The sequence below is a fragment of the Vibrio sp. S9_S30 genome, assembly GCF_014694455.1.
Classification (GTDB): Bacteria; Pseudomonadota; Gammaproteobacteria; order Enterobacterales; family Vibrionaceae; genus Vibrio.
This window is the reverse complement of the sequence record NZ_JAAUWT010000021.1, coordinates 1-85,701: the sequence shown is the minus strand read 5'-3', so window position 1 is coordinate 85,701 and position 85,701 is coordinate 1. Positions and strand designations below refer to the sequence as shown.

The window sequence follows — 85,701 nt, the reverse complement described above, 5'->3', positions numbered from 1 at the left end:
GAAATTCAGCAGTAGCTTGAAGTTCTAAAGAAAATTCAGACATAAAAAATCGGTCCCAGATACATATCTGGGACCGATTATGAAGACTATTAAGGATCGTTCAAGAGTCTTAAACGATCGGCATTACGCAGATTCTGCGGCATTCTTGTATTAGAATGCAACACAACAATGGAAACTCTTACCGAGTAAACGGGCGCTTAAATCCAAGCACTCTATTAGGTCAGACGTTCCAGTTCCGTAATATTAACAAGAGCCTCTTCATTGGTTGAGCCACACACAATAGGGCATGGTTTAAATTGATGACACACTTTAGGCCGCTCCGGTTTACCAAATAACTGACAGAGGTTATCGTCGTTTAGCTGAACGCATCGTACGCCAGCAGGCTTACCGCTCTTCATTCCCGGAATAGGAGAAGAAATGCTCGGCGCAATGCAGCATGCCCCACAACCCAATCGACAGTCCATCACATCTACCTCTGTTAAAAATAGGGCGCGATAGTAGCAGAAATTAGGGCGAGTGGCATCATCGTTCACCCCTTTCGAACCCCCCGTATTTTTTGACTGCTTTTACTCTTTTTGCTCCATATTCGTTTTGTTGAAAGCGTTTTTTCCCGAACCAAATAGAGCATTACATTGAATTTAAAGGGGTTTCATATACCTTGATCTAGCAAGTATTTCCCGCAATGAAAATCCTGATAGTATTCCTATGTTGCATATCTCGTTGTTATATATCGACGGTAATCCATTTAATAGGATAAACATTGGATACAGACTTCTCCCCCAGTGACTTTAAAGCCATCCTGCACTCCAAACGCACCAGAACAAGAGTTTCGCCAACAAGTGTTGCAAGCTTTTACTGATCACAAAGCCCTCGATTTTATGTTTGAAACCGTAAAGCGCTTAGCCCTGAGAGATCTCGGTGCAGCACACATCGAAAATACCGAGCAGGGTGACTCATTATGATGGTCACCTTCGTTAGCCAATGCGAAAAAAATGCCCTAAAAAAGACCCGCCGAATACTCGATGCCTTCGCCAACCGCATTGGTGACAACACATGGCAAACCCTGATCACCGAAGATGGGTTGATCACCGTAAAAAAAATGCTGCGTAAAACCGCCAGCCGCAGTACAGCCGTAAGTTGCCATTGGCTACGCTCGCGATCCCGTAGCCAGTTTTTGTGGGTGGTAGGCAATAAAAATAAATTTAATTTAGAAGGTGTGGTGCCAGTGAATACAACACAAAAAGAGGTTTTTATGGATGTCATTACCGACAAACCCAAATCGGGCGTACTTTACGCCAATACTCAACTTCAGCCGCTAGTAGAGCACTTATTTGCCGTGGGATATTTTGCTGAAGCGCTGCATAAAAGGTTATTCCCTGAGAGCACGCAATTCTCAATAGCAAATTTTATCGCAGGCTGCCTACATGACATCGGAAAGATAGACCCCAAGTTTCAAGACTGGGTAAGAAACCCAAAAAAGAAGAACTTTATAGCAGAAGATGGGCAGCATATTGACGATGCAAAATTCAGTTTTGAAAAACACCCTAGGCACAATGAAGTGTCGCTACTGCTATATCAGCTATTAGACCGTGCCGAATTAAAAACCCTGAACCCAAGCAACAAAGAATCGATAAAGCACGCCATTTATTGGCATCATGCAAAACCCTACCGTAAAGATAAAAACAGTTTCACAACATACAACGACATTAGTAAAAAACTGATCGCCAATCAGAAGGGTGCTTCTCTTCACGATATCTTAGGGCAGGCGCAATCCTTACTAAAGCAAGTCGCAGGGCTAGACAAAAAATACCGTTCGGCTGAACACTCCATGCTGAGTAAAGCGATTAATAATGAAGCCGTTTCAGAACTGGAGCATGCGATTCCTAGCTCATTGCACACACCTAACTACAAAGAATATGGGTTAGAGGAGTCCGTTTCAGCGAATCGTAGCAACGTAAAAATAAACGCATTAAATAATATTGTACGGGCCTGTGTCATTACAGCCGACAGAATAATTTCAGCCATGAGCGCAACAGAGCTCCATGAAGCAATATTGCAGCGCACATTAGAAGAGAAAGTGAATGATTTACTGGAAGTCGAGTCAACACTCACCTCCAGCATTGAAGCATGTCTAGGGGCATTTTATCCCAATAGTGAGCGCAGCCTTAAACAGGGTGATATTGCCAAACAGTTAACCTACGCAGAAGATGTGGCAGTATTAGCCGGTGCCGCAGGTTGTGGCAAAACCAAAATCGCGTTGGAGTGGGCAAAGCGACAAGGAGCAAAACGCATAATTTGGGTGTGCCCCCGAGTGCAAGTCTGCCAAGGCTTATTTTATGAATTGACCTCAGAGCAATATCTACCGAATAGTACGATTGAAATCAATACAGGTGAATTTAAATTTCATAATCAGTGGGATCATCCCATACCAGAAGGGGAAAGCTTTTCTGGCGATATCGTCATTACCACCATCGATCAAATTTTTGGTTCTGTGATTAGCCACACAAACGCCAATACCCTCATCGATTTTTTAAATAACCATGTTGTTTTTGATGAATTTCACGAATACGTGAATATGCCAGCATTTAATTTACTGTTTGCTGAACTGATTGCTACGAAAAAACTTAAAGAACAGCAAGCCAATACCCTATTGGTGTCGGCAACGCCTCATTATGTCTTTGTTGAAGAGTTATTGGACATTCATGAAGATGACATCATCGAAATGCCATCATTTAATCAAAGCCAGTATCAGCTCGACTTCAACGTGTTTGATGACACCAAGCTTGATACTACTAACCCACTATTCATACCTCGACGTGACAGTGCTTTTGTCATCAGTAATATGGCTCTCACCGCCCAGAATGGCTTTATCGCCAATCAACATAAAGAAAATGCAGTGCTACTGCATTCGAAATTTATCAAAAGCGATAAACAAACGTGGTTCGCAGAGGTGTTTGAATCGTACAAACGCAACGGCTCTCGGAAATTCGAAGTGCTACGCAGTGGCCCAATTGTTCAAGCCTCTTTGAACATCAGTTGTGACTACATGGTTGCGGAAATCACTAACGCAGAAGATTGCTTACAGCGCTTAGGGCGGCTAGACAGGTTTGGTGTTAACAAAGAAATAAACATTTATACCTTGGCGGTGCCTGAGTCTATTGCCGCCTCAAAAGGGAACAGCCCTGCCTCCCGCTTTTTATCAAAGCTCCATGTGCTTAAGTCTGTACGCGAATGGTATCAGCACCTACTAATCAATTTAGAAGGTAAGAACTTTAGCTTGCCTGACATTTACACACTTTATAAAGATTTCCACCGTTCAGAGAAAACAAAGCAGTTCATTGAAAGTGATTTGGTGGCAGCATTAAAAGAAAGTGTCAATAGAATCAACGCCAAGGTTATCGACCCCATTGTTGTACCACCCAAGAAGAACAAAGAGAAAAAACGCAGCAAAATAAGTAAAGGTTCCTTACGTGGTGACAACCGTTTTGTGCAACTTGCAGTCGTGGATTTAAGCCAATCAGAGCCGCAGTATTTAGAGCAATATGCGTATTCAATCCCACTTGACGACGAAAGTAACATCGATAATTTAACGTATTCCACCAATGCGATTTTAGGGTACGGACAAAGCGATAAAGATCTCCTTTCTCACATGTTTAAAAAGCACCACAACATAATGGGAGGCACAAAATCATACAATGATAATGCCTTACTCAATGAAGCCCGAGATCCAGAGTCCCCAATTTATTTAAGTTACACCACGAACGACTTATTAGCCGTAGGCGGAGAAAGTGCCCGTCACCCGCACGCTATTTATTATGCAGTCTGTGATAAACAACCCATAGGCGCAATGGCAATGAAACAAATTAATCAAACAACAGAAGATGAGGAATAAACAATGGAAAAAATAACAGGCATTAAAAGTGTTGATTTCAAAATTAAAGCATTAGGTCATGGTGTTGTGAATTGGAATGGTCCAACGACACTAACTGGCGATAATGGAAAGACAGTGGATAACCATACACTTCCGAAGCTAAGAGGTTATTCAAATTTGACAGGAAAAATAAAAGACGAGACTGGCTATAAATATAAAAAAGAAACGACGGATATCGATTTCAAAAAAACGCCTTTATACATAAGCCAAAATTGTATTCGCCATCACTTGTTTAAAGAACAAGCGTTTGATCTGCATTTTGCAGGAGAAAAAAACTTAGAGAAAGTTTTAGCATCGATCACCGGGCTTATCCGTGGTTACGTAGTGCCTTCGAGTCAATGTAAAAGAACCAGCCCTTTGCTTGTTGAAGATTTTGTCGATCAATTAGGGAATGGCAATTATGAGCAATTTGGCCAGGCAGGTGAAAGAGACAGCTCTTCCTTCTTCTCTAAAACCACTTTTGGTGATACAGAATATCTTTCATATGGTTCTATTAGCATAGAGCAGCTACAGTTTATTTCGTTGGACAAGAAGTTTGACCGAGCAAGCATGATCATAAAAGAAGGGCAAGGTGAAGAGGTTGCAGCAACAGTGCAAAACTTTATCAAAGAGCTAAACCCATCTTTAAACCCCGTCGCGACTTTCCACTGCAACTATGTTCGTAAAGGAAGCATTTTCGAAGAAGGTGAGTGCGGTATTTTGTTAAACGATGACGCAGTCAAGGTATTGATTGAGCATACTTTGTCACGCATTGCCGATTTGAGTATTCGTCAAGCCAAGGGATATATGTATGTTGATGAAATTACAGTGGATTATAATGATAGCCATAAAATGATGCGCATAAAGCGCAATGAATCTGAAATCGTTAGCGAGCCACACTCTCAATTTGCTCAATATTTTTACGCAAAATAGGCAATCAATATGAAAATAACGATTGAATATGATTCATGTTGGCGTAATTCCTTTTTGGGAGGTTCTAATAATGAAGCGATCCCAAAAAAGGGAAGAGAGTTTTTAGGATCCATGACCAACCTTAAAAAAGAAGGTAACTTTAAAGTCTGTGAAAATACAATAGATACGGTAATGGGGTTACTGAATCGATTAATTGGTGATCAAAGAAAGCTCTATCAAGCACGTAGTAAAATGTACGAGAAATCATATTATTTTGAAGAATTAGAAAGCAAAATTTCTTTTGAAGATAAGCCAGAGTTTACAAATGAAATGACGTTTATCCGAAATATGAATGGCAGTACAGATCAGAATTCATTTACTGGCATGATCAAGGTGTCCGATCCCATTTTTACATCCGAATACTCACCAATGTTTTGGGGCGTACTAAATATGGACGTATCTACATTATGCGATTTTATAGTTAATGATACAGTGATAGATAGAAGAATTGAACTTGATCCTCTAAGTATTATCAGCCGACTTGAATTTCTGAATAAAGAGAAACCCCAAGAAAATAAAGATGCGGTGGCAAATGCGGTCGTTACCCTTAAGTCGACTTTTCCTGATATAGAATACTTAAATAAAAATGGACAAGTTGTCACTGTCAGCTTGTATTGTTCTGCTTTATATCTTCAATTGATTCGCTTAGAACGACAATTCGATATGTCTTCTGCAAAAACGAAAGCTGGTGGAATAAGTGGTATCTCAAAACGTGGTTTCACAAAAAAAGACTTTATGGGTCGATATACCACCGGACCCAAAAAAACCATCTGGGGTAATCCTTTTATTAAAAAGGAAAAAATAAAAGGGCAGGGAGAAGTAAAATCAATGATGACCAAGGCCAGTGGTCAATTAGAAATCATCATTGATGTCGATAGAGAGAAAGGGTTAGAAATTAAAAAGCTCATTGAAAATGCGGGCGTGTCAAGCTTTTACTTAGGTAAAAAAGGTCTTGCGTATGTTTCAAATATTCGAGTTTAGGAGGAAGCATGGATTCTTATATTGATATACGACTAAAGCCTGATGCTGAAATAGGGGAAGCCGAACTCAGCAGCAAGGTGTATACCAAGTTTCATAAAGCGTTGGTGACACTGAATACTAACCAAATCGGTATTAGTTTTCCGCAAGTGCATGTGAAACTTGGACGATTACTTCGTATCCATGGTGAATCGAGTTTACTGAATGACCTCCAAGGGTTGGAATGGTTGGGAGCACTGAGTGGTTATTGCCAAGTAAGCCACGTATTAGCGGTGCCAGAACAAACTCAATATCGCGTCATTTCCGAGAAAAGAAGCAATATGAGTAAGGCGAAGCTCAGGCGATTAGTCGCGAGAGGTACGATAGATCAGGAGGGGGAAAAACGCTACAAGGTTAAAATGTTAAGCCAAAGCTTTGATAACCCTTATTTAGATTTGCGTAGTAGCTCAACCAAACAAATCTATCGGAAATTTTTTGAGTTTAGTGACATTAAAGAGAAACCGAGCGATGGCATTTTTGATGTTTATGGTTTAAGCCGGAAGGCAACAATACCTTGGTTCTAACCCTATTTTTTTTGCTCTTTAAAAATAAACATATAAAACAGTGAGTTACAGTTAGTCTGTTTTTATAAGGTTAAAACTTGGTTTTTAATCTAACAGCTTGTTGTAACTTATTTTTCTAATGATATTCTATTGTTCACTGCCGCACAGGCAGCTCAGAAAATTTGCTTGACTGCTGAAACGCTCTCAGAGCTGTTCACTGCCGCACAGGCAGCTCAGAAATTTGATTGGGGCTCAGCACTATTTGTGTTGGAGTTCACTGCCGCACAGGCAGCTCAGAAAAATGGATTCGGCCATTTCCTTGGTGGTGCCCAGTTCACTGCCGCACAGGCAGCTCAGAAAAAACAGGTCTCGCAGCCGCGCCCGCCAGTTTTGTTCACTGCCGCACAGGCAGCTCAGAAAGTCAGGGTGGTCTGTTCTTACTGCTATTTTTTGTTCACTGCCGCACAGGCAGCTCAGAAAACAGCCCGACATACCACACACCCACGTGTGATGTTCACTGCCCTATCTCTCTATAGTCGGAGCACTTATACACCCGAAAGATCTCGTAGAGCATTGTTATTGAACTGGGTCCGTTAAGCGATGGCGTTTTCATTCTACGAAAAGCCGCCGTGATGAAATGGAGGTGAATGCAGAAGGGCATTGGGTTTGCAAAATGGTCGAATACTTATTCGTGGGGCGTTGCTTGGTCATGAGATGATTCGTGAGCCTGCTAAGAATTGAATTGACGATGAAAGGATTGGTGCCCGTATTGACGTATACCCTGCATTCCGTTATCTACCACATACTATAAAGACAAATATCAACCCAAAAGGCTCAGATCTTTCATTGAATTCATAAACAGCAAGTTTGATGTAGGTTAAGCGCCGTGCCGATTTACACTGGCGCTTTGGTTATTTCCAATTAGTATTGGTAAACCAATACTTCACCCTCTAAAGCCATTGGCACCATAAGCGTTTTTTGCTTTTGAGAGTAATAGAGGTCACCGGAACCTCTTGGTAAGTCAAGAGTTGTTTGAATGTCTCCTTGGGTTGAAACGGTAAAGACAACCCCTTGTTTCCAATCGGACACGATCAGGCTTCCATTCTCATTGACTTGAATCCCATCTAAATTCCCAAACGGTTTTTCAGTCACACGTTTTATGGATTTGGTTTCGGGATTTACCTTTAGTAATCGTCCAAAAGGGGCGTTGAGTGGGTCGCCATCGTTGAAAGCGCCCCACGCAGCAACGTACAAAGCACCATCTATAAACTTAAGTCCGTTTGGGTTTTCTAGCTCTGGTGTATCCATCCAAACCGACATGATGTTGTTTTCCAGTTTATAGATAGTAGACGTAAACATATCAGACACATAGACGTTTCCGCTTGCATCAATTTCGACGTCGTTAAGAAACTCGGCATGTTCAGCGTGGTGGGCTACAACCTTTCCGGACGCTAAATCTATTTCGAGAAGGGCTTTCATATCGCTGACAAACAGAAGGTTGTCTTTTAACGCGATCCCTTTTGGGTTGTCTAAGTTGTTGGCGATTGTGGCGATAAATTGATAATTCTCATTCAAGGCGACGACAGAGCCATCACCTGGTTGGTCACCAGATTGAAGAGAGACGAAATACACCCCTTTACTTTCATCGAACACAACAGATTCTGCACCGGGCAAGTTGGGTAGCCTTTCACTCAAAGTTGGTGCTGCCATTGCTTGTTGGCTTAAAATTAGAGAGGTAGTGGCAGCGAGTAAAAGCTTTTTCATTTTCATTCCTATTTGTTGATTAAATTATCAGGAGCGATAATAAAGTGTACTCATTTGTTGATATATAGGGATTTAATCAATGGACTGTTGCTGTTGGGAAACAATGAGTGAAGGTTCGGTTCGGTGATTCAAAAGAAGGTCTTTCCTGTCGAGATTTGAAATCACTTGCACTACGTGCGTTGAACGGCTATAACGACGCCTCCTTAGCGTATTGGGTTAAGGCGTGAACATAAAGCAGGTAAACATCATGGCACCATTTTGGGAAACAAAATCACTGGCAGTAATGACAGAAAAAGAGTGGGAATCGCTTTGTGATGGGTGCGGAAAGTGTTGTCTGCATAAGCTGATGGATGAAGATACCGATGAGGTGTATTACACCAATGTTGCGTGCAGTTGGTTAAATGATAAAACCTGCGGTTGTAAAGATTACCCGAATCGCTTCCAATCTGGTGAAGAGTGCCTCAAGCTGACTCGCGACAAGATTGACGAGTTCCACTGGCTGCCAGACACTTGCTCGTATCGTTTGCTCGCGGAAGGCCAAACCCTACCAGAATGGCACCCGCTTATTACGGGATCCAAATCCGCTATGCATGCGGTTGGTGAAAGCGTACGCAATAAAGTGGTGTATGAAATCGACGTGGTGGACTGGGAAGATCACGTGTTGAATCATCCCCGCTCTTGGTAATGTTGGTTTAACATGCAGGGCAGAAAAGTGGGAGTCGTCAAAAAAAGACCATCACTCCGGAAGCTGGCATAAGGGTTGTTGAACCCAAGTTTAGCGTGTTTCAATGAACACAGTAGCCGCATAGAAGAGGCAATGTTGGTGAATATTACACTACACTAACAATGCCAAGATGCCACCAATGGTTGCCGCTGCGGACAAATATTGCCCTGCGGAATAGGAGGTATCCTCTTCTTCTTTAAATTTGTCAGGGGGAGCCATACCTAGCGCCCCATGAGCAAAGGATTCGACTTTTTCACCTACGCTTTTCTCTTTCGAGTTTGTTGCTGCATCTTTTTCAATTTGCTGCAATGCGGCAAGTAAAGCTTTGCCTTCATTAGACAATGTGACTTTGTTCTGTTCGACTTTGACCGCTGAATCGATCGCGGTATCTTCAACCGCTTTCGATTTTGCATTGCCTGTGGTTGTGGCTGTCGGGGTAACCCTAACTGGCTCTGTTCCAATCGAAGTCATATTGTTCTCCTCAATATGGTCTGAATACTGTATCGGCAGGTGCCCAAAAAACTTTGATTATTTTTTCGACCTAATCTGATAGTTTTTTAAGCAAAATTCAGTCCATAAAGTTCAGAACACAATGAGGGTTATTCATCTTTGTCGGCTCATCCGGTATGTCTATTAGTGAGTGGTTGATAGATCTTTATTCTGTTGACACTTTTTATGTCCCTTGATGGCAGCTCTGAGACCAAGACTTGATCGCTTTTTTACGGTGATATCTGAAGGAATCGCGTTAGTCGATACATAATTAAACGTTGATCAACCCCTAGCCGAGTTAGGGGATGGGCATAGGTTTGATCGTGACAACGGTGAGCGTATATGGCTTCTTTGCTCGACGAAAAGAAGCGCGGATTGAGGAAGGGTATTGCTTCAAATATGGAGGGGATTAGACTTTTTGGTAGGCTCTGATCATAAAGTCTGCTTCACATTCAAACGTTGAAGCATCAGACAACGATTGCCTGAATTCGTTTGTTGCTTTCCAAGCAAACGGTGTCATTTGAAGTAAGTCGAATGCTTCACTTCCACTCAAGGGCATCATGTAATTCAACGTTTCTTCACTCACCAAAGTGAACCCCTCTATGAGCTCATGGGCCTCATCATGCAATCTAACGTCGTCGTAAATGCCCTCGCGAAGTTGATAGAGGTGGCGACCAGCTGGTGTGACAGTAACAACAACCCCTTGGTGGCGGATAACGCGCTTGAGTTCATCCGCTTTGCATGGAGCGTAAATTCTTAAAACTGCGTCCAGTGATTGATCTGAAAAAGGCAAGCGATGGCTTGAAGCCACACTGAATTGACAGCCTCTGTAACGCTTCGCAGCATACCGGATGGCGACTTTTGATATATCAAGCCCAAACACTTTGGCGTGAGGATTCGATGCTCGCAATGTACGCTCTACTTGGCTAGTGTAATACCCTTCACCGCAACCGATATCGAGCAGTTGTGCAGAGGTATTGTTGAGCCATTGTTGGCAAGTGCCAGCGACCGTATCGCGAAGCTTATCGTAGTGACCACTATCTAGAAATCGACGGCGAGCTTGAGTCATTGCCTTATTGTCACCGGGATCTTTTGAGCGCTTATGGTGTGCAGGCATTAGGTTAACGTAGCCTTCTTTTGCTACGTCAAATTGATGATTCTTGTCACATCGGTAATGATGCTGAACGAAAGTAAGCTTCGTTTGGCAAAGCGGGCATTGATAAGACATGTTCAACTCGTAGTGACAATAGGGTCGCAAATTTTAGCGGTATAGGCTGGTCATTGCAAAGATTCAAAGGCACGACAACCAATCTCGACACGCCGTTAACTAGTGTTCCCGCCGCACGTACTGTTGGTAAGGAGAAGGCAGCCGTGCGGTTATGATATACAAACCAATTTTGGTGATGATATTTTTGGCAACGGCTTTCGCCAAACTGTCAGAGCCGATAGAAAAAAGATGAGTTTGTTCGACGTAGGTTTTGGTCGATTTGATTTCTCTGAACAATACCCATTCATCAGAAGGCGATACTTGCTCTAATGAAGGGAGAGGCATCCATTTCACAATGTCGTTATGAGGAAATCGAGAGCAACCCGACAAAGTGAAGAGTGCTGTAATAGCCAAGATGACAGTGATACGCATTGAGCTCCTCCTTGAAACTCATATGAATCGAATGAAGTGACACCCGAGCAAGAATATGCTGCTGGGGTGTCACGATTGAAAAGCACTAGTCATTTTAGAAGTACTAGTCGCTTTAAAATTATGAGTCACTTTAAAATAAGTAGTTAACACCTGCTGAAATGTACTTAGATTCCACATCATGGAAGTTGATGTCGGAATCTTCATTGCCCATGCCCCCAATGACACTCACGCTTGCGTTTTTCCAACCAAATGGCTGCGCGTAGGAATAAAGGGCGAATAGGTTGGTAATCGTAGTGTCTTGCTTTTGATTAAATATGGGGTTTTTTGTATCAAACCCGCGCTGTGCGATGCCAGCGTGAGCAACAAAGCTGTGTTTTCCGAAGGACGCTTGCAGCCCTAGATTCCCACCAAATTCTTTGAAACTGTGGGCATTGCCATCGGCATTACGAATGGTGTAGTTCAGTGCAGGTAAAAGTGCCATATTGTCGGTTAGGGGAACAACAGTTTCAACGCCCATTCTTTGATACTGGCTGTCTCTTTCAAGCTTCTTCATGTTTTCAGCCGACAAGTTTTGCCCTTTACCGGATTTATCGTTTTCGACTTCGTATTGAACAAACGCGTAGCGGAACGTTACCGGCAAAATCGTATCTGGAGAAAAGGCGATTCGACCGCCTTGCGCATTAGAGTTTGTCGTTTTACGTGCGGAGCCAATTACATAGGCATCTTCCCATACTTCGTTGACGCCAGGGATGTTGGGGAAGTACGCGGCATTAATCAAACCCAGGCCATCTTGATAGTGGTTCACGCCTATTTCTGCTTGAAACTGTTCGTCAGTCACCTGATCTTCACTTTGACCGAGGTAGAATTGGGTGTGACCATTGTCTAATGTGTACTCCACTCGGACAAAGGGAAAAACGCCAAAGCCAGATGTCGACTTTCCACTGCTTTGCAACGAATCGGTCGTTTTATTGTCGTCGTGAGTATTGAGTTGGGATTGCTCGGTTCCCACTCCAACGTTAGCGGATAAAGCAAATTGCCAACCGGGTTCAAATGGTGTTTCCTGCTCGGTTGCTTCTGTATTGGCTATGAGAGAGGGGCTTATCACCAAGCAAGTTAAACCAACGGTTCTGTGCAGATATTTCATCCTTGTACCTTTTTATTTGTTGAGATAGAGCTGATATTCTGTTGAAAAAGGGGTCGTGACTCCATGCCAAAATAAAGACTAACTGTGACCGTTTGTGACGACAGAGAGGCGGCTTTCATGCTGATTCTCTTCAGACCTCGCGCTCCAAGATAGGGTGAACTTGGCTCCACCGAGTGAGGACTGCGAAACAAATACGTCACCGTCATGCCAAATGGCAATCTGCTTAACAATCGCTAAGCCGAGTCCATGACCTACCGTGGTATCCCTTTCTTCGTTATTGACCTGTGTAAAGGGATCAAACACCGATTCCCATAACTCCTGAGGAATGCCTATGCCGTCATCTTCAATGGTTAACACCCAGTTTTTCGGATGACGCTCAAGTGTCACCACAATCGTATTGCGAGCAAACCTTGTGGCATTCGATAGTAAGTTGTTCATCGCACGAATCATTGCTCTCTGATCGACCATCATTTTTTCTTCTTGAAGCATGGATGAGCAATGAAATTCAACGTTAAGATCTGGGTATTCCAATTGGAAGTGATGTATTTCGGCTCGTAATATGGGCTCCAGTACACATGGAACAATTTGATCGGTGTTAGGAATACGGCGAGTATAGCGAGAAAGGATTAATGTCTGGTTAATGAGATGGTCGAGGTCATCAATGCTTTTTTCGACCACGTTGTTGTATTTCTCTCTTTGTTCTTTGCCGATGTTGTCGTTGTTGAGCATCTCAAAAGCAAAACGCAGACGATAAAGAGGAGTCCTTAAGTCGTGTGCAATGGCGTTAGTGAGTTCACGATGGCCTAATATTAGCTTTTCAACACTGTCAGCCATGCTATTGAAGGATGTGCTTAACTGTGCGATCACCGACAATTTGGATGTCTTTGCGCGGGCTTGAAGATTGCCTTTGCCGTATTGATTTGTGGTCGCGACAAGCCGTTTTAAGTCTCGCCAAAGGGGAATTGCCCAAAGGACAATAACAGCGGCAATGCATAGCATGATCCCCATGATAATCGCGCCCATGAACTGAATTTGGATAGTGCTAGAGTGGTTGTCTATGACGCGCAAAATATCGTTGTCTTCAATTTGAGCAAATAAGACAAGCCCTCCATCGTCGCTCAATTCAGAGGTTATGTTGCCAGATAAAAGCCGATCTTTATCTCCCGTTGAGCGTTCAAGAGAGTCCAGAGGTTCGATAGAAGCGAGAATTGGCATGGATTGCGTTCGCTTTTTTAACTCAAGATCACGCTGATCTTTTGGGGTTCTTTTGATTTCCCGTGTCAGAATGAACATGGGACCTTGAGCTTGCATTCTTCCGTAGTCGTGACTGGCTAAGTCAGTAGCGAAATAAAGGGCTTGACTACTTTGATTGACTCTCAGGAGTATCGCTGAGGGGTCGGAAATATGGTAAATGATTTCCCCTGCTTGGAGGCTCGACAAATTGGTTTCGCTTAACGGGAAGTCTGCAATGTCTACGAGTTTTAGGTTCACGCCAAAATGGGGTTGTAGATCTTCTATGTATTGTTGCCAATTTTCCGAGGGCAGTGCGTTTAAGTCTTCGTGTAGTGTTTTGAGTGTCGGACCATAGATATTTTGATAAAAATCTTTTGCTAATGTGTTGCTGATATGGCTGAGTGGGTTGGCGCCGAACGGGCTGAAGAACAAAGCAATAGGAACAAGGATCACCAGCCAAAGAATAGAGAATGCCTTAATCATGAAAACTCCGTTAACGCTTGTCTGCGCAGAGTTGGTAGCCTTTTCCGCGAACAGTTTTAATGATTTGAGGGTGATTAGGGTCATCGAATAGGGTTCTTCTCAGGCGAGAAATTCTTCGGTCGATCGAACGATCCAAACCATCATATTCATACCCCCTTATTTGCTGAACAATGTCGTCTCGTGAGACGACTTTTCCAGAGTTTTGAGCAAGAAGATGTAAAAGTTCGAATTCGGCGGTGGTTAGCTGAATTTCATTGTCGTTCATAGAAACCTGCCGCTTTTGCAGATCAATTTTTAAGGCACCCAATGTGAGAACCGTTTGAGTATCTGAAGGCGCATTGGAACGCTGATTTCTGCGAAGTAATGCGCGGAGTCGTGAAAGCAACAGCCTTGGTTGGACTTGTTTGACAATGTAATCATCTGCACCCAATTCTAATCCCATCATTTGGTCGATGTCGTCATCAAGGGCGGTTTGCATCAAAATCATGCCAAGGTAATCGGTTCTTACTTGACGGCAAACATCCATACCAGATTGTCCCGGAAGCATGACATCCAATATGACAATATCGGGTTGCTCCGCTATGATCCGATGTGCGGCATCTAATCCATTGCTCACGTGCGTTACGTTGAATTCATGACTTTTTAAATAGTCACAAATCAATTCAGCCAGTTCCATATCATCTTCAACGAGCATTAAGCTGTATTGATTAGTAGGATCCATTCGATACATTTCCTCTCCTTGGGTATTGTGCCAATCTTATTTTAATCTCATTGATCGGACTGTGACGATTTGTGACTTTGTTACACTACTGCTCACGTGTATTAGGACTCAATAGTCCGTATATTCTTAGGTTAGGGATTCTTTTAAATAGGTGCTTTATATCATATCGGCAATGAAGTGAATAAAGAGTAACCATAACTGATGGAGTAAAATATTTGGAAGCTGAATGTATGAAAAGAAATAAAAAACGGCTAATGATCTAGCCGCTTGAAATATATCGATTTTGTTGTGACCAGTTGAATATTTTCACCGAATTTAAACGGTCAATCTCTGAGCACAATCATGGCTTTGAAAGGTTTATGCTTGATAAGATAGCTTGGTAGCAAGTTGGTGACTTTCGCCTGGCTGCAATGTTTTTCCTTCCTCAAGGGTAGGGGCATGAAGCGTTGATTCCACGCAAAGCATGGTTAGATAACCATCATTTTGCATGTCGCTCATACCTTCTGCGCCGTCTTTCCAAGGATTCCAAAGAACAGCAGAATTATGACCTTGATTTTCAACGATCAGTGTACGGTTAAAAAAGTTATCGGCGACTTTTATTTGCTCTTCAGGCTGAGTGTAAACACGATCAATACTTTCAGTGAGTGTAAGTGTGTGCCCACCTTGAGTCATTTGGTTGGCATTTAATCCGTCAATGAACTCTGCTCCCATTCCGGTTGTTTCTGTGTCGTGTATGCTGCCAACATTGAGGTAAGTATGCAGAGCACCTGAAAACGTCCATTCAGTCGTGTCTGTGTTTCTAACATCCAATGTTATGGTGAGATCGTCTGAGATTTCAACATTCAAAATGGCTTCAAACTGATGATTCCATACCGCGAGTGTGTCTTCGCTTGCTTTTAAGCCAAGGCTGACAATGACACCTTCGGTATTTTCTCTATGTTCAATCAATTCCCACTGGCTAATGCGTGCGAAGCCATGTGCTGGTGTTGCAATGCGACCAAACCACGGCCAACAAACCGGAACACCACCACGAAGTGCGGCTTTGCCATCGAAATTCGCTTCTTTACTCATCCAAATAAGGTCTTGTTGACCTGTTGGTTTAAAAGAAACAACGTGTCCGCCATGAAGGGAAATACCTGCGGTGGCTTTTTCATGGGTCACACGAACTATTTTTAGACCTTGATATTCTACAATTGTGATGTTGTCTGAAAGCACAGTCAGAGCAGGCAGAGAGCTTAGTTCCATCTTCTTATCCTGATTTTCATTATTGAGTTCATAACCTATAGATAAATAAAAAGGCGACACAACGGTCGCCTTTTTCAATCTTTCATCAAAGAAAGTCTTTAACTAATGCTTACTTAGAGATGTGAGCAATTAGGTCAAGAACTTTGTTTGAGTAACCGATTTCGTTGTCGTACCAAGATACAACTTTAACGAAGTTTTCAGTTAGTGCGATACCCGCTTTAGCATCGAATACGGAAGTTTGAACTTCGCCGATGAAATCTTGAGAAACAACTTGGTCTTCAGTGTAACCTAGAACGCCTTTTAGAGGACCTTCAGCAGCTTCTTTCATCGTTGCACAGATTTGCTCGTATGAAGCGCCTTTCTCTAGGTTAACAGTTAGGTCAACAACAGAAACGTTAGCCGTTGGTACACGGAAAGCCATACCTGTTAGTTTGCCGTTCAATTCTGGAAGAACAACGCCTACTGCTTTAGCAGCACCAGTTGATGATGGGATGATGTTCTGAGAAGCACCACGACCACCACGCCAGTCTTTAGCTGAAGGACCATCAACAGTCTTTTGAGTAGCAGTTGTTGCGTGTACTGTCGTCATAAGACCTGAAACGATACCGAAGTTGTCGTTTAGAACTTTAGCGATAGGCGCTAGACAGTTAGTTGTACAAGAAGCGTTAGAAACGATGTCTTGACCTGCGTAAGTGTCTTGGTTAACACCCATAACGAACATTGGCGTTGCGTCTTTAGAAGGACCAGTTAGAACAACTTTCTTTGCGCCCGCAGTGATGTGCTTACGTGCAGTCTCGTCAGTTAGGAAAAGACCAGTTGCTTCAGCAACAACGTCGACACCGATTGCATCCCACTTAAGATCTTCAGGGTTACGCTCAGCAGTTACGCGTACAGTTTTGCCGTTAACGATTAGGTTTCCGCCTTCAACTTCTACGGTACCGTTGAAACGGCCGTGAGTTGAGTCGTACTTAAGCATGTAAGCCATGTACTCTACGTCGATAAGGTCATTGATACCTACTACTTCGATGTCTGCACGCTCTTGAGCAGCGCGGAATACGAAACGACCGATACGGCCAAAACCGTTAATACCTACTTTGATAGTCATTATAGTTGCTCCACAACTTAATTTCTGATTAAAGATAACTGGTAGTAAAATTACAGAATCCAGTAAAAATCTGCAACAGATAATCAAGGTTAACTTGTCTAAAGTCAAAAAAAAGCGCCGTTTTTTTTAACATATCTCTGCAAATGTATGTTTTTTACACATAACTGGATGAGCCCAGCGCTTGCAATCATGTGTAGAAGTATTCAGTCAATATCAGTGTGTCAAAAATGACGCACAAGTCATATTTCGGTTAAGAAGTATGTGCTACAACCCCAGTCTTAGGCAAGACTTTGTTTAATAAAATGAATGGAAAGCAAAAAAATTGGAGAAATAGAAACGTGAACCCCAAGGTACAAACAGTTGAAAAAACGGAAAAAGAATGGAAAGAGCGCTTAACAGACGAAGAATATCGTGTTTGTAGGAAGCACGGCACAGAAGCTCCTTTTTCTGGAAAATTACTTCATAATAAACGAAGCGGCGAATACCAATGCACCTGTTGTCATACTCCTCTTTTTCACTCGGAAAATAAGTACGATTCTGGGTGTGGTTGGCCAAGTTTTGATGCGCCAATTAACGAGGCAGCAGTTCGCTATATTGAAGATTTAAGTCATGGAATGAAGAGGGTGGAGATTCGCTGTTCAGCGTGCGATAGCCATTTAGGTCACGTTTTTCCTGATGGACCTAAAACCACTGGAGAGCGTTTTTGTGTTAATTCTGTGTCGTTAATTTTCAACAATAATAAAAAAGGTGATGTGTAACACATCACCTTTGAAAATTAATTTCATTTAGGTTGAATTTACCACTTTCTCAGAGTATCTATTTCCGGAATTAAAGACGGTTTATAGCGACCGCTTTTGATTGCATCAGCCACATCCTCAGCTAGGTCATTCAGCTTATCGAGCTTTTCTTCTGGGTAAGGGTACATTCTTCTTAAGTTTCTATCTGATGCAATAGGCAGTTCAAACTCCTTGCCTACCATTGCCCAAATATAGGCGTATTCCAAATTACCGAGTACTTGATTGGTACTGGCCAACGACTTAATGATTTCGTTATTGAGTTCGCCTTTTTGAGTGAGTGTCAGTGCATTTTCAAGCAGAGTGAGTGTTTTATTGCGATCTCGATTTGCGTAGTAGGTGGCTAATGCATATTGAAGTTTAGCGGTATTGAGCTTTTCCGTGCCTTCTAATTGCAAAAACTGTCGCTGAGCTTCGTCATCACCTTGCGTCCAGCGGAAATACAATGCGTAGGGATCGGTCGATGATTTCAAGTCATTTAAGATACGCTTTTGTTCATCGTAGGTATGGACAAGCGCGTTGAATCGGCGTTCTTTAAGATCGCCTTGGTCTATGGGTTGTATTTGAGCTGCTAACTCAAGACACTGTTGATATTTATGTAAGATCTCAAACTCTTTAAGCATTTTGTCTACTGTATTGTTTCTCAGCGCTTCGTAGCGGTGCCAGATGAGGTCTGTTCTTGGTATGCGGCATTGCCCATCGCGCATATTGAGTTTTTCACACTGAAGTATCGGGTTGGCTTCACACAATTCGCCAGTGTTTCGGTTAGCTTCAAAACACCCAGAAAGCGTTGCTACGAAAGCGATACAAATAAGAAGTTGAGTTTTTATCATTGGCATCCCGCTTGTGATCTAATGCTCTAATTTGTTGTCCATTACTTGACTAAGCATAGTAGCTGGATATGGTCTTATTCAAAACCTATTTACTTAATATTAGGAAATAAAGTGAATGTAGAACAACTTATTGAAGCAATGACCCCTGAGGTTTACGATCGCCTAAATTATGCTGTAGAAACAGGTAAGTGGGAGGATGGTACTCCGTTAAACCAAGAACAACGAGACTCCTGCATGCAAGCCGTTATGTTATACCAATCTAAGTACAACACTGAGGCGCAGCATATGTCCGTTGCGGCGGGGGGTGAAATTGAGTTCAAGTCGAAGGCTGAGCTTAAAAGAGCATTTTCCAAGGGTGAAAAAGAGATCGCTCGAATCAAAATTGATAAAGAATAGTTTTGATGTGAACGTGGCATAATAAATAAAATCAGGTGCGAATAAGAAAAAGAGGCAAAAATCTCCTCTTCTTATTCGCAGCGTTGACAGTGAGCGGCCTGCGCTCCTATCTCATCCGTGTTATAAGCTCATTTCACCGCGTAGAATTTTTTGCATCTGACTTTTTATTTCGTCATAGCCGAGGTTTTGGCTCAGTAAGTAATGCAACTTAGCAAGCGCTGCTTCTGGTGTCATATCGTAGCCACTGATGACCCCAGCTTCCGCCAAAGCACACCCTGTGGCGTACCCCCCCATGTTCACTTTGCCAGCGAGACACTGTGTGAGGTTTACGACGATCACACCACGTTCAGAGGCTTCTTTCAAATGCCCTAATAACTCAGGGTTTTGTGGGGCATTCCCGACACCAAAAGTAAGCAGAATCATTGCATTCACCGGTTGACGAAGCGTATTTCGAATGACTTCGTGCGAGATGCCTGGATACATAGTAATGACGCCGATTGGCTGAGGTGTAATTCTATGCACGACAAAGTCACCTGCTGGTTTCTGGTCAACCTCAATATGATTGCTAACTTGGATGTTAATACCTGCTTCGAGCAACGCTGGCAGGTTAGGGGACGTAAACGCGTTAAATCCATCCGCGTGTGATTTGGTGCTGCGATTACCACGCATCAACTGATTGTTGAAAAATAGCGTGACTTCATTAATCGGGTAATTCGCGGCGATGTGCAAAGCATTGAGGAGATTCGCTTGCCCATCGGATCTCAATTCCGCCAAAGGAATTTGCGATCCCGTCACAATGACGGGTTTACCGAGGTTTTCGAACATAAACGACAGCGCAGAGGCTGTGTAAGCCATGGTATCCGTGCCATGTAGGATCACAAAACCATCGTAGTTGTCGTAATTATCACGAATATCGTCGGCGATTTGCTGCCAATCCATAGGTGTCATATCGGATGAATCGATCAGTGGCTCGTATTCGTGGATGGTGTAATCGGGCATTTCAGCGCGATGAAACTCTGGCATGCTTTGAAGTTGTTTTTCCATAAACCCAGCAATTGGAATGTAACCTTGATCAGACTTTTGCATTCCAATGGTGCCACCAGTATAAGCGATGTATATGTGTTTTTTTGGCATAGGGTTATGTTTCTATTCGTTACACGTTGTAATCATGGCGGAATTATAGCGAATTCTGCGTAAAACCCCAGAAGGAAAGTCCATAAATCCATTCGATACTTAACATTTCTATTTTCCCTTTAAGCATAATCTTAACCGCATAAAAAAATAGACGCCGAAGCGTCTATTTAGAAAGGTTGGAGCTCATGTTCCATTCTTATACCTAAGCACCTTGAGGTGACTTGGGTATCGATCTATTGAACTTGGCAATTCAAGCAAAATGCATAGTACCCTTTGGGATCGTTAAAGTTCTGCATTATGCTTAAATCTTGCTTAAGCTGCTTGGCAACAGGTTGCAGCGATTGAGGTAAAACGCTGTTTACATCGATGCCTAAGTTAACAGAGATGTTTTGCATCAACTCTTGAATGATTTGTTCGGTAGAAGACAACGGTTCTTCTATCCAGTAGATATTGTAGGAATCCAGCCCCGCTAACTCAGCCGCCAATTTAACCGCATCATCGAAATCGCCCATTTGATCGACCAATCCGAATTCCATTGCGTCTTTCGCAGTCCAAACGCGCCCTTGTGCAACTTTATCGACATCGGCAATGCTCATGTTACGGTTTTCACCAACAAGACCAATAAAGCGTTGGTAGCCGTGTTCAATGCCCAGTTGAATGGCTTCAGATGCCGCAGGAGTGAGCCCACGCGTTACGCCAATGCCAGAGAAAGGCGTTGTGCCAATGCCATCGTTATTGATGCCAAGGTTGTTTAAGCCCTTCTCAAACGTTGTAATCACACTGAATATGCCAATGGAACCTGTTAGGGGGGTTGGCTGTGCGACGATTTTATCGGCACTCATTGATATCCAGTAACCACCAGAAGCCGCCAAGCTCGACATAGACACAACGACGGGTTTTCCTGCATCACGTAATGCTTGTACTTCGTTACGAATGACTTCCGAAGCAAAAGCACTGCCGCCAGGGCTATCAACTCGAAGTACCACTGCTTTGATTTTGTCGTCAATTCTGGCATCACGCATCAGTGAGGCAATCGTATCACCGCCGACTGTACCGCGAGGCTGGAAACCATCCATAATCGCGCCGCTTGCCACAATCACCGCGATATCGTCAGCGGCAAATTTCACGTTTGGTTTCATGGTCGCAAGGTACTCGTAGTACCCAACGTGGTTGAAGCTGTCGTTGCCATTGCTGCCAAACTCTTCAACCAATGCTTTTCTAACTTGTTGTCTGGTCGCCAGTTCGTCAACCAACCCAATATTTTTGGAAAGCTGTGCTAGATCGCCTTTGGCTTCGTTAAGTAATGTCAGCATGTCGGTTTCGCTCGGAGCGAGCGTCGACGCTTCAATCTTGCGATTTAAGGCAACATCATAAATGAACGCATCCCAAAGTTGTGTTAGCCAGCGAGACGCCGACTCTTTGGCTTCGTCAGACATATCGTTGCGGGTAAATGGCTCAATCGCCGATTTGTAGGTGCCAACACGGAAGACATGCGTATTAACATCCATCTTCTCTAACATGTCTTTGTAATAAAGGTTGTACGCACCGTAGCCCTGTATAAGTACCGCGCCGTCCGGTGCCAAGTAGATTTTGTCGGCATAACTGGCCAAGTAATACTGGCTCTGGTTGTAAAAGTCACCAATGGCGTAGACAGGTTTACCGGAGGTTTTAAATTCGTTTAGTGCTTTGGCAATGTAGCGAAGCTTGGTGAGATTGGTTTCCGGCATTTCACGCAGTGCTAACACCAAACCGGTCACGTTGTCATCGTTTTGTGCATATCGAATTGCCTCAACAATATCGAACAAAACATTTTCTTTGGGTAATTTGTTTCCTAGCAACGATCCAGTGAATGAATCCATAGGAGCAACGTAGCTGCCTTGTTCCACTATGGGACCAGACAAATTCATCACAAGTGCCGATTTTTCTTGAACAGCAGGTGCTGTGGCATCGGCTTGGGTATAGACGTAATAGATGATCGCTAAAGAAAACAAAAAGAAAAGGTTGATGATGGCAACACGTAGGAAGGAAATTGCTTTCCATATCCATTTAAAAATCAATCCTATAATTCGAAATATCTTTTTCATGTCTTTCCAATACAAGTACTTAGCTAATCACTCCATCCTACGTGATCTTAGAGAAGAAAAACACAGAAGATTGATCGTTGTTGTAAAAATGTAAACAGGTGTTTGATTTTTTGTTTTGAGGCTTTTAGGGTGGTCGTACCATTACTATAAAATTAAAGTGAGCTCTCCCTATGTATTCTAATTTACTTTCGCCGCTGGATCTGGGCTTTACCCAGTTACGCAATCGGGTATTAATGGGTTCCATGCATACTGGATTGGAAGAAGACAAGCAAGGTTTGCACAAGCTCGCGGCTTTCTATGCCGAGCGGGCAAAGGGGGGAGTAGGGCTTATTGTTACTGGTGGGTTTTCCCCAACTTTACGAGGAAGGCTACACCCGTTCAGTGCCGAATTCAGTAAAAGAAAACATGCTCAAGCCCATAAAGTTGTCACCGATGCCGTGCATGAACACGGTGGGAAAATTGCGCTTCAATTGCTTCATGCTGGTCGATATGCGATGCATCCTTTTTCTCAAAGCGCATCAGGCATCAGAGCCCCCATTGCGAAATTCACACCCAGCGAAATGAGTGAACGTCAGATTCGCAAAACCATCGGCGCATTCGCTAATTCTGCCTCTCTTGCACAAGAAGCGGGGTATGACGGTATCGAAATCATGGGGTCGGAAGGGTACTTGATCAACCAATTCATTTGTAAACGCACCAACATGCGTTACGACGAATGGGGCGGAAGCTATGAAAACCGCATACGCTTTCCGATTGAAACAGTGAAAGCGATTCGAGAAAAAGTGGGCAACGAATTCATCATCATATTCCGATTATCCATGCTGGATTTGGTCGAAGAAGGCAGTACCTTTGAAGAAGTCGTCATACTGGCGAAGGCATTGGAAAAAGCGGGGGTCACCATCATCAATACTGGCATTGGTTGGCATGAGGCGCGAGTCCCAACCATTGCTACACAAGTTCCAAGGAGTGCCTTTGCTTGGGTGACTGAAAAAGTGAAACCGCACCTCAATATACCAGTTATCACATGTAACCGAATCAATACCCCTGATGAAGCTGAGAAAATCATCGCTTCTGGTCAGGCGGATATGGTGTCGATGGCTCGCCCTTTCTTGGCCGACCCAGAGTTTGTGAACAAAGCAGAAGCACAGCAAAGTCACCTCATTAATACCTGCATTGCTTGTAACCAAGCGTGTTTAGATAACGTATTCAAAGGCAAACGAGCCAGTTGTCTGGTCAACCCAAGGGCGTGTTACGAATCTGAAATCGTGGTTCAGCCTGCAATGAAGAAGAAAAAAATCGCCGTTGTGGGGGCGGGACCAGCAGGGTTGTCTTTTGCGACCACGGCAGCGGAACGCGGACATGAAGTGGATTTATATGAACGCAACGATCGCATTGGTGGTCAATTCCGCTTGGCCATGCAAATCCCTGGTAAAGAAGAGTTTCGAGAAACCATCCGCTACTTTGCCAATCGCATTGATACCACAGGGGTAAACCTTAAGTTGTCTACAGAAGTGACGTTTGACATGTTGGAAGGGTACGACGAAGTGGTGATGGCGTCCGGCGTTGCGCCGCGTGACGTGCAAATCGAAGGTTTTGATAATGCGGAAAAAGTGGTGGACTACCAAACGCTGATCCGCGATAAACCCCCTGTCGGTGAGAAAATCGCCATCATCGGAGCGGGTGGGATTGGGATTGATGTCGCCACCATGCTAACGGAGCCAAATGGTCATGATTTGGATGATTGGCTACACGAATGGGGCATAGACAAAAACATAGAGCACCCAGGTGGTCTATTCCCTTACCCCGATTCTGTCAGCGATAAAATCGTTTGGGTTCTGCAACGTCGGGAGGGGCGTGTAGGAAAGGGACCGGGCAAAACCACGGGCTGGATCCACAAACGCACGTTAGAGAAGCGTGGAGTCAATTTGATCGGCGGTGTGAAGTACCAGCGACTGAATGGCAAAGGCTTATACATAGAACACGAGGGGAATGAAAAACTGTTGGACGCCGATACGGTTGTGGTGTGCGCAGGGCAAGAATCGGTCAGACCTTTTGAATCGGACTGGGTCAAACTTGGCGACAAGCTTCATATAATCGGCGGAGCGGATCATGCGGGTGAGCTTGATGCCGTTCGAGCCATTCGCCAAGGTGTCAAGCTAGCGGTATCGCTATAAGCACAGAATTAGCCCCGCAAATGCAGGGGCTAAATTTGGTTAGGTTTGTGCTACATTTGAAAAAAACAAATAAGGATTTCAAATGGAAGCGCTAGATCTTTTATTGAATCGTCGCTCAATTGCGAAGCTTTCTGCGCCTGCGCCAGAAGGTGAAACACTTCAAAATATCATCAAAGCTGGGCTTCGCGCCCCGGACCATGCAGGGCTCACGCCTTGGCGTTTCGTGATTTCACAAGGCGAAGGGTTGGCAAAACTGGCCGATATCCTAGTATCGGCAGCTGAAGCGGAAAACAGTGAAGAAGCGGTCATTGAAAAACTGAAAAACGCCCCTTTTCGTGCCCCTATGGTGATTACCGTCATCGCCAAAGTCACCGAGCATGAAAAAGTGCCCGCACTGGAACAATACCTTTCAGCGGGATGTGCCGTTCAAGCGATGCAAATGGCAGCCGTAGCCCAAGGCTTTCAAGCATTTTGGCGCTCAGGAAGCTGGATGTTCCACCCGAAAGTGCACGAAGCATTTGGTTTAGAAGGCAAAGACGAAATCGTTGGTTTCCTCTACGTAGGTACACCAGGTTGTACGCCGATGAAAGTGCCAGAGCGTGATTTAAGCCAATTTATCGAATTCCTATAGCAACCTATTTTCTGTAGTAATACAAATTAACTGTATAAAAAAACAGTTTTTCTTGCATTCTGAAAGCCACATTAGATAATGTGGCTTTTGTATTATCTGAATCTTTTCACGTGTATTTATGTCTCGACTCATCATTGCCGAAAAACCCAGCTTAGGTCGCGCGATTGCCGCCGCTCTACCCAAGCCTCAAAAAAACGAAAATGGCTTTATTCGTTGTGGGAATGGTGACATCGTCACTTGGTGTATCGGTCACTTGCTTGAGCAAGTGGAACCCGATGCCTATGACGAGCGATACAAAAAATGGAACATGAATGATCTGCCCATTGTTCCGCAGCAATGGCAGCTTCGCCCTCGACAATCTGCCAGCAAACAGCTCACCGTCATCCGTAAACTCTTAAAAGAAAACAGTCATATCGTTCATGCTGGCGACCCAGATCGGGAAGGGCAACTGCTGGTGGATGAAGTGATTGATTACTGCAAAGTCCCCAAGGGTAAAAAAGAGGCTATGGAACGATTGCTGATCAGCGATTTAAACTTGCCTGCTGTAAAGCGTGCACTTTCTCAGCTTCGTAGTAACCGCGATTTCATTCCTCTTTCTGTATCGGCGCTCGCTCGTTCCCGTGCCGACTGGTTGTATGGCATGAACATGTCTCGGGCGTATACCTTGCTTGGTCAAAAAGCGGGCTATCAAGGCGTGTTGTCGGTTGGCAGAGTACAAACCCCGGTATTGGGTTTGGTGGTTCGCCGTGACGAAGAAATCGAACACTTTGTACCGAGAGATTACTTTACCTTACACGCACTGATCCCCTATCAAGATCAAAATGGCAGTTTTGATATTCGTGCTCGCTGGAAACCGAGCGAAGCCTGCAAGCCTTGGCAAGATGAAGAAGGCAGAGTACTCAACCGAAAACTGGTAGAGAACGTCGCCTCACGTATCGCTAACCAGCCCGCTACGGTCACGAAATCGGAGCAAAAACAAACCAAGCAAGCCGCGCCGCTCCCGTATTCTCTTTCCGCATTGCAAATTGATGCCGCAAAACGTTTTGGCATGAGTGCGCAAGATGTGCTGAATGTTTGCCAATCGCTGTATGAAAAACACAAACTGATTACCTACCCACGTTCAGATAGCCGCTATTTACCGGTGGAACACTTTGCACAAGCTGGGGTGGTAACCGACGCCATTGCTAACAACGCTAAAGAGCTCACTCAGGCAGTTCAAGGTGCAGACTTGTCTCGTAAGTCAAAAGCGTGGAACGACAGTAAAGTCGATGCCCACCACGCGATCATTCCCACGCCTAAAAAGGCATCGGTGAACGGGCTTTCTGGCAATGAAATGAAGATTTACCAACAGATCGCCCGACAATACCTGATGCAATTCTATCCACCAGCCGTCTTTGCAGAAGCCAAGCTGATCTTTGATATCGCTGGAGGAACATTTGTTGCGTCTGGTAAGCAGTTGATTGATCCCGGATGGAAAATACTGATGGGGAAAGACAACGCAGAGAAAGAAGACGGGGTCGATACCGTTCCTCCATTACCAGAAGGAACGGTACTCACTTGCCGTGAAGGTGAAATCAAAGACAGAAAAACCGAACCGCCGAAGCATTTTACTGAAGCCACATTGCTTCAAGCCATGACAGGGATTGCGCGATTTGTGCAAGACAAAGAGCTCAAGAAAATCCTACGTGAAACCGATGGCTTAGGCACAGAAGCCACACGAGCTGGCATTCTAGACACTCTATTCAAGCGCCAATTGCTTACTCGCCAAGGCAAATCTATTGTAAGTTCTCCGGCCGGTAGAGGATTGATCCATGCTCTGCCGAACGAGTCCACCTACCCAGACATGACCGCCAATTGGGAACATCAACTTCAAGGTATGGCAGAGCGCAACCAAGCCTACCAACCTTTTATGCAAGCATTGGAATCCAAAATTACGGGTTTAATGGAAACAGTAAAACTTGGCCCTGTTCCAGAATCGCTCAGGCATTTACCCAAAGTAGAGCGACCAGCCTACAAAAAGCGCCGCAGCACAGGCAAAAGCACAGCGAAAAAATCAGGGACAACAAGAAAGCGCGGAGCCGTTGCAAAAAAGAGTTAGCCCCAAAACGGGTAGATAGTACTTGTCGTGAGAACATCTACATTCTCTAAAACCGTACTTTCTGGAAATATACGCTCTATTTGGAATGTGATATTTCATAAGATGCAATACGAGCACATAGAAAATGCATAATATTGCTTTTAAAGGAAAGTGGTAACGTTCCATGTTTTCTTTCGATTTAATACTGCGACGTAGAGTTTTAGAAAGGGTACGACATAAACTGCCTGAGATTTTCTCATTAATTTTGAGCTGTTCCGAAACTGGTCTATTTCATTTTTCTAGCAACCAAGAAAAACAAAAATGTCAGAAGCAGAGAAGACAAAAAGTAAGCCGGAAGCGTAGTTTGAAACATCAGCACTGCACTTTCGACGCGTCGTTCTTCATGAAGAAAGGGTGTCGCCTGAACATTAAAAGAATGGGTATAGATTAAAAAATTGGTTAGAAAACTAAAAAGCATCAGCCCAACATAAGCGAATAATTGTTTCATATCACTTCCCCAAACCAAACTTATCTAGAGTCATTTAAGTCGTTGAACGAATTTTCTCATCAGAGGGTATCAAGCAAGAAACTCATTGATGTATTTATTATTTCCTTTAATGCGAAGCGGATCGAATTTTATATCCTGAACGGACTCTACGTGAAGGGTTATCCCCGATTTGACTCTTTGCTTTGAGTAACTGCATATGATGAAGGCAAAGAAATTTCCATTATCGCTGTAACTTTTTTGTGACCACGCCTGTCTTCTTATGTAACTCCATTGATAAAAATGACGTTAAGGAAATTATGAATAGAGTCTCGAAATTATTAGTGGGAATCTCGGTCCCTGTGCTGTTCATCTTACTTAGTCAAACTGGAACAGCAGATACAATGGAAAACAAAGCTGGATCGGGTAAATCAGAAATAACAACGCTCGCCGGTGGGTGCTTTTGGTGTACCGAATCTGATTTAGAAAAACTGCCAGGCGTACTGGATGTGGTGTCTGGATATTCTGGAGGGGAGCTAGAAAACCCTACCTATCGCCAAGTTGCTTCTGGCGGAACGGGTCATATCGAAGTGATAAGCGTGACGTTTGATTCTAATGTGGTTAGCTATGAAGAAGTGCTGGACCACTTTTTCCGCCATATCGACCCGACAGACAACAAAGGGTCATTCGTTGATCGCGGTGCACATTACCGTCCCGCTGTGTTCTATCACAATGCGGAGCAAAAACAGATTGCCGAGCAATTTATGATGGAAATTGATAAGGCGATGATTTTCCCGAAACCGTTGAAAACCGAATTGATCAAGTTTGACACGTTTTATCCAGCAGAAGCCTACCATCAAGATTACTACAAAAAGAGTAGCCTGAAATACAACTACTACCGCTTCGCTTCTGGTCGCGATCAGTACTTAGATGAAGTGTTTGGTGATGATCGTAAAGAGAATCCGAAAACGTTGCGCCAATTGATAGACGCGAAAAATACCCCCTCAGCCAAGGTGTATGAGAAACCTTCGGATAAGGAAATCAAAGCAAAACTCACAGATCTTCAATATTATGTGACGCAAGAAGACGGCACAGAACGGCCATTCAACAACAAGTACTGGGACAACAAAGAAGCGGGAATTTATGTCGATATAGTCACTGGTGAGCCGCTGTTTTCGTCCACAGATAAATACAAATCGGGTACGGGCTGGCCAAGTTTTACCAAGCCCATTAGCACGAGCTATGTGGTTGAGAAAACCGATTTTAAATTGGTGTTTCCAAGAACCGAGATTCGCAGTAAGTTTGGCGACTCTCATCTCGGTCATGTGTTTACAGATGGGCCCAAGCCAACCGGTCTGCGTTACTGCATGAACTCAGCAGCGATGAAGTTTGTTCCTGTGGAGCAAATGGACAGCCAAGGTTACGGCGACTACTTGTATTTATTTGAGGCGTAAACAGCACTGAGTTTTCTCTAAAGCTAAGAACTACATAACTAAGACCAACATACCTAAGGTCTTGAGACCCCAATCCCAAAGAGGCGCTAACGACGCCTCTTATTTTTTATCTGGTCCTCATTTACCTTCAAAATCCGCCTTCCAGATCCACACAGTCTGTGTTGCCAAAATTAGAACAATAAAGTCTCTTTGTTGTCATTCTTCACTTTCTGATCTTTGTCTACTATGACTCTATTGAGTGCGAATGGAATGTGAAGATATGGAAGAGCAGCAAACGAAAGAGCAACCTACAAATACACAGCAAGCCATCGGTATTGTCGGGTTAGGCAGTATGGGGCATGGCATGGCGATGACGCTGTTGCGTGAAGGGTTTACGGTGTATGGTCTGGATCCTTCAGTAGAGCAACAAGAAGCCGCCAAAGTACTGGGTGTGCGTGTGGTACCGGATACCGCATCCCTTTGCCATGTTGTCGATAACATCCTGCTTTCCTTACCGACCGCAAAACACGTGCAATCCGTGATCGAAGGAGAAGGCGGCATTATTGAACACGCCAAACCCAACACATTAATTATGGACACCACCACATCGGAGCCCGATGTAACCCGCGGCTTGGCCGACAAACTTAACCGACTCGGACACCAAATGCTGGACTGCCCACTCAGTGGCGGTGCGGCAGGCGCGTCTGCGGGAACCATGGTGATTTTGGTGGGCGGTGAGCCAGAAGCGCTAACAAGAGCCACGCCATTTCTAGATGCGTTGAGCGCAAAAACGGTGCACCTTGGAAAGTCGGGGAGCGGGCATGTTGCCAAGCTTGTGAATAATCTGCTGTGTGCCGCGCATTTGGTGACCACGGCGGAAGCCATTACCTTGGGTATCAAAGCGGGTTTGGATCCGGAACTTCTGATTGATGGGCTCAACGCAGGCTCTGGTCGAAGTGCGATCAGTGAGGTGAATTTCCCTAGATGGATTCTGAATGAACGCTTTGATTCAGGTTTTACCACTCAGCTGATGCGAAAAGATCTGGGGTTGGCAAAACAGTTGATGGAAGAGTGCGGGCTCTCGCTTTCCGTGTCGGAAGAGGTCACTCAAGTTTGGTCGGACAGCGCAGACACCATTTCAGGTTATGAGGACTTTAATCGCATTGTCGATTACGTGCGCAAGGAGGCAAACTCATGAAAGTGACTGTCGAAAACCACGGCAAACAGCAAGTTGAATCCTTGTTGAACACGCTTTTAGGCTCAACCTCGTTTGGAAGTTGGGTAGATGGGCGTCTAGTTGAAGGTGATGGCGAAGCACTTTTTTTAACCAACCCAGCCACAGCAGGGCGTTTTCTTAGCTATAAAGACGCAGGAGAATCGCTGGTTAATCAAGCCGCCGAAGCCGCGGTTGCGGCGCAAAAAATCTGGTGGGGGATAACCGCGCCAGAAAGGGCACGTGCCATGTGGAAGTGCGGCGATGTTATCCGAGAATCGGCGGATGATCTGGCTTGGTTAGAATCGATTTCAGCAGGAAAACCGATTCGAGATTGTCGTGTTGAAGTGGCGAAAGTGGCTGAAATGTTTGAGTATTACGCAGGTTGGTGCGACAAGCTAACAGGCGACGTAATTCCGGTTCCGACCAGCCATTTAAACTATACGCGTCATGAACCTTACGGCGTAGTGACCCAAATTACTCCTTGGAATGCCCCCATCTTTACGGGCGGCTGGCAGATCGCCCCAGCGATATGCGCAGGCAATGCTGTGTTAATAAAGCCGAGCGAGCTTACGCCACTCAGTACCACGGTTTTGGTCAAATTAATTGAAAGCGCGGGCATTCCCCAAGGGTTAGTGAACGTCATTAATGGGTTAGGGCGAACCACAGGCGCAGCAGCGATTGCGCACAAAGCGACGAAGAAAGTGGTGTTTGTCGGGTCACCCAATACGGGCAGTATTATTGCTTCTGCCGCGGCGCAGCGAGTGATTCCTTGCGTATTAGAGCTTGGGGGTAAGTCTGCCAATATTGTGTTTAACGATGCCGACATCGACCGCGCAGTAATAGGGGCACAAGCGGCGGTATTTTCGGCAGCAGGGCAAAGCTGTGTTTCGGGCTCGCGTTTGTTGGTGCAAAAAGGCATTTATGATCAGGTTGTGGAAAGGCTCGCATCTGCCACAAAGAAAATCACGCAAGGGTTACCGTGGGAAGAAAGCACCATGGTTGGTCCCATCAACAATCTGCCCCAATTTACCCATGTTCAACACTTGGTTCAGGCAGGGGTAGCGGACGGCGCGGAAGTCGCCGCTGGTGGCAACCACGCAAATATTGAAGGTGGAGAGCAAGGATATTTTTATTCTCCGACAATTTTAGCTAATGTAAACAATGATATGTCCGTCGCACAGCAAGAGATATTTGGTCCGGTGGTCTCTGTTATTCCATTTGATGATGAAGAGCAGGCTGTTGCCATCGCGAATGACAGCAAGTTTGGCTTAGCGGGGGCAGTGTGGACAAAAGACGTGGGTCTCGCACACCGCATGGCATCGCAGGTTAACGCTGGCACCTTTTGGGTCAACAGCTACAAGGCAATCCATGTCATGTCACCATTTGGTGGGTTCGGAGAGAGCGGGTATGGACGCTCTAGCGGGTACGATGGATTAAAAGAATACACGCAAACCAAAAGCGTGTGGGTTGAAACCGCAAAGGAACCGAGTATGGCATTCGGGTACTCGGTGGAATAGGGTCAACAGACTCTCGCAAAGGAGTAAGCAAATGTACGATTACCAAAGAACAATAGACAAAGCGCGCCTGTGGCAATCCATTCAAGGAGAAGCGTTCGAAGTCATGCAGCAAATGCCATTGCTCGCGGGCTTTTATCAAAGACACATCCTTGAAAGACGCAGCTTTAACGACGCGCTTTGTTCGGTATTGGCGGAAAAACTCAAGGATGAGCAAAGCGGGGCAGAAAGATGGCACGACTTTTTAAGTGAGCAATTGCTCCGTTCTGGCGACATTGCCAAGTCAGCGATGCAAGATTTATTGTGCCAATTGGAAAGTAACGCCAGCATTAAAGATCACTCCACACCGTTACTCTATTTTGGTGGCTACCAAGCATTACAGTGCTACCGTTTTGCCCATTACTGCTGGCATAACAACATGCAGCCTATGGCGCTCTATATTCAAGCGAAAGTAGCCAGCGTGTTTGGTATTGATATTCATCCAGCCGCACAAATTGGCAGTGGTATTTTTCTTGATCACGCCGTTGGTATCGTCATCGGTGAAACGGCGGTGGTTGAAGACGACGTAACCATATTCCAAAGCGTTACCTTGGGTGGTACAGGTAAAGGGCAAGGCGACAGACACCCTAAAATCCGAAAAGGCGCATTCATCGGTGCGGGTGCGGTGATATTCGGGAACATCGAAGTGGGTGAAAACGCAAAAGTGGCGGGCGGCGCGGTTGTGGTGAAACCCGTTGAACCCAATACCACGGTAGCCAGCTCTTTCTCCACGCCGATAGGAACAGCAAGGAAAAGATAATGAGCAACAATCACTTAGGGATAGATCACCCTCTGGTTGCTGTAAAAGACATGGACAAAGCCTGTGACGATTTTGCTCGGCTTGGTTTTTTCATCAACCCAAGGCATCACCACCCTTGGGGAACGGACAACCATTTGTTGATGTTTCCTGAAAACTTTATTGAAGTCATCAGCATTTACGATCGCAGCACGTTGGATATGAAAAATGAACGCGGATTCGCGTTTGGTCGTTTCATTAGCGATTCAATTGAACGACGAGAAGGGATCTCTTTAGTTGCGTTGCACAGCGAAGATGCTCGGCAAGATCACCGCCTGATGGAAGAACGCGGCGTTGAAAACAACGGCATTGTCGATTTTCGGCGGGTAGCGCATCGCCCCGATGGCACGGAAGAAGAAGCGGTTGTCTCACTCGTCATGCTGATCAACTCCCAAACCCCCTCGATTTCTCATTTCTTCTGCCACCAACACAAACCCGAGCTGGTGTGGGTAGAAGATTGGATGAAGCACCCCAATGGCGCGAATGGCATTACCTGTGTAACGTACATTGCTCAAGATCCGAGTACTCTTGAAGCTCGATTCAGTGGCATTTATGGTCAAGCCGCCACGGATTTGCAAGAGGGTTACTTAACCGTGCAAACCGACAGAGGGATCTTTGAAGTGGTGTCGCCAGAGGTTGCGCGTTCACGATTCTCTGGTATCGAATTGCCCATTACTGAGCAAGATCTTCCGACTGGCGTCGCGATACGGGTGAGTACCACCTCCATGGAGAAAGCGAAAAAACATTTGAACAAAACTGGAGTAGATTACGTCCAAACAGAAGATGGTGGGGTCAGAATCCCCGCTCATTATGCAGGCAACACCATTATTGAAATCTACCCAGAAGAGGTCAAGTCAATATGAAGTCAGAGCTGCCCATTGGAGAGGAGCTGCAACTGGAAATGCAGGTCTGGAGGCGCGATATACACGCTCACCCTGAAACCGCGTACGAAGAACACCGAACATCAGAAAAAGTCTCGGCATTGTTAGAAAGCTTTGGTCTTGAAGTGCATCGCGGTTTGGCGGGTACCGGCGTTGTTGCCACGGTCAAAGGAAAGCTGGCTGATTCAACTGGAGCGACGGGTTCGACAGCGTCTAACGCTTCAAAAGCAAATGGCTCAAAATCGATCGCCCTAAGAGCCGACATGGACGCGTTAAATCTAACCGAGCTGAATGACTTTGATTATTGCTCCGTGCACAAAGGCAAAATGCACGCTTGTGGTCACGATGGTCACACCGCCATGTTATTGGGCGCCGCGAAGCACCTAGCGGAAAACCGAGACTTTGCAGGCACGGTTGTGTTGATATTTCAGCCAGCGGAAGAAGGAGAAGCGGGCGGTCGAGCCATGGTCGAGCAAGGTTTATTTGAACAATTCCCTGTTGATGCAGTGTACGGCATGCACAATTGGCCTGGGTTAGAAAAAGGCAAGTTTGCCGTTCACAGCAATGCTGTTATGGCTTCCATGGATTTATTCGATATTAAAATCACCGGCAAAGGTTGCCATGCAGGCATGCCCCACCTTGGCGTGGACCCCGTGGTGATTGCTGGGCAGCTAATTTCATCGCTTCAAAGCATCATCGGGCGCACGTTGAACTCGCTTGAATCCGGTGTGGTCAGTATTACCAAAATGCAAGGAGGCGATGCGTACAATGTGATTCCCGATTCGGTGACGTTGTCGGGTACGTGTCGGGCGTTTTCCTCCGAGGTTCAAGCGCTGCTAGAGTCACGAATCAAAATTCAGGTGCATCATATTTGTGAAGCGTATGGCGCAACAGGGAAAGTGGATTACCGCCGAATGTATCCGCCGACCATTAACACGCCAAGCTACGCAGAAGAATGCGCCAAAGTCATGGCGAAACTGGTGGGTGAAGGCAATGTTGAGCGAAACCTTGCCCCGAGTATGGGCGCAGAAGACTTTGCTTTCATGCTGAACGAAAAACCGGGCGCGTACGTTTGGGTGGGGAACGGCGCGGGTGAAACATCGAGTGAGCTTCATAACCCTCATTACGATTTTAATGACGATATCCTTTCGCTTGGGGCAAGCTATTGGGTGGAGCTTGTATACGCACAGTTAGCGCCGGACTCATCGCTTGAAACCGATTAATGAAAAACGCGTGGCGTATTTTTATGAAGCCGTGATGTTAGGGACAATTCGCGCGGCGGCAGACAAGCTCAATGTCGCCCCCTCTGCCGTGAGCCGCCAGATCTCGATGCTGGAAGAAGAGCTTGGTTGTGTGTTGATAGAACGCCACCGAAAAGGCGTCGCCACCACCGATGCGGGGGACATTGTTTTAAAATATTACCGCGAATCCATATCCAACCAAGAAGCGTGCCTCACCGGTTTGGAGTCGCTTCATGGATTGCAAAGTGGTCACATCACGTTAGCCGTGGGGGAGGGGTTCATTGGCGACTTGATGTCGGGGCCGTTACCCAAATTTCAAACTCAATATCCCGAGTTGACCTTTTCCATCAGCACAGGCGGATCGAACGAGGTGATTCGCAAAGTCGAGCAAGATGAGGTGCACATAGGGCTGTTATTTCACCCCAGTAAACACCCCAATACACGTTCACAAAGCATTGTGCTGAAACCGATTTGTGCGATTGTTCCACCCGATCATCCGCTGGCGTCGGTGAAGCCCCCCGTCACCATAGAATCGTTGCTTGAGTACCCATTAGGGCTGCAAGATGTGGATTATGGGGTACGTCAGTTAATAGGTATGGCGGAGTTTCAGCAACGAATTCGGCTTCACCCCAAGTTAACCACCGATTCCATTGCGGTGCTTAAGCATTTCGTGCGCTCTGGGATGGGCGTAACCTTATTGCCAGAATTTGTGGTGGCTAGGGAAGTGGTGGACGGTCAGTTAGTGGCGATCCCCATTGCGCACCCCATCTTACAACAAGGTGAGGTGCACTTAATTACCCGGCTGGGTCGTCAGCTTTCCGAAGGACCACAAAAGTTGGTTCAACACTTAAAGCGCTGGCTTGGGTAATCAACCGAGCTAGGGGAAATCACCAAGGAATGGTATTGCCTTGGTAGTCGTAGAACCCACCACTTTTTTCAGCATCAATAGACTCGATAACGTCGTACAACCCCTTTGCGGATTCTTCCGTCGTAATGAGTGCATTCGGGCCACCCATTTCCGTTTGCACCCAACCCGGATGAAGAGCCACCACGCGGAGCCCATAAGAATGAAGGTCGTTATGCAGGCTTTTCACCACCGAGTTCACCGCCGCCTTGGATGAACGATACACATACCCGCCGCCGGACGTATTTTCAGCCATGCTGCCCACTTTAGACGAAATGCATACCACGGTTTTTCCCTGACCGGAATTGAGGTTCTCAAAGAACGCTTCTACCAACTTGAGTGGTGCAATGCTATTGATTTCGAACACCTTTCTCCACTCTTCCACATCGGTATTGCCAAACCCATACCCTTTAGGCCCGTAGTAACCCGCATTGTTGATCAATAAATCCACGCTTCCCAAGCTTTGGGCAAATGAATTCTGGGTAGATGAGCTTTGGGAAAATAAGCGTTGGGCAAATTGATTCACGGCAGGGTAATCGGTGACATCAAGTTCAACCGCAGTCAGAGCCGTTTCATTTTGAGCAAGCTCGATAAGTTCAGCGGAACGGTTTGCGTTACGGTAAGTCGCCGTAACAGACCAGTTTTGAAGTAAGTAATGTTTGACCAGTGCCAGCCCGATACCTCGGTTAGCGCCAGTAATCACGACATGTGGCATGGGTTTATCCTAACGTTGTTCACGAAATAAGAAGAGTAACGGCAAGCCAACTGCTAAAGCAAATCAAAGCGAATAAAACGAGGGCAGCGAACGCACCAAAGAGTGTGCCTGAGATAAGCATTAGATTTTTGTTCATATCCATTCTGCTGAAAGAAACAAGCCGTATACGATAGTGGAACCTTTATTGCATGTAAATGATAATCATTATCTAATGAGTGTGGAATGTGGAATGTGGAATGTGGAATGTGGAATGTGATGGAATGCCCTATGATGCGTTTGCTGGCGCACCGAATCTAGAATAGTCAACGGGCTTGGGTATATACTTCTTCCAAACATCTTTACAACGATTTATCCATGATTCCGGTTATTTACCACCCGATCTACTCAGAGCTCTCTCTGCCACCGAAACACCGATACCCGATCACCAAGTACCGAAAGTTGTACGAAAATGTGGTTCAAACGCAGGAACGGGATGCACAATGGCGTGAAGGGTTAGCGTTTGTGGAACCCCGCGCGCTGACAATAGAACAAGTAGTGGCGGTGCACGATGAAACGTACATTCGGTTGCTGTTTTCCGGCGAGATGCCCGCAGTGAAAATGCGGCGCATCGGGTTTCCGTGGAGCGAGGCACTGATCACCCGAACCTTAACCTCGGCGGGCGGCACGGTAGAAACGGCAAAGCAAGCGATTGAACATGGCATCGCGCTGCATTTGAGTGGGGGATACCATCATGCGCACAAAGAGTTTGGCAGTGGGTTTTGTTTGATCAACGATTTGGTTTTGGCGGCGCATGAAGCGCTGAAGCATGAGAGCATAGATAAAGTCTTAATTGTGGATGCCGATGTCCATCATGGTGATGGTACGGCAACGATGTGCGATGATCGGGACGACATCATCACTTTGTCGTTCCATTGTGATAAAAACTTCCCAGCCAGAAAGCCAGCATCGGATATGGATGTGCCACTAGCGCGTGAGATTGGCGATGACGAGTTTCTTTCCAGTTTTAAGCCAGTGGTCGAGATGGCGGTCAACCTTCATCAACCGGATCTGATCATTTATGACGCGGGGGTGGATATTCACGCCGATGATGAACTAGGCTATTTTCAAGTGAGCACAGAAGGCATCTACCAACGTGATCACTTTATGTTTTCTATAGCGAAAAATGCCGGTATTCCCATAGCTTCCGTCGTGGGCGGCGGATACCGAACCGAGCATCAGGACTTGGTACCTATTCACAGGCAGCTGATTCAAGCCGCCATTGATGTATTTAAGGACGATTGATGGAACATAGAATTCGTGCGGCTGGCATCCTTATCGAAGATGAAAAAATTCTGATGGTGAAAGTGAAAGACCATACGGGGGTGTATTGGATCCCACCGGGGGGCGGAATGGAAGCGGGCGACGCCTCCACCAAAGACACCCTGCGGCGCGAGTTTCTGGAAGAAACCAATTTGCACGTCGAAGTGGGCAATTTACTCTGCGTAAGAGAGTTTCAAGAGCGACACCCGCCACGTTACCACGCCGAGTTTTTTTATTTGATAGACAGTTATAAAGGGGAGCCCAGCAAGGAAAACCTGCTCGGTCTTAACGATCAGGAATACATTCAAGATGTGGAGTGGGTAAGGCTAGAGACCATCAAAAACCTAAGAGTGTACCCAGCCGAATTGAAAAACACGCTGATTGAAGATGCCTTAAACCAACGCTTCAGCGCTCACCTTGGCAGTTATGTACAAGGGGAAAACGAATCTAAGAATTGGCTGTGAGCTCACTATTCTTTCTAAGACAGTCTCGTTTGAAAGAGCAAATATTGAAAGCTAACATTTCGTCAGGCCAAGGCTCGGTTCACCATCGCCGCATCCATGTTATGTTTTTGGCAGCTTTTGCTCTGCGATGTTTGAGCGAGCAAAGAAAATCTCCTGCTTTTTATGCCTTCCGGTGTTGCCTTCTACCCCGACCAACGCCAACCCGTCTTGATTGAGCAGGGCACCCACCATTTGGCGGTTAAACGAGTCGCTGGCTTCATCTTGCAAAAACTCATTCACCGAAACCCATTTCGCCTCGGCAATTTCATCGACATCCTGAATGTTAATGGTTTCATCCGTCGCCGTCAGTTTGCAGACAATGTACATATTGGACTTACCAAACTGAAACGGGTGCTTGGTGGTGATGCCCAAAATGGACTCAAATTCTGCCGTTACCCCCGTTTCTTCCCACACTTCTCGCACCACCGATTCACCAATGGGTTCCCCCAGTTCCACATGCCCGCCGGGCAGTTTATAACCTTTCATGCCATGTTCTTTGATCAGCAAAATCTCTTGCTGGTCGTTTTGAATCAGCGCCCCTGCACCTACGGTGTGGGTAGGAATAAAGGGCACGAAGGTATCGGGCTTAGGCTTGTGAATCAGGGTGATGGCGTGTTCTTCACAGTTGTGAAAGGTAAAGCCCAGCGCCGTGGCTTCTGAAATAAGGTGAGATTGCTCTATGGGTAAGGTTAACCAAATCAGGTTTTTGCGGTTGCTTTCAGCATAGCCAACCACCTCGCGCAGCTCACTGGCGAACGCAGCATTGCTATGAGGAACCGTTTCGGCAGAAAGAATGATGCCATTGAAGTTATCGAGCTCGAAGTCCACAGAGTTTCCTTATTGAGTCAGACGTTATTATTGATATAACTCTAAAGTGCCTGAAACGGGGGAGAAATCCTAGGGGGGAGGGGGAAAAAGCCGCTGGGTTAGCGGCTTTTCTTTCCTAGGCTTTGATAACTCATTTTTGGACAATTCCGAGTTACGATACTTTAATCATTCTAGCTTTTCCGGCTACTTTTGGTATTGCAACCGAACGACCAGCCTAAATGTGGCTGGCCAAACTCGCCTGTCCGCATCAAGATACGTCACTTTAGCAAATATCTATATTAGAACTTTTGCTTTATTACGGTAATACATTATCTAGATGTAGTTCTAGAACCTTTCTAGATATGAATAGACGTTTTATTACCTTGTAACTAGAACCATTTAGATGAACGATACTTCCCTCAGTGTTTTTCCCCTGAAGTTCTTTGGCATTAATAGTGCTGCTAGGCGCTCCACTTAAAAATACAAGCTCGTACATTTCTGGAATTGAATGAGTAGTAATGATGTTTATCTTACCTTGACGCTTCTTAATTCGATTATTAGCATCATCTAAATAGTTCTGACTTTGCTTACTTAACATACTTTCCCTTATAATTATTGATAATCAGTTAATTTAGTTAAAACACTTTTTAAATAATTTAATATTTTATTTAGAAATAAAAACACCTCCTTATTGAAAAAGAATAATTTCTGAGAAGATGTAAGAGTAGTGACGAGGGTAGTTTGAATATGAAAATATAAGCTAGAATTAGATCATATTTTAATTATGACATTAATACACACTAAATGCAGATGATTACTATTAATAGTGGTTAGCTCTGAATAATCAAAAATAGCCCTCGTCCTCAGACACTTAAAGACAAAAGTGAATTGGTAGTTACGCACTCGGTGTCTACTTCGGATAACTTTAGTTTGGGTACGCTAAGTAGACGACTTTTTTGTAGGAGAGCATTGGCTACTAAGGCAGCCAAATAACTTCCCACTCATTGTTTTGTTAATCCAATCATCAGCAATCTAATTGTAGCTATGAAAATATCACATAACTCTTGGTTCTCCACATAAAAACCAAAACCTTTGACCATTGCTTCAAGTACAGCATTATCACTAAAATCTTGTCCTGCTAATCTTTCGTTTGCATATTCCAGGATTTTACCCCAGTGCTCAGAAATAACTTCAGTAAACTTATCTTTGGTAGATTTATTAATGCTCGTTAGCTCATGCGCAGCCCTAATTGCATCTGAAAGCTCAATGTTTACATAAAATGGTTCTGCACCATTGTCGGTTTGTAGTTCTGCTGGTACTGGACCTTTCTCAGTTTGAAAATGGAATCGATCTAACACAAAATCATTATCTTTCATTTCATTCCTCTTTTTTCAATAGTACTCTTTCCACAACCATGGTAGAAAAAAGATACTGTTGTGTTGTTAAAAGTTTCTTGATGTTATATTTTTTGGCAGTTAAAAACCGCAATACGCCTATGAAAAACTACATCGTGTACCTCCTTATTATTGTTTCTAATGCTTAAGATGTGCGAAAGCAGTCAGAAGTGATACTGATTAATAGATGAGTGAATGGAGTTTGAAGAAGAAATGAGTTTAAGACTGTCTATTATATTATACCTGAATTTAAAGTCCGGATGTTGATTTTTTACTAAACGAGATTAAAGTCCCTTCACCATTAAATATATACTTCTATTTTAGCATGGAAAGCTATATGCCTGCTTGAGTATTCTATCGGGACAACTTACAGGTCCTTCTAATAAATAAACGAGGTCCTAGAAACCTTCGAGTCCCTTGGTTTACACGTGTAGGATATAAGTTGAATCTTATACAGTCTAATTTTAGAGATGAAAATCTTGAATTATATTACCTAATGCGGATAGAAGGGCGGCTTTTTGTATAGGGAAATGATTTAGAGAAGGAATGGGGTACTTCTGAGTTAGAAGTGCCAGTCTGAAGGTTCTGGACAAAAGCCTTTTAGCGTCGATAGCTTAAACATCATCCGCTGTATGCATTCATGCGTCTCAACTTATCTGCAAGGACACTTGAAGAAGGTGAACTAAAACCAGTCATCCTCAAAAGCAAATAACTTGGAGGGATCCATTTTCAAAAAGGTGTTGTTCAAAGCGAGATGAAGTAACCCGCTCTTTTAAATGGGACTGCAATTGCTTAACGGTTTTTACATCTTGGTATTTTTCCAGTCACTTTTTTGTTTCTCTTTCTAACGTGGCTCGGTACGGCTTTAAGCCTTTTTCTCGGGCGGCTTTGTTACCGCCACCAAATTCTTTCCAAATACTACTTTTGATGTCATGACCATGTTGGCGCTCTCGATACGCCATAGTTAAATGCCTCATTTTTTCTAAAAGCGCCTGCCCGTTTGTTTATGTGTTTTAGGGTTTAAGTTGTTAAGTTTGCTCCGTACAGTTCACAGAGATCTTGCCAAAATCGCTCAGCTGCAGGCTTGGCATCGTGGCGGTTTCGGTACAACAATATTCTTAGATCTACAGTCGCTAAATCAGGAGTGAGAGCAATCAGTTTGTTCGATCCCAGCTCTTCAATTATCAAGCTTTCTGGCAGCCATGTGACACCATATCCGTGTATTGCCATGGCTTTAAGTCCTTCAGACATCGAGTTTTCACACACAACCCGATAAGGGTATTGTTTCGGGATTTTGCTCAGTGCCGAATGCTTGACCAATGCCCCGAGGAATGCCTCTTCTGGGTAGGTCAGTATGTCGAATGTTTGGTCTTTCTTGAGCTGGTGATCTGGCTTGCCCGATGAGCAGCAACTTGTCACGGGAAGCAGTTTATCAGTACCGACTTGAATGCACTGAATGTTCCGATGATGTTGAATCGTGTCGTCCAAATTGGAAGAAAAAGTCAGCAAAAAATCCCCATTACCTGCCAAGAAGCTTTCATTTAAGTCGTACAAATTACCTGGAATCAGTTTAACCAATGCCCCTCCGAATAATGGGTTAATGGTTTTTACCCACCCAGGGAAAAAAGACACCGCAGGGGAATGTTGTGCCAAAAAGGTAATTGAGTTGTCGGTTTTCTGCCGATTAAGTTGGTCACGGATTTGATAGATGTCGTCTGAAAGTCGTTTGGCATCCCCAACAAATTTCTCTCCCACCGGAGTCAAGGAAATGGGCATTTTGTCTCGATTGACTAAAGCCACACCTAACCAGTTTTCCAGCGAGCGAATACGCCGACTAAACGCAGGCTGTGTCACAAATCGCGCTTCTGCTGCCTTTGAAAAACTCCCGTTTTCATAAAGAGCAATAAAGTCTTTCAACCATTTTAATTCCATTTTTTAACACCTTAGTGCGCATTCTCTAGCGCTATGCCGAAAAGTAACCGCTTACTCAAACAATAATGTATTAGCCAAAAATACAACGGCATGAGCATGATGTGGTTGTTATCAGGGTGTTATTTTTTTGTTTTAAGTTCAAGGAGAATCATTATGCATTTAGCTCGTTTCCCACGTCTTAGGTTTGCACATCTTTCGACGCCTCTCGAGCCTATGGAACGTTTGTCTGAACTCTTAGACGGACCGAACCTGTGGATCAAGCGAGATGATTGTACGGGCTTAGCGGGTGGCGGTAATAAGACAAGGAAGCTGGAATTCTTAATGGCAGACGCGATTGAACAAGGCGCCAACACCATTATTACGCAAGGGGCGACCCAATCAAACCACGCTCGTCAAACCGCAGCGATTGCAGCGAAATGTGCAATGGAATGTTACTTGCTGCTTGAAGACAGAACGGGCTCAGAAGACCTCGACTACGTGCACAATGGAAACGTCATGTTAGACCAGCTATTTGGCGCGTCTCTTACCAAATATCCAGCAGGCACAGACATGAATCAAGCCATGTTAGATCTCGCTGAACAGCTCAGAGCGCAAGGTAAGAAGCCTTACATCATTCCCGGTGGCGGTTCGAACGCCATTGGTGCACTGGGCTACGTAAATTGCGCTTTGGAATTGGTTTCACAAGCCAACAATATGGGGTTGAAGATTGATCACCTTGTACACGCAACCGGTTCTGCGGGGACGCAAGCGGGTTTGGTGACGGGCCTTGTTGGCTCGAACGCTCAAATCCCACTGCTTGGTTTTGGCGTTCGTGTTCCTAAAGAGCAACAAGAAAATAACGTTTTCGCACTCGCCGGAAAAACCTGTGAAAAGCTGGGCATTCCTGGTGCTGTTAAGCGTAGCGATGTCGTTGCGAACTGCGATTACGTTGGTGACGGTTACGGGATTCCTGCGAAAAGCACGCTCGAAGCGATTGATTTGTTCTCCAAATACGAAGGTATTTTGCTCGACCCTGTGTATTCCGGCAAAGGTGCGGCTGGTCTTATCGATTTCATTCGAAAAGGGCATTTCAAAAAAGGAGAAAACGTTGTCTTTCTTCACACTGGTGGGGCTCAAGCACTGGCAGGGTATCGCGACGCTTTTGAGCTGCCTTCCTACGTGTAACCGGAACGCAAGGGCGAGTGAAATGCCCCCTAACTTTGACGCTAAGAAGAAGAGTGAGAACAGCCAATGAAATATTTAAAGCGGGCGGCTGCCGAAAACGAAGTGGTAAAGGAAGACGAGCGCATTCAGCAGGTAGTAAAAGAGATGTTAGAGCGTATTCGCCGCGAAGGTGAATCTGCTGTGGTGGAGTATGCCAAACAGTTTGATGGTTGGCAGGGAGGCACTTTTGTTATGTCGGCAGAAAAGAGAGCCCGACTGATTGCCGAAGTACCTCAGCGGGTCAAAGACGACATCGATTTTGCTCACAGGCAGATAAAACGTTTTGCTCAAGCCCAGCGCGACAGTCTGCAATCGTTCGATATCGAGACGGAAGAAGGGGTCACACTGAGCCAAAAGGTTATCCCAGTAAACTGCGCTGGTTGCTACGTCCCTGGTGGACGTTACGCCCACGCCGCTTCGGCTTTAATGAGTGTGGCTACCGCAAAAGCCGCAGGGGTAGCTAAGGTTGTTGCTTGCTCGCCGCCACGCGGAGGCAGCGTCGCCCCCGCTATTGTGTATGCGATGGACGTCGCGGGTGCGGATGTGATTCTGGAAATGGGTGGCGTACATGCTATAGCGTCGATGGCATTAGGGCTGTTTACAGGCAGACCTGCCGACATTCTCGTCGGTCCCGGGAACGCCTATGTTGCAGAAGCCAAACGTATGTTGTTTGGCGAAGTGGGCATCGATGTATTCGCAGGGCCGACTGAATCCGCCATCATTGCGGATCACACTGCCGATCCCATGACGATAGCTGTGGACTTGGTCTCGCAAGCGGAACACGGTCCGAATTCTCCAGTATGGTTGTTCACCACAAGCGAAGCGCTCGGGCTTCAAGTGTTGGACATTATGCCGAGAGTGATCGCTGACATGCCAAACGCTGATGTGTGTGAAGCGGCATGGCGAGATCACGGCGTGGTGATCCTTTGTGATACACGAGAAGAAACCGCAGAGGTCAGTGATGAGTGGGCATGCGAACACCTTCAAGTCATGGCCGAAGACTTAGACTGGTGGAAAGCCAACTTAAGCAACTACGGTTCTTTGTTCCTTGGGGAAGGCAGCACCGTGACTCATGGCGACAAGTGCTCAGGTACCAACCACATTCTTCCGACCAAAAAAGCCGCACGCTACAGTGGTGGCTTGAATGTTCAAAAATTCATGAAGATTTTGACCGTTCAGCAGATCAGCGAAGAAGCCAACCTTAAATTCAGTGCCGCAGGGTCGCGTATTTCGCGCACCGAAGGCATGGAAGGGCACGCACGAGCCTGTGATTGGCGGCTAAACAAATACTTTTCTGATGAGGAGTGGGATTTCGAGGTGTATCGCCAGCAGCGCTACGATTAACCAGTCCATCCCCAGCCCAAGGGAGGACTTATGGGCTGGAAATGGTAAGACGAAACAAGGAGCAAAGCCAATATGCAAAAATTCGAGAAGTCGTTCACTCAACAAGAAGCGATTCCGGAAAAAGCCATACAGTGCGCCGAAAAGGTGTTGCGCTCTGGTCGTCTACACCGATACAACAGCGATGTGGGGGGAGAGCCCACGGAAACCGAGCTATTGGAGTTGGAGTTCGCCCATTATGTCGGCAGTCGTTTTTGCTTAAGTTGTGCATCGGGCGGGTATGCACTGCATATTGCGTTGCTCAGTGTAGGGTTGAAATTGGGCGACAAAGTGTTGTGTAACGCGTTCACTCTGGCACCGGTTCCAGGGGCAATCACCAATGCAGGAGGTGTACCCGTGTTGGTCGAGACGACCGACGATTACACCATCGATTTGGACGACTTAGCCCAAAAAGCGCAACAGGAAGACGTGAAGTTCCTGATGTTGTCACACATGCGTGGTCACTTGGCAGACATGAACAAACTGATGACTATCTGTGAAGCGAACCATGTCACCGTAATTGAAGATTGCGCCCACACCATGGGCGCGAAGTGGGACGGAGTGCACAGTGGTCGGTTTGGCAAAGTAGCTTGTTATAGTACCCAAACCTACAAGCACCTGAATTCAGGAGAAGGCGGGCTTCTGACCACCGACGATGAAACCGTTATGGCCAAAGCGATCATCTATTCAGGTTCTTACATGCTTTACGAGCGCCACCTCGCAGCGCCGAGAGCGGAAGCGTTTGAGGGGATCGACACTGCCACACCAAATTTCAGTGGAAGAATGGATAACCTCAGGGCTGCCATTCTTCGTCCGCAACTGCAAGATATAGACGAGCAATGTGCCCAATGGAATCGGCGTTATGCTCTGCTGGAAGACGCGCTTTGTGATATTGAAGGTATGCGCTTTCCCCGTCGTCCGCCTCAAGAAGCCTTTGTGGGCAGTTCCATTCAATTCAATCTTGTTAACCAATCGGCCGACTTCATTCGCGAATTTGTCGTTCGCTGTGAAGCGCTTGGTGTCGTACTTAAGTGGTTTGGTGACGCCAAACCGAAAGGCTACACCAGCCAATATCAAAGCTGGGCTTACCTAGACACATCTGCAGAATTGCCTAATACCGATCGCGTATTAGCCACCATGCTGGATATGCGTATCCCGCTGACTTTTGACGAAAGCGACTGTACCCAGATAGCGGAAATCATTCGTTATGTTTGGGAGGACATGAATCAGCGAGCGTGCTGATGGGTCGTTAACCACAACAAACTAAGAGGAAAAGGAAATGAAATTCAAGCGAATGACAACGTTTCTCGCATTGTCGTGTCTTTTGCTGCCAATGATGGCCAGTGCAAAAACCATGAAGGTTGGAATGGGTGACCCGATTAACTCGGATCAAGGGGCATACGCGACACGATTTAAGCAATTAGTGGAAGGGTATTCAGACGGCGAAATCAAAGTCAAACTGTATCCCAATGGGGCGTTGGGTAGCGAAACAGAAATGGTGCAAAATACGCGCCTTGGCACCTTGGATATGGCGTTAGTGGGCATTGGGAACGTCACGCCGTTTTCTCAGAAACTGGGTGCGCTCACCATGCCTTATCTGATCACTAATTCAGCCGATGCGGTAAAAGTCACCACGGGTGAGCTGGGGGTATATTGGAATGAACTCGCCAACCAAGAAGCCGCGGTGAACATTCTTGGCTGGACGTATTCTAACTTCCGTCATCTCACTAACTCGAAACGTCCAGTGAAGAGCTTGGCAGACGTGAAAGGCATGAAGATTCGCGTACCTCAAAATTCCATCATGCTGGCGTCTTGGGAAGCGTGGGGTGCGAACCCTATTGCCATGGCGTGGACCGAAACTTTCACTGCGCTGCAACAAAAAGTGGTGGATGGGCAAGACAACCCGTACATCGTGAACAACACCATGAAGTTCTACGAGGTGCAAAAGTACTTAACGGAAGTGCACCATCAATATTCTTTGCAACCCATGCTGATGGGTAAGCGCACCTTCGATAAGTTAAGCCCAGAGCATCAAGCCATTCTGACTCGCGCAGGGTTGGAAGCGCAGCAGTACGCACTGGTTTTCCAGATGACCGAGGCCGAGAAAGCCAAGCAAAACATGATCGCCAATGGCGTAGAAGTGTCGACCCTTCAAGATGAAGACCAGTGGATTCAAATAGCGAAAGACAAAGTATGGCCTGCGTTTTACGAATCCATCGGTGGCAAAGCCAGCTTTGATGATGTGATCCGCAAAATGCAATAAGACGATACTGGGGCAGCGTAGGCTGCCCCTTATTGTCTCAGAACCTAAGGAGGGCTTATGTTAGAGCGTTTAAAAGTGCTGGATAAGCTAGAGAATTACGTGTGCCAGTTTTTACTCTGCTTGTTCATTACGTTGTTGTTTGTTCAGGTTGTTATGAGGGTAGTGTTCAACTACGGCATTCCTTGGAGCGAAGAGTTATCCCGTTTTGCCTTTGTGTGGTTCGTATTTTTGGGATCTTCCTACGCGGCACGCTTGTCGGCACATAACCGTGTGACATTCCACTTGAAAATGCTGCCAGCCACAATCAGAAAAGCCATCGAATGTATTGGCGATGTGTTTTGGGTGTTGTTTAACGCGTTAATGATTTTTAAAAGCATCGAAGTGATTCAAAGTTTGATGGAATTTCCGTTTAAGTCGCCAGCTTTAGGGTGGTCGATGGCGTTTCTCTATTTTATTTTCCCTATTTCATTTTCTCTCACCATTGTTCGGATCATTCAGGTGAATTACCTGAAGCTGGTGAAGGGGGTCGAGTTTAAAGACGTGGACGATGTGCAGAGCGTTTAAGTTCGCATGCTGATCGTGAATTTTCTCAAAGGAATTTGATTATGACGGCACCGTTTGTCTTATTCAGTATGTTTTTCTTCTTCCTTGTGATTGGAGCCCCCATCGTGGTTGCGCTAGGTGCTTCGGCAATGGCAGTGTACATCGCTACGGGCGACGATTTCATTTCTCTGGTTCAAACGGCTTGGGCAGCCGTGGATTCTTTCCCCATCATGGCGTTGCCAGCGTTTATTTTGTCGGGGGCGTTAATGCAAGCCTCTGGTATCTCTCGTCGATTGGTCAATATTGCCGAATTACTGGCCGGCAATATGGCGGGTGGGCTGGGATTTTCCGCTATCTTGGCCAGTATGTTTTTTGGCGCAATATCCGGCTCTGGACCTGCCACCACGGCGGCTGTTGGTATGTTGATGATTCCTGCTTTAGTCGACAAAGGTTACAACAAAGGGTATTCCGCTGCGTTAACCGCCTCTTCTGGTGGCTTGGGCGTGGTAATTCCCCCGAGTATCCCAATGGTAATTTATGGCGTGACCGCGAGCGAGTCGATCACTCAGCTTTTCATAGCAGGCGTCATTCCCGGCATCTTACTGGCTTTTGGTCTTATGCTGACCAATTATCTGATCAGTAAAAAGAAAGGCTATTCCGCTGGCGAGAATAGGGCCAAAGGATCGCTGCGCAAAGCGTTAAGAGATGGTATTTGGGCGATGTTAGCGCCGGTTGTGATTCTGGGGGGAATCTATTCAGGCTTGTTTACGCCAACCGAGGCCGCGGTTGTTTCGGTCTTTTATACGCTATTTGTGGGCATTTTTATCTACCGAGAGCTTTCTATTCCGGGAATCAAAGAATCACTCAACTCAACCACATGGCTTACTGGGCGTGTACTGATCATTATGTTCACGGCAACCGCGTTTGGTCGTATTCTGGTGGAAAACGATACCCCTGCTGTGATCGCTGATGGCTTACTGGCTCTGACCGACAACTTAGCGCTGATCTGGCTGATTGTGATTGTTTTCCTTATCTTCGTGGGCATGTTCATGGAAACACTGGCAACCATCATGATCGTGACGCCCGTACTTCTGCCAGTGATGGTGAGTTTGGGTGTGCACCCCATTCACTTTGGGGTGGTATTAGTGTGTTGCTGTGAGATTGGGTTTTCGACCCCGCCACTTGGGGAGAACATGTTCATCAGTTCCAGTATTGCTAAGGTTTCGATAGAAGAAATATCGGTGAAAGCCATTCCGTTTGTGCTGGTGGAAATTGGTATCGTGTTACTTATGGCGTACATACCTGAAACCGTTATGTGGCTACCCAGCTTGATTGGATATTAAGGAGTTCTGGAATGAAGCGTGAACTTGTTGTAGGCATCATCGGTGGAATGGGACCAGAAGCCACGGTCGACTTAATGCATAGAGTGATAGCCTTGACGCCTGCAAGCGATGACATCGACCATATCCACATGATCGTCGACAATAACCCCAAAGTGCCTTCTCGAATTAAAGCCATCATCGAAGGCACTGGGGAAAGCCCAGCTCCAGTGATCGCCGACATGGCGAAAAGGTTGGAGTCGGCAGGGGCAGACTTTCTGGTTATGCCTTGCAATACTGCGCACTGGTATTATTCTGATGCGCAGCAAGCGGTATCGATTCCTGTGGTAAATTTACCGGAATTAGTCGCCGGCACCCTTCGGCAGCAACACTCAGATATTCACCAAGTCGGTATGTTGGCCTCGACGGCGTTGATCAAAACCGAGCTTTATCAGCCTGTATTTGAGAAGCGTGAGTTAACACCTGTCTTCCCGCAAGAAGTTTTGCAAAACCAGTTGATGGATTTGATCAAAAAAGTGAAAGCCAAAGCGTATGACGAGCACGATCTGGCGCACTTTTCACAGGCGGCAGAACAGTTAAAAGCGCAAGGCGTAGGCTGCTTGGTGATTGCGTGTACTGAGTTGTCAGTGATTTCGGAAAGCTTGCAATCGTCACTGCCAGTTTACGACGCATCTGAATTGTTGGCGCAACACATTGTCACGCGAGTCAAAGGATAATTGACAAGGTAACCCGACCCAGCATCAGACGAAGATGACCGCTGTTTGAAGTAAAAAAGGAGCTAGTAGGTTCGTTTACCCGGTTTTCTACCCCGGATAGTTTTTATATTCACTGCCGCTAGATAGTCCTCTCTATAATTTTTTGAGGTGAGTATTAGCTCGGGAACAGTGATACGAATGACGGTTCCGGCACGAACAATTGTTTTTGAGTTTTTACCAGGAATGAACGAGATATCTCCTTTTTGTAGAGTTACCCCTTTGTGAAAGATGGGTAGATGGTTGATTTTAAGCCCTTTGACAAGCTCAAAGCCAAATAACGTTAACCCCTTGTTGGATTCGGACAATGTCTCTTTAAATTCAGCTTCAACGGTAATAGGCGCTGAGTGGACTATGTTGCTGAGTTGTTCGACTTTACGTTGAACGGACGCAGAAAATACCCATTCATTCAGAATTGGTTCCCACTTTCCCCCAAGTCTCAAACACTCTTTATAGGTGAAAACATTTTTTTTCCCCGTATTAAGTGTACAAATAGCAATAGAATCCTGTTGAGAAAGAGGTAAAGTCAGTTTAAATACAGCGTCAGAGGCGTGATGAGATTGCTTGTCGGTAATTTCTTCAACATGAAGTTTAAAATGACCGAGAGGTAAATCTTGGCTGAACTCATCAATGATGATTCGGCAGTGTTTGCCTACAGTGCCGTCAATGTTACATCGAAAATAATGTTCGCACTTTTCTAGGATTTCAAAGTCACGCACTAGTGATCACCTGTCTTGCTGATAATTTTCTCAGCCAGCTTTTTTTGCTCAATTTCTTCAATTTCTTCAATAGAAACTGTTGAGTCTGCGACCTCACTCTTTTTCCGGATCGTAGCCAGAATTCTACTGCCGAGTTTATGCTCAAATGCTTTGCCATTCGCTATGATGTTGTCTATTTGTCGATCATTTTCCGTTTGGACATGGGTGTTCATATGTTGGCTCGCGATGAGTTGCTGTTCTTCAAATTTATGATCCATGTTTTCGAGTAGTACTTCTCGGAACCATTGCGTATATTTTCTATTGAACTCGCTTTCGAAGTTCCTGTCCGAGAATTTTCTGACTTCATTCATCTTGTATCGCTTGATGAATTTTTCAACACGATCAAGTTCTTGAAAAGGGATCGGATGATGAAACAGATTTCGCCTCGCTCGATACATGGTTTCTTTTGTTGGTGAATTTGCAAGTTGTCTAAGCCGAACTAACGAAGGGGGCCATTCCCTATCTTCATCTAGTCTCTCTAAAAGGTTAGCTTCCAATCGTAAGTATGACTCAGGCGTTAGAGAGACTGCGAACTTCATAAAATGTACGTCGGGTTCCTCTCCAAAGAAATGCTTCATTTTCGAGTCAAACGCTTGCATCAACATAAACCAGACTTTTAGTATCTGTTTGCTTTTCCCCTGTTTTTTGTATTCGTCAAGTGCGAGCTGAGATCTGGTATTGGTCAGACGAGAAGAGTCTGAAGTGGTTGTGGCGACATCGGTTTTACTCTTGGGATGATTCGTTTGGTATGAGGAGCTTGAGGTGGATTGATTTTGCTTAGCTGCTTTGCCTAACTGTTCTAAACGCTCTTCAAACGAAATACCAAGGTCTGATACGTTTTGTGGCTTGTTAAAGTTATCACTCATATTTTGGACCGTATAATTTAGTTAAATTTCAAGCTAGAGCAAATATATAGTGAGTCTAGTCGTCGAGATCATCATTAAGGTAGTCTTGGAATTTTTCTTCAAAAGCACTTAATGCCGATTGTTTCGCCGGTCTATTCGCATTGTTCGAATTTGAGTTGGAAAAAACAGCATTCTTATAATGTTCTATTTTTTGATGCAGTCTATTTGTGAGCTGATTGATTGTGAAGATTTTCTCACCTGAGTTGTGCACATCAATGACAAAAGAATCCCAAATGTCCTTTCGTCCATGAACCCCTTTTTTGTACATCAAGCCTTCCGCCCAATGCGGTATCTCTTCCATATGTATTTCTAGGACACTATATTGTTTTTCAGTAGAACGTCGATTCAGTGGGGTAATTTGAGCTTTCTGGGTGCGGCTCAGTTTCCCTTTGTTATTATTTTGATATTGCATTAAGCGTTCATTTTGCTGTTGCGCCAGCGCATACAAGTCAACGCTATTTTCAGGTGTTTGGTTTGTCGCCTGCCCTAAATTGAGTTTACCAACAAATTCTTTCTGTGATGGAGGCTGGCTTTTATGCAGTGTTACCAAGCCATTAGCATTGTGAACTAAATGGTGAAGTACCGTTTTCAGAACCCCTTCACTTAATTCGGTTAGATCACGCAGTTCGGTAATCGAAGTACAGAACGTTCCTTTTCTGTCTGCTAACTCTGCTAGCGCTAATAGAAGTAGTTTGTCCTCTGCTTTGGCTGCTTTATAACTCCATACTAAACTGGATAATTTTGAAGACATTGTAGTACCTCATCAATGAACAAACTGATTATCGGTGAGTGCCAAAAGATAATCAATGGAGATTTAAAAGCGGGGGAGTGAAAGTTAACATTTGAGAACAATAGATATGAGTGACTTCTCAGTGCATGATACACAAAAAAGCCGCTGAAAAAATTCAGCGGCTTTTTAGAATGTGGCGGAGAGATAGGGATTTGAACCCTAGATACGCTATTAACGTATGCCGGTTTTCAAGACCGGTGCTTTCAACCACTCAGCCATCTCTCCGTTGCTGGAGCGCATATTATATAGGGTTGATAACCTTGTAAACCCCTAAGTGGTTTGTTTGATTGAAAAAACGTCAAAACCATCAAAAAAGAAGTATGACTGATTGCAGGGTGATCAGTTCGTGTGTTTTTTCGGCAGCTTGGTGTTAAGTCACTGTGTATTATTCACCGACTTGAAGGGAATGGAAATTCTGTTTGATATTGGGGCAATAAAGACCGTTGAGTGAACCAACAAGGTCATAAAGCAATTGCTTTAGTGCAAATGCAAAAAACCGCTGTAAAAACAGCGGTTTTTTTAACATGGTCGGACTGACTGGATTTGAACCAGCGACCCCTGACACCCCATGACAGTGCGCTACCAAGCTGCGCTACAGTCCGATAAAAACACTGTAAACGGTTTTCTTGCTATGAGTCAACGATTTTTAGCCTTTACCATGAACAAGTGCTTGATATTTATTCACCTGTCATTGCTCGGTGTAAAATCTTTTCTGTTCAGTGAGGCCTTGCATTAAGATCGAGAGTTTAGGGGTGTCATCGCGTTTTCTGTTGTATTCAGAATCGTACACTTTGTAGTTGCCAAATCGGTCGACAACTGTTGTTTCATCGTCTGTAATCATCGCGACTTCTCGTCGGTTACCTGCAATGATCCAGTTCCTTTCATCGGTATCAAACAAACTGCGTCCGCTACTGTAATCTGTCGGGTTTGAACTGACACCAAGGATTTGGTGCATCAATGTAGGCGATAAGTCCAAATGACTGGTTTTACGCGTAAATTCTGTCGCTTCTTTTCCTGGCCACTGAATGATCATCGGCACCTGAAGCTGAAAGCGACTGTAATTGGTGCTGGAACCCCACGAGCTACTCTTCGTTTCATTAAATTCTGTGCCGTGGTTCGATGTCACAATAACCACGGTATTATTGGTTAGCTTCAATTGTTCTAGCTTTTCAAACATCGATGCCAATAGCTGGTCTGCTTGCATCGTTGAATTCATATAACCTTCTTTCAGTTGAGCTTCCAATTGGCTGCCTGGAATGGTTGGGAGAGCCGATTCAAAGTTGGCTAGCCCATTGAGTTCGACATAACTAAACCATGGCTGGTTTGGTTTAGATTCTAACCAAGTAGACCAGTTCGATATTGCCGCCTTATCGTCTGTTGTTTCTGAGGCCGTTGAATCTTCTGGCAAAAAGTCTTTAAAAATGATGTCACGGTACAATTTGTCTGCAAAGTTGTCGCCACTAAATAAACCGAAGTTGTAATTTTTCTTTTTCAAAAGTTGAATGAACAATGGCGGCTCTTGTTGTGCTTTTATGCTATCGGCATAGCTGCTTGGCAAACCGTAGAACAAACCAAACACACCGTACGTGTCATTACTGGCACTATAATGATTGGTGTAATTCAAATGTTTCTTTGCATAGGCGTTGAGCGTTGGCATGGTGTTAGGCGTAACGGCATCGGCTCTCAGGTTATCAACCATGATGATTAAGACGTTTAGAGCTTTGCCTCTGCTTTCGTATACCAAAGGTTCTATCGGGTATTGAACCAGTTTTACATCGCCCGAATAGCTATCCAGTCGATCCAAATATTCTTCTTTGTCCAACAAGCCATGCTTTTCCATAAAGCTCTTTGCTGTCATGGGGTAAGAAAGCGGGAAGTTTGCGCGTTGGCTGGTGATGGGGTTATAGAAGAACGCATCTGCCCAGATGTAGATTAGATGGCTTGCAATAAAGCACACGAAAAAAACGGCAGCAATTGGTTTGCCAATGTGTTTATGGGCAAGTTTTCTCTTTTTACGCCATATCCATTCCGCTAAGGCTAGCTGCATTAAAAAGATAATAGGGACAAAAATAAAAAATTGTTGCCACTCTGGCGTAAAGTTACCTTCTTTACTGATCAATAAATTAAAAATGACTGGGTTTAAATGCAAATGAAGGCTTTGATAAACCTGCGTATCAAGCAGTAAAACACTGAGACCGACCGTTGCAAAGCACGCCGAAAGAAAACGGAACAATTTCCGTGATGGCACCAAAAAGGTGAGCGGAAATAGCACTAGTATGTAGACAGCAAAAACCAAAAAAGCAAAATGCCCAAGCCAAGAGACGGCTAAATAGACTTGCCCCAAAAAGGTGTCGGGCCATGGGGACTGAGTAATGTACCGCGTACCAATCAGCATTGCCGAAATGATGTTGAAGAAGGCAAACCAATGCCCCCAACTCACAAGGCGAGAAACGCGTTCACTGTATGTATTTTCGCTATCTACCATTTATATATCAGTCTTATTGAGTGGCATCGCCATTGACGGATGAGATAAGTGCTTGAGCGAATTTTTCAGCAATTACCTTACGTTGTGAAGCAGGAACGTTTTGATTTAAGACATTCGTTGCGATATTTCCTGCAATCATCAATGAAAGCTCTGTATTTGCCCCGTTTTTGTCAAGTACGGCTGCAATCTCTGCCAAGATAGATTCAACTTGTTCGTCGCTGTATTTAGATGTAATCGGCATATAGACTCTGATAATGATAGTAAAAGCGGCTTATGATAACCTACTCTCCCTCTCAACTGAAACTAGAACACAACAAAATATTATGAGTTTGCATCTTTCAAACGTCATCCTTCATAAGCTGGTTAGAAATGAGCAAGAAGAATTGACCGTTAATTTTCGTCAAGAGTCGCTTCCTAATGAAGGTTCATCGGAAAGCCTTGTTGCCGAACTGCATCGCGTTTTTAACAGCAAAGCCAGCAAAGGCTTTGGTACGTTTAAATCAGACAGTGATTTTAAATCATGGCTGCAAGAACTTCGCCAAGGTGAGAAGAGCTTTTACGATTTTTCTCAGATAAGTGCTACAAGGTTGAAAGAAGAACTGTCAAAGTACCCATTTGCGGACGAAGGCATTTTGGTTTTTGCAGAGTATCAATCACTGGCTACCGAATATTTGTTTGTCGGTTTACTTCCATCCAATGAAAGCTTGAAAGTGACAGAAGGGCTAGAAATCAGCGCAACCGATTATCTCGATATAAGCAAAATGGATATTGCGGCAAGAATAGACCTATCTACTTACGCCACAGATAAAGAGTCCAACCGATACCTGACGTTTATTAAGGGTCGAGTAGGGCGTAAAGTATCGGATTTCTTCTTAGATTTCCTCCAAGCTGAGGTGGGGCTTGATACCAAGGTGCAGAATCAGGTTCTAATGCAGGCGGTAGAGGATTTTTGCTCCGACTCAAAACTTGAAAAAGAAGAAGCGATTCAATATCGCAAGCAAGTTTTCGATTACTGTAATGAACAGATTAAATCGGGTGATGAAGTCGAAATTCGTGAGCTATCTGACGAATTGCCAACGAGTAATGATGGAACCAGTTTCTTAGACTACACTCAAGAGCAAGGTTATGATCTTGAAGAAAGTTTTCCTGGCGATCGTTCAGCCGTGCGAAAGTTAACGAAGTTTGTTGGGGCAGGTGGCGGCGTTTCCATTCAGTTTGATAGTTTGTTGTTAGGTGAACGTATTTTTTACGATCCGGAAACAGATACACTGACGCTAAAAGGGACGCCACCTAATTTGCGAGATCAGTTAACACGCCGTTCGTAGCTTTGCACAGGTAAGGTGGTTGTGGGCCACCTTAATTGAATAAACCAACTTGAATAAACCAACGTAGTCTAAAGAGCTATTTTATGGATGAAAGTAGCAAAAAAAACATCAAGGTTCTCATTTTTTCTGTCCTATCTATTTGGGGCGTTTTCTCTACCGTCTTTTACATTCAATTCAGTCAGTTGCGTCAGGATGCGGAATCTATCGATTTGCTGTCTAGTCGGATGGAAGAGTTTCGATACGCCTTGTCTTTTCCAGACCCTATTCGGGCTCAACATATTGAGCAAATGTCGCTTAATCTTGAACTCGTTAAATCCGCTGCTATTCAGATTGAGTCAGCGAGTCCTATGGGCTTTTGGAGCCCAGAAACGGCGCAATTGGTTTATCTGACTAAGCGGTTTGTAGAGCGAGCTGAAAATTACTTGAACGTTGCTATGAATATTCGAGGGCTTTCGGAGCAAATCCTCAAGGCTAAAAGTAGTGAAGGCACGCCGGAAGGGTTGGTTTCTCTATACAATGAGCTAGGGGCGTACATGTTTAGCTCATTTTATGCCGATGCCAATCTTAACCCTCCCAACTTTATGACGCTCGAATCAATAATGCTCCGATCTGAGCAATATGACGTAGCACATAAGAAACAGATTCAATCTTTACTTTCTCAATCCTCCATTATTTTGGCTGAACACGCTCAACTCAGTTATGTCACGGAAGAAATCATCAAGCATTCGGTTGTGAGAGAGATTGATGCAGTTAGATTTGGCTTTAAAACATCAGAAAAAAGGATTCTCACACTCACACTTTTTTTGAGTGGTTTGCTGATTTTCTCTCTCTCTTGGTTTGCGTTCATTGGGCGTTCAAAAGCATCGGATTCGAAAGCGCCTATAGATGAGCTCAACGCCCCTAAAGAGAAAGAGACGATGTCATCGACTCATGTTGTCGTTGACGAAAGAGGCCGTGCTAGACGCGTCCAAGATTTAGGTTCCCAAAAACCAAGTGCTCATGTGTCTTTTGTTCCACCTGTTGAAAGTAAGAGCCGAAGTCACGAAAAAGATACCGTGAATTTTTCAAATGCTGCTCTCCCGAGCGCTTTTGACCCAGGTATGATGCTCGAAACCTTTGATCAGGATGAAGACTCTGTTTTGATCGTTCTGAATGTATTTTTGCAAGACCATAGTGATGACGCCAATAAGTTGAAAGAAGCGCTGAAAAAAGAAAAAAATCAGGCGCATCGTATCGTGCATAGCCTGAAAGGTGTCGCGGGCAATTTAGGTGCCTCGAGGCTTAAAAGTATTTGTACCGAAATAGAGATGGGCTTGAAAGAAGGCTCTCTCCCATCAGAACAATCAATGTTAGAGCTTGAACAGTGTTTAAAGCGTACCGTTGATGATGTCGAGTCTTACTTGGGAACGGTGAGTACAGCTTAGATCCTTGCTTAGGAATACACGCAATGAAGTCGCTATGGTGTTTTGTTTAGAATCGATTTCTTTCAATCTGCATACACAATCTTTCTTGAATCATGGCTACCTGTACAATTCCAAAAATCACTAATTTCCCTTGTTTCACGGCTTTTTTATTCATTTAGGGTGAAAAGGCTTGTTTTCATGTCTCAAAAATCTTATAGATGGGGGAGTTTGTTTAAAAGAGACATGGAGCGTAAACAATGAGAGTAGGTCTTGTAGGCTGGCGTGGTATGGTCGGTTCGGTTTTGATGCAGCGAATGGTCGAAGAGAAAGACTTTGATGTCATTGAGCCCGTTTTTTACAGCACCTCACAGGTTGGTATTCCAGCCCCAAACTTTGGTAAAGAGGCAGGTGTTCTTCAAGATGCGTTTGATATTGAAAGCCTGAAACAGCTTGATGCTGTTATCACTTGTCAAGGCGGCAGCTATACAGAGAAAGTATACCCAGCATTGCGTCAGGCTGGTTGGAAAGGCTATTGGATCGATGCAGCGTCGACACTGCGTATGGCTGAAGACTCCATTATTACACTAGATCCAGTTAACCTAGCGCAAATTCAGCAAGGTATTCATGCTGGTACAAACACGTTTGTGGGTGGTAACTGTACGGTTAGTTTGATGCTTATGGCACTGGGTGGGCTTTACGAAAAAGGCCATGTTGAGTGGATGAGCGCAATGACGTATCAAGCTGCATCGGGTGCCGGCGCACAGAACATGCGAGAGCTTATTTCTCAAATGGGCGTGATCAACGATTCTGTTAGTACGGAACTTGCCAATCCAGCGAGCTCTATTCTCGATATTGATAAAAAAGTGGCAGAAACACTGAGAGCTTCTTCCTTCCCAACAGATCAATTTGGTGTACCTCTTGCGGGTTCTTTGATTCCTTGGATCGATGTGAAACGCGATAACGGTCAGAGTAAAGAAGAATGGAAAGCGGGTGTTGAAGCAAACAAAATCCTTGGCTTTCAAAGCTCACCCATTCCTATTGATGGCACATGCGTTCGTATTGGTGCAATGCGTTGTCATGCTCAGGCGCTCACCATCAAACTAAAACAAAACATCCCGATGGATGAGATTGAAGAAATGATCGCAACCCATAATGACTGGGTGAAAGTGGTTCCGAATGATCGCGATGTTACTGCGCAGGAACTGACGCCAGCTAAAGTGACGGGCACGTTATCTGTTCCTGTAGGTCGTTTACGTAAAATGTCGATGGGAGACGAATTTCTTAATGCCTTCACTGTGGGGGATCAGCTACTTTGGGGAGCAGCGGAACCGTTACGTAGAACGTTAAGAATTATTTTGTCTGAGAAGTAATATTTTCAACCACATAGATCTATTAGTAAGCGCTTCTGATTCAGAGGCGCTTTTTGTTTACTGTCAATTTGACTTAATCCCTTTCCATTTTTTCTAAATGTGCATTCAGGCTATGTCCTAATTATTTCCTAGCATTTACGTACTTCTGACTGGCAATTTTTGACATCCAACTATACTCATAGTAATAGACTACCAGTTGTAAGTTGAAGGAAAGGCAATGCTTAGGCTGAATGATGGGTTTTCAATGCTTGAAGGGCTAATGGGAATGACGGTATTCTCACTAATGGCAGTCACCGCTGCACCTAAGTTTTTCAGTATGCAAACCGAATACAATCAAGCCCTCGTTGAGGGATTGGCAAGCAAGATTACACACGCCGCCGAAGTCGCTAAGATTCAAGCGATTGAAGAGGGCGTGGAGCATGATGAGTTCGGCATGCTACAAGGATTAGGTCAACTTCAATTTGGCTACCCGAGTGTTAGGATTGGTGGTTTGGCGAATTTTGTCGATATTGATATGGGATACCGTCATACCGATAAACCTTGGGTTTGGGTTGCGCACTATGCCGCTCAAGCAAATCGAAAAGATTCGTGGTTGCTGACTCGTTCTGAGTGGGTCAAACACCCGAGCCGAAGTGGTATTTTAGAAACTCAGTGCTACATAAAATATACCGCACCAATGTATTCAGGCGACCGCTTCATCGTTGAAAGCGTTACTCGTGGCTGCTGACTTTCGTTTTTTCTGATTCATGCATGTCAACCGGTACAACTCTCGCGTCTGGTGATGCTAATTCTCCCCCACAATGCTTACAGTAGCGTGCATCCGATTCATGCCCATTGCTTGAACAGTTAGGGCACTTCACTAAGTTTCGGTGTGCATTCATTTCATGGCTGAGTTCCGCTGTAATAATCCCTGTTGGCACTGCCAAAATAGAATACCCCAACAGCATCGTCAGTGATGCAATGGCTTTCCCAATAGAGGTTTGAGGAACGAGATCACCATACCCAACGGTGGTTATGGTGACGATGGCCCAATAAATACTCTGCGGAATGCTGGTAAAGCCATTATGGGGACCTTCTATCACGAAGATCAGTGAGCCAAAAATCGTCACTAATATAGCGACGGTACTGAAAAAAATCAGAATTTTCCTACGCGACATCAACAGCGAGCGAAGGAGTAAATTTGAATCTTGAAGGTAACGAACCAACTTTAGAATTCTGAAGATGCGCATTACACGGAGTAATCGAATAACTGCAATGAAAGATGCAGAAGGGAAAATCAGCACAAAGTAAGTAGGTAAAATGGCTAGTAGATCAATGACCCCATAAAAGCTCTTAGCGTATGCGCTAGGTTTCGGCGAGCAGTAGAGCCGAAGAAGATACTCAACGGTGAATAAGGCTGTAAAGGCATACTCTGCATAAAGCAGCCTTGTGGACCATGTACTTCCTGCAGGCAGTGTTGAGTCAATCACTAAAACGGTCAATGATGCCAAAATTGCAATGATAAGCGTTATGTCGAATATTCTACCAGCAGTGGTGTGAGTGCCGAAAATAATGACGTAAAGGTGATGTTTTAGAACGTGTTGTGACATGTTGAATATCAATTTGGAATCCTTGCTAAGTATCTTAACCGAATTTGGGGAGATAAAAAGTCCCCGTACAAGGCAAACGTTGGGTTAAAGCGGAAGTGTATTTGAGCTAATAGTCTGAAGGCGTAAATTAGGCTGAATACGTAAGGTACGTCGACATATGTTCAACTCGCTAGACTGGTTTCCCCTCAAAGATCTCGTTAGACAAGGGCACATCCGAGGTGATGTAAACGTGCTCCAAAAGGTCTTTAAAATATAGGGTTATTATCTTCTGGTAATGAGGTGAATTTCAACGATTTGCTCTGCATGTTGAGTGAGTATTCCCCGTTACTAGCATGCGGTAATGAATGTGTTACAAGATGTGAAATGAGTAGAAATGAAAGGTGTTTTGTAAGAGTATGACAAATTGTTAAAAAGCGTGCCGTACTCATTTATTTGAAACGGTTGCATGGTGAGTAACCAGTTGTGATCAAAATGTGGAACGGATGTATTCTGTTCCATAAATGAAAATTTATTACAAAATGATGTTGTATTAAAAATTTATTTATTTAGTTGATTCTTTTTTGACCATATTGTTATTTCTAATTAATTTTTAATAAAATCATAAGGTTAATGTTGATTTGCTTTTGTGTATCCCAGTAAGTGGTATTTAGTTTTTCATAACTGATCTGAGTCAATTTATTTCATACTATGAAATATTATACTCAGTCCTGAAAGCAATTTACTAAGACTGTGGTTCGATAAGTGATTGACGAAATGCTCAAAGCGTAAGGTCGCAACCTTAATAAAAAGTTTTTAATATTTTTCTATTTTAGGAGATTCATTATGCCTGTAACTAATCTGGCTGAACTTGATGCAATGGTCGCACGTGTTAAAGCGGCTCAAGCAGAATTTGCTACTTTTTCTCAAGAGCAAGTAGACAAAATTTTCCGCGCAGCATCGCTTGCCGCTAACCAAGCTCGTATTCCTCTTGCGCAGCAAGCGGTAGAAGAGTCTGGTATGGGTATTGTTGAAGATAAGGTTATCAAAAACCACTTTGCTTCTGAGTACATCTACAATAAGTATAAAGATGAAAAAACATGTGGTGTTCTAGACGAAGATGAAAGCCTCGGTACCATGACAATCGCTGAGCCAGTCGGCATCATTTGCGGCATTGTCCCAACAACGAACCCAACTTCGACCGCAATCTTCAAATCTCTAATTTCTTTGAAGACTCGCAACGCAATTATTTTCTCGCCTCACCCTCGCGCAAAAAACTCGACAAATGATGCAGCGAAGCTTGTTCTCGATGCAGCGGTTGCAGCGGGTGCTCCAAAAGACATCATTGGTTGGATTGACCAGCCTTCTGTGGAGCTTTCTAATGCGCTTATGAAGCATGACGACATTGCTCTTATCCTTGCTACTGGTGGTCCAGGCATGGTTAAGGCAGCGTACTCTTCAGGTAAACCAGCCATCGGTGTTGGTGCAGGTAACGTTCCTGTCGTTATCGACGAAACAGCAGATATCAAACGTGCAGTCGCTTCAATCCTAATGTCTAAGACTTTCGATAATGGTGTTGTTTGTGCTTCTGAGCAGGCTGCCATCGTCGTTGATGATGTTTACGACGAAGTGAAAGAGCGTTTTGCTTCTCACAAAGCTTACGTCCTAAGCAAAGATGAAGCCGCAAAAGTACGTAAAGTTCTCCTCATCGAAGGCAACCTAAACGCGAAGATCGTTGGTCAACCTGCATCAGCGATTGCGGAAATGGCAGGCGTAACAGTACCAGCAGACACGAAAGTACTGGTTGGTGAAGGGTTAGGTAAAGTGTCGTACGACGATGAGTTCGCACATGAGAAATTGTCTCCGACTCTTGGTCTATTCCGCGCTGATAATTTCGAAGACGCAGTGGCGCAAGCAGTAACGATGGTTGAGATCGGTGGTATTGGTCACACATCTGGTCTGTACACGGATCAAGATAAGAACGCAGACCGTGTTCGTTACTTTGGCGACAAACTAAAAACCGCTCGTATTTTAATCAACATCCCAACGACTCACGGTGGTATTGGTGACTTGTACAACTTTAACGTTGCGCCATCACTGACATTGGGTTGTGGTTCATGGGGTGGTAACTCCATTTCTGAGAACGTAGGTCCTAAGCACTTAATTAATAAGAAAACTGTAGCTAAGCGAGCTGAGAATATGTTGTGGCATAAACTACCTAAGTCTATCTACTTCCGTCGCGGCAGCCTTCCAGTAGCACTTGGCGACCTTGAAGGTAAGAAGCGTGCATTCATCGTAACAGACCGTTTCCTATTCAATAACGGTTACGCAGATGAAACCATCAGCATCCTGAAAGCGAACGGTATGGAAGTACAAACGTTCTTTGATGTAGAAGCGGATCCAGTATTGTCTGCTGTACAAAAAGGCGCAGACTCAATGAAGAGCTTCCAGCCTGATGTCATCATCGCGCTTGGTGGTGGTTCACCAATGGATGCAGCAAAAATCATGTGGGTAATGTACGAGCACCCAGAAACGGCATTTGAAGACCTTGCAATGCGCTTTATGGACATCCGTAAACGCATCTACAAGTTCCCTAAAATGGGTAAAAAAGCCGAAATGGTTTGTATCCCAACCACGTCAGGCACAGGCTCAGAAGTGACACCATTCGCGGTTGTTACAGATGATAAAACGGGCGCAAAATACCCACTGGCGGACTACGAGCTAACGCCTCAAATGGCTATCATCGATGCGAACCTAGTAATGAACATGCCTAAGTCTCTGTGTGCATTTGGTGGTTACGATGCGGTGGTACACGCACTAGAAGCTTACGTCTCGGTTCTTGCTAACGAATACTCTGATGGTCAAGCTCTACAAGCGCTTAAGATGCTAAAAGAGTACTTACCATCAAGCTACGCGAACGGTTCTAACGACCCAATTGCTCGTGAGAAAGTTCACAATGCGGCAACGATTGCTGGTATCGCGTTTGCCAACGCATTCCTAGGTGTTTGTCACTCTATGGCACACAAGATTGGTGCTGAGTTCCACCTTGCTCATGGTATGACTAACGCAATGTTGATTGATAACGTAGTACGTTACAATGCAAACGACAATCCAACTAAGCAGACGGCATTCTCTCAGTACGACCGCCCACAAGCGCGCCGTCGTTACGCAGAAGTGGCAGACCACCTAGAGCTAACTCAGCCAGGTGACCGCACGGCTCAGAAGATCGAGCGCCTTCTAGGTTGGTTGGACGAGCTGAAAGATAACTTGGACATTCCTAAGTCTATCCAAGCAGCAGGTGTGAACGAAGCTGACTTCCTAGCGAAGATTGATGAACTGGCGGTTGACGCGTTCGATGATCAATGTACTGGTGCGAACCCACGTTACCCTCTGATTTCTGAGTTGAAAGACGTGATGTTGTCTGCATATTACGGTAAGCCATACATTGAAGGTGAAACGTTCGAAGGCACGACAGTAATCAAGAAGAAAGCAGACCAAGTGGCTACTAAATCAGCACCTAAAGCTAAAGTAGCAGCGAAAGAAACAAAGAAAGAAAAAGCGGAAGCGTAAGCCAGATACTGAAAAAGGTTTTCGCTAGCACTTGATAACCTTTCGGGAAAAATAAAGCTCCACCATCTGGTGGAGCTTTTTCTGTCTCGTCCCCCGTGAATACCGAGAATAAGCAATGTTCTCTATGCTTCTGAGGACATTACACGACCATTAAAGTAGTCATTTGAGACTATGTATTCAGTATTTCTAATCATTTCATCCTGCATATACGCCCAATCACCATTGGCACTGTCCTTAGTGCAAAATTGCGTAGGTATCACGCCACCTACACGAATATTAAATGGAACAAGCTCTTTCGCCCACGTTTGAGTAAATCCAACGATCATCGCAGAAACATTCTCAAGCCCCTCGGGCGGATTGTGTTGCTGGTGCGAGGTTAAATTCACAATAACCCCCGACTTTTTGTGCATTCGCATCCTCAGAGCGCTGGCTTTCCCGTAACCATATAAGGATGAAGCCAATGATGACAATTTATGAGTGAACTCTTCTCCTTGTTCATTCCCAAATAGCCTTGGAAGCGGCATGCTGGGCCAATTATTTATGAGTACATCAACACCATTTGAAAATCGCTCATCAATGTAATTAAACAAGGACTGAATACTCTCGGAAGAGTGGTCGGGAAGCGGATAATAATAAATATTATCAGACAAAGTGCGGCAACGTTCTACAGTATCTAAAAGTGCTATCGAGTCAGTGTCCGCGACAACAACGCTAGCTCCTAAAGAGGTAAAATGCACTGCTAATGTACTGCCTAATCCTGAGCCTGCAGAGGTGATTAAAACCACTGAGTTTCGTATATCCATTGGGATACCTCACTCTATTTAACATATTGTTATTATTGATCTTTAAGTTATTCACACAGAACCATGGATAAGTTGTGATTAAGTAGAAAGTAATGTGTGAATAACTATCATGGGAAAAATAACGGGTTCATGATGTGAATAGCATCATAGTTTTCTAATGAAAGGGCATTAGAGGCATTCTTTAGGATTCGAGTCGCGCTAGAAAAGCTTATGACCTGAAACTGTATCAATTGTGAGGCTACGTTATTGCTTACTTTCGGTTAGGCAGACATCTTAAGCTTGTGCAGAAGGTTTGCTTCAGACATCTGTTTGTAGATTTCTTGAGGGACGACTTTGGTTACAGTTGCTTCAGCCAGTTTGCGGCGTTCGTGCCCAGACAAGTTATGATAAACCTCTTCAGGTAGGTCATAGGTGCTCTGAGGCAAGTATGCCAGCGCGTCGGGGGTAAGACCGTGGGCGAGTCTCACACTAGTAATCCCCGATTTATGGAATAAATTTGCCTGCGTGGCAGATCGTTCATAGGACTCTTCATTAGAACGAAGAGTCTGAGGGGCTGCCAAGTCAAACTGCTTTCTTAGCTTATCATCGCTGATTGCTTGTGTTTCTATTGTTTCAACGGGTGTGTTGTCTCGAACATCGTTTGAAAACATGGACACAAGTAAAGCAAAGTCGGCACGGCGCCCTGCGTTGACTGCCTGACTGATGTCAGAGCCAACATTGAGTTCGCTGATGATAGCCGCTTTGTCTAATGTATGAATGTTCATGATGCTCCTCGCTCGATGTTCTTATAGCGGCGGGAGAATCATTAACTTTAGGAAATTTTGAGTTTTTCTACTTATCTATAACTTAGGTTATTTACAAAAAAATAGGTGACTAAAGAGTCGCCTATTTTTTGAACCAACTGAGCGGTTTTGCCACCTATGCTCTCGTTGAGGTTACTGCCTATCTTCAGCCATCATTCACTCTTTTTGTAAATGACGGAATGATGATCTTTTACAAATTGGTTCACCTGATCAACATAGCTGGCGGATGATGAGTATTTCCGACTGTCGTTAGATGCAACGATATTCACCAGCACCAGATGACAAACCGCAATCAGGAAGAACAGCTTAAATCGCTCTGGCTTGCTTTCCATAAATTGCCTAACACCATATAGGATTGGGATAATGGCGAAAGGGTAGGCGAGCATTAAGTGCCAATAGTTGAACGTGATAGGTGCTAGGGCGGCACATATAAGAATCGCGGCGAAGACACCAAAAACATAAAGTGGTAGCCAATCTTCTTTCGTGGTGACGGCTTCCGAATTTCGAATCATAGGCTTTACGCGCTTCCACAAACGCCAGCTATAGCGAGCAGACACAACAACCGTAAATGCACCGACTCCAAATACCCAAGCTTTCCAGATATAGACTAAAGCCAGTCGAGCGAATTCTATTGTTGTGATCCACTCGAATGTGCTGTTTGCGATGGCTTTGTTAGAGAACATCATGGATCCATAACGAATCCAATAAAGCACAGATTTTAGAACAGGGTATACATGGGTGAGTCCGTAGCCGATGTAGCGATCACTTTCTTGCACAATTTGTTCATTGTTCGCCATCTCGATGAAGTAGGGAATCAGTGACGCTCCGGTAACCAAAACCCCACAGACTACACCAGTCCAAGACACTTTCCCTAAACCACGATACAGCAAATACAACGAGACAAGTGCCAAGAGCGGCCATGAGAAATGAAGCTGCATTGCCATGCCGATAGAAAGCACATGCAAAAAACTGTACCCAAACGACACATCTTCGCGCATTTTGAAAGCAGTCCAAAAATGAAGTGCCGCAAAAAACAGAAGGTAAGAAGGGTTATAGAGGACGTTGTCGTATTGCATCCATGGACTAAACCAAACGAGCAATACAAACACCAGTCGTATGGGTTTTGAAAAATAGTGTTTAAGAACGGCATCCAAGATAAAAACAGAAGCAATACGGATGGCAATTAAAAAGACCATCGGCGCCCAAGGGGAATCCCATAAAAGAAGCGGACCGCCTACCACTAATGCAGAGAGGTAACCGGGTACATTGCCAACGGTGCTGCCATAATTGCCAAACGGAAGCCAATTGCCCGCATAAGCGCCCATGTAGCCCTTGAGAAGCATTTGATCTTGGTCGCCATCCAGTAGCTGGTTTCCCGAATAATAAATGGAGAAGGCAGTGCCAACAGCCAGTATAAGAAAGAACAGAATTTGAAAGTGCTTTTCTAAATAAGCGTCAAATTTCACGGTGAGCCTTTGAGGTATTAGAAATAAGATATGGTGAATATCCTACCTTTTTACCTACTTACATCAAGTTACAAATCGCTCAGAGTCCAAAAAAATAAGAGCACAAAAAAACCCACGCTTATCGCGTGGGTTCGACTTTTCTATCAATACAATCTTATTTTGCTAGGTTTTCTGCTACAAAATCCCAGTTAACCAATGCCCAGAATGCGCCCATGTAGTCAGGACGAACATTGCGGAAATCGATGTAGTAAGCGTGTTCCCACAGATCGACGGTAAGAATAGGCGTGATGCCTTCTTCTGTAAGTGGTGTCGCTGCGTTTGACGTGTTAACGATGTCCAAAGAGCCGTCAGATTTTTTCACTAGCCAAGTCCAAGATGAACCAAAGTTATTGATTGCTGAATCAGTGAACTTTGCTTTGAACTCGTCGAAAGAACCGAATGATGCATTGATAGCGTCTGCTACTGCACCTGTAGGTTCGCCGCCAGCATTGGGTGCTAGACAGTGCCAGTAAAACGTGTGGTTCCAGATCTGTGCTGCGTTATTGAAAATGCCGCCTGTTGAAGATTTGATGATTTCTTCAAGAGATTGGTTTTCGAATTCAGTACCAGGTATTAGACCATTCAGTTTAACCACATACGTGTTGTGGTGTTTGCCGTGGTGAAAATCTAAAGTTTCCGCAGAAATATGTGGCTCTAGCGCGTCTTTAGCGTAAGGAAGAGCGGGTAGTTCAAATGCCATTGCTCGATTCTCCATTGTATATGAAAGAGTGCGATCTCTTTCGGATTGCTTCCAGTGTGTATTTTATTATTCGATCTTTTTTTACTTTTATGTGCGCCAATCCTGTTTATACCCAAATCATCTCAAAATGCTTGGGTATTCAGTTCAGCCCAAATTTTTGATTTAGTTTAGCAAGTTTTTACTTTATTAAAAGGAAAAGCATCGAGTTTTTTTAAACTTAAGTAATGATCCAATTCCTCTAAGGTTCAAAAAGTAATAACCCTAGTCATTAAGGACTTTTTATTCTGACTTAAACCAGTAGAATGGGCTGAATCGTTAACGCATCCATGAACGAGGACGCAATGGAAACCATCGATAAAATCAAGCAACAGATTGCTGAAAACACGATCCTTCTTTACATGAAAGGTTCCCCAAAACTGCCAAGCTGCGGTTTTTCTTCTCAAGCTTCTCAAGCGCTTATGGCGTGTGGTGAGAAATTTGCTTATGTAGACATCCTTCAGAATCCGGATATCCGTGCGGAACTACCAAAATACGCGCAGTGGCCGACATTCCCACAGCTTTGGGTTGAAGGTGAACTCGTTGGTGGTTGCGATATCATCATCGAGATGTTCCAAAAAGGTGAATTGCAGCCTCTAATCAAAGAAGCCGCAGCGAAAATTGAAGACGCGGAATAATTTTTTCGGTTTTTCGGTTAATGAAAAGGCTTGGTGATTGTGGTTACCAAGCCTTTTTAGTGCAACAAGTTTTAGTGTAATACATTTTAGTGCAACAAACCTTATGGGTTTGATTTAAGCATTACAGAACCATCGCTGCAATCCAGCCGAAGGCAATGAGCGGGATATTATAGTGAACAAAGGTCGGAACCACGGTTTCCCAGATATGTTCATGCTGCCCATCCGCATTTAACCCAGAGGTTGGACCTAAAGTGGAATCGGATGCCGGTGACCCAGCGTCTCCTAATGCTGCCGCTGTACCGACTAAAGCGACAGTTGCAAGGGGAGAGAAGCCAAATGCCATCGCTAGCGGTACGTAAATAGTGGCTAAAATAGGAATGGTGGAAAACGACGAGCCAATCCCCATGGTGACCAGCAAGCCGACAATAAGCATGAGCAGAGCGGCTAAGGGTTTGTTGTCACCAATTGAGACCGAAAGCGCATTCACCAGCGATTCCACCCCGCCAGTTTGCTTCATGACGGCGGCAAATCCGGCAGCGGCTATCATAATAAAGCCAATCATTGCCATCATGTGCACCCCTTTCGTGAAGACATCTTGGGTTTCTTTCCACGCAATAACACCGCCAAAGGTAAACACCATGAAGCCCGCTAACGCGCCAATAATCATTGAGCCAGTTGCCAGTTGCACAGCAAGCGCCGTTACGATGCCTATTATGGCAATCCAAATGTTTTTGCTTTTCTCTTCCGGAGGCGGATTTTGAATCGAGTCATCTAGCCTAATATCTTGATAGTCTCGTGGTTTGTTGTAACTCAAGAATAATGCCGTGAGTAAGCCAAATACCATGCCAGCAGCGGGCAGCAACATAGCAACGGGCACCTGTGACGCGACGACATCGAGACCATTGTCATGCAGATTTTTAAGCAGAATGTTGTTTAGAAATATTCCGCCAAATCCAATAGGCAAAACCATGTAAGGAGTGATCAATCCAAAGGTCAGCAAGCAGGCAATCAAACGTCGGTCTAGTTTGAATTTAACGAACACTTGCAAGAGAGGGGGGATCAGGATGGGGATAAACGCAATGTGCACGGGAATGATATTTTGAGATGACATGGTCACCAAAATGAGTGCAACTAAAATGAAGTATTTCAGCCCAGTCGATGCTGTTTTGCTTTCCGATCCATTTATTTTTCGAATCACACTAGACGCCAGCATATCGGTCATACCAGACTTTGAAATCGCTACGGCAAATGTACCCAGCATGGCATAACTTAGGGCGATGGTCGCCCCGTCACCAAGACCGCTTTCAAAAGCGGATACCGCTTCGTTAAGTGACATTCCAGAAACAAGACCACCAACGACGGCGCTAAAAGTGAGTGCAACGACAACGTTGACTCGCATCAGCGCGAGTACCAACATGATGCACACAGAGATGACTACAGGGTTCATATTTTTCTCAGGTAGTGTTAGATGCTGTATTTGTGCATGGCATTGATGCCAATAGCTTTTAAATACTTAAATACTTAAATACTTAAATACTTAAATACTTAAATACTTAAATACTTAAATACTTAAATACTTAAATACTTAAATACAGATAGGGTTCAAATACGGATAAGCTTGAAGATCTATTTTGCTAGAAATGGTATTAACATTCTGTTTTAGTGTGGAGTGGCCAACCGCCTAGTGCCTTCCACTTGTTCACGATGCCACAAAACAATTCTGCGGTTTTTTCTGTATCGTACAGTGCTGAGTGGGCTTCTTTATTATCGAATTCCATGCCCGCGACTTTGCATGCTTTCGCCAGAACAGTTTGACCGTAAGCAAGACCGCTTAGGGTCGCGGTATCAAATGTGGCAAAAGGGTGAAAAGGTATCCTCTTGAGTTTGCTTCTCTCACTTGCCGCCATAACAAAGCTATGATCGAACGTCGCGTTATGAGCAACGATAATCGCACGATTGCAGTCTGCCGCTTTCTGTTCTTTTCTCACCAGCTTATAGATCTCTTTTAATGCTTCGGCTTCGGTAACTGCACCTCTGAGAGGGCTGAAAGGGTCGCGAATTCCATTGAACTCAAGCGCTTCTTTTTCCAAATTTGCCCCTTCAAATGGTGCTACATTGAAATGAATGGTCGATGCAGGCACTAAGTCGCCTTCATCATTCATTTTTAATGTGACGGCACAAATTTCAAGAAGTGCATCGGTTTCGGCATTAAATCCGGCGGTTTCCACATCGATTACGACAGGGAAGTAGCCTCTAAAGCGTTGTTTCAATGTAAGGTCGCTGTTTGTTTCAGTCATGTTTGTTCTGTTCCATGTGCCAAGCACCGCATTATACCCAAGCGATGCTGTTTAGCGATACTTAATCCTTTCTATAGAGAAATAGATAAATCTGGCGAGCTTTTTGCATTAATCACGTAAATTTACATAAAATCGTCAGTAATAGATGCTTTTATGGCAAAAGCGGCAACGACAAGCCGTTTTGATGGAAGAAGAGGCAGTAATGAAGAAAAACATGTGGTTCAACTGTAGCCTTATGGGACTCGCTATAGTGGCGTCGAGCAGTGCTTCTACCATGCAAACTCGCTATGTGGCTAATCCTAGCCAATCTCAATGGGAATTGTCGATCAATACGCCATTGGAGTGCCAATTAGTGCATCCCATCCCGAATTACGGTTCAGCGGTTTTTACTTCGCGCGCGAGCAAGAAAATCAATCTCGACTTTGAGTTAAAAATGTATCGTCCTATGGGCGAAACTCGCAATGTTTCGTTGGTGTCCATGCCTCCCATATGGAGAGCCGGCGAAAGCGCAGAACAGATTTCCAATTTGAAGTTCTTCAAGCAGTTTGATGGTTACATTGGGGGACAAACTGCTTGGGGACTTCTTTCCGAACTTGAAAAAGGACGCTACCCGACCTTTGGTTATGCTGATTGGCAAAGCCGCGATAAAAGGGTTGAAGTATCGCTTTCATCGGTGTTGTTCCAATATTCTTATACTGCTTTTAGTATGTGTATTAGCCAACTTTTGCCATACAGTTTCGAAGATATTTCCTTTACGATTTTGCATTATGATCGTAACAGCGACCAATTGAATAAGGCATCTCAAAAGCGACTGGCCAAAATTGCTGAGTACGTAAAATACAACAAGGATATTGATTTGGTTCTAGTTGCAGCTTACACCGATTCGAGTGGTGGTAAAAAAGGCAATCAGAGTTTGTCAGAACGTCGGGCTGCGGTATTGAGTGAATACTTCCAATCGATAGGATTGCCGCAGAACAGGATCGAAGTCCAAGGGTTTGGTGAGAGAAGACCTGTAGCGGACAACACTTCGCCGCTTGGCAAAGATAAGAACCGCCGCGTCGTGATTTCGTTAGGGCGCACGCAAGTGTAGTTCCTTCTTGGAGAGAGTAGGCTGATTACCGCATCCATTCCTTTGGACTGGAAGCGATGATCGAGAGACAGTTTTAATCATGCTGATGGCGATACCCGAACATTTTGAGGTATCTGGGTACTTGAGTTGCCTAGGTATTAAGAGGAAAAGGTGTCAAGTACTTATTCTGTTTATCAAAAAGCACATGCTTAATATCATGGCGTTACCCAAATTCGTGCGTCCTCAGTATGGGAATTCCTTTGGAATGCGATGCGATGTTAGCAGCCGCTATGTATTGGCGATAGGCATTAAGTATTAGCGATAGGCATTAACGATTTGTGTGGTGGCGACATGCTAAGGTGAGCTTGCGTTGGTTAAAATAAGCCTGTGATTTCTTTTTGCCAACAGCAAACTCTGTCTCTTTAAAACAGGCAAGATGCTAGCCCAAACGAGGTTAATTTAGCTTGAAGCTTGCGATGATTTCGCAGTTCGTTGCCGTGTCAATGTGTTGTACCTGCTCGGCAACTTTTGGGTTCGGATGGCGCTTCATGAAATCAATTAGAGCCTTACGACAGCAACCCAGCGAATCTATAAAGCTATCACAATAGGTTTTGGGACACTGGGGCACCAAAGAAAGAATTTTTTCTGACGCCAGCTGCAAGTATTTAAGCTCGTAATCGTTATCACCGTTTTCGCGCCAGAATTTCGCTAGGTTGTGGCAAGAGATGACGTTGATCGTCAGCAAATCTTCAATGTCGACTTCTTGCTCATCAATCAGCTTTTCTGATATAGCCAGAGCTTGCTGGTAATGAATGATACTGCGAAGAAAATCTTGTTCCTGCAAGGCGACATCGGCCTTTAATGTATGCTGTTCCCAGTCTCTAACATTCATTGTCATTCTTCCATAAAATCATAAAACATATATTTCAAATATAGTAAATGATAATTGTTTTCATGTAAAGTGATGGCTTTATTCGTGACATCTTGTATCTTGCACCTAGATTCTATTTGGTCATTTTGGCTGAAGAGACATGAGAAATAGCCCGTAATGAGGTGGCGATGAAGCTCACCTCTACGGGGCGTCTATGGCTGTGACGCTAGGCTTATCAGCTAGCCTTCCAAGCCAGCGGATGCTGATTTATTTTGAATCAATTCAATCATATAGCCATCTGGGTCTTTAACGAAGGCAATATGAGTGGTTCCCCCTTTGACAGGGCCAGGCTCTCGCGTGATATTTCCGCCCGCTTCACGAATAGCATCGCAAGTTTGGTAGATATCATCAAAGCCTAATGCCACATGACCAAATGCTGTACCAAGATCATATTCAGATGTGCCCCAGTTATAAGTGAGTTCTATTACAGCTCCTTCAGATTCGTCTGAATAGCCCAAAAATGCGAGGGTGTATTTGTATTGCTCATTTTCATTTTTTCGAAGCAGTTTCATACCTAACACTTCGGTGTAAAACTTGATAGAGCGGTCGAGATCACCAACACGAATCATGGTGTGTAAAATGCGTCCGTTTGACATTGTTCATCTCCAAAAATCTTTCATTGTTAAGCGTTGTTCAAGAATATCGGATACTTGAGCGCTCTCAAAGCAATTCCAGTCTTCGTTTTCTTATCTTCAAATAAATCTCATTATTACCTATAGACATGGTTATTAATTTAAGATTCAATGATATGATGTTATAACATATCAGGATTTTTTAAATTGAAAAAGCTCGCTCTAGTTTTGTTGGTTGGACTTGTCTTATTCGCGTATTTTTTGCTGGATAAGAAAAACGAACCTCAAACGCTCACCATTTCAGGACCATTTGAATTCAGTAGCCAAGACTTGGCAAAAGATGGATTTTTATTTTCACGCTTGCAGGTTGTCGAAGCACTTGTGGCAATTAATGAGCAATCAGAGTTGGTGCCATTGTTAGCAGAAAGCTGGACTCAAAGTGACGACCGCTTAACTTGGACATTTAAAATTCGCAACAATGTTACCTTTCATGATGGCTCGCCGCTCAACGCTGAAGCCGTCGTGTTCTCATTAAAGCAAGCAATGTTGAGACCGGGTGTGATAAAGCGTGCGCCAATTGAGTCTATACAAGTGAAAGGTGATGACGTTGTGATCAACCTTTCGAAACCCTTTATCCCTATGTTGTCTGTGCTCGCACACTATTCGACATCTATTGTTTCGAAGGCATCGTTTAATGCATCGAATGAAGTGACACAATTGCATGGTACGGGACCGTATAAAATCGAAAATCTGGTGCCACCGCACAAAGCGTTGGTCGGTATTAATGAACATTACCGAGGTGTTCAGCCTAAAATTGCTCAGGTCAGTTACTTGGCGGGTCATCGCTCTGAAAGCCGCGCATTATTGGCGCAATCGGGTCAGGCTGATTTGGTGTACACACTGGATCCATTAAGCCTAGAGAGCCTAAAGGCGTCGGAAAATCTTAAGGCTCACATTATTTCCATGCCAAGAACGGTATTAATTAAGCTAAATAATGAGCATCCATTTCTCAACCACTCTGACATTCGTAAGGCGATCAGTTTAGCGTTGGATAGAAAAGGTATTGCCGATCACGTTCTTCGTCTGCCTGGTTCAGAAGCGTATCAATTGTTTTCACCTGCTTTAGGTGTATGGCATATGGACGACTATGGTGTGAGTGCTCGAAATCTCGATAAAGCAAAGCGTTTGTTAGCGGAACACGGATGGAAATTGAATGGGGATAACAAACTTGAACGGGAAGGAAAGGTATTTGAGATAAATTTGACCACGTACTCAGACCGGCCTGAACTTCCCCTGATTGCCACTGCAATTCAAGCACAGCTGAGCGAAGTCGGAATGTCGGTCGATATTTCTATCGACAATTCCAGCGCTATTCCATCAAAACACCATGATGGGACGTTAGAAATGGCGCTTGTCGCTCGTAACTTCGGCACGTTGGCGGATCCTCTGGCATTACTGCTTAATGATTTTTCGAGCCATAAAGGCAGCGATTGGGGACCGACCAATTGGTCTTCTTCGGAGTTTACTCGTCTATTGAATCGCCTATCTGTACAAGATGATACGGCGGAATATCGCAATTTGGTTTCAGAGGCGTCTAAGCTGCTGGCAGATGAAATGCCTTTGATTCCAATTAGCTACTACCAGCAAATCATTGCCGTTAACCAACGCGTTCAACACTTTTCCTTTGACCCATTTGAGATCAACTATCGGGTAGCGGAGATGGCGTTGAATGACTAACTTCCTTTATAAGCGGCTGTGCCAAGCTATATTTGTTGCTTGGTCAGTGGGAACGGTCACCTTTGTTCTTATGAGGTTAATACCCGGAGATATCGCCTATCGCATTGCAGCAGGTCGCTATGGATACGACTACGTAGACGAAAACGCGGCTCAGGCGGTTTCGGTAGAGCTCGGTTTAGAGAGAAGTGCGATAGAGCTTTACGTTGAATGGCTTTGGGATTTACTTCACTTCAACCTTGGTCATTCGCTTGTGAGCGGAGAAAAAGTGACAACCGAGTTGGTTCATCAGCTGGGTCATTCCGTTATGTTGGCGTTCGTTGCGATGATTATTTCGCTTTTCATTGCCATTCCTGTTGGGGTGTATTGCGGCAGAAGGGCTGGAAAGCTGTCCGATACTTTTGCTCTTTTCGTTTCCATTATGATTAAAGCACAGCCTGTATTCTTGATAGGCTTAGGTTTGGTTATCTTATTTGCTTTGAAGCTAAACTGGCTGCCGGTAGCAGGGTTTGGCGATGCGAGTTTTATCGTTCTTCCAGCCATTACGTTAGCGCTGAGTATGGCTGCGATGTCCAACCGGATCATTCGAAATGCCACTCAAAATGTGCTCGGTTCCCAATACTTTTTGTTTGCTCGCTTAAAGGGGTTAAGCCATTCGCAAGCGTTTGAAAGACACGCTCAGGTGAACATTGCATTACCCGTTATTGCGTTTGTTGGCATACAGACCGTGACCTTGATAGAGGGTATTGTCATGATCGAGTCTTTGTTTTCTTGGCCTGGAATCGGACACGCGTTGTCTCACGCCATTTTTGCGAGAGATATTCCCGTGATCCAAGGTGCTGCATTGTTGATGGGGCTGTTATTTGTGCTGATCAATACGCTGGTGGATTTTGCAAACTACCTACTTGATCCTCGTCTTAAATCCAGTGCAGTGGTGGAAATGCAATGAAACTGAATGTATCGCAATGCTTTGGGTTGGCACTGCTCTCTGTACTTTTTCTTTTTGTGGTGCTCGAACAAACCTTTTTTAACAGTGATCCTTACCAGCAACATCTGACGCTGGTGTTTGCATCACCGGATATGGCGGAACCTTTGGGTAGAGACCATTACGGTCGTAGCAATATGGCTCGCTTGTCGGACGCGATTCAAACGTCTTTTTTCATGGCGTTGACCTGCGTTTTAACGTCGGCATTTCTTGGCTTGGTTGCGGGTATATTGGCTGGATGGAAAGGGGGATGGTGGGATAGAAGTTTATCTTGGGTCGTGAACCTAGTGTTGGCTATGCCAGGACTCATTTTGGTGCTCCTTTTTGGCGCGATTATTCCAGGATCGTTCTGGATACTGTACGTCGCCATTTCCCTCATTCTTTGGGTTGAATATTTTCGCGTTGTTAGAGCCAGAGTGATGGGGCTTATTATGTCGCCAGAGGTGGAAGCCTCAAAGCTTTATGGCTTCTCCGACTTCTATATTTTCAAACGTCACTTTTGGCCAGAGCTGCAAAAAGATTTGTACACCTTAGCGTGCTTTGGCGCCGGTAATTCGATCCTTACACTCGCATCAATTGGCTTCTTGTATGTTGGATTAAAGCCGCCAGAGGCAGAACTTGGCTTGATGATGGTGGAATTGTTCCGATACTACCAACAAGCGCCTTGGGTCTTAGCTCAACCTATTATGGCGGTGTTCATTTTAGTGATGGGCTTTCACCTTCTGGCTCGAGGAGAGAAATCATGACGTGTATGCTAGACGTTCAGAACTTGTCTATCTCCGGTCCCGAAGGGACACTGGTTGAGCCTGTGTCTTTTGAAGTTAAAGATGGGGAAGTTCTCATTATACTTGGTGAAACAGGATCGGGTAAAAGCCTGTTAGCGAATGCCATCATAGGTAACCTTCCTGAAGGTTTGTCTTACAGCGGAGAGATCACGCTTTTCGATCGTGCTCAATCGTCGCGAAGCAAGGAAGAGCGAGAGGCACTATGGGGTAAAAAAGTTTCCGTATTGCCGCAAGAACCTTGGTTTGCTTTGAGCCCTTTGATGAATGCTGGAGAGCAGGTTAGGGAAGTTGATCAGTTGGTCAACGCGATTGACGAACCAATGTTAGATAGCCGTCTTTCGGATGCATTTAAACGTGTGCAACTTTCTGGCGATGAAACGAAGTTGCCTAGTGAACTTTCAGGTGGCATGGCGCAACGCGTGGCGTACTTGTGTGCCACGCAAGCCGGCGGGACATTGCTGATTGCTGATGAACCAACAAAAGGGTTGGATACAAGCCGCCAAAAGCAAATCGGTAAACATCTAAAAGCGCATAAAGAAAAAGGAGCAGTACTGGTCATTACTCATGACATAGAACTCGCCGAAGCGTTGGAGGGTGAAGTGATTGTTATGCGTAAGGGTGTGGTATTAGAGCGGGGAGAGGGGAAGAAAGTGATTGCCTCCCCTCAGTCTGAATATGCTCAATCTTTAATTGCCGCGCACCCGAAGAACTGGGTGTATCGAGATAAGTGTGCTGACTTAGCTCTTCTTATTTCGGCTGATTCTTTAAAAATGACCAGAAATGGAAACACACTGTTTTCTGATTTAAGTTTTGATATTTTTGAGCAATCTGTTGTTGGAATCAGCGGTGACAGTGGGAGGGGAAAATCGACTCTAGCGGATATATTACTCGGGCTTATCCCTCCAACGGATGGGAAAATCATTCACCATCAAGATATTGAAAGGGGTAAGGCGTTAAAGCTCTATCAAGATCCGCCGAGTGCCTTGTCCAGAGCGGTAAGCCTAAATGCACTTTTGCAAGACTTAAGACAGCTGGTGCAGTTTGACGATAAAACCGTGCAGAAATTACTGGACAGGCTGAACTTAAATGCCAACGTTCTCGAAAGGAAAATAACGCAAGTGTCTGGTGGGGAGCTTCAGCGGTTTGCAATACTAAGGGCATTATTGATGAAGCCTAGTTTACTCATTGCCGATGAACCGACGTCTCGATTGGATCCCATCACCGCGGCGAATACGCTTCAATTGCTGGTGGAATTGAGCTCTGAGATTGGTTTCGCACTGGTATTGATCAGCCACGACCAAGTCGCGCTACGTAAATTGTGTGATGAGGTTATTTGTATATAGCGCCATAACGGTATAGAAATGAAAACGCCCACCCTTTCTTGTGGGCGTTTTTTATGGTGTTTTCTTATGTCAAGGTAAGAATCAGATGTCCGTTTTGTCTTTGAATTCACACAAGTCTTCGATGATGCAACTGCCACAGCGCGGCTTTCGCGCAACGCACGTGTATCGACCGTGTAATATGAGCCAATGATGAACGTCCAATTTGAACTCTTTAGGAACGACTTTCAGCAATTTTTCTTCAACGTCGTCGACATTTTTTCCCATGGCAAATTTAGTACGATTCGATACTCTAAAAATGTGTGTATCAACCGCGATGGTCGGCCAGCCGAACGCGGTATTTAATACCACGTTTGCTGTCTTTCGACCCACCCCGGGCAGAGCGACCAAGGCATCTCTGTCTTCGGGCACTTCGCCACCGTGTTTTTCCAGCAAGATCTGACACGTTTTGATGACATTCTCAGCTTTAGAGTTAAACAATCCAATCGTCTTGATGTAGTCCTTGACGCCATCGACACCAAGTTCGAGCAATCCCTGAGGCGTGTTTGCAACAGGGTACAGCTTGTCTGTGGCTTTATTGACACTCACATCGGTTGCTTGCGCGGACAGCAACACGGCGATCAGTAATTCAAACGGTGTGCTCCAGTTTAGCTCGGTTTCCGGCTTTGGGTTATTTGCTCTTAGCCTTTCAAGGATTTCCTTTCTTTTGGTGTTATTCATTTAAGGCTGCTTCCCGTGTTTTTATCGATTTATTTTTATGTATTGGTGACACGCGCTCGTTCAATTTCTGGTTTTTCTTCTTTGGGTTGGCGTGACGCTATGTGTTTATCTATTGCATTTTTGGCGGCTATCAACAATCCAACGCCGAAGAAGGCACCGGGTGGAAGAAGAGCCAGCAAGAAACTGTTATCAAATTGGAAGACTTCTACTCTTAATACCGTTGCCCATGCGCCTAGTAAAATATCCGCCCCATCAAACAAAGTCCCATTGCCAATTACTTCACGCATGGCACCGAGTACCACTAGGACAAGCATCATTCCCATTCCCATCCAAAATCCATCTAATGCAGAAGGTAAGACTGGGTTTTTGGAGGCGAACGCTTCAGCGCGTCCAATAATGATGCAGTTGGTTACAATGAGAGGAATGAATATACCAAGTGAAAGGTAAAGCCCATAAGCATAGGCATTCATTAGTAGTTGAACACAAGTCACCAATGACGCGATGATCATCACGAAAATGGGTATACGTACTTCTTTGGGCACGTAGTCTCTCACTAGGGACACAACCACATTGGAACCAACCTGAACAAGCAAAGTGGCGAGCCCAAGCCCCAGTGCGTTGGTTACAGTGGATGAAACCGCAAGTAATGGGCACAAACCAAGTAGCTGAACGAGTGCCGGGTTATTTTCCCATATCCCATTTTTTATCAGAGTTTTATGAGTGGTCATGAGTTACTCCCACAGTTGAATGGCATCGAACGAATGTGTTGCTGGTTTTGCGTAACATACCATACCGCTTGTTTCACGGCTTTAACAACGGCTCTTGGGGTAATGGTTGCCCCCGTGAATTGGTCGAATTGCCCGCCGTCTTTTCTGACGCCCCACGCAGTGTCTTCAGGGCTCGTAACGGATTTACCATTAAAAGAGAGGATCCAATCCGATATTCGAAGCTCAATTTTGTCACCTAATCCAGGGGTCTCTGTATGAGACAAGACACGCGTGCCTAAAATTTCACCAGTAGCAGACACGCCCACAATCAATTTGATCCTTCCGTTGTAACCATCAGGGGCAATGGCTTCAATCGCGTAAGCTGCCACATTGCCTTGTTTGGATGCGATATAAGCATGGACGGGATCGGAACCAAGCGCTGGAGACTCTACGATCACACAAGCAGAAAAGAGGGGATTGTCGTACATATCGGATGGAACCACTTCATTAAGAACCGACATCAATTGCGCTTGTTCTTGTTCCTGAATGGTGGATTTGGTCAATGCGTTTGTAATGGCGACCAACCCTGTTGAGGCACAGGCAAACATGGCAAGAACGGCTCCATTTTTCTTAATCGCATTCAGCATGTTTACCCCTTATGCCCGTACGTTCGTGGCTTGGTATAGTAATCGATGAGTGGCACACACATATTGGCTAATAATACGGCGAAAGCAACACCATCAGGGAATCCCCCCCATGTGCGGATAATAAAGACCAAAGCCCCAATTAATGCCCCGAAAAGCAATCGTCCCCGTACGGTTGTTGAGGCAGATACCGGATCCGTGGCAATAAAAAAGGCCCCCAGCATCGTCGCGCCAGATAACAATTGCATCGTAACAGGAGCAGTTTCCCCTGGGATCAGAAGAGTAAAAACCATCGACATAATGACCAAGGATCCTAAAAATCCTGCTGGGATGTACCACTGAATGATTCGTAGCTTTATTAACACCAGCCCGCCGATAAGATAAGCTAGGTTAACCCATCCCCACCCCACTCCAGCAATCCCTGCAAATTGAGGCTTTTGGGAAATTTCACTAAGCGTAAGACCTGTTTGCAACGATGTTTTAATGGCATCTAACGGGGTGGCCATGGTAATACCGTCTATGCCCGTTCTGACCTGCTGAAGAGAGAAACCATCTTGATTAAAGCCAGTGAAGATAAGAGACAAAGCACCAGAAAAATCGACATGAAACGGACTGATGGCGAAAGGGGATAGCCAGCTAGTCATTTGAACTGGAAAAGAGATCAACAAAACAACATAGGCAACCATCGCGGGGTTAAAAATATTCTGCCCCAGACCACCGTATAAATGCTTCGCAATGACGATGGCAAAGAATACCCCGATAACGAGCATCCACCATGGGGAGAGGGGAGGGATGGCTACCGCTAATAACCAAGCCGTAACAACAGCGCTGTAATCCCGAAGAGCTGAAACCGGGTTGCGTTTTCTTACTAGCATCACAATGGCTTCGAAACTTATCGCTAAAGTCATGGCAAAAATAAGCTGAATGAGCGTACCCCAGCCGAAGAAGTAAGTTTGAGCGACAAGACCTGGTAGCGCACATAAAGCCACCCACCTCATTAAATCGGGCGTGCTGCGTCGATTACGTGCGTGTGGAGAGCTAGCAATAAAAAATGCCACTAATCATTTTCCTCAGATTGATTACGTTTTTGTTGTTCTGCTTTACGCGCTTTCGCCCTTGCAATGGCCGCAGCGACTGCTGCTTTTTTCGGATCGTCCTCAACAGGCGTTTCCGTCGCTGTCTCGTTCGAATCCAAGTCGTCACTTTTATTGGCTTGAGCTTGCTGAGCCTTACGCGCTTTCGCTCTTGCAATGGCCGCAGCGACTGCGGCTTTTTTCGGATCGTCCTCAACAGGCGTTTCCGTCGCTGTCTCGTTCGAATCCAAGTCGTCACTTTTATTGGCTTGAGCTTGCTGAGCCTTACGCGCTTTCGCCCTTGCAATGGCAGCGGTGACTGCGGCTTTTTTCGGATCGTCTTCAACAGGCGTTTTCGTCGCTGGCTCGTTCGAATCCAAGTCGTCATTTTCAGTTGATTGAGCTTGCTGAGCCTTACGCGCTTTCGCTCTTGCAATGGCCGCAGCGACTGCGGCTTTTTTCGGATCGTCCTCAACAGGTGCTTCCGTCGCTGGCTCGTTCGAATCCAAGTCGTCACTTTCAGTCGATTGAGCTTGCTGAGCTTTACGCGCTTTCGCCCTGGCGATGGCAGCGGCGACTGCGGCTTTTTTCGGATCGTCCTCAACAGGCGTTTCCGTCGCTGGGTCGTTCGAATCCAAGTCGTCACTTTTATTGGCTTGAGCTTGCTGAGCCTTACGCGCTTTCGCTCTTGCAATGGCCGCCGCGACTGCGGCTTTTTTCGGATCGTCCTCAACAGGTGCTTCCGTCGCTAGCTCGTTCGAATCCAAGTCGTCACTTTCAGTTGATTGAGCTTGCTGAGCCTTACGCGCTTTCGCCCTTGCAATGGCAGCGGCGACCGCAGCTTTCTTCTCGCTTCCCACTGCGTCTGTTTGTTCTGGCTGGGCTGCTTTTTTTGCTTTAGCACGAGCGATGGCTGCGGCGACGGCCTCTTTTTTATTTGTCTCTTGCTTGTCTTTCGATTCTGAATCGGTCGTTTCGTTTACTTTTAAGGCTTTACGCTCTCTTGCTTGACGCTTGCGCTCTTCTCTTAGCTTTGCCATTTCACTGTTGTCGGGTTCAGATTGTCCCGATTTCATGGCTTCAGCCTGTTTTGCTTTGGCGCGAGCGATGGCTGCAGCGACGGCAGGTTTTACTTCATCTGTTGTCGTTGTTTGTGCCTTTTGAGCTTTTACTCTGGCAATGGCGGCGGCAATGGCATCATCACCGTCGCCTGTCTTCAAATCTTTACGGCGCGCTTCCGCGGCTTTTTTGAATTTACTTTCACGAGCAAGCTTATCGCGTTCTATTCGAGCATTTTTTTCTTCGAAGCGCTTTTTAGCACGATCAGCGGCGATGGCTTCTTCTTTACGAGTACGAATTTCCGCTTTCGCTTCACGATAGTAGTGAACTAAGGGAATTTCACTTGGACAGACAAACGCACAAGCGCCACATTCGATACAATCTTTTAGATTGAGTTCTTCACATTTGTCATAGTCTTGATCTTTTGCGTACCACTGAAGCTGTTGTGGAAGCAAAGAAGCTGGGCATACCTCTGCACATTCACCACAGCGAATGCATTCCATCTCGTCGCGTTCAACAGGTAATTCCTGACGAGCGGGCGCAAGAATGCAGTTGGCGGTTTTGGTAATGGGAACGTTAGCATGCGGCAAGGCAAACCCCATCATGGGCCCCCCCATGATCAGCCGAGGTGACTTTTTATCGGCTTGGTAGTCTGCGTGTTCCAGTAAGTGTGAAACAGGCGAACCGATCAAAGCCCAAACGTTACGAGGCTGTTTGAACGTTTTTCCTGTCAGGGTAACAACGCGTTGGATAAGCGGCTCGCCGTCGACGATTGCGCGCTTAATGGCATGCATTGAACCGACATTTTGGACCAGTATGCCAATATCGGCTGGAATGCCGTTGGCTGGAACTTCCATATTGGTCAATATTTTGATGAGTTGCTTTTCACCACCTGAAGGATACTTGGTGGGAATCACTCGAATCACGAGATCTTTTGCTGTAGCTGCAACTTGCAACGCTTTAATGGCTTCTGGCTTGTTGTCTTCAATGCCTATTATGGTGAGCTCAGGTTTAAGGATGTGCTCAACAATTTCTATGCCTGTGATGATCTCTTCCGCATGCTCTTGTATCAATGTGTCATCAGCGGTGATGTAAGGCTCGCATTCTGCGGCATTGACAATGAGTATTTTCGTTTTTGCTAAGCCCGACTGAATTTTTTTTGCCGTTGGAAAACCTGCGCCCCCCATTCCCGACACGCCAGCCTGACGGATGGCTTCAATTAAGTCATCTGACGTTTCTTGCTCGTAGTTCGCAATCGGGGTCTTTTTTCCCCATTCCTCTTTTCCGTCGGGTTCAATAATGACGGACAACTCGGTTAAACCAGATGGGTGAGCCGTTGTTCTTGGTTCAATAGCGGTAATGGTGCCGGATGTTGGGGCATGAATTGGGAGCATGAAGCTTAATGAACAACAAGTCAGTGGCTGACCTTTGACGACGCGCTCACCTATAGATACCGCGAGATCACCAGGTTTCCCAATATGTTGTTTTACAGGAATAACCAATTCTTGAGGAAGCGGTAATGTCTGCAATTTTGATTGGTTAGATTGACGTTTGTTTTCCGGTGGGTGAATACCGCCTGGGAAATCCCAGAGGTAACCAGAACGAATTTTTTCAATGAGTGACAACATACCCAATCCTTCTTATTGTGATTTTTGAGGTTGAGAATCGGTGACGTTAACCACCGGTATTGTGTTTAATTGCCACTTCCATGTCTCGGTTGTTTGCGCAATTGGAATCATTTCGATGCAATCTGTCGGGCAAGGTGCGACACAGAGATCACAGCCAGTACATTCGTCTTTAATGACGGTATGCAGCGCTTTATTGCCTCCGACGATGGCATCGACTGGGCAGGCTTGAATGCATTTCGTGCAACCTATACACATATCTTCGTGTATGAAAGCAACTTTTTTGATGCTTTTCTCTGGGTCATGCGCTCCCTCCCCAGGCTCTACCCCCATCAAATCTGCCAGTTTTTCGATGGTCGCTTGCCCGCCGGGAGGGCACTTCGTAATGGCGTCGCCATTTGCAATGGCCTCGGCGTAAGGGCGACAGCCAGGGTAACCACACTGGCCACATTGAGTCTGAGGCAAAATGTCATCGATTTGATCCACTATCGGATCCGCCTGAACTTTGAACTTAATCGATGCAAAACCAAGGATCGCACCAAAAATGGCCGCCAAGGCTGCAAGTGCAATGATCGCAATTAAAATGCTGCTCATTACAGTTTCACCAGCCCGGTAAAGCCCATGAATGCCAGCGACATTAATCCGGCGGTAATCATTGCGATGGATGCGCCACGAAAGGGCATAGGAACATTAGCTGCGGCAATACGCTCGCGCATGGAAGCAAATAAAATCAACACAATAGAGAAGCCAGCAGCGGCACCAAAACCATAAACAATGGATTCAATAAAATTGTGATTTTCATTAATGTTGAGTAATGCGACACCAAGAACGGCACAATTCGTTGTAATCAATGGTAGAAAAATGCCAAGCAGGCGGTATAGCGTGGGGCTGGTTTTATGAACCACCATTTCGGTAAATTGAACCACCACCGCGATAACAAGAATAAAACTCATGGTGCGGAGATATTCGATACCTAGCGGCGTTAAAATGTAGGTTTCAACGAGGTAGGCACTCACCGATGCCAAAGTAAGGACAAATGTTGTCGCCAGACCCATGCCTATAGCTGTTTCAAGTTTTTTTGAAACACCCATGAAGGGGCATAAGCCTAAAAATTTTACAAGCACAAAGTTGTTGACCAAAACGGTGCCAACAAGCAGCAACAGATACTCTGTCATGGCATCTCAATAAAAATAAATCAGATCCTAATATTATCCTGCTTTGTTACGTATTTAACAACCAAGATAGAGTAAGGTTTTTTGATGTTTGACTGTTTATTCGTCAGTTAATTATAGATTTATGATTTTAAATTTAAAAATCCCCAAGTTTTTGAGAATTAATATCATTTAGGTTGTTCGTGATGACGAAATAGATGGAACGGGTGAGACGAAGGCAGTTGACATGTGGATACCGTGGGTGCGTTGAACCAGTCTCTATACAAAACAAAAAGTTAGACTGTTGTCTTGAAATTGTTCACGACGATAACAACCACTTTTTGAAGACGGTTTGGAACAAACTCGTCGCTTTGAACGAAAAAAAGCCACGTCTTTCGACATGGCTTTTAGAATTTTGGCTCCCCTTGACGGGACTCAACGCGGGCGGCGAGCTCTGAGACATGAGTTTGGAACAAACTCGTCGCTTTGAACGAAAAAAGCCATGTCTTTCGACATAATGCCGATCGTTTAAGACTCTTGAACGATCCTTAATAGTCTTCATAATCGGTCCCAGATATGTATCTGGGACCGATTTTTTATGTCTGAATTTTCTTTAGAACTTCAAGCTACTGCTGAATTTCA

Annotated in this window: 77 protein-coding genes, 2 tRNA genes, 1 pseudogene and 1 CRISPR repeat array; of the genes and pseudogenes, 38 read left to right on the top strand and 42 right to left on the bottom strand. The window is 44.9% G+C overall.

Features of this window, described 5'->3' with window-relative positions; genetic code table 11:
• Positions 1–215: 215 nt before the first annotated feature.
• Positions 216–464 carry a YkgJ family cysteine cluster protein gene (locus HC752_RS20485; RefSeq protein ID WP_190337060.1) on the bottom strand — a complete coding sequence of 83 codons (249 nt, stop codon included), beginning with the start codon at positions 462–464 and terminating at the stop codon, positions 216–218.
• Positions 465–809: 345 nt separating this feature from the next.
• On the opposite strand from HC752_RS20485, the pseudogene HC752_RS20480 reads away from it, so the two are divergent.
• The 5 genes and pseudogenes from HC752_RS20480 to cas6f all read left to right on the top strand — a co-directional run.
• A pseudogene (locus HC752_RS20480) lies at positions 810–962 on the top strand (type I-F CRISPR-associated endonuclease Cas1f); the annotation flags it as partial.
• The gene (locus HC752_RS20475; RefSeq protein WP_190337054.1) at positions 959–3,892 is read left to right on the top strand and encodes a CRISPR-associated endonuclease Cas3''; all 2,934 of its coding nucleotides are present in this window, start codon (positions 959–961) and stop codon (positions 3,890–3,892) included. The pseudogene HC752_RS20480 and the gene HC752_RS20475, both read left to right, overlap by 4 nt.
• A 3-nt stretch (positions 3,893–3,895) precedes the next feature.
• Complete coding sequence (cas7fv, locus tag HC752_RS20470) at positions 3,896–4,843, top strand: type I-Fv CRISPR-associated protein Cas7fv (protein ID WP_190337053.1); 948 nt, start codon at positions 3,896–3,898, stop codon at positions 4,841–4,843.
• A 9-nt stretch (positions 4,844–4,852) separates the two neighbouring features.
• A complete protein-coding gene (cas5fv, locus tag HC752_RS20465) occupies positions 4,853–5,863 on the top strand; it encodes a type I-Fv CRISPR-associated protein Cas5fv (RefSeq protein WP_190337052.1) in 1,011 nt (336 codons plus the stop codon).
• 8 nt (positions 5,864–5,871) lie between these two features.
• Positions 5,872–6,423, top strand: a complete 552-nt coding sequence (gene cas6f, locus HC752_RS20460) for a type I-F CRISPR-associated endoribonuclease Cas6/Csy4 (protein WP_190337051.1) — start codon at positions 5,872–5,874, stop codon at positions 6,421–6,423.
• Between the two features lie 131 nt (positions 6,424–6,554).
• Positions 6,555–6,882: direct repeats of the CRISPR family, unit length 28 nt; unit sequence GTTCACTGCCGCACAGGCAGCTCAGAAA.
• Positions 6,883–7,323: 441 nt separating this feature from the next.
• On the opposite strand, the gene HC752_RS20455 is transcribed toward cas6f, so the two are convergent.
• The gene (locus HC752_RS20455; RefSeq protein ID WP_190337050.1) at positions 7,324–8,166 is read right to left on the bottom strand and encodes an SMP-30/gluconolactonase/LRE family protein; all 843 of its coding nucleotides are present in this window, start codon (positions 8,164–8,166) and stop codon (positions 7,324–7,326) included.
• Between the two features lie 244 nt (positions 8,167–8,410).
• Here HC752_RS20455 and HC752_RS20450 point away from each other — a divergent pair, with 244 nt between their 5' ends.
• Positions 8,411–8,851 carry a YcgN family cysteine cluster protein gene (locus tag HC752_RS20450; RefSeq protein WP_342029497.1) on the top strand — a complete coding sequence of 147 codons (441 nt, stop codon included), beginning with the start codon at positions 8,411–8,413 and terminating at the stop codon, positions 8,849–8,851.
• Between the two features lie 150 nt (positions 8,852–9,001).
• Here HC752_RS20450 and HC752_RS20445 read toward each other — a convergent pair whose 3' ends face one another.
• The 8 genes from HC752_RS20445 to gap all read right to left on the bottom strand — a co-directional run bounded on the left by HC752_RS20445 (position 9,002) and on the right by gap (position 16,949).
• Positions 9,002–9,361 (bottom strand): hypothetical protein, encoded by a 360-nt coding sequence (locus tag HC752_RS20445; protein ID WP_194717429.1) that lies wholly within the window; start codon positions 9,359–9,361, stop codon positions 9,002–9,004.
• A 427-nt stretch (positions 9,362–9,788) separates the two neighbouring features.
• Positions 9,789–10,607: a 23S rRNA (guanine(745)-N(1))-methyltransferase gene (gene rlmA / locus HC752_RS20440; protein WP_190337048.1), complete on the bottom strand. Its 819-nt coding sequence runs from the start codon at positions 10,605–10,607 to the stop codon at positions 9,789–9,791.
• A 99-nt stretch (positions 10,608–10,706) separates the two neighbouring features.
• Entirely contained in the window at positions 10,707–11,018 is a 312-nt protein-coding gene (locus HC752_RS20435; protein ID WP_190337047.1) for a hypothetical protein, read from the bottom strand.
• 130 nt (positions 11,019–11,148) lie between these two features.
• On the bottom strand, positions 11,149–12,162 hold the full coding sequence (locus HC752_RS20430; RefSeq protein ID WP_190337046.1) for a DUF2860 family protein: 1,014 nt from the start codon (positions 12,160–12,162) through the stop codon (positions 11,149–11,151).
• Positions 12,163–12,240: 78 nt separating this feature from the next.
• Positions 12,241–13,878, bottom strand: coding sequence for an ATP-binding protein (locus HC752_RS20425; protein WP_190337045.1), 1,638 nt, complete (start codon positions 13,876–13,878; stop codon positions 12,241–12,243).
• 10 nt (positions 13,879–13,888) lie between these two features.
• On the bottom strand, positions 13,889–14,599 hold the full coding sequence (locus tag HC752_RS20420) for a winged helix-turn-helix domain-containing protein (protein WP_190337058.1): 711 nt from the start codon (positions 14,597–14,599) through the stop codon (positions 13,889–13,891).
• Between the two features lie 357 nt (positions 14,600–14,956).
• A complete protein-coding gene (locus HC752_RS20415) occupies positions 14,957–15,844 on the bottom strand; it encodes a D-hexose-6-phosphate mutarotase (protein ID WP_190337044.1) in 888 nt (295 codons plus the stop codon).
• Positions 15,845–15,953: 109 nt separating this feature from the next.
• Positions 15,954–16,949 (bottom strand): type I glyceraldehyde-3-phosphate dehydrogenase, encoded by a 996-nt coding sequence (gap, locus tag HC752_RS20410; RefSeq protein WP_190337043.1) that lies wholly within the window; start codon positions 16,947–16,949, stop codon positions 15,954–15,956.
• Between the two features lie 302 nt (positions 16,950–17,251).
• Between gap and msrB (HC752_RS20405) the strand changes: the two genes are divergently transcribed.
• Positions 17,252–17,707 (top strand): peptide-methionine (R)-S-oxide reductase MsrB, encoded by a 456-nt coding sequence (gene msrB / locus HC752_RS20405; protein WP_190337057.1) that lies wholly within the window; start codon positions 17,252–17,254, stop codon positions 17,705–17,707.
• Positions 17,708–17,745: 38 nt separating this feature from the next.
• Here msrB (HC752_RS20405) and HC752_RS20400 read toward each other — a convergent pair whose 3' ends face one another.
• Positions 17,746–18,576 carry a DUF2989 domain-containing protein gene (locus tag HC752_RS20400; RefSeq protein ID WP_446751452.1) on the bottom strand — a complete coding sequence of 277 codons (831 nt, stop codon included), beginning with the start codon at positions 18,574–18,576 and terminating at the stop codon, positions 17,746–17,748.
• 111 nt (positions 18,577–18,687) lie between these two features.
• On the opposite strand from HC752_RS20400, the gene HC752_RS20395 reads away from it, so the two are divergent.
• On the top strand, positions 18,688–18,972 hold the full coding sequence (locus HC752_RS20395; RefSeq protein ID WP_190337041.1) for a DUF1315 family protein: 285 nt from the start codon (positions 18,688–18,690) through the stop codon (positions 18,970–18,972).
• Between the two features lie 120 nt (positions 18,973–19,092).
• Here HC752_RS20395 and ansA read toward each other — a convergent pair whose 3' ends face one another.
• Both ansA and sppA read right to left on the bottom strand, forming a co-directional pair.
• Positions 19,093–20,106: an asparaginase gene (ansA, locus tag HC752_RS20390; protein ID WP_190337040.1), complete on the bottom strand. Its 1,014-nt coding sequence runs from the start codon at positions 20,104–20,106 to the stop codon at positions 19,093–19,095.
• A gap of 233 nt (positions 20,107–20,339) precedes the next feature.
• The gene (gene sppA / locus HC752_RS20385; protein WP_190337039.1) at positions 20,340–22,190 is read right to left on the bottom strand and encodes a signal peptide peptidase SppA; all 1,851 of its coding nucleotides are present in this window, start codon (positions 22,188–22,190) and stop codon (positions 20,340–20,342) included.
• 170 nt (positions 22,191–22,360) lie between these two features.
• On the opposite strand from sppA, the gene HC752_RS20380 reads away from it, so the two are divergent.
• From HC752_RS20380 to HC752_RS20335, 10 genes are all read left to right on the top strand, one after another.
• Positions 22,361–24,364, top strand: coding sequence for an NADPH-dependent 2,4-dienoyl-CoA reductase (locus HC752_RS20380; RefSeq protein ID WP_190337038.1), 2,004 nt, complete (start codon positions 22,361–22,363; stop codon positions 24,362–24,364).
• Positions 24,365–24,446: 82 nt separating this feature from the next.
• Positions 24,447–24,995, top strand: a complete 549-nt coding sequence (locus HC752_RS20375; RefSeq protein ID WP_104401769.1) for an NAD(P)H nitroreductase — start codon at positions 24,447–24,449, stop codon at positions 24,993–24,995.
• A gap of 118 nt (positions 24,996–25,113) precedes the next feature.
• Entirely contained in the window at positions 25,114–27,093 is a 1,980-nt protein-coding gene (locus HC752_RS20370; RefSeq protein ID WP_190337037.1) for a DNA topoisomerase III, read from the top strand.
• Between the two features lie 783 nt (positions 27,094–27,876).
• Positions 27,877–29,010 (top strand): peptide-methionine (R)-S-oxide reductase MsrB, encoded by a 1,134-nt coding sequence (gene msrB, locus HC752_RS20365; protein ID WP_190337036.1) that lies wholly within the window; start codon positions 27,877–27,879, stop codon positions 29,008–29,010.
• A 244-nt stretch (positions 29,011–29,254) separates the two neighbouring features.
• Entirely contained in the window at positions 29,255–30,187 is a 933-nt protein-coding gene (locus HC752_RS20360; protein ID WP_238930576.1) for an NAD(P)-dependent oxidoreductase, read from the top strand.
• Positions 30,184–31,722, top strand: a complete 1,539-nt coding sequence (locus HC752_RS20355; protein ID WP_190337035.1) for an aldehyde dehydrogenase family protein — start codon at positions 30,184–30,186, stop codon at positions 31,720–31,722. Before HC752_RS20360 ends, HC752_RS20355 begins: the two co-directional genes overlap by 4 nt.
• Before the next feature lie 31 nt (positions 31,723–31,753).
• Positions 31,754–32,518 carry a serine O-acetyltransferase gene (locus tag HC752_RS20350; protein ID WP_190337034.1) on the top strand — a complete coding sequence of 255 codons (765 nt, stop codon included), beginning with the start codon at positions 31,754–31,756 and terminating at the stop codon, positions 32,516–32,518.
• A complete protein-coding gene (locus HC752_RS20345) occupies positions 32,518–33,417 on the top strand; it encodes a VOC family protein (protein WP_190337033.1) in 900 nt (299 codons plus the stop codon). The genes HC752_RS20350 and HC752_RS20345 overlap by 1 nt, the downstream gene beginning before the upstream one ends.
• On the top strand, positions 33,414–34,658 hold the full coding sequence (locus HC752_RS20340; RefSeq protein ID WP_190337032.1) for a M20 aminoacylase family protein: 1,245 nt from the start codon (positions 33,414–33,416) through the stop codon (positions 34,656–34,658). The genes HC752_RS20345 and HC752_RS20340 overlap by 4 nt, the downstream gene beginning before the upstream one ends.
• Positions 34,645–35,544: a LysR family transcriptional regulator gene (locus HC752_RS20335; protein ID WP_190337031.1), complete on the top strand. Its 900-nt coding sequence runs from the start codon at positions 34,645–34,647 to the stop codon at positions 35,542–35,544. Before HC752_RS20340 ends, HC752_RS20335 begins: the two co-directional genes overlap by 14 nt.
• Before the next feature lie 19 nt (positions 35,545–35,563).
• Here the strand turns inward: HC752_RS20335 and HC752_RS20330 are convergent, their stop codons facing one another.
• Positions 35,564–36,295 (bottom strand): SDR family oxidoreductase, encoded by a 732-nt coding sequence (locus HC752_RS20330; protein ID WP_190337030.1) that lies wholly within the window; start codon positions 36,293–36,295, stop codon positions 35,564–35,566.
• A 354-nt stretch (positions 36,296–36,649) separates the two neighbouring features.
• Between HC752_RS20330 and HC752_RS20325 the strand changes: the two genes are divergently transcribed.
• Positions 36,650–37,576 (top strand): histone deacetylase family protein, encoded by a 927-nt coding sequence (locus HC752_RS20325; RefSeq protein ID WP_190337029.1) that lies wholly within the window; start codon positions 36,650–36,652, stop codon positions 37,574–37,576.
• Entirely contained in the window at positions 37,576–38,058 is a 483-nt protein-coding gene (locus HC752_RS20320; protein WP_190337028.1) for an NUDIX domain-containing protein, read from the top strand. The genes HC752_RS20325 and HC752_RS20320 overlap by 1 nt, the downstream gene beginning before the upstream one ends.
• Positions 38,059–38,157: 99 nt before the next feature.
• Here the strand turns inward: HC752_RS20320 and HC752_RS20315 are convergent, their stop codons facing one another.
• The 5 genes from HC752_RS20315 to HC752_RS20295 all read right to left on the bottom strand — a co-directional run bounded on the left by HC752_RS20315 (position 38,158) and on the right by HC752_RS20295 (position 42,230).
• Positions 38,158–38,925 carry an NUDIX domain-containing protein gene (locus HC752_RS20315; protein WP_190337027.1) on the bottom strand — a complete coding sequence of 256 codons (768 nt, stop codon included), beginning with the start codon at positions 38,923–38,925 and terminating at the stop codon, positions 38,158–38,160.
• Positions 38,926–39,220: 295 nt separating this feature from the next.
• Entirely contained in the window at positions 39,221–39,502 is a 282-nt protein-coding gene (locus HC752_RS20310) for a hypothetical protein (RefSeq protein WP_190337026.1), read from the bottom strand.
• Positions 39,503–39,905: 403 nt separating this feature from the next.
• A complete protein-coding gene (locus tag HC752_RS20305) occupies positions 39,906–40,280 on the bottom strand; it encodes a hypothetical protein (RefSeq protein ID WP_190337025.1) in 375 nt (124 codons plus the stop codon).
• 842 nt (positions 40,281–41,122) lie between these two features.
• Positions 41,123–41,275 (bottom strand): hypothetical protein, encoded by a 153-nt coding sequence (locus HC752_RS20300; RefSeq protein ID WP_190337024.1) that lies wholly within the window; start codon positions 41,273–41,275, stop codon positions 41,123–41,125.
• Positions 41,276–41,318: 43 nt separating this feature from the next.
• Entirely contained in the window at positions 41,319–42,230 is a 912-nt protein-coding gene (locus HC752_RS20295; protein WP_190337023.1) for a LysR family transcriptional regulator, read from the bottom strand.
• A 153-nt stretch (positions 42,231–42,383) separates the two neighbouring features.
• On the opposite strand from HC752_RS20295, the gene HC752_RS20290 reads away from it, so the two are divergent.
• The 7 genes from HC752_RS20290 (at position 42,384) to HC752_RS20260 (ending at position 49,675) form a co-directional block, all read left to right on the top strand.
• Positions 42,384–43,394 (top strand): D-cysteine desulfhydrase, encoded by a 1,011-nt coding sequence (locus HC752_RS20290; protein ID WP_190337022.1) that lies wholly within the window; start codon positions 42,384–42,386, stop codon positions 43,392–43,394.
• A 66-nt stretch (positions 43,395–43,460) separates the two neighbouring features.
• Positions 43,461–44,777 (top strand): histidinol dehydrogenase, encoded by a 1,317-nt coding sequence (hisD, locus tag HC752_RS20285; RefSeq protein ID WP_190337021.1) that lies wholly within the window; start codon positions 43,461–43,463, stop codon positions 44,775–44,777.
• 72 nt (positions 44,778–44,849) lie between these two features.
• Positions 44,850–46,055 carry a DegT/DnrJ/EryC1/StrS family aminotransferase gene (locus tag HC752_RS20280; RefSeq protein WP_190337020.1) on the top strand — a complete coding sequence of 402 codons (1,206 nt, stop codon included), beginning with the start codon at positions 44,850–44,852 and terminating at the stop codon, positions 46,053–46,055.
• A gap of 37 nt (positions 46,056–46,092) precedes the next feature.
• Positions 46,093–47,076, top strand: coding sequence for a TRAP transporter substrate-binding protein (locus HC752_RS20275; RefSeq protein WP_190337019.1), 984 nt, complete (start codon positions 46,093–46,095; stop codon positions 47,074–47,076).
• A 57-nt stretch (positions 47,077–47,133) separates the two neighbouring features.
• Positions 47,134–47,640: a TRAP transporter small permease gene (locus tag HC752_RS20270; protein WP_190337018.1), complete on the top strand. Its 507-nt coding sequence runs from the start codon at positions 47,134–47,136 to the stop codon at positions 47,638–47,640.
• Between the two features lie 41 nt (positions 47,641–47,681).
• Positions 47,682–48,962 carry a TRAP transporter large permease gene (locus tag HC752_RS20265; protein ID WP_190337017.1) on the top strand — a complete coding sequence of 427 codons (1,281 nt, stop codon included), beginning with the start codon at positions 47,682–47,684 and terminating at the stop codon, positions 48,960–48,962.
• 11 nt (positions 48,963–48,973) lie between these two features.
• Entirely contained in the window at positions 48,974–49,675 is a 702-nt protein-coding gene (locus HC752_RS20260; RefSeq protein ID WP_190337016.1) for an aspartate/glutamate racemase family protein, read from the top strand.
• Positions 49,676–49,737: 62 nt separating this feature from the next.
• On the opposite strand, the gene HC752_RS20255 is transcribed toward HC752_RS20260, so the two are convergent.
• The 7 genes from HC752_RS20255 to HC752_RS20225 form a co-directional block, all read right to left on the bottom strand.
• Positions 49,738–50,430: a hypothetical protein gene (locus tag HC752_RS20255; RefSeq protein WP_190337015.1), complete on the bottom strand. Its 693-nt coding sequence runs from the start codon at positions 50,428–50,430 to the stop codon at positions 49,738–49,740.
• The gene (locus tag HC752_RS20250) at positions 50,430–51,335 is read right to left on the bottom strand and encodes a hypothetical protein (protein WP_190337014.1); all 906 of its coding nucleotides are present in this window, start codon (positions 51,333–51,335) and stop codon (positions 50,430–50,432) included. Before HC752_RS20250 ends, HC752_RS20255 begins: the two co-directional genes overlap by 1 nt.
• Before the next feature lie 55 nt (positions 51,336–51,390).
• On the bottom strand, positions 51,391–52,125 hold the full coding sequence (locus HC752_RS20245) for a hypothetical protein (RefSeq protein WP_190337013.1): 735 nt from the start codon (positions 52,123–52,125) through the stop codon (positions 51,391–51,393).
• Positions 52,126–52,298: 173 nt separating this feature from the next.
• Positions 52,299–52,389 (bottom strand) — tRNA-Ser (locus HC752_RS20240).
• 300 nt (positions 52,390–52,689) lie between these two features.
• Positions 52,690–52,766 (bottom strand) — tRNA-Pro (locus HC752_RS20235).
• Positions 52,767–52,852: 86 nt separating this feature from the next.
• Positions 52,853–54,649 (bottom strand): DUF3413 domain-containing protein, encoded by a 1,797-nt coding sequence (locus tag HC752_RS20230; protein WP_190337012.1) that lies wholly within the window; start codon positions 54,647–54,649, stop codon positions 52,853–52,855.
• Between the two features lie 13 nt (positions 54,650–54,662).
• Complete coding sequence (locus HC752_RS20225) at positions 54,663–54,890, bottom strand: YejL family protein (protein ID WP_190337011.1); 228 nt, start codon at positions 54,888–54,890, stop codon at positions 54,663–54,665.
• Positions 54,891–54,972: 82 nt separating this feature from the next.
• Between HC752_RS20225 and yejK the strand changes: the two genes are divergently transcribed.
• The 4 genes from yejK to HC752_RS20205 all read left to right on the top strand — a co-directional run bounded on the left by yejK (position 54,973) and on the right by HC752_RS20205 (position 59,474).
• Positions 54,973–55,974 carry a nucleoid-associated protein YejK gene (gene yejK, locus HC752_RS20220; RefSeq protein ID WP_190337010.1) on the top strand — a complete coding sequence of 334 codons (1,002 nt, stop codon included), beginning with the start codon at positions 54,973–54,975 and terminating at the stop codon, positions 55,972–55,974.
• Positions 55,975–56,057: 83 nt separating this feature from the next.
• Positions 56,058–57,398 (top strand): Hpt domain-containing protein, encoded by a 1,341-nt coding sequence (locus HC752_RS20215; protein WP_190337009.1) that lies wholly within the window; start codon positions 56,058–56,060, stop codon positions 57,396–57,398.
• 236 nt (positions 57,399–57,634) lie between these two features.
• Positions 57,635–58,747 (top strand): aspartate-semialdehyde dehydrogenase, encoded by a 1,113-nt coding sequence (gene asd / locus HC752_RS20210; protein ID WP_190337008.1) that lies wholly within the window; start codon positions 57,635–57,637, stop codon positions 58,745–58,747.
• Positions 58,748–58,964: 217 nt separating this feature from the next.
• The gene (locus tag HC752_RS20205; RefSeq protein ID WP_190337007.1) at positions 58,965–59,474 is read left to right on the top strand and encodes a pilus assembly FimT family protein; all 510 of its coding nucleotides are present in this window, start codon (positions 58,965–58,967) and stop codon (positions 59,472–59,474) included.
• On the opposite strand, the gene HC752_RS20200 is transcribed toward HC752_RS20205, so the two are convergent.
• Positions 59,458–60,336 carry an ion transporter gene (locus HC752_RS20200; RefSeq protein WP_190337006.1) on the bottom strand — a complete coding sequence of 293 codons (879 nt, stop codon included), beginning with the start codon at positions 60,334–60,336 and terminating at the stop codon, positions 59,458–59,460. The genes HC752_RS20205 and HC752_RS20200 overlap by 17 nt on opposite strands.
• 822 nt (positions 60,337–61,158) lie before the next feature.
• Here HC752_RS20200 and adhE point away from each other — a divergent pair.
• Positions 61,159–63,882, top strand: a complete 2,724-nt coding sequence (gene adhE, locus HC752_RS20195; RefSeq protein WP_190337005.1) for a bifunctional acetaldehyde-CoA/alcohol dehydrogenase — start codon at positions 61,159–61,161, stop codon at positions 63,880–63,882.
• A 122-nt stretch (positions 63,883–64,004) separates the two neighbouring features.
• On the opposite strand, the gene HC752_RS20190 is transcribed toward adhE, so the two are convergent.
• The 4 genes from HC752_RS20190 to sodB form a co-directional block, all read right to left on the bottom strand.
• On the bottom strand, positions 64,005–64,685 hold the full coding sequence (locus HC752_RS20190) for an SDR family oxidoreductase (protein ID WP_190337004.1): 681 nt from the start codon (positions 64,683–64,685) through the stop codon (positions 64,005–64,007).
• 260 nt (positions 64,686–64,945) lie between these two features.
• A complete protein-coding gene (locus tag HC752_RS20185; RefSeq protein WP_190337003.1) occupies positions 64,946–65,449 on the bottom strand; it encodes a VC2046/SO_2500 family protein in 504 nt (167 codons plus the stop codon).
• A 191-nt stretch (positions 65,450–65,640) separates the two neighbouring features.
• Positions 65,641–66,954 (bottom strand): 3-deoxy-D-manno-octulosonic acid transferase, encoded by a 1,314-nt coding sequence (locus HC752_RS20180; RefSeq protein WP_190337002.1) that lies wholly within the window; start codon positions 66,952–66,954, stop codon positions 65,641–65,643.
• Between the two features lie 154 nt (positions 66,955–67,108).
• Entirely contained in the window at positions 67,109–67,693 is a 585-nt protein-coding gene (gene sodB, locus HC752_RS20175) for a superoxide dismutase [Fe] (protein ID WP_190337001.1), read from the bottom strand.
• 341 nt (positions 67,694–68,034) lie between these two features.
• Between sodB and HC752_RS20170 the strand changes: the two genes are divergently transcribed.
• Positions 68,035–68,367 (top strand): Grx4 family monothiol glutaredoxin, encoded by a 333-nt coding sequence (locus HC752_RS20170; RefSeq protein ID WP_101112585.1) that lies wholly within the window; start codon positions 68,035–68,037, stop codon positions 68,365–68,367.
• A 121-nt stretch (positions 68,368–68,488) separates the two neighbouring features.
• Here HC752_RS20170 and HC752_RS20165 read toward each other — a convergent pair whose 3' ends face one another.
• Together HC752_RS20165 and rnt are read right to left on the bottom strand one after the other, a co-directional pair.
• A complete protein-coding gene (locus HC752_RS20165; RefSeq protein ID WP_190337000.1) occupies positions 68,489–69,814 on the bottom strand; it encodes a Na+/H+ antiporter family protein in 1,326 nt (441 codons plus the stop codon).
• Positions 69,815–70,013: 199 nt separating this feature from the next.
• Positions 70,014–70,664, bottom strand: a complete 651-nt coding sequence (gene rnt, locus HC752_RS20160) for a ribonuclease T (RefSeq protein ID WP_190336999.1) — start codon at positions 70,662–70,664, stop codon at positions 70,014–70,016.
• 235 nt (positions 70,665–70,899) lie between these two features.
• Between rnt and motY the strand changes: the two genes are divergently transcribed.
• Positions 70,900–71,754 carry a flagellar protein MotY gene (motY, locus tag HC752_RS20155; RefSeq protein ID WP_238930579.1) on the top strand — a complete coding sequence of 285 codons (855 nt, stop codon included), beginning with the start codon at positions 70,900–70,902 and terminating at the stop codon, positions 71,752–71,754.
• A 433-nt stretch (positions 71,755–72,187) separates the two neighbouring features.
• Here the strand turns inward: motY and HC752_RS20150 are convergent, their stop codons facing one another.
• Both HC752_RS20150 and gloA read right to left on the bottom strand, forming a co-directional pair.
• A complete protein-coding gene (locus HC752_RS20150; RefSeq protein WP_190336998.1) occupies positions 72,188–72,625 on the bottom strand; it encodes a DUF2753 domain-containing protein in 438 nt (145 codons plus the stop codon).
• A gap of 218 nt (positions 72,626–72,843) precedes the next feature.
• Positions 72,844–73,260 (bottom strand): lactoylglutathione lyase, encoded by a 417-nt coding sequence (gene gloA / locus HC752_RS20145; RefSeq protein ID WP_190336997.1) that lies wholly within the window; start codon positions 73,258–73,260, stop codon positions 72,844–72,846.
• A 183-nt stretch (positions 73,261–73,443) separates the two neighbouring features.
• Here gloA and HC752_RS20140 point away from each other — a divergent pair, with 183 nt between their 5' ends.
• The 4 genes from HC752_RS20140 to HC752_RS20125 are packed head-to-tail and all read left to right on the top strand — an operon-like array spanning position 73,444 to position 78,083.
• Positions 73,444–74,973, top strand: a complete 1,530-nt coding sequence (locus HC752_RS20140) for an ABC transporter substrate-binding protein (protein ID WP_190336996.1) — start codon at positions 73,444–73,446, stop codon at positions 74,971–74,973.
• Positions 74,966–75,919, top strand: coding sequence for an ABC transporter permease (locus tag HC752_RS20135; protein WP_190336995.1), 954 nt, complete (start codon positions 74,966–74,968; stop codon positions 75,917–75,919). Before HC752_RS20140 ends, HC752_RS20135 begins: the two co-directional genes overlap by 8 nt.
• Entirely contained in the window at positions 75,916–76,701 is a 786-nt protein-coding gene (locus tag HC752_RS20130; protein WP_190336994.1) for an ABC transporter permease, read from the top strand. The genes HC752_RS20135 and HC752_RS20130 overlap by 4 nt, the downstream gene beginning before the upstream one ends.
• On the top strand, positions 76,698–78,083 hold the full coding sequence (locus HC752_RS20125) for an ABC transporter ATP-binding protein (protein WP_190336993.1): 1,386 nt from the start codon (positions 76,698–76,700) through the stop codon (positions 78,081–78,083). The genes HC752_RS20130 and HC752_RS20125 overlap by 4 nt, the downstream gene beginning before the upstream one ends.
• A gap of 81 nt (positions 78,084–78,164) precedes the next feature.
• Here HC752_RS20125 and nth read toward each other — a convergent pair whose 3' ends face one another.
• From nth to rsxA, 7 genes are read right to left on the bottom strand one after another with little or no spacing between them, the layout of a single operon-like run.
• Positions 78,165–78,800: an endonuclease III gene (nth, locus tag HC752_RS20120; RefSeq protein WP_190336992.1), complete on the bottom strand. Its 636-nt coding sequence runs from the start codon at positions 78,798–78,800 to the stop codon at positions 78,165–78,167.
• Positions 78,801–78,835: 35 nt separating this feature from the next.
• Positions 78,836–79,528, bottom strand: a complete 693-nt coding sequence (locus HC752_RS20115; protein ID WP_190336991.1) for an electron transport complex subunit E — start codon at positions 79,526–79,528, stop codon at positions 78,836–78,838.
• On the bottom strand, positions 79,525–80,154 hold the full coding sequence (rsxG, locus tag HC752_RS20110; protein ID WP_190336990.1) for an electron transport complex subunit RsxG: 630 nt from the start codon (positions 80,152–80,154) through the stop codon (positions 79,525–79,527). The genes HC752_RS20115 and rsxG overlap by 4 nt, the downstream gene beginning before the upstream one ends.
• Before the next feature lie 2 nt (positions 80,155–80,156).
• A complete protein-coding gene (gene rsxD, locus HC752_RS20105; RefSeq protein WP_190336989.1) occupies positions 80,157–81,209 on the bottom strand; it encodes an electron transport complex subunit RsxD in 1,053 nt (350 codons plus the stop codon).
• A complete protein-coding gene (rsxC, locus tag HC752_RS20100; RefSeq protein ID WP_190336988.1) occupies positions 81,209–83,911 on the bottom strand; it encodes an electron transport complex subunit RsxC in 2,703 nt (900 codons plus the stop codon). Before rsxC ends, rsxD begins: the two co-directional genes overlap by 1 nt.
• Before the next feature lie 12 nt (positions 83,912–83,923).
• Complete coding sequence (gene rsxB / locus HC752_RS20095) at positions 83,924–84,502, bottom strand: electron transport complex subunit RsxB (protein ID WP_190336987.1); 579 nt, start codon at positions 84,500–84,502, stop codon at positions 83,924–83,926.
• Positions 84,502–85,083 (bottom strand): electron transport complex subunit RsxA, encoded by a 582-nt coding sequence (gene rsxA / locus HC752_RS20090; RefSeq protein ID WP_190336986.1) that lies wholly within the window; start codon positions 85,081–85,083, stop codon positions 84,502–84,504. The genes rsxB and rsxA overlap by 1 nt, the downstream gene beginning before the upstream one ends.
• Between the last annotated feature and the right edge of the window lie 618 nt (positions 85,084–85,701).

Bases quoted from the DNA above. Each gene is read 5' to 3' on its own strand.
- HC752_RS20485 (WP_190337060.1), bottom strand. From the start codon at position 464: ATGGACTGTCGATTGGGTTGTGGGGCATGCTGCATTGCGCCGAGCATT.
- HC752_RS20475 (WP_190337054.1), top strand. From the start codon at position 959: ATGATGGTCACCTTCGTTAGCCAATGCGAAAAAAATGCCCTAAAAAAG.
- cas7fv (WP_190337053.1), top strand. From the start codon at position 3,896: ATGGAAAAAATAACAGGCATTAAAAGTGTTGATTTCAAAATTAAAGCA.
- cas5fv (WP_190337052.1), top strand. From the start codon at position 4,853: ATGAAAATAACGATTGAATATGATTCATGTTGGCGTAATTCCTTTTTG.
- cas6f (WP_190337051.1), top strand. From the start codon at position 5,872: ATGGATTCTTATATTGATATACGACTAAAGCCTGATGCTGAAATAGGG.
- HC752_RS20455 (WP_190337050.1), bottom strand. From the start codon at position 8,166: ATGAAAAAGCTTTTACTCGCTGCCACTACCTCTCTAATTTTAAGCCAA.
- HC752_RS20445 (WP_194717429.1), bottom strand. From the start codon at position 9,361: ATGACTTCGATTGGAACAGAGCCAGTTAGGGTTACCCCGACAGCCACA.
- rlmA (WP_190337048.1), bottom strand. From the start codon at position 10,607: ATGTCTTATCAATGCCCGCTTTGCCAAACGAAGCTTACTTTCGTTCAG.
- HC752_RS20435 (WP_190337047.1), bottom strand. From the start codon at position 11,018: ATGCGTATCACTGTCATCTTGGCTATTACAGCACTCTTCACTTTGTCG.
- HC752_RS20430 (WP_190337046.1), bottom strand. From the start codon at position 12,162: ATGAAATATCTGCACAGAACCGTTGGTTTAACTTGCTTGGTGATAAGC.
- HC752_RS20425 (WP_190337045.1), bottom strand. From the start codon at position 13,878: ATGATTAAGGCATTCTCTATTCTTTGGCTGGTGATCCTTGTTCCTATT.
- HC752_RS20420 (WP_190337058.1), bottom strand. From the start codon at position 14,599: ATGGATCCTACTAATCAATACAGCTTAATGCTCGTTGAAGATGATATG.
- HC752_RS20415 (WP_190337044.1), bottom strand. From the start codon at position 15,844: ATGGAACTAAGCTCTCTGCCTGCTCTGACTGTGCTTTCAGACAACATC.
- gap (WP_190337043.1), bottom strand. From the start codon at position 16,949: ATGACTATCAAAGTAGGTATTAACGGTTTTGGCCGTATCGGTCGTTTC.
- msrB (WP_190337057.1), top strand. From the start codon at position 17,252: ATGAATGGAAAGCAAAAAAATTGGAGAAATAGAAACGTGAACCCCAAG.
- HC752_RS20400 (WP_446751452.1), bottom strand. From the start codon at position 18,576: ATGATAAAAACTCAACTTCTTATTTGTATCGCTTTCGTAGCAACGCTT.
- ansA (WP_190337040.1), bottom strand. From the start codon at position 20,106: ATGCCAAAAAAACACATATACATCGCTTATACTGGTGGCACCATTGGA.
- sppA (WP_190337039.1), bottom strand. From the start codon at position 22,190: ATGAAAAAGATATTTCGAATTATAGGATTGATTTTTAAATGGATATGG.
- HC752_RS20380 (WP_190337038.1), top strand. From the start codon at position 22,361: ATGTATTCTAATTTACTTTCGCCGCTGGATCTGGGCTTTACCCAGTTA.
- HC752_RS20375 (WP_104401769.1), top strand. From the start codon at position 24,447: ATGGAAGCGCTAGATCTTTTATTGAATCGTCGCTCAATTGCGAAGCTT.
- HC752_RS20370 (WP_190337037.1), top strand. From the start codon at position 25,114: ATGTCTCGACTCATCATTGCCGAAAAACCCAGCTTAGGTCGCGCGATT.
- msrB (WP_190337036.1), top strand. From the start codon at position 27,877: ATGAATAGAGTCTCGAAATTATTAGTGGGAATCTCGGTCCCTGTGCTG.
- HC752_RS20360 (WP_238930576.1), top strand. From the start codon at position 29,255: ATGGAATGTGAAGATATGGAAGAGCAGCAAACGAAAGAGCAACCTACA.
- HC752_RS20355 (WP_190337035.1), top strand. From the start codon at position 30,184: ATGAAAGTGACTGTCGAAAACCACGGCAAACAGCAAGTTGAATCCTTG.
- HC752_RS20350 (WP_190337034.1), top strand. From the start codon at position 31,754: ATGTACGATTACCAAAGAACAATAGACAAAGCGCGCCTGTGGCAATCC.
- HC752_RS20345 (WP_190337033.1), top strand. From the start codon at position 32,518: ATGAGCAACAATCACTTAGGGATAGATCACCCTCTGGTTGCTGTAAAA.
- HC752_RS20340 (WP_190337032.1), top strand. From the start codon at position 33,414: ATGAAGTCAGAGCTGCCCATTGGAGAGGAGCTGCAACTGGAAATGCAG.
- HC752_RS20330 (WP_190337030.1), bottom strand. From the start codon at position 36,295: ATGCCACATGTCGTGATTACTGGCGCTAACCGAGGTATCGGGCTGGCA.
- HC752_RS20325 (WP_190337029.1), top strand. From the start codon at position 36,650: ATGATTCCGGTTATTTACCACCCGATCTACTCAGAGCTCTCTCTGCCA.
- HC752_RS20320 (WP_190337028.1), top strand. From the start codon at position 37,576: ATGGAACATAGAATTCGTGCGGCTGGCATCCTTATCGAAGATGAAAAA.
- HC752_RS20310 (WP_190337026.1), bottom strand. From the start codon at position 39,502: ATGTTAAGTAAGCAAAGTCAGAACTATTTAGATGATGCTAATAATCGA.
- HC752_RS20305 (WP_190337025.1), bottom strand. From the start codon at position 40,280: ATGAAAGATAATGATTTTGTGTTAGATCGATTCCATTTTCAAACTGAG.
- HC752_RS20300 (WP_190337024.1), bottom strand. From the start codon at position 41,275: ATGAGGCATTTAACTATGGCGTATCGAGAGCGCCAACATGGTCATGAC.
- HC752_RS20295 (WP_190337023.1), bottom strand. From the start codon at position 42,230: ATGGAATTAAAATGGTTGAAAGACTTTATTGCTCTTTATGAAAACGGG.
- HC752_RS20290 (WP_190337022.1), top strand. From the start codon at position 42,384: ATGCATTTAGCTCGTTTCCCACGTCTTAGGTTTGCACATCTTTCGACG.
- hisD (WP_190337021.1), top strand. From the start codon at position 43,461: ATGAAATATTTAAAGCGGGCGGCTGCCGAAAACGAAGTGGTAAAGGAA.
- HC752_RS20280 (WP_190337020.1), top strand. From the start codon at position 44,850: ATGCAAAAATTCGAGAAGTCGTTCACTCAACAAGAAGCGATTCCGGAA.
- HC752_RS20275 (WP_190337019.1), top strand. From the start codon at position 46,093: ATGAAATTCAAGCGAATGACAACGTTTCTCGCATTGTCGTGTCTTTTG.
- HC752_RS20270 (WP_190337018.1), top strand. From the start codon at position 47,134: ATGTTAGAGCGTTTAAAAGTGCTGGATAAGCTAGAGAATTACGTGTGC.
- HC752_RS20265 (WP_190337017.1), top strand. From the start codon at position 47,682: ATGACGGCACCGTTTGTCTTATTCAGTATGTTTTTCTTCTTCCTTGTG.
- HC752_RS20260 (WP_190337016.1), top strand. From the start codon at position 48,974: ATGAAGCGTGAACTTGTTGTAGGCATCATCGGTGGAATGGGACCAGAA.
- HC752_RS20250 (WP_190337014.1), bottom strand. From the start codon at position 51,335: ATGAGTGATAACTTTAACAAGCCACAAAACGTATCAGACCTTGGTATT.
- HC752_RS20245 (WP_190337013.1), bottom strand. From the start codon at position 52,125: ATGTCTTCAAAATTATCCAGTTTAGTATGGAGTTATAAAGCAGCCAAA.
- HC752_RS20230 (WP_190337012.1), bottom strand. From the start codon at position 54,649: ATGGTAGATAGCGAAAATACATACAGTGAACGCGTTTCTCGCCTTGTG.
- HC752_RS20225 (WP_190337011.1), bottom strand. From the start codon at position 54,890: ATGCCGATTACATCTAAATACAGCGACGAACAAGTTGAATCTATCTTG.
- yejK (WP_190337010.1), top strand. From the start codon at position 54,973: ATGAGTTTGCATCTTTCAAACGTCATCCTTCATAAGCTGGTTAGAAAT.
- HC752_RS20215 (WP_190337009.1), top strand. From the start codon at position 56,058: ATGGATGAAAGTAGCAAAAAAAACATCAAGGTTCTCATTTTTTCTGTC.
- asd (WP_190337008.1), top strand. From the start codon at position 57,635: ATGAGAGTAGGTCTTGTAGGCTGGCGTGGTATGGTCGGTTCGGTTTTG.
- HC752_RS20205 (WP_190337007.1), top strand. From the start codon at position 58,965: ATGCTTAGGCTGAATGATGGGTTTTCAATGCTTGAAGGGCTAATGGGA.
- HC752_RS20200 (WP_190337006.1), bottom strand. From the start codon at position 60,336: ATGTCACAACACGTTCTAAAACATCACCTTTACGTCATTATTTTCGGC.
- adhE (WP_190337005.1), top strand. From the start codon at position 61,159: ATGCCTGTAACTAATCTGGCTGAACTTGATGCAATGGTCGCACGTGTT.
- HC752_RS20190 (WP_190337004.1), bottom strand. From the start codon at position 64,685: ATGGATATACGAAACTCAGTGGTTTTAATCACCTCTGCAGGCTCAGGA.
- HC752_RS20185 (WP_190337003.1), bottom strand. From the start codon at position 65,449: ATGAACATTCATACATTAGACAAAGCGGCTATCATCAGCGAACTCAAT.
- sodB (WP_190337001.1), bottom strand. From the start codon at position 67,693: ATGGCATTTGAACTACCCGCTCTTCCTTACGCTAAAGACGCGCTAGAG.
- HC752_RS20170 (WP_101112585.1), top strand. From the start codon at position 68,035: ATGGAAACCATCGATAAAATCAAGCAACAGATTGCTGAAAACACGATC.
- HC752_RS20165 (WP_190337000.1), bottom strand. From the start codon at position 69,814: ATGAACCCTGTAGTCATCTCTGTGTGCATCATGTTGGTACTCGCGCTG.
- rnt (WP_190336999.1), bottom strand. From the start codon at position 70,664: ATGACTGAAACAAACAGCGACCTTACATTGAAACAACGCTTTAGAGGC.
- motY (WP_238930579.1), top strand. From the start codon at position 70,900: ATGGGACTCGCTATAGTGGCGTCGAGCAGTGCTTCTACCATGCAAACT.
- HC752_RS20150 (WP_190336998.1), bottom strand. From the start codon at position 72,625: ATGAATGTTAGAGACTGGGAACAGCATACATTAAAGGCCGATGTCGCC.
- gloA (WP_190336997.1), bottom strand. From the start codon at position 73,260: ATGTCAAACGGACGCATTTTACACACCATGATTCGTGTTGGTGATCTC.
- HC752_RS20135 (WP_190336995.1), top strand. From the start codon at position 74,966: ATGACTAACTTCCTTTATAAGCGGCTGTGCCAAGCTATATTTGTTGCT.
- HC752_RS20130 (WP_190336994.1), top strand. From the start codon at position 75,916: ATGAAACTGAATGTATCGCAATGCTTTGGGTTGGCACTGCTCTCTGTA.
- HC752_RS20125 (WP_190336993.1), top strand. From the start codon at position 76,698: ATGACGTGTATGCTAGACGTTCAGAACTTGTCTATCTCCGGTCCCGAA.
- nth (WP_190336992.1), bottom strand. From the start codon at position 78,800: ATGAATAACACCAAAAGAAAGGAAATCCTTGAAAGGCTAAGAGCAAAT.
- HC752_RS20115 (WP_190336991.1), bottom strand. From the start codon at position 79,528: ATGACCACTCATAAAACTCTGATAAAAAATGGGATATGGGAAAATAAC.
- rsxG (WP_190336990.1), bottom strand. From the start codon at position 80,154: ATGCTGAATGCGATTAAGAAAAATGGAGCCGTTCTTGCCATGTTTGCC.
- rsxC (WP_190336988.1), bottom strand. From the start codon at position 83,911: ATGTTGTCACTCATTGAAAAAATTCGTTCTGGTTACCTCTGGGATTTC.
- rsxB (WP_190336987.1), bottom strand. From the start codon at position 84,502: ATGAGCAGCATTTTAATTGCGATCATTGCACTTGCAGCCTTGGCGGCC.
- rsxA (WP_190336986.1), bottom strand. From the start codon at position 85,083: ATGACAGAGTATCTGTTGCTGCTTGTTGGCACCGTTTTGGTCAACAAC.